113 protein-coding genes, 1 tRNA gene, 1 other RNA gene and 3 pseudogenes (1 of these 118 only partly in view) are annotated in these 114766 nt (G+C 66.3%); 56 read left to right on the top strand and 62 right to left on the bottom strand.

Annotated elements, in window-relative coordinates:
• Positions 1–216, top strand: the 3' end of a protein-coding gene (locus tag OG203_RS39000) for a TetR family transcriptional regulator (protein ID WP_405162213.1). 585 nt of this gene lie to the left of the window's left edge; the window shows 216 of its 801 coding nt (coding positions 586–801); the start codon falls outside the window, past its left edge; the stop codon is at positions 214–216.
• Positions 213–1724, top strand: a complete 1512-nt coding sequence (locus OG203_RS38995; protein ID WP_405162212.1) for a leucyl aminopeptidase — start codon at positions 213–215, stop codon at positions 1722–1724. Before OG203_RS39000 ends, OG203_RS38995 begins: the two co-directional genes overlap by 4 nt.
• 242 nt (positions 1725–1966) lie before the next feature.
• Here the strand turns inward: OG203_RS38995 and OG203_RS38990 are convergent, their stop codons facing one another.
• Complete coding sequence (locus OG203_RS38990) at positions 1967–2329, bottom strand: oxidoreductase (protein ID WP_405162211.1); 363 nt, start codon at positions 2327–2329, stop codon at positions 1967–1969.
• A gap of 261 nt (positions 2330–2590) precedes the next feature.
• On the opposite strand from OG203_RS38990, the gene sucB reads away from it, so the two are divergent.
• Genes sucB through OG203_RS38975 form a run of 3 tightly spaced genes read left to right on the top strand, consistent with a single transcriptional unit; the run spans position 2591 to position 5815 of the window.
• Complete coding sequence (gene sucB, locus OG203_RS38985; protein WP_405162210.1) at positions 2591–4360, top strand: 2-oxoglutarate dehydrogenase, E2 component, dihydrolipoamide succinyltransferase; 1770 nt, start codon at positions 2591–2593, stop codon at positions 4358–4360.
• A gap of 13 nt (positions 4361–4373) precedes the next feature.
• Positions 4374–5282, top strand: coding sequence for a TIGR01777 family oxidoreductase (locus OG203_RS38980; RefSeq protein ID WP_405162209.1), 909 nt, complete (start codon positions 4374–4376; stop codon positions 5280–5282).
• The gene (locus tag OG203_RS38975; RefSeq protein WP_405162208.1) at positions 5279–5815 is read left to right on the top strand and encodes a GNAT family N-acetyltransferase; all 537 of its coding nucleotides are present in this window, start codon (positions 5279–5281) and stop codon (positions 5813–5815) included. Before OG203_RS38980 ends, OG203_RS38975 begins: the two co-directional genes overlap by 4 nt.
• 246 nt (positions 5816–6061) lie before the next feature.
• Here the strand turns inward: OG203_RS38975 and OG203_RS38970 are convergent, their stop codons facing one another.
• The 3 genes from OG203_RS38970 to OG203_RS38960 all read right to left on the bottom strand — a co-directional run bounded on the left by OG203_RS38970 (position 6062) and on the right by OG203_RS38960 (position 8359).
• Positions 6062–7150, bottom strand: a complete 1089-nt coding sequence (locus OG203_RS38970) for a serine hydrolase domain-containing protein (RefSeq protein WP_405162207.1) — start codon at positions 7148–7150, stop codon at positions 6062–6064.
• Between the two features lie 5 nt (positions 7151–7155).
• On the bottom strand, positions 7156–7677 hold the full coding sequence (locus OG203_RS38965) for a pyridoxamine 5'-phosphate oxidase family protein (RefSeq protein ID WP_405162206.1): 522 nt from the start codon (positions 7675–7677) through the stop codon (positions 7156–7158).
• A 535-nt stretch (positions 7678–8212) separates the two neighbouring features.
• On the bottom strand, positions 8213–8359 hold the full coding sequence (locus OG203_RS38960; protein ID WP_405162205.1) for a hypothetical protein: 147 nt from the start codon (positions 8357–8359) through the stop codon (positions 8213–8215).
• Positions 8360–8826: 467 nt separating this feature from the next.
• Here OG203_RS38960 and lipB point away from each other — a divergent pair, with 467 nt between their 5' ends.
• Both lipB and lipA read left to right on the top strand, forming a co-directional pair.
• Positions 8827–9558, top strand: a complete 732-nt coding sequence (gene lipB, locus OG203_RS38955) for a lipoyl(octanoyl) transferase LipB (protein ID WP_405162204.1) — start codon at positions 8827–8829, stop codon at positions 9556–9558.
• A 24-nt stretch (positions 9559–9582) separates the two neighbouring features.
• A complete protein-coding gene (gene lipA, locus OG203_RS38950) occupies positions 9583–10599 on the top strand; it encodes a lipoyl synthase (RefSeq protein ID WP_405162203.1) in 1017 nt (338 codons plus the stop codon).
• A gap of 160 nt (positions 10600–10759) precedes the next feature.
• Here the strand turns inward: lipA and OG203_RS38945 are convergent, their stop codons facing one another.
• Entirely contained in the window at positions 10760–12082 is a 1323-nt protein-coding gene (locus tag OG203_RS38945; protein ID WP_405162202.1) for an MFS transporter, read from the bottom strand.
• 139 nt (positions 12083–12221) lie between these two features.
• Here OG203_RS38945 and OG203_RS38940 point away from each other — a divergent pair, with 139 nt between their 5' ends.
• Together OG203_RS38940 and OG203_RS38935 are read left to right on the top strand one after the other, a co-directional pair.
• Complete coding sequence (locus OG203_RS38940) at positions 12222–12638, top strand: RidA family protein (RefSeq protein ID WP_405162201.1); 417 nt, start codon at positions 12222–12224, stop codon at positions 12636–12638.
• Positions 12639–12785: 147 nt separating this feature from the next.
• Positions 12786–14990, top strand: coding sequence for an elongation factor G-like protein EF-G2 (locus tag OG203_RS38935; protein ID WP_405162200.1), 2205 nt, complete (start codon positions 12786–12788; stop codon positions 14988–14990).
• Positions 14991–15046: 56 nt separating this feature from the next.
• Here the strand turns inward: OG203_RS38935 and OG203_RS38930 are convergent, their stop codons facing one another.
• A complete protein-coding gene (locus OG203_RS38930; RefSeq protein ID WP_405162199.1) occupies positions 15047–15946 on the bottom strand; it encodes a tyrosine-protein phosphatase in 900 nt (299 codons plus the stop codon).
• Positions 15947–16290: 344 nt separating this feature from the next.
• Between OG203_RS38930 and OG203_RS38925 the strand changes: the two genes are divergently transcribed.
• Positions 16291–16581 carry a hypothetical protein gene (locus OG203_RS38925; RefSeq protein ID WP_405162198.1) on the top strand — a complete coding sequence of 97 codons (291 nt, stop codon included), beginning with the start codon at positions 16291–16293 and terminating at the stop codon, positions 16579–16581.
• Between the two features lie 103 nt (positions 16582–16684).
• Here OG203_RS38925 and OG203_RS38920 read toward each other — a convergent pair whose 3' ends face one another.
• Together OG203_RS38920 and OG203_RS38915 are read right to left on the bottom strand one after the other, a co-directional pair.
• A complete protein-coding gene (locus OG203_RS38920) occupies positions 16685–17014 on the bottom strand; it encodes a DNA-binding protein (protein WP_405162197.1) in 330 nt (109 codons plus the stop codon).
• 77 nt (positions 17015–17091) lie between these two features.
• Entirely contained in the window at positions 17092–17379 is a 288-nt protein-coding gene (locus OG203_RS38915) for a hypothetical protein (protein WP_405162196.1), read from the bottom strand.
• Between the two features lie 200 nt (positions 17380–17579).
• Here OG203_RS38915 and OG203_RS38910 point away from each other — a divergent pair, with 200 nt between their 5' ends.
• Positions 17580–17906, top strand: a complete 327-nt coding sequence (locus OG203_RS38910; protein ID WP_405162195.1) for a hypothetical protein — start codon at positions 17580–17582, stop codon at positions 17904–17906.
• Positions 17907–18305: 399 nt separating this feature from the next.
• Here OG203_RS38910 and glnA read toward each other — a convergent pair whose 3' ends face one another.
• The gene (glnA, locus tag OG203_RS38905) at positions 18306–19742 is read right to left on the bottom strand and encodes a type I glutamate--ammonia ligase (protein ID WP_405162194.1); all 1437 of its coding nucleotides are present in this window, start codon (positions 19740–19742) and stop codon (positions 18306–18308) included.
• Positions 19743–19993: 251 nt separating this feature from the next.
• Between glnA and OG203_RS38900 the strand changes: the two genes are divergently transcribed.
• Positions 19994–20449, top strand: coding sequence for an RDD family protein (locus tag OG203_RS38900; protein WP_405162193.1), 456 nt, complete (start codon positions 19994–19996; stop codon positions 20447–20449).
• Positions 20450–20474: 25 nt separating this feature from the next.
• Positions 20475–20843: a YrdB family protein gene (locus tag OG203_RS38895; RefSeq protein WP_405162192.1), complete on the top strand. Its 369-nt coding sequence runs from the start codon at positions 20475–20477 to the stop codon at positions 20841–20843.
• A 142-nt stretch (positions 20844–20985) separates the two neighbouring features.
• Here the strand turns inward: OG203_RS38895 and OG203_RS38890 are convergent, their stop codons facing one another.
• The 3 genes from OG203_RS38890 to OG203_RS38880 form a co-directional block, all read right to left on the bottom strand.
• The gene (locus tag OG203_RS38890) at positions 20986–21720 is read right to left on the bottom strand and encodes a DUF4191 domain-containing protein (protein ID WP_405162191.1); all 735 of its coding nucleotides are present in this window, start codon (positions 21718–21720) and stop codon (positions 20986–20988) included.
• Positions 21721–21797: 77 nt separating this feature from the next.
• A complete protein-coding gene (locus OG203_RS38885; protein ID WP_379286974.1) occupies positions 21798–22247 on the bottom strand; it encodes a TY-Chap domain-containing protein in 450 nt (149 codons plus the stop codon).
• A 1238-nt stretch (positions 22248–23485) separates the two neighbouring features.
• Positions 23486–24124, bottom strand: coding sequence for a hypothetical protein (locus OG203_RS38880; RefSeq protein WP_405162190.1), 639 nt, complete (start codon positions 24122–24124; stop codon positions 23486–23488).
• A gap of 143 nt (positions 24125–24267) precedes the next feature.
• Here OG203_RS38880 and OG203_RS38875 point away from each other — a divergent pair, with 143 nt between their 5' ends.
• Both OG203_RS38875 and OG203_RS38870 read left to right on the top strand, forming a co-directional pair.
• Entirely contained in the window at positions 24268–25008 is a 741-nt protein-coding gene (locus OG203_RS38875) for a DUF2334 domain-containing protein (RefSeq protein WP_405162189.1), read from the top strand.
• Between the two features lie 160 nt (positions 25009–25168).
• A complete protein-coding gene (locus tag OG203_RS38870; RefSeq protein WP_405162188.1) occupies positions 25169–26284 on the top strand; it encodes a glycosyltransferase in 1116 nt (371 codons plus the stop codon).
• Positions 26285–26731: 447 nt separating this feature from the next.
• Here the strand turns inward: OG203_RS38870 and OG203_RS38865 are convergent, their stop codons facing one another.
• On the bottom strand, positions 26732–27655 hold the full coding sequence (locus OG203_RS38865; protein ID WP_405162187.1) for a DMT family transporter: 924 nt from the start codon (positions 27653–27655) through the stop codon (positions 26732–26734).
• A 202-nt stretch (positions 27656–27857) separates the two neighbouring features.
• Between OG203_RS38865 and OG203_RS38860 the strand changes: the two genes are divergently transcribed.
• Genes OG203_RS38860 through OG203_RS38845 form a run of 4 tightly spaced genes read left to right on the top strand, consistent with a single transcriptional unit; the run spans position 27858 to position 32325 of the window.
• The gene (locus OG203_RS38860) at positions 27858–29528 is read left to right on the top strand and encodes a CocE/NonD family hydrolase (protein WP_405162186.1); all 1671 of its coding nucleotides are present in this window, start codon (positions 27858–27860) and stop codon (positions 29526–29528) included.
• Entirely contained in the window at positions 29525–30901 is a 1377-nt protein-coding gene (locus OG203_RS38855) for a M20/M25/M40 family metallo-hydrolase (RefSeq protein WP_405162185.1), read from the top strand. Before OG203_RS38860 ends, OG203_RS38855 begins: the two co-directional genes overlap by 4 nt.
• Complete coding sequence (locus tag OG203_RS38850; RefSeq protein WP_405162184.1) at positions 30898–31863, top strand: alpha/beta hydrolase; 966 nt, start codon at positions 30898–30900, stop codon at positions 31861–31863. Before OG203_RS38855 ends, OG203_RS38850 begins: the two co-directional genes overlap by 4 nt.
• 9 nt (positions 31864–31872) lie before the next feature.
• Positions 31873–32325, top strand: a complete 453-nt coding sequence (locus OG203_RS38845; RefSeq protein WP_405162183.1) for a 6,7-dimethyl-8-ribityllumazine synthase — start codon at positions 31873–31875, stop codon at positions 32323–32325.
• 148 nt (positions 32326–32473) lie between these two features.
• Here the strand turns inward: OG203_RS38845 and OG203_RS38840 are convergent, their stop codons facing one another.
• A complete protein-coding gene (locus OG203_RS38840) occupies positions 32474–33418 on the bottom strand; it encodes an endonuclease/exonuclease/phosphatase family protein (RefSeq protein ID WP_405162182.1) in 945 nt (314 codons plus the stop codon).
• Positions 33419–33575: 157 nt separating this feature from the next.
• On the opposite strand from OG203_RS38840, the gene OG203_RS38835 reads away from it, so the two are divergent.
• Positions 33576–33812 (top strand): hypothetical protein, encoded by a 237-nt coding sequence (locus OG203_RS38835; RefSeq protein WP_405162181.1) that lies wholly within the window; start codon positions 33576–33578, stop codon positions 33810–33812.
• 125 nt (positions 33813–33937) lie between these two features.
• Positions 33938–34216, top strand: a complete 279-nt coding sequence (locus OG203_RS38830; RefSeq protein WP_405162180.1) for a hypothetical protein — start codon at positions 33938–33940, stop codon at positions 34214–34216.
• 68 nt (positions 34217–34284) lie between these two features.
• On the opposite strand, the gene OG203_RS38825 is transcribed toward OG203_RS38830, so the two are convergent.
• Entirely contained in the window at positions 34285–34926 is a 642-nt protein-coding gene (locus OG203_RS38825; RefSeq protein WP_405162179.1) for a cysteine hydrolase, read from the bottom strand.
• Positions 34927–34936: 10 nt separating this feature from the next.
• A complete protein-coding gene (locus OG203_RS38820) occupies positions 34937–35263 on the bottom strand; it encodes a hypothetical protein (RefSeq protein WP_405162178.1) in 327 nt (108 codons plus the stop codon).
• 113 nt (positions 35264–35376) lie between these two features.
• Here OG203_RS38820 and OG203_RS38815 point away from each other — a divergent pair, with 113 nt between their 5' ends.
• Positions 35377–35730 carry a winged helix-turn-helix transcriptional regulator gene (locus tag OG203_RS38815; protein WP_405162177.1) on the top strand — a complete coding sequence of 118 codons (354 nt, stop codon included), beginning with the start codon at positions 35377–35379 and terminating at the stop codon, positions 35728–35730.
• Between the two features lie 201 nt (positions 35731–35931).
• Here OG203_RS38815 and OG203_RS38810 read toward each other — a convergent pair whose 3' ends face one another.
• The 3 genes from OG203_RS38810 to OG203_RS38800 form a co-directional block, all read right to left on the bottom strand.
• Complete coding sequence (locus OG203_RS38810) at positions 35932–38943, bottom strand: bifunctional [glutamine synthetase] adenylyltransferase/[glutamine synthetase]-adenylyl-L-tyrosine phosphorylase (protein ID WP_405162176.1); 3012 nt, start codon at positions 38941–38943, stop codon at positions 35932–35934.
• Between the two features lie 78 nt (positions 38944–39021).
• Positions 39022–40362, bottom strand: coding sequence for a glutamine synthetase family protein (locus OG203_RS38805; RefSeq protein WP_405162175.1), 1341 nt, complete (start codon positions 40360–40362; stop codon positions 39022–39024).
• Positions 40363–40457: 95 nt separating this feature from the next.
• Entirely contained in the window at positions 40458–41990 is a 1533-nt protein-coding gene (locus OG203_RS38800) for an alpha/beta hydrolase (RefSeq protein WP_405162174.1), read from the bottom strand.
• A gap of 315 nt (positions 41991–42305) precedes the next feature.
• On the opposite strand from OG203_RS38800, the gene OG203_RS38795 reads away from it, so the two are divergent.
• The 6 genes from OG203_RS38795 (at position 42306) to OG203_RS38770 (ending at position 47604) form a co-directional block, all read left to right on the top strand.
• Entirely contained in the window at positions 42306–43262 is a 957-nt protein-coding gene (locus OG203_RS38795; protein ID WP_405162173.1) for a glycosyl hydrolase family 32, read from the top strand.
• A 142-nt stretch (positions 43263–43404) separates the two neighbouring features.
• Positions 43405–44262, top strand: coding sequence for a 3-methyl-2-oxobutanoate hydroxymethyltransferase (gene panB, locus OG203_RS38790; protein WP_405162172.1), 858 nt, complete (start codon positions 43405–43407; stop codon positions 44260–44262).
• A 31-nt stretch (positions 44263–44293) separates the two neighbouring features.
• Positions 44294–45154, top strand: coding sequence for a phosphotransferase (locus OG203_RS38785; protein WP_405162171.1), 861 nt, complete (start codon positions 44294–44296; stop codon positions 45152–45154).
• 130 nt (positions 45155–45284) lie between these two features.
• Positions 45285–45743, top strand: coding sequence for a hypothetical protein (locus tag OG203_RS38780; RefSeq protein WP_405162170.1), 459 nt, complete (start codon positions 45285–45287; stop codon positions 45741–45743).
• A 14-nt stretch (positions 45744–45757) separates the two neighbouring features.
• Entirely contained in the window at positions 45758–46720 is a 963-nt protein-coding gene (pip, locus tag OG203_RS38775; RefSeq protein WP_405162169.1) for a prolyl aminopeptidase, read from the top strand.
• 2 nt (positions 46721–46722) lie between these two features.
• On the top strand, positions 46723–47604 hold the full coding sequence (locus OG203_RS38770) for a CHAD domain-containing protein (protein WP_405162168.1): 882 nt from the start codon (positions 46723–46725) through the stop codon (positions 47602–47604).
• Positions 47605–47710: 106 nt separating this feature from the next.
• Here OG203_RS38770 and OG203_RS38765 read toward each other — a convergent pair whose 3' ends face one another.
• Both OG203_RS38765 and OG203_RS38760 read right to left on the bottom strand, forming a co-directional pair.
• Positions 47711–49144, bottom strand: coding sequence for an RNB domain-containing ribonuclease (locus OG203_RS38765; RefSeq protein ID WP_405162167.1), 1434 nt, complete (start codon positions 49142–49144; stop codon positions 47711–47713).
• 16 nt (positions 49145–49160) lie between these two features.
• Positions 49161–49493 carry a hypothetical protein gene (locus OG203_RS38760; RefSeq protein WP_405162166.1) on the bottom strand — a complete coding sequence of 111 codons (333 nt, stop codon included), beginning with the start codon at positions 49491–49493 and terminating at the stop codon, positions 49161–49163.
• A gap of 429 nt (positions 49494–49922) precedes the next feature.
• On the opposite strand from OG203_RS38760, the gene OG203_RS38755 reads away from it, so the two are divergent.
• Entirely contained in the window at positions 49923–50303 is a 381-nt protein-coding gene (locus OG203_RS38755; RefSeq protein WP_405162165.1) for a hypothetical protein, read from the top strand.
• Positions 50304–51014: 711 nt separating this feature from the next.
• On the opposite strand, the pseudogene OG203_RS38750 reads toward OG203_RS38755, so the two are convergent.
• The 3 genes and pseudogenes from OG203_RS38750 to rnpB form a co-directional block, all read right to left on the bottom strand.
• Positions 51015–51776, bottom strand: a pseudogene (locus OG203_RS38750) (slipin family protein); the annotation flags it as partial.
• Between the two features lie 116 nt (positions 51777–51892).
• Positions 51893–52333 carry a hypothetical protein gene (locus OG203_RS38745; protein WP_405162164.1) on the bottom strand — a complete coding sequence of 147 codons (441 nt, stop codon included), beginning with the start codon at positions 52331–52333 and terminating at the stop codon, positions 51893–51895.
• Between the two features lie 197 nt (positions 52334–52530).
• Positions 52531–52944: RNase P RNA component class A (gene rnpB / locus OG203_RS38740), an RNA gene on the bottom strand.
• A 76-nt stretch (positions 52945–53020) separates the two neighbouring features.
• Here rnpB and OG203_RS38735 point away from each other — a divergent pair.
• On the top strand, positions 53021–53908 hold the full coding sequence (locus OG203_RS38735; protein WP_405162163.1) for an alpha/beta hydrolase: 888 nt from the start codon (positions 53021–53023) through the stop codon (positions 53906–53908).
• A 178-nt stretch (positions 53909–54086) separates the two neighbouring features.
• Complete coding sequence (locus tag OG203_RS38730; RefSeq protein ID WP_405162162.1) at positions 54087–54605, top strand: TrmH family RNA methyltransferase; 519 nt, start codon at positions 54087–54089, stop codon at positions 54603–54605.
• Between the two features lie 372 nt (positions 54606–54977).
• Here OG203_RS38730 and OG203_RS38725 read toward each other — a convergent pair whose 3' ends face one another.
• Complete coding sequence (locus OG203_RS38725; RefSeq protein WP_405162161.1) at positions 54978–55184, bottom strand: DUF397 domain-containing protein; 207 nt, start codon at positions 55182–55184, stop codon at positions 54978–54980.
• An 80-nt stretch (positions 55185–55264) separates the two neighbouring features.
• Positions 55265–55912, bottom strand: coding sequence for a TetR/AcrR family transcriptional regulator (locus OG203_RS38720; RefSeq protein ID WP_405162160.1), 648 nt, complete (start codon positions 55910–55912; stop codon positions 55265–55267).
• A gap of 40 nt (positions 55913–55952) precedes the next feature.
• Here OG203_RS38720 and OG203_RS38715 point away from each other — a divergent pair, with 40 nt between their 5' ends.
• The 3 genes and pseudogenes from OG203_RS38715 to OG203_RS38705 all read left to right on the top strand — a co-directional run.
• Complete coding sequence (locus tag OG203_RS38715) at positions 55953–56645, top strand: hypothetical protein (RefSeq protein ID WP_405162159.1); 693 nt, start codon at positions 55953–55955, stop codon at positions 56643–56645.
• A gap of 146 nt (positions 56646–56791) precedes the next feature.
• Positions 56792–57076 (top strand): hypothetical protein, encoded by a 285-nt coding sequence (locus OG203_RS38710; protein ID WP_405162158.1) that lies wholly within the window; start codon positions 56792–56794, stop codon positions 57074–57076.
• Positions 57077–57293: 217 nt separating this feature from the next.
• Positions 57294–57518: pseudogene (locus OG203_RS38705) on the top strand (hypothetical protein); the annotation flags it as partial.
• A gap of 57 nt (positions 57519–57575) precedes the next feature.
• Here the strand turns inward: OG203_RS38705 and OG203_RS38700 are convergent.
• The 5 genes from OG203_RS38700 to OG203_RS38680 all read right to left on the bottom strand — a co-directional run bounded on the left by OG203_RS38700 (position 57576) and on the right by OG203_RS38680 (position 60742).
• The gene (locus OG203_RS38700) at positions 57576–58016 is read right to left on the bottom strand and encodes a hypothetical protein (protein ID WP_405162157.1); all 441 of its coding nucleotides are present in this window, start codon (positions 58014–58016) and stop codon (positions 57576–57578) included.
• Complete coding sequence (locus tag OG203_RS38695; protein WP_405162156.1) at positions 58016–59047, bottom strand: YihY/virulence factor BrkB family protein; 1032 nt, start codon at positions 59045–59047, stop codon at positions 58016–58018. Before OG203_RS38695 ends, OG203_RS38700 begins: the two co-directional genes overlap by 1 nt.
• A gap of 60 nt (positions 59048–59107) precedes the next feature.
• On the bottom strand, positions 59108–59596 hold the full coding sequence (locus OG203_RS38690) for a GNAT family N-acetyltransferase (protein ID WP_405162155.1): 489 nt from the start codon (positions 59594–59596) through the stop codon (positions 59108–59110).
• A gap of 277 nt (positions 59597–59873) precedes the next feature.
• Positions 59874–60071: a hypothetical protein gene (locus OG203_RS38685; RefSeq protein ID WP_405162154.1), complete on the bottom strand. Its 198-nt coding sequence runs from the start codon at positions 60069–60071 to the stop codon at positions 59874–59876.
• Between the two features lie 257 nt (positions 60072–60328).
• The gene (locus tag OG203_RS38680; RefSeq protein ID WP_405162153.1) at positions 60329–60742 is read right to left on the bottom strand and encodes a hypothetical protein; all 414 of its coding nucleotides are present in this window, start codon (positions 60740–60742) and stop codon (positions 60329–60331) included.
• 131 nt (positions 60743–60873) lie between these two features.
• Between OG203_RS38680 and OG203_RS38675 the strand changes: the two genes are divergently transcribed.
• Positions 60874–61698: a helix-turn-helix domain-containing protein gene (locus tag OG203_RS38675; RefSeq protein ID WP_405162152.1), complete on the top strand. Its 825-nt coding sequence runs from the start codon at positions 60874–60876 to the stop codon at positions 61696–61698.
• Positions 61699–61708: 10 nt separating this feature from the next.
• On the opposite strand, the gene OG203_RS38670 is transcribed toward OG203_RS38675, so the two are convergent.
• The 4 genes from OG203_RS38670 to OG203_RS38655 all read right to left on the bottom strand — a co-directional run bounded on the left by OG203_RS38670 (position 61709) and on the right by OG203_RS38655 (position 65664).
• Complete coding sequence (locus tag OG203_RS38670) at positions 61709–62392, bottom strand: S1 family peptidase (protein WP_405162151.1); 684 nt, start codon at positions 62390–62392, stop codon at positions 61709–61711.
• A gap of 583 nt (positions 62393–62975) precedes the next feature.
• Positions 62976–64109 carry a bifunctional RNase H/acid phosphatase gene (locus OG203_RS38665; RefSeq protein ID WP_405162150.1) on the bottom strand — a complete coding sequence of 378 codons (1134 nt, stop codon included), beginning with the start codon at positions 64107–64109 and terminating at the stop codon, positions 62976–62978.
• A 25-nt stretch (positions 64110–64134) separates the two neighbouring features.
• Positions 64135–64872: a zinc ribbon domain-containing protein gene (locus OG203_RS38660; protein ID WP_405168135.1), complete on the bottom strand. Its 738-nt coding sequence runs from the start codon at positions 64870–64872 to the stop codon at positions 64135–64137.
• Between the two features lie 150 nt (positions 64873–65022).
• Positions 65023–65664, bottom strand: coding sequence for a hypothetical protein (locus OG203_RS38655; RefSeq protein WP_405162149.1), 642 nt, complete (start codon positions 65662–65664; stop codon positions 65023–65025).
• 138 nt (positions 65665–65802) lie between these two features.
• Here OG203_RS38655 and OG203_RS38650 point away from each other — a divergent pair, with 138 nt between their 5' ends.
• The gene (locus OG203_RS38650; protein WP_405162148.1) at positions 65803–66108 is read left to right on the top strand and encodes a zinc-ribbon domain-containing protein; all 306 of its coding nucleotides are present in this window, start codon (positions 65803–65805) and stop codon (positions 66106–66108) included.
• Positions 66109–66877: 769 nt separating this feature from the next.
• Here OG203_RS38650 and OG203_RS38645 read toward each other — a convergent pair.
• Both OG203_RS38645 and cobC read right to left on the bottom strand, forming a co-directional pair.
• Positions 66878–68011, bottom strand: a complete 1134-nt coding sequence (locus OG203_RS38645) for a Nif3-like dinuclear metal center hexameric protein (RefSeq protein ID WP_405162147.1) — start codon at positions 68009–68011, stop codon at positions 66878–66880.
• An 80-nt stretch (positions 68012–68091) separates the two neighbouring features.
• A complete protein-coding gene (gene cobC, locus OG203_RS38640) occupies positions 68092–69132 on the bottom strand; it encodes an Rv2231c family pyridoxal phosphate-dependent protein CobC (RefSeq protein ID WP_405162146.1) in 1041 nt (346 codons plus the stop codon).
• A 44-nt stretch (positions 69133–69176) separates the two neighbouring features.
• Between cobC and OG203_RS38635 the strand changes: the two genes are divergently transcribed.
• The 3 genes from OG203_RS38635 (at position 69177) to OG203_RS38625 (ending at position 70982) form a co-directional block, all read left to right on the top strand.
• Positions 69177–69686: a low molecular weight protein-tyrosine-phosphatase gene (locus OG203_RS38635; RefSeq protein WP_405162145.1), complete on the top strand. Its 510-nt coding sequence runs from the start codon at positions 69177–69179 to the stop codon at positions 69684–69686.
• Positions 69686–69946 carry a hypothetical protein gene (locus tag OG203_RS38630; RefSeq protein ID WP_405162144.1) on the top strand — a complete coding sequence of 87 codons (261 nt, stop codon included), beginning with the start codon at positions 69686–69688 and terminating at the stop codon, positions 69944–69946. Before OG203_RS38635 ends, OG203_RS38630 begins: the two co-directional genes overlap by 1 nt.
• A gap of 118 nt (positions 69947–70064) precedes the next feature.
• A complete protein-coding gene (locus tag OG203_RS38625) occupies positions 70065–70982 on the top strand; it encodes an SURF1 family protein (RefSeq protein ID WP_405162143.1) in 918 nt (305 codons plus the stop codon).
• 686 nt (positions 70983–71668) lie between these two features.
• Here the strand turns inward: OG203_RS38625 and OG203_RS38620 are convergent.
• The gene (locus OG203_RS38620; protein WP_405162142.1) at positions 71669–72586 is read right to left on the bottom strand and encodes a cobalamin biosynthesis protein; all 918 of its coding nucleotides are present in this window, start codon (positions 72584–72586) and stop codon (positions 71669–71671) included.
• Between the two features lie 641 nt (positions 72587–73227).
• Here OG203_RS38620 and sigJ point away from each other — a divergent pair.
• The gene (sigJ, locus tag OG203_RS38615) at positions 73228–74190 is read left to right on the top strand and encodes an RNA polymerase sigma factor SigJ (protein ID WP_405162141.1); all 963 of its coding nucleotides are present in this window, start codon (positions 73228–73230) and stop codon (positions 74188–74190) included.
• A 659-nt stretch (positions 74191–74849) separates the two neighbouring features.
• On the opposite strand, the gene OG203_RS38610 is transcribed toward sigJ, so the two are convergent.
• The 5 genes and pseudogenes from OG203_RS38610 to OG203_RS38590 form a co-directional block, all read right to left on the bottom strand.
• Positions 74850–75416, bottom strand: a complete 567-nt coding sequence (locus OG203_RS38610; protein ID WP_405162140.1) for a dihydrofolate reductase family protein — start codon at positions 75414–75416, stop codon at positions 74850–74852.
• 119 nt (positions 75417–75535) lie between these two features.
• A complete protein-coding gene (locus OG203_RS38605) occupies positions 75536–75670 on the bottom strand; it encodes a DUF3516 domain-containing protein (RefSeq protein WP_405168134.1) in 135 nt (44 codons plus the stop codon).
• Positions 75671–75686: 16 nt separating this feature from the next.
• Positions 75687–75934, bottom strand: a pseudogene (locus tag OG203_RS38600) (IS256 family transposase); the annotation flags it as partial.
• A 43-nt stretch (positions 75935–75977) separates the two neighbouring features.
• Positions 75978–77093, bottom strand: a complete 1116-nt coding sequence (gene ald, locus OG203_RS38595) for an alanine dehydrogenase (RefSeq protein WP_405162139.1) — start codon at positions 77091–77093, stop codon at positions 75978–75980.
• 701 nt (positions 77094–77794) lie between these two features.
• Complete coding sequence (locus OG203_RS38590; protein ID WP_405162138.1) at positions 77795–78559, bottom strand: MBL fold metallo-hydrolase; 765 nt, start codon at positions 78557–78559, stop codon at positions 77795–77797.
• A 71-nt stretch (positions 78560–78630) separates the two neighbouring features.
• On the opposite strand from OG203_RS38590, the gene OG203_RS38585 reads away from it, so the two are divergent.
• The 3 genes from OG203_RS38585 to OG203_RS38575 all read left to right on the top strand — a co-directional run bounded on the left by OG203_RS38585 (position 78631) and on the right by OG203_RS38575 (position 80574).
• Positions 78631–79593, top strand: a complete 963-nt coding sequence (locus OG203_RS38585) for a GlxA family transcriptional regulator (protein ID WP_405162137.1) — start codon at positions 78631–78633, stop codon at positions 79591–79593.
• Positions 79590–80105, top strand: coding sequence for a gamma carbonic anhydrase family protein (locus tag OG203_RS38580; RefSeq protein WP_405162136.1), 516 nt, complete (start codon positions 79590–79592; stop codon positions 80103–80105). Before OG203_RS38585 ends, OG203_RS38580 begins: the two co-directional genes overlap by 4 nt.
• 331 nt (positions 80106–80436) lie before the next feature.
• On the top strand, positions 80437–80574 hold the full coding sequence (locus OG203_RS38575) for a hypothetical protein (RefSeq protein ID WP_405162135.1): 138 nt from the start codon (positions 80437–80439) through the stop codon (positions 80572–80574).
• Positions 80575–80597: 23 nt separating this feature from the next.
• On the opposite strand, the gene OG203_RS38570 is transcribed toward OG203_RS38575, so the two are convergent.
• Together OG203_RS38570 and OG203_RS38565 are read right to left on the bottom strand one after the other, a co-directional pair.
• Positions 80598–81593, bottom strand: a complete 996-nt coding sequence (locus OG203_RS38570) for a GAF domain-containing protein (protein WP_405162134.1) — start codon at positions 81591–81593, stop codon at positions 80598–80600.
• A 104-nt stretch (positions 81594–81697) separates the two neighbouring features.
• Entirely contained in the window at positions 81698–82333 is a 636-nt protein-coding gene (locus OG203_RS38565) for an SDR family NAD(P)-dependent oxidoreductase (protein ID WP_405162133.1), read from the bottom strand.
• A gap of 205 nt (positions 82334–82538) precedes the next feature.
• On the opposite strand from OG203_RS38565, the gene OG203_RS38560 reads away from it, so the two are divergent.
• Positions 82539–83162: a TetR/AcrR family transcriptional regulator gene (locus tag OG203_RS38560; protein ID WP_405162132.1), complete on the top strand. Its 624-nt coding sequence runs from the start codon at positions 82539–82541 to the stop codon at positions 83160–83162.
• Here the strand turns inward: OG203_RS38560 and OG203_RS38555 are convergent, their stop codons facing one another.
• A complete protein-coding gene (locus tag OG203_RS38555) occupies positions 83163–86372 on the bottom strand; it encodes an Eco57I restriction-modification methylase domain-containing protein (protein WP_405162131.1) in 3210 nt (1069 codons plus the stop codon).
• 139 nt (positions 86373–86511) lie between these two features.
• On the opposite strand from OG203_RS38555, the gene OG203_RS38550 reads away from it, so the two are divergent.
• Entirely contained in the window at positions 86512–87207 is a 696-nt protein-coding gene (locus OG203_RS38550) for a nitroreductase (protein ID WP_405162130.1), read from the top strand.
• Here the strand turns inward: OG203_RS38550 and OG203_RS38545 are convergent.
• The 8 genes from OG203_RS38545 to aceE form a co-directional block, all read right to left on the bottom strand.
• Positions 87180–87662, bottom strand: coding sequence for a winged helix-turn-helix transcriptional regulator (locus OG203_RS38545; RefSeq protein WP_405162129.1), 483 nt, complete (start codon positions 87660–87662; stop codon positions 87180–87182). The two genes, OG203_RS38550 and OG203_RS38545, sit on opposite strands and share 28 nt — an antisense overlap.
• Positions 87663–87891: 229 nt before the next feature.
• On the bottom strand, positions 87892–89274 hold the full coding sequence (gene dctA, locus OG203_RS38540) for a C4-dicarboxylate transporter DctA (RefSeq protein WP_405162128.1): 1383 nt from the start codon (positions 89272–89274) through the stop codon (positions 87892–87894).
• A 176-nt stretch (positions 89275–89450) separates the two neighbouring features.
• Positions 89451–90884: an acyl-CoA carboxylase subunit beta gene (locus OG203_RS38535; RefSeq protein WP_405162127.1), complete on the bottom strand. Its 1434-nt coding sequence runs from the start codon at positions 90882–90884 to the stop codon at positions 89451–89453.
• Positions 90885–91001: 117 nt separating this feature from the next.
• On the bottom strand, positions 91002–92252 hold the full coding sequence (locus tag OG203_RS38530; RefSeq protein ID WP_405162126.1) for a KasA/KasB family beta-ketoacyl-ACP synthase: 1251 nt from the start codon (positions 92250–92252) through the stop codon (positions 91002–91004).
• Positions 92253–92262: 10 nt separating this feature from the next.
• Positions 92263–92562, bottom strand: coding sequence for a meromycolate extension acyl carrier protein AcpM (acpM, locus tag OG203_RS38525; RefSeq protein WP_150408150.1), 300 nt, complete (start codon positions 92560–92562; stop codon positions 92263–92265).
• Positions 92563–92681: 119 nt separating this feature from the next.
• Complete coding sequence (locus OG203_RS38520; protein WP_405162125.1) at positions 92682–93596, bottom strand: ACP S-malonyltransferase; 915 nt, start codon at positions 93594–93596, stop codon at positions 92682–92684.
• Positions 93597–93724: 128 nt separating this feature from the next.
• Positions 93725–95059, bottom strand: a complete 1335-nt coding sequence (locus tag OG203_RS38515; protein WP_405162124.1) for a PucR family transcriptional regulator — start codon at positions 95057–95059, stop codon at positions 93725–93727.
• Between the two features lie 11 nt (positions 95060–95070).
• Positions 95071–97977: a pyruvate dehydrogenase (acetyl-transferring), homodimeric type gene (gene aceE, locus OG203_RS38510; RefSeq protein ID WP_405162123.1), complete on the bottom strand. Its 2907-nt coding sequence runs from the start codon at positions 97975–97977 to the stop codon at positions 95071–95073.
• A gap of 235 nt (positions 97978–98212) precedes the next feature.
• On the opposite strand from aceE, the gene OG203_RS38505 reads away from it, so the two are divergent.
• From OG203_RS38505 to OG203_RS38490, 4 genes are all read left to right on the top strand, one after another.
• A complete protein-coding gene (locus OG203_RS38505) occupies positions 98213–98770 on the top strand; it encodes a hypothetical protein (RefSeq protein WP_405162122.1) in 558 nt (185 codons plus the stop codon).
• Between the two features lie 126 nt (positions 98771–98896).
• Positions 98897–99319 (top strand): DUF3052 domain-containing protein, encoded by a 423-nt coding sequence (locus OG203_RS38500; RefSeq protein ID WP_150408147.1) that lies wholly within the window; start codon positions 98897–98899, stop codon positions 99317–99319.
• 75 nt (positions 99320–99394) lie between these two features.
• Positions 99395–99859 (top strand): peroxiredoxin, encoded by a 465-nt coding sequence (locus OG203_RS38495; RefSeq protein WP_405162121.1) that lies wholly within the window; start codon positions 99395–99397, stop codon positions 99857–99859.
• Positions 99860–99877: 18 nt separating this feature from the next.
• Positions 99878–99949: transfer RNA gene (locus tag OG203_RS38490), tRNA-Val, on the top strand.
• 107 nt (positions 99950–100056) lie between these two features.
• Here OG203_RS38490 and OG203_RS38485 read toward each other — a convergent pair.
• From OG203_RS38485 to OG203_RS38475, 3 genes are all read right to left on the bottom strand, one after another.
• Complete coding sequence (locus OG203_RS38485; protein WP_405162120.1) at positions 100057–100317, bottom strand: alpha/beta hydrolase; 261 nt, start codon at positions 100315–100317, stop codon at positions 100057–100059.
• A 415-nt stretch (positions 100318–100732) separates the two neighbouring features.
• Positions 100733–101314, bottom strand: coding sequence for an HD family phosphohydrolase (locus OG203_RS38480; RefSeq protein ID WP_405162119.1), 582 nt, complete (start codon positions 101312–101314; stop codon positions 100733–100735).
• 105 nt (positions 101315–101419) lie between these two features.
• Positions 101420–102013 carry a TetR/AcrR family transcriptional regulator gene (locus OG203_RS38475; RefSeq protein WP_405162118.1) on the bottom strand — a complete coding sequence of 198 codons (594 nt, stop codon included), beginning with the start codon at positions 102011–102013 and terminating at the stop codon, positions 101420–101422.
• 151 nt (positions 102014–102164) lie between these two features.
• Between OG203_RS38475 and OG203_RS38470 the strand changes: the two genes are divergently transcribed.
• From OG203_RS38470 to OG203_RS38445, 6 genes are all read left to right on the top strand, one after another.
• Positions 102165–102710 (top strand): phenolic acid decarboxylase, encoded by a 546-nt coding sequence (locus OG203_RS38470; protein WP_405162117.1) that lies wholly within the window; start codon positions 102165–102167, stop codon positions 102708–102710.
• A gap of 295 nt (positions 102711–103005) precedes the next feature.
• Positions 103006–103536, top strand: coding sequence for a phenolic acid decarboxylase (locus OG203_RS38465; RefSeq protein WP_405162116.1), 531 nt, complete (start codon positions 103006–103008; stop codon positions 103534–103536).
• An 82-nt stretch (positions 103537–103618) separates the two neighbouring features.
• The gene (locus OG203_RS38460) at positions 103619–104164 is read left to right on the top strand and encodes a phenolic acid decarboxylase (protein ID WP_405162115.1); all 546 of its coding nucleotides are present in this window, start codon (positions 103619–103621) and stop codon (positions 104162–104164) included.
• Between the two features lie 90 nt (positions 104165–104254).
• Complete coding sequence (locus tag OG203_RS38455) at positions 104255–104725, top strand: nuclear transport factor 2 family protein (RefSeq protein WP_405162114.1); 471 nt, start codon at positions 104255–104257, stop codon at positions 104723–104725.
• A 15-nt stretch (positions 104726–104740) separates the two neighbouring features.
• Positions 104741–104941 (top strand): hypothetical protein, encoded by a 201-nt coding sequence (locus OG203_RS38450; protein ID WP_405162113.1) that lies wholly within the window; start codon positions 104741–104743, stop codon positions 104939–104941.
• A gap of 96 nt (positions 104942–105037) precedes the next feature.
• Complete coding sequence (locus OG203_RS38445) at positions 105038–106531, top strand: lipase family protein (protein ID WP_405162112.1); 1494 nt, start codon at positions 105038–105040, stop codon at positions 106529–106531.
• Positions 106532–106554: 23 nt separating this feature from the next.
• Here OG203_RS38445 and OG203_RS38440 read toward each other — a convergent pair whose 3' ends face one another.
• Together OG203_RS38440 and OG203_RS38435 are read right to left on the bottom strand one after the other, a co-directional pair.
• On the bottom strand, positions 106555–108033 hold the full coding sequence (locus OG203_RS38440) for an MFS transporter (protein ID WP_405162111.1): 1479 nt from the start codon (positions 108031–108033) through the stop codon (positions 106555–106557).
• 350 nt (positions 108034–108383) lie between these two features.
• Complete coding sequence (locus tag OG203_RS38435; protein WP_405162110.1) at positions 108384–109139, bottom strand: sensor histidine kinase; 756 nt, start codon at positions 109137–109139, stop codon at positions 108384–108386.
• 215 nt (positions 109140–109354) lie between these two features.
• Here OG203_RS38435 and OG203_RS38430 point away from each other — a divergent pair, with 215 nt between their 5' ends.
• Complete coding sequence (locus OG203_RS38430; RefSeq protein WP_405162109.1) at positions 109355–110026, top strand: TetR/AcrR family transcriptional regulator; 672 nt, start codon at positions 109355–109357, stop codon at positions 110024–110026.
• Positions 110027–110066: 40 nt separating this feature from the next.
• Here OG203_RS38430 and OG203_RS38425 read toward each other — a convergent pair whose 3' ends face one another.
• From OG203_RS38425 to OG203_RS38415, 3 genes are all read right to left on the bottom strand, one after another.
• Positions 110067–110867, bottom strand: coding sequence for a class I SAM-dependent methyltransferase (locus tag OG203_RS38425; protein ID WP_405162108.1), 801 nt, complete (start codon positions 110865–110867; stop codon positions 110067–110069).
• Between the two features lie 49 nt (positions 110868–110916).
• Positions 110917–112413 carry an MFS transporter gene (locus OG203_RS38420; protein ID WP_405162107.1) on the bottom strand — a complete coding sequence of 499 codons (1497 nt, stop codon included), beginning with the start codon at positions 112411–112413 and terminating at the stop codon, positions 110917–110919.
• 1105 nt (positions 112414–113518) lie between these two features.
• A complete protein-coding gene (locus tag OG203_RS38415; RefSeq protein ID WP_405162106.1) occupies positions 113519–114703 on the bottom strand; it encodes an alanine--tRNA ligase-related protein in 1185 nt (394 codons plus the stop codon).
• Between the last annotated feature and the right edge of the window lie 63 nt (positions 114704–114766).

The raw sequence follows: 114766 nt of genomic DNA, 5'->3' as shown, positions 1-114766 counted from the left end.
TCCGAACGCGCCGACCGGCTGCGCGGCACCGGAACTCCGGAGGTGCCCGCCGACCTCCCCGAACTGCTCGACCCGGCCGTCCGCCCCGTCATGCACCGACTGTTCGCCGACGGCCCGCCCGGCCCCGACCTGGACTTGGACGGAATCCTCGACGCCGGACTCGCACTACTCCTCGACGGAATCACGATCAGACTGCCCAGTAGCCTGAGCCAATGACCGCTGTTGCAGATCGCTCACTCGGACCGGACCTCGCCCGCACGCAGACCATCGCGGCGGATACCGATGTGCTCGTCCTCGGCCTCACCTCGTCCGAGAACGGTCCAGCCATCGTGCCCGAGGACCTGTTCAGCGATGTACTCACCGCCGACGTACGTGCGGAACTGCTCGATCAGCTCGGCGCGGTCGGCGCCAAGGGCAAGGCCGAGGAACTGACCAGGATCCCCGCCCCGTCCGCGCTGGCGGACGTGACGAGTGTGCTCGCCGTCGGCCTCGGCGCCGCCGACAAGATCGACGCCGAGCAGATCCGTCGCTCGGCCGGTGTCGCCGCCCGCGCGCTGTCGGGCACCGAGCTCGTGGTGACCACGCTGTCCGGTATCGATCTCGGTGCCGCCGCCGAGGGTTTCTACTTGGGCGCGTACACCTTTACGCCCTTCAAGTCGGACAAGTCCGCGCCGAAGCCGGACGAGCGCCCGGTGGCCAGGGTCGAATTGCTGGTACCCGAGCCGGAATTCGGCGAAGAGGAACTGTTCCGCGCGCAGCTGATCGCCGAAGCCGTCGCCACCGCACGGGATTTCGTCAACACCCCGCCGAGCCACCTCTACCCTGCTGAATTCGCCTCCCGCGCACAGGAATTGGCGGAGGCGGCTGGGCTCGAGGTCGAGGTGCTCGACGAAAATGCCTTGGAAGCAGGCGGTTACGGCGGCGTGCTCGGAGTCGGCAAAGGCTCGTCGCGGCCGCCGCGGCTGGTCCGGATCACCTACGCGGGCGGTCCGAAGAAGGTCGCGCTGGTCGGCAAGGGCATCACTTTCGATACCGGCGGCATCTCCATCAAGCCCGCGCAGAACATGGAGAACATGACCTCGGACATGGCTGGCGCCGCCGCGGTCGTCGCCACCACCCTGCTGGCCGCGCGGCTGAGCCTGCCGGTCACCGTCACCGCGACCGTGCCGATGGCGGAGAACATGCCGTCGTCCACCGCGCAACGCCCTGGTGATGTGCTCACCCAGTACGGCGGCACCACCGTCGAGGTGCTCAACACCGATGCCGAGGGCCGCCTCATCCTGGCCGACGCGATGGTGCGGGCGAGCGAGGACGAGCCCGACTACCTGATCGACGTGGCCACTCTCACCGGCGCGCAGATGGTGGCGCTCGGCACCCGCACCCCCGGCGTGATGGGCACCGACGCGTTCCGCGACCGGGTCGCCGAGATCTCCCGCAAGATCGGCGAGAACGGCTGGGCCATGCCGCTGCCCACCGAACTGCGCGCGGATCTGAACTCGAAGATCGCCGACCTGGCCAACGTCGCACCGCATCGCTGGGGCGGCATGCTCTCGGCCGGACTGTTCCTGAAGGAGTTCGTCCCGGACGGCGTGCAGTGGGCCCACCTCGACGTCGCGGGCCCGGCCTACAACACCGGCGGCCCGTTCGGCTACATCGGCAAGGGCGGCACCGGCGTCCCCGTCCGCACGCTGATCGCCGTCATCGAGGACATCGCCGGAGAGTGAGTCCGGTGCGCCGTCCGGAGCGATCCGGGCGGCGCGCCCCTTTCCGCGCTGTCCATCCGACACGTCACCAGGCCGCACGCGCACACCGAGTGGCTCACTTCATACGCCGCAACGACGTGTCACTCGGCACCCTCGAACCGCATGCATCTCGAGTCCCCGCCCCCGATTCGCGTGCGATTTCACGCACACCAAATCAGGACATCCGCGACACCAAAAACGTGTCGCCCAACGGTAGCCAAGGGCTATAGATCGCGCAGATCATCCTCGAACGCGCGCTGGCGTTCGATCCGTTTGCGAGCGTCGTAGTCCCGCATCCGTTGTGGATATCCAGTCTTCCCGACGTCATAAACGGGAATCCGCAAATCCTTGGCAAGCCGCTGCCCTCCGCGCTCGCCAACGATCCGACGTGTCCATTCACCATCGGCCGCGATCAACACGACAGTGACATCGGTCACGGTCGTTTTCGGCTCTAAATAGCCTTCGACGCCGACATGGGTGCGCACCCACTCAGCGAGATAGCGGGCGTCCTCGCCGCCACCCGAACCCGCACGTACCGCGCTACCACCCCGGGTCGCGCCGCCTCGGAAACGATCCAGCAAACCCAACGACGCGCACCTCCTTTCCAACCCCGGTACATCGCACGTACCGGTCTCCCCATCTTGCCAGCTCCGCGAAGTTCACTGCCCTTGTGCTACGCGCCGTGCGGTCGAGTGCAAGGATGGATCGCGGTACAAGAACCACACAGATCTCCGGTGCCACGCACAATGATCGGTGGCTTTCGGACTCGCGCCGCAACCCGCGACGGGGGTCCGCCGAGAGATCAACTGTTGTAGAAACCCGTCGAGCAGTCAGAGGAGTCAGAGGACATGGCCTTCTCCGTCCAGATGCCAGCTCTTGGTGAGAGCGTCACCGAGGGAACGGTCACCCGGTGGCTGAAGCAGGAAGGAGACACGGTCGAGGTCGACGAGCCGCTGCTCGAGGTCTCCACCGACAAGGTCGACACGGAGATCCCGTCCCCGCAGGCGGGCGTGCTGTCGAAGATCGTCGCCCAGGAAGATGATGTTGTCGAGGTCGGCGGTGAGCTCGGCGTGATCAGCGATGCCGGTGAGGCGCCCGAGCCGAGCTCGGCTCCTGCCCCCGAAGCCGCTGCTGCGCCCGCGCAGGAAGCTCCCGCCGAGGAAGCCCCTGCCGCCGAGCCCGCCGCTCAGGAAGAGCAGGCGCCCGCCGCCGAGGCCGCGCCCGCGTCGTCCGGCGACGGCACCTCGGTCAAGATGCCCGAGTTGGGCGAGTCGGTCACCGAGGGCACCGTGACCAGGTGGCTCAAGGCGGTCGGCGACGACGTAGCCGTTGACGAGCCGTTGCTCGAGGTCTCCACCGACAAGGTCGACACCGAAATCCCCTCGCCGGTCGCGGGCAAGCTGCTCGAGATCACCGCGCAGGAAGACGATGTCGTCGCTGTGGGTGGACAGCTCGGCGTGATCGGCAGCGGCTCCCCCGCCAAGGCCGCACCGGCGCCAGCGCCGAAGCCCGAGCCGAAGCCGGAACCCAAGCCTGAGCCGAAGCAGGAAGCGGCCCCCGAGCCGAAGCAGGGTCCCGCCCCGGAACCGGCCAAGCCCGCGGCACCGGCCCCCAAGGCTCCGGCGCCCGCCGCGGCCAAGGCACCCGAGCCGGATTCCTCCGGCAACGGCGCGACCCCGTACGTCACCCCGCTTGTCCGCAAGCTGGCCGACGAGAACGGCGTCGACCTGTCCGCGCTCACCGGTTCCGGTGTCGGCGGACGCATCCGCAAGCAGGATGTGCTCGCCGCCGCGGAGTCCAAGAAGGCGCCGGCACCGGCCGCCGCCGCTCCGGCCGCCGCACCCGCGGCCAAGGCACCGGCCGCCCCCGCGGCTACGAGCGCGAAGCTCGCCCACCTGCGCGGCACCGTGCAGAAGGCGAACCGCATCCGCCAGATCACCGCGACCAAGACCCTGGAATCGCTGCGCACCACCGCACAGCTGACCCAGGTGCACGAGGCCGACGTGAGCAAGATCGCGGCGCTGCGCGCCCAGGCCAAGGCGGCATTCAAGGAGCGCGAGGGCGTCAACCTGACGTTCCTGCCGTTCTTCGCCAAGGCCGTCGTCGAGGCGCTCGGCGTGCACCCGAACGTCAACGCCAGCTACGACGATTCGACCAAGGAAGTCACCTACCACGCCGCGGTGCACCTCGGCATCGCCGTGGACACCGAGCAGGGCCTGCTCTCCCCGGTGATCCACAACGCGAGCGACCTGTCGCTGGCCGGCCTGGCTCGCGCCATCGCCGACATCGCCAACCGCGCCCGCAACGGTGGCCTCAAGCCGGACGAGCTGGCCGGTGGCACGTTCACCATCACCAACATCGGCAGCCAGGGCGCCCTGTTCGACACCCCGATCCTGCTGCCGCCGCAGGCGGGCATGCTCGGCACGGGTGCGATCGTCAAGCGTCCGGTGGTGGTGAAGGACGACACCGGCAACGAGTCCATCGGCGTGCGTTCGATGTGCTACCTGCCGCTCACCTACGACCACCGCCTGATCGACGGCGCGGACGCGGGTCGCTTCCTCACCACGATCCGGCACCGGCTCGAGGAGGCCGCGTTCGAGGCCGACCTCGGGCTCTAACCGTCGTGCTCGCATGAAGGTCGTGATCGCCGGTTCGTCCGGATTGATCGGGACAGCGCTCGTCGCGGCACTGCGCCGCGACGGGCACGAGGTCGCCCGCCTGGTCCGCAGGCGGGCGGCGGGTCCGGACGAATACACCTGGGACCCGGTCCGCGCCGAACTCGACGAGCGGGCACTGCGCGGCGCGGACGCGGTGATCAACCTGTGCGGCGCGAGCACCGGGCGCCGCCGCTGGAACGGCAGCTTCAAACAGGAACTGCGCGACAGCCGGATCACCCCGACCGACGTGCTGGCCGCCGCGGTCGTCAAGGCGAGCGTGCCGACGCTGCTGAACGCCAGCGGCGTGCACTTCTACGGCGGCGCGACCGGCGACCGGGTGGTCGACGAAACCTCGCCCGCCGGTTCGGGTTTCCTCGCAACGCTGTGCCACGACTGGGAAGCGGCGACGCGTCCGGCCAGCGACGCAGGCGTGCGCACCGTGCTGTTGCGCAGTGCCATCGTGCTGTCGCGGCACGGTGGTCTGCTCAGCATGTTGCACCCGCTGTACTCGCTCGGCCTCGGCGGACGACTCGGCAGCGGACGTCAGTACACGCCGTGGATCTCGCTGGCCGACGAGATCGGCGCGATCCTCTTCGCCCTCGGCACCGACACCCTCACCGGACCGCTCAACGTGGTCGGCCCGGCGCCGGTCACCAACGCCGAGTTCAGCCGTGCACTCGGCCGGTCACTGCACCGGCCGACCCCGCTGGTGGTGCCCGCGTTCGCGCTGCGGGCGCTCATCGGCGAGCTCGCTCAGGAGGCGATCCTGCACGGACCGCGAGCAATACCGACGGCCCTCGAGGAGGCGGGCTACGAGTTCCAGCACCCCACCATCGGCGCCGCGTTGGCCGCGACGGTGGGACGACCCGGAGACGATCGATGACCGACCAGCTCGACACCCGCACCGCCACCCTCATCCGCGACGCGCACCGCGACGACCTGTCCGCGATCCTGACGATCCACAACGCGAATATCGCCACCTCCACCGCGATTTGGGATCTGGAGCAGGTCGGCCTCGACGACCGGCTCGCCTGGTTCGCGGATCGCACCGCCGCGGGCCTGCCGATCCTGGTCGCCGAAATCGACGGCAAGGTCGCGGGATACGCGAGCTACGGTCCGTGGCGGCCGAAGGCCGGCTACCGCTTCACCGTGGAGAACTCGGTGTACGTCGATGAGCGCTTCCACCGCCGCGGCATCGCCACCGCCCTGCTCACCGAGCTGATCGACCGGGCACGACAGTCCGGTCACGTGCACGCGGTCATCGCGGGCATCGAATCCGGCAACACCGGCTCGATCCAGTTGCACGAACGCTTCGGCTTCCGCGTCATCGGCGAGTTCCCCGAGGTAGGCCACAAATTCGGCCGCTGGATGGACCTCACCCTCATGCAACTCACCCTCCCCGTCCACGCGCACTAACGTGTGATCGGCGAGCGGCACACCACCGCGGGGCCTTCTCGCGTTTCGCGGCCACCCTGTGCCGCTAAATGTGGATTCGCCGGAGGTCGGTGCCGTTGCCTGTGACTCGCAGCGGTAGATGGCGGTGGTTTTGCGCTGTTAGGTGGCGCCGTCCCACCGGAGCGATGGTTGGTGCTGGTTGCGCGGGGGCGGAGGTGTGCATGTTCTGCGATGCCGGACGGGATGTGGAGGTGGAGTCGTCGAGACTCACGGGTGTGGGTTGATCTCGGTTGTGATCAGGTTCGTGAGCCGCTGGGCAGTGTCGAAGTGCGGGGTGAGGCGCGTTTTGGTCATGGCGAAAGAGATGCCCGTGGCAGTGTCGGCATAGACATAGCTGCCGCCACCACCCACCCAGCCGAACGCAGTAGATCCCTCGTCCGCTCGAGCACCGAGGCGTCCGAGCGGATAACCCAGCGCCAGTCGCACCGGGTTGCCGAAAACTTGGTCGGTGCCCTCGAATGCCACCGCTGTTGCTTCTGCGAGCTGGTGTGCGTCGATTAGCTGGCCGCTGAGGAGCGCGGCATTCGCGGCGGCGATTCCTCGCGCGGTGAAGGTGCCGACCGACGGGATATCTGCTTGCAGGGTCTGGTGACTGTTGCCCATGGCCGCGGTCGGTCGCCTTTCCCAGGGGGCGAGAACGGCCTCGTTGTCGGGTGGGGCGCCCCGGTGCGGTGTAGCGTCCTCGAGGCGCGCCAGCCGGGCCAGATCGGTTGCGGGGACACCGAAGTACAGGTCGCCATCGATCCCCAACGGCGCGGTGACCCACTCGTGGAGGAGTTGCCGCATCGGTTTGCCGGTAGCCCGGCGTGCGACCTCACCGACGAGGAAACCGTAGGTGAACGAGTGATACCCCGTCTTGGTCCCGGGACGCCAGCGTGGTGCGGCGTCGGCAATCGCGGCGCAGACCCGTGACCAGTCGGGCAGGTCGTCGGGTCCGATGTTGCGAGGCATCGCCGGCAGGCCGGTCGAGTGGGTGAGCACATGCCGGAGGGTCACGGAATCCTTGCCGCGGGCACCGAATTCCGGCCATAGCTCGACCACGGGCGTGTCGTAGCCGACCGCGCCCGTCTGGACGAGCAAGTGCGCGATGAGTGATGCCATAACCTTGCCCGAGGAGAAGCTGAAGACCGGAGTCTGCGGTGTCACCCGGCGCCCGGTCGCGCTGTCGGCGATCCCGGCGACGGCGTCGACAACAAGCGTGCCGTGCTGGTAAACGGCAATCTGCAGGCCGGTTTCGGCACCGGAATCGACGAGTTCGTCGAGGACACTCTGGATCTTGTGCTGCAGTGCGGTCATCATCGTCACCGGCCCGGCCACGTGTAGCGGGTCTGACTGGACTTCGGCAGCTTGCCGAATGCGAATCCGACGGTCGGCGTGACTCGATACAGCCGGGTATCGCCGGCGATGACGGCTTTGCCCAACCCAGACCAGGCCCCCTCGGGGTCGGTCAGATATGCACCGTACTTCCGCTCGAAGTCCGTGACAGCCACTTCGCGCTCGGAGCGCTCATTCACTCGCAATGCGACACCCTCGATGACGACGTCCACACCGGTCAGTGAATTCGTGCCGGTTGTCAACAGGCAGCGGGTGTTGTGCTCGAGGTTGAGCGCTTTGCGTTCCCGGCCACCCGTGGTGAAGCACAAGCCACCCAGACTCCACGTCGCCAGCAACGGCGTGACATGCGGTCGCCCGTCCGGGCGCACCGTAGAAAGCCAGAACACCTCCGCCGCACCGAGAATCGCCAACGTCGACGCCCACGGCGTCGCCTGCGCGTCCGGAGACGAGAACGACCCCAGCACAACATCGGGTTCACTGCCTGACATGTCACATCCTTCGGTCACGAAGACATGCTTGGCCGACAGACACCAACGACGTAGTGACAGTAAAGCCGACCTTCACGCCTACAACGGGTTTGCGTTGCTACTAGTTGAAGACGTGAACGCGCCGGGAAACTCATCGGTCAGCGCAGGTATCGGCAAGCCGTTCCGGTGTAACCCGAGTGGTGCGGCAGATCGTGACCGACACAGACCCCACCGCGGGAGGACTTGCCCACCCCAGGTGTGGGCCGTCCATGCAGGCATGACATAGCGAGCACGAAACACACGGTCATAGCCGCTTACCACGCTGACAGAACCGGCCAGCACGCCCCCCGAAATGCATGTAGGGCTGTCGTTCGGGTAGCAGTGACCGGTTACGAACGTTGGCGAGACACCCTGTGCCGCTGATCGTTTCCGCAGGCCAGATCTGTAACGCATGCCGTGTACGCGGCAATGTCAACCTGTCGGGGGTTGCCGATACGCTTCCGGCTCATGCGAATCGGCTACGGGCGCGTCTCGACGCGCCGCGACCCTGCGCGAACTACGCGACGACCTCAAACTGCTCTACAACCGGGTCAACATCTGCATCGACCAGCACATCAACGCCGGTGTCCGTGAGTACCGGACGGCCGACTACATCGAACTGCTCGTCATCGACGAATCCGAACGCCTGACCGCCATCGAGCACCTGCGCGACCAGTACGACCGCGGCGACCCCTCTTGCAACGACTGTTCGCCCAAATCCACCGCATCATGAAAATCAACGAACTCCACACCATCACCGCCGACGTCGTCGAAACCGCCCGCAGCACCCTCGTCATCGGCACCACCTGACGGTCATTCCAGCGCCACTCAACGGCGCGAGAACACCGCCAGTTTCCGCCGCGAGTCACACCGTTGCCGTCCGGCACCTTCCGACGTCCGCACACTCTCGCGGGCCCCAGCACGACGGCGCGCCTTCAACAGAATCCGCACCAGTCCTCAGCATCCGCACCCCACTTCGGGCATCTGCAACGAGTACAGACCCTGAGAAGGAGCGCGGCTTTCGTCCGCAGTGACGGGCTACGCGGCGCGTAGGGCCGCTCCGCTACCTTGTGGCACTCCCCACAGGGCACAGCTGGAATAGAACGACCCGTCCGGCGTACCGTCGAGCACGTGAACGACACGCGCACCACGTGGTCCGCCCGATTCGATACGACCCCGATCGTGGTCGATGATCTCGGACTCATCGACTACCACAGTGCCTGGGAACTGCAGCGATCCATCGCCGCGGAACGGGCCGACGGCACCGGATCCGATCGCCTGCTGCTGCTCGAGCACCCTGCGGTCTACACCGCGGGCCGCCGGACCGAGGCCGACGACCTGCCCATCGACGGCAGCCCGGTGGTCGAGGTCGACCGCGGCGGCAAGATCACCTGGCATGGCCCGGGCCAGCTCGTCGGCTACCCGATCGTGCGGCTCGCCGAGCCGGTCGACGTCGTGCATTACGTGCGCCGCCTCGAGGAAGCACTCATCACCGTCTGCACCGACCTCGGCCTGACCTGCGGCCGCATCGAGGGCCGGTCCGGCGTCTGGCTGCCGGCGACCGACGTGTTCGCCGAGCGCAAGATCGCCGCGATCGGCGTGCGCGTGCAGCGTGGCGTTGCCCTGCACGGCATCTCGCTCAACTGCAATTCGGCCATGGACGGCTTCCAGGCGATCATCCCCTGCGGCATCCGCGACGCGGGCGTCACCACGCTCTCGCGCGAGCTGGGCCGCGAGTTCACCGTGGCCGAGGCCAAGCCGCTCGTCGCCGACGCCATCGCCAAGGCGCTCAATGGCGAACTGCCGGTAACCGCGCACGATATTGCGCGCGTCACACCGGCAGGAGGGGCCGCGAGCGCCTGATCCGGTAGGCGTAATGTCGATCTAGTGACCTCAGCTTCAGCACCGGCAGGACGCAAACTGCTACGCATCGAGGCGCGCAACGCGGAGACCCCGATCGAGCGCAAACCTCAATGGATTCGTACCAAGGCCAAGATGGGCCCGGAGTATTCCGAGCTCAAGGGTCTGGTCAAACGCGAGGGCTTGCACACGGTGTGCGAGGAGGCGGGTTGTCCCAACATCTTCGAATGCTGGGAAGACCGTGAGGCCACCTTCCTGATCGGCGGCGAGCAGTGCACCCGGCGCTGCGACTTCTGCCAGATCGATACCGGCAAACCGGCCGCACTCGATCGCGACGAGCCGCGCAGGGTCGCCGAGAGCGTGCAGGCGATGGGTCTGCGCTACTCGACCATCACCGGCGTCGCCCGCGACGATCTGGAAGACGGCGGCGCCTGGCTCTACGCCGAAACCGTGCGCGCCATCAAGCAACTCAACCCGAACACCGGCGTCGAGCTGCTCATCCCCGACTTCAACGCCGTCCCCGACCAGCTGGCCGAGGTGTTCTCCTCGCGCCCAGAGGTGCTGGCGCACAACCTGGAAACGGTGCCGCGCATCTTCAAGCGCATCCGCCCCGCCTTCCGCTACGAGCGTTCCCTCTCGGTCCTCACCGCGGCACGCGAGGCAGGCCTTGTCACCAAGTCCAACCTGATCCTCGGCATGGGCGAGACCCCGGAAGAGGTCACCCAGGCGATGCGCGACCTGCACGAGGCAGGCTGCGACATCCTCACCATCACCCAGTACCTGCGCCCCTCCCCCCGCCACCACCCGGTCGACCGCTGGGTCAAGCCGCAGGAGTTCGTCGACCACTCGAAGATGGCCGAGGAGATCGGCTTCGCAGGCGTAATGGCCGGCCCCCTGGTCCGCTCCTCCTACCGAGCAGGCCGCCTCTACAGCCAGGCCATGGCCCACCACGGCCGCGAAATCGCCCCCGCCATGGCCCATCTCGCCCAGGAAGGCACCGCCTCCCAAGAAGCCTCCGCCGTCCTGGCCCGCTTCGGCAACTGACTTCTTCGCAGACCTGATCAGGTCCTCGCGCATCCACTGGATGCGCGAGGACCTGATCCGTTTGTGCCGCGCACGTTATGTTCACCCACGCACACTGTTTCGTGCGCAGCGTGCGAAACAATGCGCGGGACCAGGGCGAGCAGCGAACAAGCGCTTGGCGTTACGTCGAGTCCTCCCGCACCCGAACGTGAGTGCGCTTCCACAGCACCAAAACGCCTACGGCTGAGGCGATCATGCAGGCACCGACGACCCACAGACCCGCGCGCTGCGTCCCGGTCCAATCCTTCAGTCCGCCAGTGATATACGGGGCGGCGAAGCCGCTGATGTTGCCGATGGAGTTGATCAGGGCGATACCTCCTGCGGCGGCGGCGCCGGAGAGGAAGGCGCTTGGGAGGGCCCAGAAGGTGGGGAGGGCGGCGAGAACGCCTACGGCGCAGACGGTTACCGCGATCATGGCGGCGAAGGGGTTGCCGAGGTAGAGGGCGACCGGGATGGCCAGTCCGCCGAGCAGGGCGGGGAGGGCGACGTGCCAGGGGCGTTCGCCGGTTCGGTCGCCGTGCCTGCTCCACCAGACCATCACGACGGCGCCGATGACGTAGGGCACCGCGTTGATCAGGCCGCGTTGCACCACCGAATAGTGCGTCCCGTATTGCTGCTGGAAGCCGTTGATGATCGTCGGCAGGAAGAAGCCGAGCGCGTACAGCCCGTAAACGATGCCGCCATAGACGAGGGCGAGGCCGATCACCCGAATATCGGTGAGCGCCTTGCGCACCGTCCATTGCTCGGCCTGCTCCACCGCGGCCTGCTCGGCGGCGAGTTCGGTACTGAGCCACTGCCGTTCGGTGCGGGTCAGCCAACCGGCCTGCGCGGGACTGTCGGTGAGGAAGAACCAGGTCGCCACCGCGAGTGCCAGCGCCGGTATGCCCTCGACGAGGAACATGAACCGCCACCCGCTCAGCCCGAACACCCCGTGCCCGTACTCGATGATCAGACTCGACATGGTCGAGCCGAGGGCGGTCGACACCGGGATCGCGACCATGAACAGCGCGACGATCTTCGCCCGCTGGTTCTGCGGGAACCAATACGTGAGGTAGAGCAGGATGCCGGGAAAGAACCCCGCCTCGGCCACACCGAGCACGAATCGCAGGACGTACAGAACGGTTTCGTTGGGCACGAACGCCATCGCCGTCGCGATCACACCCCAGCTCGCCAGAATCCTGGCGATCCAGCGCCGCGCCCCGAACCGATGCAAGGCCAGATTGCTCGGCACCTCGAGCACCAGGTAGCCGATGAAGAAGATCCCCGAGGCCAGCCCGAACGCCGTCTCGGTGAGCCCGAGATCGGCCTTCATCCCGCTCGGCCCGGCGAACCCGATATTCACCCGATCCAGATAGTTGACGAAATACAGCAGCCCGAGAAACGGCACCAGGCGGAGGGTGACCTTGCGCAGCGTCGCGCGAGGTACGTCAGGTGTGACAACCATCCGCGCACTCTCACCCCCGCGACACCAACCGGTCAAGTCCGGCCCGTCCGCCTCGTCTTCACAAGCCACCCGTAAATCACACCAGGACTACAAGTTTCAGGGTCTGCCCGGCCGTACGCATGCCGTCTACGCTGGCCGCATGGCGAAGATCAACGAACGGCATTCCGACATCCCCGGCGTCGCCCCCGGTTTCGGCTACTCCCACGCGGTGACCACGTCGAACGGGCTCGCGTTCGTCTCCGGCCAGATCGCGATGGACGCCGCAGGCAATCTCGTCGGCCCGAACGACCTGGCCGCGCAGACCAGGCAGGCGATGACCAACCTGCAGAACGTGCTGTTCGCACTCGGCACCGACTGGACCGGACTGGTCAAACTCACCTGGTTCGTCACCGACACCAGCCAGCTGCAGGATCTACGCGACGTCCGCGACGAGTTCCTCCGCCCCGCGCTCGGCGACCGCCCCAACCCCGCCAGCTCGCTCGTCCGGGTCGCCGGACTGTTCCGACCGGAGCTGCTCGTCGAGGTAGAGGCTGTGGTGGCGGTCGACGGAAGCTGAGCGCGCGCCGAAAATGCCCGGCAACTAGCCCCGGCACGGACCGGACAGTCCGTGATACCGGATCTCTCGATCCGTGGACGCGCGGTCACCGCCGGTGGGAAGCTCGAAGGACCGCAGGTGTCGGGGCGCGAGGAAGCGAGACGCACAGTGGACAAGACGAGTGGTACCGCAGGGGGCAACGGCAGAGTGGTTGCGGCCGAGCGGCCGGATCACATTCGAAATGTCGTGCTGGTCGGGCACAGTGGGTCGGGCAAGACGACACTGGTCGAGGCGATGGCGCTGACCACGGGGACGGTGAACCGGGCCGGGCGGGTCGAGGACGGAACCTCCCTGTCGGACTACGACGAGATCGAACATCGCCAGCACCGATCGGTGCAGCTGTCGGTGGTCCCGCTGGCCTGGTCCGGGATGAAGATCAATCTGCTCGACACACCCGGATACGCGGACTTCGTCGGCGAATTGCGCGCAGGCCTGCGTGCCGCCGACGCGGCGCTGTTCGTCATCTCGGCGGCCGAGGGCGCGGAAGGCGTCAGCGGCGCGACCCGCGCGCTGTGGGAAGAATGCGCAGCGGTCGGCATGCCGAGGGCGATCGTGCTCTCACACCTGGACACCGCGCGCGCCGACTTCGAGGAGATGACCGAGACCTGCCGCACTGTCCTCGGCGGCGGCGCGTCGGAAAACGTTCTCCCGCTGCATCTTCCGGTGTACGGACCGAAGAGCGCGGACGGCCACCGCCCGGTCACCGGGCTGATCGAGCTGCTGCCGAACTGCGTGGTCGACTACTCCTCCGGCGAGCGGGTGGAAACCGAACCGACACCCGAGCAGCAGCCGATGCTGGACGAGGCGCGCAACCGGCTCATCGAGGGCATCATCGCCGAGAGCGAAGACGAGACCCTGATGGACCGCTACCTCGGCGGCGAGGAGATCGAGCTCGCGACCCTCGTCACCGATCTCGAACGAGCCGTGGCCAGAGGCAGTTTCCATCCCGTCCTGTTCGGCGCGCCCGCGCCGGAAGGTGCCAAGCAGGGATTAGGCACCGTCGAGCTGCTCGACCTGATCACCGGCGGCTTCCCGACCCCGTCGGAACACATCGTCTCCGCCGTCACCGCCGCGGGCGGCAACACCCGCCGCCAACTCGCCTGCGATCCGTCGGGCGCGCTCGCGGCCGAGGTGATCCGCACCGCGTCGGATCCGTACGTCGGGCGAGTCTCGCTGGTCCGCGTGTTCTCCGGCACCCTGCGCGCCGACGACACGGTGCACGTCTGCGGGCACGGACTGGAGGAACGCGGCCACGAGAGCCACGATGTCGACGAACGGATCGGCGCGGTCTCCTCGCCGTTCGGCAAGGGGCAGCGCCCGCTCGGCCAGGCCATCGCCGGTGACATCGCCTACGTCACCAAGCTGAGTCGCGCGGAAACCGGCGACACTCTGTCTGGCACCGACAAGCCGCTGCTGATCGAGCCGTGGCTGATGCCGGATCCGTTGCTGCCCATCGCCATTACCGCGCACAGCAAAGCGGACGAGGACAAGCTCTCGCAAAGCCTGGCCCGGCTGGCGGCCGAGGATCCCGCCGTGCGGCTCGAACACAACGCGCACACCCATCAGCTGGTGCTGTGGTGTCTCGGCGAGGCGCATCGCGATGTCGCGTTGGAGCGGTTGCGATCTCGGTTCGGGGTGCAGGTCGATGTGGAGGACCATCGGGTCGCGTTACGAGAGACGTTCGCGGGCAAGGCGAATGGGCGCGGCAGACACGTGAAGCAGTCCGGCGGACACGGCCAGTACGCCGTCTGCGAGATCGAGGTCGAGCCGCTGCCCGGCGGGTCCGGCATCGAGTTCGTGGACCGGGTGGTCGGCGGAGTTGTTCCGCGCCAGTTCATTCCGTCGGTGGAGAAGGGCGTGCGCGCGCAGGCGACGCGCGGGGTGGCCGCCGGCTACCCGCTGGTGGACGTGCGCGTGACGCTCTTCGACGGTAAGGCGCATTCGGTCGACTCCTCCGACGCCGCGTTCCAGACCGCGGGCGCTCTCGCGTTGCGCGAGGCCGCCACCAGCGCGGGCGTCGCGCTGCTCGAACCGATCGCCGAGGTGTGGGTGGTCGTCTCCGACGACTATGTCGGCCCGGTGCTGAGCGATCTCTCCAGCCGTCGTGGTCGCGTCCTCGGCACCGAACCGCACGGCGTCGGCCGCACCCGAATCCATGCCGAGGTACCTGAACTCGAACTCAGCCGTTACGCCATCGATCTGCGCTCACTCTCGCACGGCACCGGCGACTTCACCCGCACCTACACCCGCCACGAGCCGATGCCGGGCCAGCTCGCCGCCGCGCTGCGTGAACAGGCGAAAAAGCAGTCTTAGCAACGACATCGGGCCCATCCACGGGTAAGTGATTGGGCCCGACTATCTTTCATCGCTCAGGAGACCAGGTTCTTACGCAGCTTCACGATGGTGCCCGCGTCAAGGCCGAGTCCCTGGGTCAGGAACTTGCCGAGGTCGCCGTAGTCCTGCTCCATCTTGTTCACCGCCGCGTCCAGGTACGCGTCCCTGACCTCTTGCAACGGGATGAGCAGATCGGGATTCTGCATCAGACCCGCCTGCTGCACCTGCTGGCGCAGCGCGGCGTCCGCGGCGGCGCGATACTGGTTGGACAGCAGATAGTCCTGCCGCGCAGTACCTTCCGGCACGCCGACCGCGCGCAACAGCACGTAGGTCAGCCAACCGGTGCGGTCCTTGCCCGCGGTGCAGTGGTACAGCGTCGCCTTGTCGGTGTTGGCGAGATCCTTGATCGTCTGCCCGAACGCGGTACGTGACTCCGGGCGGCTGATGAACGTGGTGTACATGTTCAGCATGATCTGCTCGGCCTTGCCGTTGCCGAGCGCGTCCTGCTGTTTCTGCGGATCGCGGGTCTGGATCACGGCCAGCATCTGCTGGAACAGCCCCGTGTCATCGATCGGCCGGGCCACCGCCTGCGCACCGGGAATCGGCTTGTCCGCACCGGCGAACTGGATCTCCCCCGGTGTGCGCAGATCGATCACCGTCTTCACCTGCAGACCCGCCAACTTCTGCACATCCGCATCGGTCAACTTCTCCAGCGAATCGGACCGAATAGCCTTGCCCGACTTGGTTTTCGCCCCGTCATAGGTCCGATACCCACCGATATCACGCGTATTCACCGCCCCCTGCAAGTCGATCTTCCCGCCCGCGGCCGCCAACTCCGACTCGGGCTGCGCGGTCGCGAGCGGTGGAGCGGTCGTCATCGTCACGGCGAAGATCGCCAAAGCAGCGGTTATCAAAGAAATTAATGAAATCTTCATGGCGCCGGACAGTAGAACTCGTTTCAGCCCGGTATCGGCGTTCGCCCCCATTCCGCCGCATCTGCCCCACTCACCGGGATTCACCTGGCAGTCAACGAGATTCACACTGGACCTGGCACCAAATCCACCTACCATCGCACCCGCGCGCCCGGCGAAGAAGCGGTACTGAGTGTCGAGGTGATATGCCTATCCGCGACACGCCAACGAGACTCGCGCTCGCCACCGAGCCTGATCCGCCCCACATCCCGACCGCGCGGCGCGACGAAGAATTGCAGAAGCAGCACCGATCGCCGACGGCGCCATGCCCATTCATACGACACGCCAACGAGATTCGTGCTAAACACTTGACCCGCACCGCACCGCACCGCACCGCACCGCACCGCACCGCACCGCACCGCACCGCACCGCACCGCACCGCACCGCACCGCACCGCACCGCACCGCACCGCACCGCACCGCACCGCACCGCACCGCACCGCACCGCACCGCACCGCACCGCACCGCACCGCACCGCACCGCACCGCACCGCACCGCACCGCACCGCACCGCACCGCACCGCACCGCACCGCACCGCACCGCACCGCACCGCACCAGCGGACGCCGAGGACGCCGAGGACGCCGAGGACGCGCATCTAGCCGCTCGACAGAACTCGATGTGTACAACCAGATAGACATGCGCGGCCCGCACACGCCGGACCAGACATCCGCATCGGCCGCCGAATCGTCGGCGGCGAGCAACCTACGTCGAGATCAGGCGCACAGACTCGCCACACAACTTACGCATGTCATCGAGGTGGCTAGTCAGCATGACCACAGGCCCCTGCTGCCGCAGCGCCATTTCGGCGATGACGGCGTCGATCGCGTACTTGTGCCCATGCAATCCGGCGGCGAGGAGGAGCGCCGACGCGGACTTCGCGGACGCATCGTCGACCTGTTCGATCCGCAGCGCCGACAGCAGCCAGGCGAGTCGAGCCCGGTCGGTCTTGCGGTGGGTTGCCTCGACGATGGTTAGCGCGCTGATCACGACTTCCATCCCGCGGGAACGCGCTTCGGCGACGATCGCGACCACCGACACGGAGTCGTCGACGAGACGGGACAACCCGTCGCAGTCAAGGACCAACGTTCCCTGATCGCGCACAGATCGATTCAGCTTGCCGCGTGCCACTGCCCCGACTCACCGAGAGCGTGATCGAACAGGTCCCTGGCGCGTTGCCGTTCCGCCTCGGGAAGCGGTCCGTTGCGTCGTTCGTGATCGGCGATGTACTCGTCGAGCAACATTCCGCGAAGCTCGCGCTCGACGGCAGAGGTGACAAAGGACGAGAACTCGCGCTTGCCCACGCGGCGGCGGATCGCCTCGGCGGTGCCTTCCGGCAAGGACAGGCTGACCCGCGTCGCGGGGCCTTCTCCGATCCTATGCTCGGGTTCGTCGCTCATCCCATGAGATTATCAATCAAAGTAGGAAACCTCAACACCCTGCCGGGAACGGGCCGATAGCATGCCGAGTGGAATGCGAGTGATGCATATCGAAATCATCATTCTCGGCGGGATCGACAGGATCCTGTGGGGTGGAATAGGGTTGTGGCCGTGGCAGTTTCGCGCTGCGGGTGACAGCGTTTCCTTGGGGGGATTGCGTTATGAATACACCAGAGGACTCGTTACCAGTCGGCAGACATCGTGTTCAGCTGAATCCCGTTTACGGCGGGCCGTCGGAAATGGACTTTTTAGCCGACACTCAACCTGCTCGGTCGCCGCTGCCATTGCTATCGGTCATTGCATTGATAGCGGCGGGGCTCTCGACCGTGATCGGGGCCACCGGCCTGCTGGTGGCATTGGCCGCTTTCTTCCTCGGCGGGTTGGGCCACAGCAGGAATGAAGCGTTGGCCAAGCACGCCATCTTCTGCTCGATCATGGCGCTACTGTTCGCGCTCTTTGCCGGACCGGCCATCAACGCCTTGGTCTAATCAGAGGACGAAACACACTGCGTACCAACGACTTATCCAAGTACGGTCAAGGTCGCACGCAGCGCACCGGTGTGCTGACGATTCGCGCGGCCAACGGTAGATTCGGCGAATCGGCGGGACCGGTCCGCTGAAAACGCTTGCCCCGGTGCACAACTGCCTGCGGCATAGATATCGCGCACCTAGTCCGACTTCGTGCCGTAGTCCAGCACCACAAGCTCGCCGCCGCAACGAAAGTCATGATCGGGGCCCGGTAACCCTTGCCGGACTTACCGCAGGTACGAAGCCCCTTGCTGCTGAACGGGATTGGTGGCGCACTTATTGACCAGACCGAACAACGGGCAACGGCCCACCCGCGGATCGCGGATGGGCCGTTACCGAACGACTCGATGTACGAACGACTTACACGTCGTAGTACAGCTCGAACTCGTACGGGTGCGGACGCAGGTTCACCGGTGCGATTTCCTGCTCGCGCTTGATGCTGATCCAAGTCTCGATCAGGTCGTCGGTGAAGACGTTGCCTTCGGTCAGGTAGTCGTGATCCTGCTCGAGGCGGTCGATGACCGTGGCCAGGCTGGTCGGCGCCTGCGGGATGTTCTTGGCCTCCTCCGGCGGGAGCTCGTAGAGGTCCTTGTCGACCGGGGCAAGCGGCTCGATCTTGTTCTTGATGCCGTCCAGGCCGGCCATCATCATAGCGGCGAAGGCCAGGTACGGGTTGCCCGAGGAGTCCGGCGCGCGGAACTCGATGCGCTTGGCCTTCGGGTTGTTGCCGGTCACCGGGATACGCACGGCCGCAGAGCGGTTGCGCTGCGAGTACACCAGGTTGATCGGCGCCTCGTAGCCCGGAACCAGGCGGTGGTAGGAGTTCACGGTCGGGTTGGTGAACGCGAGCAGCGACGGCGCGTGGTGCAGGATGCCGCCGATGTAGTGCCGCGCCAGATCCGACAGGCCACCGTAACCGGCCTCGTCGTGGAACAGCGGCTTGCCGTCCTTCCACAGCGACTGGTGCACGTGCATGCCCGAGCCGTTGTCACCGAAGAGCGGCTTCGGCATGAACGTGACGGACTTGCCCTCGGCCCACGCGGTGTTCTTCACGATGTACTTGAACAGCTGCAGGTCGTCGGCCGCACCGAGCAGCGTGCCGAACTTGTAGTTGATCTCGGCCTGACCGGCGGTGCCGACCTCGTGGTGGCCGCGCTCGAGCTCGAAGCCCGCGTTCTGCAGGTTGGTCGAGATCTTGTCGCGCAGGTCGACGTAGTGGTCGTACGGGGCAACCGGGAAGTAACCACCCTTGTTGCGAACCTTGTAACCGAGGTTCGGCGAGCCGTCCGGGTTCGTCTTCGCGCCGGTGTTCCAGGAACCCGAGACCGAGTCGATCTCGTAGAACGCGCCATTCATCTTCGAGTCGTAGCGGATCGAGTCGAAGATGTAGAACTCCGCCTCGGCGCCGAAGTACGCGGTGTCGGCGATGCCGGTCGAGCGCAGGTACTCCTCGGCCTTACGCGCGATGTTGCGCGGGTCGCGGCTGTAGGCCTCGCGGGTGAACGGGTCGTGCACGAAGAAGTTGAGGTTCAGCGTCTTCGCGGCGCGGAACGGGTCAAGGCGCGCGGTGCTGAAGTCGGGCAGCAGGAGCATGTCCGACTCGTCGATCGACTGGAAGCCACGGACGGAAGAGCCGTCGAACGCTAGCCCTTCCTCTGCGAGGTCGGTCGTGAAGGCCTTCGCCGGGATCGAGAAGTGCTGCTGAACGCCGGGAAGGTCGCTGAAGCGGATGTCGACATACTCGACCTCTTCATCAGCGAGGAATTTGATGACCTCGTCGGCCGTGCTGAACGTCACTTGTTCTCCTTACGGATCGGTTCCCAGCGAGTGTCGATTGCATGGGTTCGTCGCGTCCAGACGGTAAGGACGCGGTGTTTCCCGGCAGTCAAGTCTGTGTTTCGCCAGTGTTACACGTACGGCTTGCCGGGTGACTAGGCCCACCCGGACTCGAACAGCATGGTAATCCTGCCATCCGTGCCGACACGCGCTGACGTGAACTCCCCTTATGCGGTGCCGGGCGGCCGGTCGGCCCCGCATATTGTGGGGGCATGGCACGCATGACGGGATCGTGGCTCTCCGGCCCTTCGGAGGGTTCCGGCGATCAGGTAACCCCCGAGTTCCCCGGCGAATATCTGGGGCTGCCGAAGTCCGGCGCCGGCTCGCTGTCCGGGATGGCCCGCCGGATCGCCGCGCTGTTCGTCGACTGGTTGATCGCGCTCGGCATCGCGGCGCTGATCATGCGCGGCGGCTCGACCTCCAGCCTGACGTTGCTGATCTGGTTCGTGATCGGAGTTGCCGCGGTGACGTTGTTCGGGTTCACGCCAGGGCAGTACTTCCTGCGGCTGCGGACCGTCCGGATCGATGCGCCGGTCACCGTCGGCTTCGTGCGCGCGCTCGCCAGGCAGGCGCTGCTGGTGTTCGTCGTGCCCGCGCTGTTCACCGATGCCGATGGTCGCGGGATGCACGACCGTGCGACAGGCACCGCACTGGTTCACTCCCGCTGATACGTGAGCCGGTTACGCTCCGACCGTGTCACTCAATCCGGCGATGCTCGCTATCCGGTTTCTGCTCGAGCTCGTTGCCATCGCTTCCTTCGGTATCTACGGTTGGCGGTCGTTCGATTCGCCGTGGAAGTTCCTGCTCGTCGTACTGTTGCCGCTGATCGCCGCCGCCCTGTGGGGCACATTCGCAGTGCCGGGCGACCCGAGCCGCAATGGCGAAGCGCCGGTCTCCGTGCCGGGCACCGTCCGGCTCGTCCTCGAACTCGTGGTCCTCTTCGGCGGTGCGGCGGCCCTCTGGGCAGCAAGCCTTCCGCGCTGGGCGCTCATCTCTGTCATCGTCCTGGTCATCTACCAAGCCCTCGCCTACGACCGCATCGCCTGGCTCCTGAAGGCCTGACCAAGATCATGGGGAACTGAGGGCGGCATTCACCGAGTAGCTACCGCCACCAGTTCCCCATGATCTTGAAGTCCATCGACGCCTCGCGAAACATACGAAAGGCCCGCGTCCTTGAGACGCGGGCCTTTCGTGTGGGTCTAACTCAGCGCCTGCGGATGGTCCGCTGCACGCCACGCATCTTGGCGCCCGCGGGCATCGGTCCCTTCGGCATGGCCGGGCCGGTGCGGGAACTCAGGGCGGTCAGCCGACCCTCGATGAGGTCCATGCGCTTGGCGTCGATGTTGCGGGGCAGCTTGGTCAGGTAGCGCTGCAGCTCCTTCAGCGGCACCTGGCCTTCGTCGTTGCCGATGACGACGTCGTAAATGGGGGTGTCACCGATGAGCCGGGCGGTGCGCTTCTTCTCCTGCGCGAGCAGCGATTTCACCCGCTGCGGGGCACCCTCGGCGACCAGCACCACGCCGGGCAGGCCGATCACCCGGTGCACCGCGTCGAGCTGAGTGGTCGCGGCGATGCCGTTGGACACCCGCCACTTGCCCTGCAGGTTGTCCAGCACCCAGGCCGCCGCGCCCGCCTGGCCCTCGGCCTTGCCGTAGACGCTCTTCTGCACCCGTCGGCCGAAGATGATGAACGCGGCCAGCGCGCCGAGTACCACGCCGAGCGGGACGAGGAACCAGGTCAGACCGAAGATCAGGCCGATGACCAGGAAGACGGCGGTGATGCCGAGCAAGGCGCCGATCATCAACGGCAGCAGCAGCTTGTCTTCCTTGCGCTGCATCTGGAACGCCTGCCAGAGCTGCTGCCTGCGCTCTTTCGACTGCTGCTTGCGGGCCGCTTTCGCCGCGGCCTTCGCTTCCTTGGTGGGCTTACCTGCTGCCATGTCACTCAGGATAGTGCCCATGTCGTGCGAGTTTCGCCACGCCTACCTCGGCGGCGTTTATTACCGTCGCGGCGGCGTCAATTCCAACCGCGCCTGGCCATCGAGCCGAGCACGGTGAGATCCAGATCACCGGACGCCTCGGTCCACCCCATCGCCCGCAATTCCACCGGCGCGGCCACGCCCAGCGCGTCGCGGAAACCGATGGCGACCGAGCGGGCGAAGTCGATCAGGCTGCGCGGGGAGATGGGCCAGAACATGGTCTTGGTCCAGTTGTCGACCTCGCGGCGCAGCATCGGCTCATTCCAGCCGAGGTCGCGTAACTCCTGCGCGGCGGCGTCCGGAATGGGCTGCGTCAGATAATGATTACCGGCCAGCTCGGCGGACAGTTTGATGTCGTATTGCAGGAACTGGACGTACCGATTACCCGGCGCCGCGATGATCAACGTCGCGCGCGAAGGTAGCTCAGACAGACACTGCGCCAGTGCTTGAACGAACTGCTCCCAGTCCGCGGTCACCGGCTCGTTCATTCTTCCCCCGGGCGCTCGCACTGGCCCGATCATACGCCGCCCCGCCTGAGACACCAGGTGAATCATGTTGTAGCCCCGAATACTTCGCGACGTCCATAGCAAACGCAAATGGCCCACCGTTCGCTGGAAACAACAAGCCATTCAGCTGTCACGTTTACGCCGCCGACACTCCGCTCGACACCACCAACTCCGGTGACCGCCCGCAATCCCGGAATACCCACACCCCCGAACTTGCGCCTCGCCGATCACACGCCCACGACACCACCCAACCGCACCCCCACGCGAATCAGACTGCGTGCGAACCCATTCAGCGCCGCCGAACGCTTGGTTGTGGCGTCGAGAGTGCTCGCCCGGATCTGGCCGCACCGACATCTCATCGACGCACCAGCGGCCATCGAGACGCGGTCGTGCCCCCAACGGGACATGACGGCGGCAAACGTCGAGTGGACACGCCACCATGTCCCGTTCGACGGCCAGTCGTGCACCGAGCGGGACATGAGGGCGGCGAACCGCGAGTAGACACGCCACCGCGTCCATTTCGACGGCCAGTCGTGCGGCGAGCGGGACATGAGGGCGGCAAATCGCGAGTAGACACGCCACCACGTCCCCTTCGACGAGCAGCCATCCGCCGAACGGGACATGAGGGCGGCGAACCGCGAGTAGACACGCCACCACGTCCCCTTCGACGAGCAGCCATCCGCCGAACGGGACATGAGGGCGGCGAACCGCGAATGGACGCGCCACCATGTCCCTTCGGCGAGGAGTCAGGCCCAAGGCGGCGGAGCCATACCGCTCGCGCGGGGCATAGCGGCGGCGAATCGCGAATGGACACGCCGCCACGTCCACTTCGACGAGCAGCCGCGCACCGAACGCAACATGGCCGTGGCGAATCGCAAGCGGACGCGCCACCATGTCCCGTCCGACGAGGAGTCAGGCTCGAGGAGGCGGAAGCATGCTGCTCACGTCAGTCAGATTGGGCGTAGTCCGATTCATCGCGGCCGAACTGCTGTGCCGTGACGGCGAGGGTGCTCACACCGGTTTGGCCGCACCACACCGCAATCTGAACTGCGCGTGGGTCAGTGACCGCGGGCCAGCGAAACGTCGGTCGTGCACCGAACGGGACATGAGGGCGGCAAATCGCGAGTGGACGCGCCACCATGTCCCGTTCGGCGGCCAGTCGTGCACCGAGCGGGACATGAGGGCGGCGAACCGCGAGTAGACACGCCACCACGTCCCCCTCAGCGAGCAGCCACGCACCGAACGGGACATGGCGGCGACGAATCGAATGGGCGCGCCACCATGTCCTGTTCGGCGGCCAGTCGTGCACCGAGCGGGACATGAGAGCGGCGAATCACGAGTGGACGCGCCACCACGTCCCCTTCGACGAGCAGCCGCGCACCGAACGCAACATGGCGGCGACGAACCGCGAGCAGACACGCCACCATGTCCCCTTCGATGAGCAGCCGCGCACCGAACGCAACATGGCCGTGGCGAATCGCAAGCGGACGCGCCACCATGTCCCATTCGACGGCCAGCCGTGCACCGAACGGGACATGAGAGCGGCAAATCGGGAGCAGACACGCCACCACGTCCACTTCGACGAGCAGCCGCGCACCGAACGCAACATGGCCATGGCGAATCGCAAGCGGACGCGCCACCATGTCCCATTCGACGGCCAGCCGTGCACCGAACGGGACATGAGAGCGGCAAATCGGGAGCAGACACGCCGCCACGTCCACTTCGACGAGCAGCCGCGCACCGAACGCAACATGGCCGTGGCGAATCGCAAGCGGACGCGCCCTCATGTCCCATTCGGCGGCCAGCCGTGCACCGAACGGGACATGAGGGTGGCAAATCGCGAGTGGACGCGCCACCATGTCCCGATCGGCGGGCGGCCGTGCGCCGAGCGGGACATGGGTGAGGGGTCCTGTTCGGTGGGGGTGGGTGGGGTGCTGAACCGTTGGGTATCGGCACCGTGCTGTTCAGCTGGTGGCTACCGGGCGGTGTTAGTTTGCGGTGCGTGTGTGCGCGGTTGGTGGTGAGCGTCCATGACGTCGCACCCGCGAGTGCGGCGGAGACGGCGCGCTGGTGTGCCGATGCCGATGGGTTCGGGATTCCGGTGTCGTTGCTGGTGATTCCTGGGCCATGGCGCGGTGCGTCGTTGGCGGAGCGGCCGGATTACGCGAGCTTCCTGCGGGAGCGTCGCGCCAGTGGCGACGAGATCATGGTGCACGGGTGGTCGCATCGGGCCGGACCCGAGGGCGGGTGGCCGCGGCGGACACTGGGTCGCGCGGTGGCGCGCGGGGCCGCCGAATTCGCCGCGCTCGACATCGACGAGGCCGCAGCTAAACTGCGCGCCGCGACCGAGGTGATGACCGAATCCGGACTCTCGACAACGGGTTTCACCCCACCGGGCTGGCTGGCCTCGCCCGCGGCGGAACAGGCATTGCGCGCGGCGGGCTTCTCCCACACCACCGACCACTTCGGCGCGAAGGACCTGCGCACCGGCCGCCGACATCGCGGCTTCGCACTCTCCCACCGCCCCGGTGGCGGCTGGTCGGAACGCGTCGGCGCCGCCATGCTGGAAACCATGGCCCGCCACAACACCGCACGCGGCGGCCTCGTCCGCCTCGCCCTCCACCCCGACGACCTCCACCACCCCGGCCTACGCGAAGCCACCCTCCGCGCCATCGACACGGCCCTCCGCGCGGGCGCCCACGCCACCACCTACGCCGACCTGATCAGATCGGCGGACCACTGATGCGCATCGTCAACTGCTACACCGCAACTCGCCACACGGCTGCCCGCCGCAGTCGGTTCAATTGCCAGCCAGTACGAATCATCAACTGGCACAACGCAGCCCATTGTGCCGGAGCCAGCGCGACGACTTACCCGGATCCGACTGGAAAGGCGGTCTGCTAGTGCGCATCGTGCAGATCGCCAACTTCTACACCCCGGCCTCGGGTGGGCTGCGTACCTGCCTGGATGAGATCGGGCGGGGGTACCTGGCGGCTGGGCACAATCGGGTGTTGGTGGTTCCCGGGCCTGCTGACGGGGATGAGGTGACCGCGTCTGGGCGACGGATTACTGTGCACAGTCCTAAGTTCGGTGCGGGTGGGTATCACGTGCTGACCGCGCGGCGTACCCGGGCGGTGCTCGATCGGTTGCGGCCTGATGTTCTCGAGTGCAGTGACAAGTTGAGTGTTCGGTGGCTCGCGCCGTGGGCGCGCGGGGCGGGTGTGCCGCTTGTGCTGTTCTCGCACGAACGGATCGATGCCATCCTGCGCACCCGTGTCCCACCCGGGTTCCCGTTGACAACGGTCGCCGACCTGGCCAACCGCCGCCTCTGGGTGCGCGCCGAAAAGGTCGTTGTCACTTCGAGTTTCGCGACGGCGGAATTCGCCCGCATCGGCGCGACGAACGTGCGGCGGGTCCCACTCGGCGTCGACCTGACCACCTTTCACCCGGCCGACCCGGAAACACCTTGGGCCGCAAACGATCCGGTTCGCCTGGTATTGGTGAGCAGGCTGTCCAAGGAGAAACGCGCCGAACGCGCCATCGAGGCGGTGCGCGTCCTGGTCGAATCCGGCCTGAACTGCGAACTGACCGTCATCGGCGACGGCCCGCTACGCCACCGCCTCGAACGTCTCGCCACCGGACTCCCGGTGTTCTTCCACGGCCACCTCACCGACCGCACCACCATGGCCACCCTCGTCGCCGACGCCGATATCGCGGTATTCCCCTCCCCCGCCGAAACTTTCGGCCTCGCCGTCCTGGAGGCCCTCGCCTGCGGCACCCCCGTCGTCGTCCCGGCCGCAGGCGCCGCCAGCGAACTCGTCGACGCCCCAGGCTCCGGCATCGTCTCCGACGGCACCCCCCAAGGCCTCGCCGACGGCGTCCGAGAACTCCTCACCGTCCCCACCCCACAGCGCCGCAACGCCGCCCGCACCGCAGCAGAACGTTTCCCCTGGTCAGCCACCGTCACCGGCATGCTCGCCCTCTACGCCGACTACGACTCCCCCGCCCGCACAGCCTGACCTCAAATCAAACGGGACATGGTGGCGGCAAACCCCAAGTAGCCCCGCCACCATGTCCCGTTGACCACGCGACTGACCGCTGTAGGCAACAGCCACCCCTTTCCTCCGGATCCGCCCCGCAACGGCCCGCCAAAGCGAGTGCGAATCTCGAGTACGCGCGTGAATCCGACTGACCACCAAAACAGTTCAAGATCATGGGGAACTGATGGCGGCAAAGTTCGAGAAACTTCCGCCACCAGTTCCCCATGATCTTGAACAACGCCCCGTCGACAACAGCCGCACCCCTCGCTCTGGATCCCACCCCTTACAGGCACCCAGAAACGCCGCAGACACCGAGAAAAAGTGCGAATCCGGCTCATCACCAACACGGTTCAAGATCATGGGGAACTGGTGGCGGCAAAGTTCGAGAGACCTCCGCCACCAGTTCCCCATGATCTTGATGATGCGTTACGGAACACCCACTGGTTGATTCGGCGGATGCGACGGGTCCAGTTCGTCGTGCAGGGTCGGTGAATTCGCGAGCAGCGCGATCCCGGTGATGACCAGGGCGGCCGCGAGGACCAGTAGCACCGGGCGCGGGTGGATGGTTACCGCGAACAAGGTGAGACCGGCTGTGTAGCTGAGGACCGGGTCGGTGATCGTCATCGCGGTGAGTGCGGTGGGGAGGGAGCCGCGGGCGTAGGCCTCCTGGGTGAGCAGGCCGCCGAGGACGGTGGATAACGGGATGCCGAGCAGCGCCCAACTCAGGTTGGGCAGCGCTGACGTCGCGATCACCACTAACACCGCGGTGGTCGAGAAGCAGCAGCCCGCCGCGACCGCGACCAGTGCCGAGCGCAGCTGGGTGGAGTTGGTCAGTCGCGAGACGGCGATCAGCGTGACGATCGCGACGAAAACACCCACGCCGACGCCGGGCAACAACTCCGGACGCACGGCCGCGTGGCCGGGCGCACTCTGCCCAACCAACAGGATCAACCCGCCGCACACGAAAACGGTTCCCGCCCAATCCCGTCCGAGCAACGCACGCTTGCGCCGCGCCGCCGCGAACGGCAACGCGAACAGCAACTGCACCACCAGCAGCGCCTGCACCACCGCGATGGCGCCGAGCCGCAACGCCACCGCGTGCACCGCGAACCCCGCCACATTCGCGCCCTGCCCGGCCAACCACCGCCGATCGGTAATCAGCCGACGAGCAATGCCAACGATCACCAGAAACCGACCTCGCGTGGCTTCCGTCGCAGCCTGCCGCGCCGCCCCCTGCTGCAACGCCGCCGATACCGCGAACAAAAGCGCAGCGAACAGCGCGAGAGAGATCGTCCCCAGTGCGAGCACGTCCACGGACGCACTGCCAAGCACGTCGGCGGCATCCGGCATACCGCCCATGCTCGCGGTCCGGAGTGAACACCGGATGGCATCCGCCCGGCGGCTCGGCAACAGCTCGGCACGACATCTCGACTCCCAACGGCACTCTCCGCCCAGCAGCCCGATGCCCGCTGCCGACGCGGCACCGGGCGGTCGGAACTGACCACCCCGGTTCCGGGGGCTGGACGGTCGTCGGGGCACACTCGATAGTCCTATGGTGAGTGAACGAACCGTCTTGTTGCGGGTGCTGTGTGGGCTGCTGCTTCTGCTGGCTGTGGTTACGCCGGTGACGGCGACGGCGGAGCCGCTTGGGGTGCCGTTTCAGTGGAGGCAGGCGTTCATCGATGCGCCGGACGGCACTCGCTTGCACGCGGATATCGTGCGGCCGGAGGGTGTCGCCGATGACGTGCGCACTCCGGTGGTTCTCACGGTCAGCCCGTATCGCGCTCACCTGGCCTATTTGAGCGAGCCGCGGCTGAGTGGCGGGCCCTCCACGGACAACCTGCAGGCGGATATGTTCCTGCGGGCTGGTTACACCTATGTCATCGTCGATCTGCGCGGGTTCGGCGGCTCGTCCGGGTGCCCGGATTTCGGCGGGCCCGGTGAACGATCGGATGTCGCGACCGCGGTGGAGTGGGCGGCGAGCCAGCCGTGGTCGACCGGCAAGGTTGGCATGTTCGGGGTCTCCTACGAGGCATGGACCGGCCTGATGGGGCTGGCGACCAAGCCGAAGGGCCTGGCGGCTGTCGCGGCGTTCGAGCCGGTGCTCGACCCGTATTCGTACCTGTACATGCAGGGCATCTCGTGGAAGTTCTCCGGCAAGCCGATCACCGAGAACGGTGTGCGCCCAGCCGATTTGGCGGGAATAGAGCACTTGCTGATCGCGTCGACCCCGGGCCGCCCGGACGATTCACCCGAATACCAGGCCAACGCAGCGCAATTGCCGATCCAGTGCTATCAGCAGTATCTCACCGACATGACCAACCACGACGGCAACTCCGCCTTCTGGCGTGACCGCGACCTCGTTCCCCGGTTGCGCGGCAACACGATTCCGCTGTTCCTCGGCCAAGGCTTCGTCGACTACAACACCCGCCCCTACCGCGTGTTCGACATGTGGAACGGTCTCGGCCCCGGCGAGCACAAGGCATGGTTCGGCCAGTGGGGTCACCGCACCTGCCACGACAAGTGCGACACACCGAATTTCGACACCGAACTGCTCGCCTTCTTCGACAAGCACGTAGCGGACCGCGATGTCCAGGTGCCAGGTGCGCGCATCACGGTGGGCCAGTTCGACGGCCATTGGCGTGCCGAAACCTCTTGGCCGCCTGCCGATTCCACCCGCGTGCCGGTCGAGCTGCGCCCCGGCGGCTACACCGACCGCGGCCTGCTGCCCGGACCCGATCGCGAATTCTGGTCCGTCTCCGAACCTTTGGCCAAGGACCAGCACCTGTCCGGCCTGCCGTCCGCGTCACTGAAGATGAACGGACCCCCGAATGCCACGGTCGCCGTGGAGCTCTACGACATCGCACCGGACCAACAGGCCACCGTCATCACCCGCGGCATCGCCCCCGTCGGCGACGGCACCGCCGACGTCCGCCTGCTTGCCCAGGATTGGCCCATCCCGGCAGGGCACCGGATCGGCGTGCGGGTAACCGACGTCGTCGACGACGTCTGGTCGCACTCGCCCGCCTTCGCCCCGGTCACCGTCACCGAGGCGCACCTCGAACTCCCGATGCTGACCACAGTCCACCCCGCTGACCTTCCCGGCGGACTCACGGAGGGCATCACGAAGTGGCGAAACGAAAAGACCATACCGGTCGACCCCGCCATGCTGAACAATGCAACAGTGCCCATGAATTTGCCGAACCGCACCGGTGACCGATGACCGAACCGGTCGACGACCGCACCGCCGAGCGCCTTGCCGCGGCATTGCGCTGCGCCACCGTGTCCACCGACAATCCGGATGAGGTCGACGACCCGGCTTTCGCACAGCTCTCCGCACACCTCGAGCAATCCTTCCCGCTGGTGCACGCCGAGCTCGAGTTGGAGCGATACGGGCACAGCAGGCTCTACCGGTGGCCAGGCGTCGAGCCGGCGGGGGTCGCCGCGATCCTGCTCGCGCATCAGGACGTGGTGCCGGTCGACGACCCGCAGCGCTGGACCCATCCGCCCTTCGCGGGCGTGGTCGACGACGAATTCATCTGGGGCCGTGGCGCGATCGACGACAAGAGCCGGGTGCTGGCGATCCTGGAGGCGGTCGAGGCGGCCCTCGCCGACGGAATTCGCCCGCGGCACACCATCTTTCTGGCCTTCGGACACGACGAGGAGGTGTTCGGCGACCGGGGTGCGGTGCACATGGCCGACCGCCTGCGCCAGCTCGACGTGCACGCGGAACTGCTGCTCGACGAGGGCGGCATGATCACCGATGGCGTCGCCGACGGTGTCGAACAGCCGGTCGCCAACATCATGCTCGGCGAAAAAGGTTATGCGACTGTACAACTGTCGGTCACCGAGGTTGGCGGGCATTCGTCCATGCCTGGCAAGCAGACCGCGGTCGGCCGGATCGCCCGCGCGGTGAGTCGCATTCAGGATCATCCGATGCCGCTGCGGATGACGCCGGTGACCGCCGACATGCTGGCCCGGCTGCGTCAGGCGATGCCCGCGTCGCGCCGCCACCTGCTCGGTATCGCCGGAATCGCCGCACCGCTGATCACCCGGGTGATGGCGCTGCGCCCGCAGACCGAGGCGATGGTGCGAACCACCACCGCCCCCACGGTGATTCGGGGCGGTGTGAAGGCGAACGTGCTCCCGCAGCACGCCGAGGCGTCGGTCAATTTCCGCATCCTGCCCGGTGATTCGGTGCAGTCGGTGCTGGACCACTGCCGGAAGGTGGTGCGCGACAACGGTGTTCGGATCGAGGCGGAGGGCTTGGCCTCCGAGCCGACGGTACATACCCAACCCGGCCCGGCGTTCGAGATGGTCGCGGATATCGCGCGAGCCATGGTGCCCGGCGTCGTCGTCACCACCGGCATCGTCCCCGGCGCCACCGACTCGCGGCACTACCACGACCTCGCGGGCACCCGCTGCAACTTCGCCCCAATTGTGCTGCGCGAACGCGATCTGGCCTCGATCCACGGAACCGACGAGCGCCTCTCCCGTCTCAACTACGCTCGACTCATCGAGTTCAACCGGCGGCTGATCGCGCAGTTCGCGCAGTCGCCGAACACCGTGCCGCAGACGTCAGGAGCCGATGCATGACCGCCGAGCCCGAGGCGACCGGAAACGCTGAGCCGCACGCGACCGATGCCGAATCCAGCGACGATGCCAGGCAGCAACCAGGCGCCGAACCAGGGACCGGCGACCATGCGCCGACCGCGACACAGATCACCACCCGAACCGGTCAATTCGACGGCACCGGCAGCGGAATCGCCTGGCGCGCATGGCTTCCCGACTCCCCCGCCCGCGCCGTCATCGTCCTCGTGCACGGCGTCGCCGAACACTCCGGCCGCTACACCCATGTCGGCCAGCGCCTCGCCGCCGCCGACTTCGCCGTCTACGCGCTCGACCACATCGGCCACGGCAAATCCGCGGGCGGCAAGGCCAATATCGGCTCGATGGACGGTGCCGCCGACAACGTGGCCGCCATGCTCGACATCGCGACCCGCGAACACCCCGGCGTGCCCCGCTTCCTGATCGGCCATTCGATGGGCAGCCTCATCGTGCTGCACCTGGCCACCCGCGCGCCGATCGATGTCACCGGCATCGTGCTCTCCGCACCGCCGCTCGACATCTCGGCGGGTAACGCCGTACAACGCGCACTCGCTCCGCTGCTCACCAGGCTCACCCCGAATCTCGGTGTGATCCAACTGGATTCGTCGCATATCAGCCGCGACCCCGCGGTGGTCCGCGCCTACGACAACGACCCACTCGTGTACCGCGGCAAGCTCCCGGCCCGCACCGCCACCGAGATTCTCAACACGACCATCCTCGTCAAGGGCAGACTGGCCAAGCTCACCGTCCCGGTGCTTGTGCTGCACGGCACCGCCGACGTCCTCGCCGGCCCCTCCAGCACAGACCTCATCGAGAAGCGCGCGGGCTCGAAAGATCTGACCGCGATCCGCTACGAGGGCCTCTACCACGAGATCTTCAACGAACCCGAGCAGGACAAGGTGCTCGGGGACGTGCTGGACTGGCTGGAAACCCACGTTACCGGCAAGTAAGATTCGGGGATGGGAACCACCGGATCCGTCGCGTTCATTCGCGCCAGCTGGCACAGCTCCATCGTCGGCAAGGCCTACGAGGGCTTCACCGCCGAGTACGCCGATCTCGGCTACGACCCGGCTACCGTCGAGGTCTTCGACGTGCCTGGTGCGTTCGAGATCCCGCTGCACGCCAAGCGTCTCGCCCGTTCCGGTAAATACGCGGCGGTCGTCGCGGCGGCGCTGGTCGTGGACGGCGGCATCTACCGGCACGATTTCGTCGCGTCCGCGGTGATCGACGGCCTGATGCGGGTGCAGCTGGACACCGATGTGCCGGTGTTCTCGGTCGTGCTCACACCGCACCACTTCCACGAGCACAGCGAGCACGTCACGTACTTCACCGAGCATTTCGTAACCAAGGGAGCCGAGGCCGCCCGCGCGCTGGCGACAACGCTCAACTCCCTGCGCTCACTGCCGGTGTAGCACTTTACTTTTGACGTCCTCTCCGGTCTGAACGCCGACGGTTCCTACCAGCAAGCCCGCGCGGGCCCGGCTCTCGGTGGGTTCTTGCCTCCTAGCTGAGGGCCGGCGTTCACATCCCGGTCGTGGGTAGTGCCACATCGGCGTGCGCTCAATTCAACCGCACCCTGGCGATCAGCGCGCGGTGATCGGAGCCAGGGATGCTGAGCGTGCGCACCTCCTGCGCCGTGGCATCGGCGAGCAGGATGTGGTCGATGCCGATGATCGGGCCCCAGGCCCGGTCGTTCGGGAAGGTCGGCAGTAGTCCGGCGCCCACCTGGTCGGCCGCGGTGGCGAAGCGGCCGTGCAGCAGTTCGCGAAAGGCCGCGTGGTCGCGCGTCGCGTTGAAGTCCGCGCCGACGATCGCGGGACCCTGTTGGGCGTCGAGGATTTCGCGGATTCTCGGCATTTCCACGAGCCAGTCGGAGAAGTTGAACGGGGGCGGGATCGGGTGGAAGGCGAATACCGTGATCGGTCCGCGCTCGGGATGGTCCATCGTCGCGGAGACCTGGTTCAGGATGAAGCCGTCGTATTTCTTGGTGTCGCGCAACGGGTATCGGCTGTAGATGCCGGTGCCGCCACCTCCCTCGGCCGTCGGTTGCAGGTACGAATACGGCAGCAGCACATCGAGTTTCGCTGCCGCGAGCCGGTCGACGGCGGACTTCGTCAGCTCGTCGACGGTCAGCACATCGATGCGATTGTCCCGCACCGCCCGCACCACCGCGTCGACGTCCGCCTGCCCGAACAGCAGATTCGACTGCATCACCATCACCTCGGGCCCGCTGGCCGCCCGCCCCTTCGGCACGAAGGTGGGCACCAACGTCCACAGCACCACCCCCACCAGCACCGCGGCCACCCCCGCACTGCGCCAACCGCGCGCGATCAGGAAGATCATCAGCCCGATCAGCGCACCGATCATCAGATACGACGCCCCCGACTGGGCCAAAACCAGCGTCCGATGCCGCCACGCCCCGAAATGCAGCACGACCCCGGCGACTCCCGCCGCCAGCGCACACCATCCCACCCCGAGCACCACTCGCTCCAACCATTCAGGCATGCCACGACCCTATGTGGCAGATATGGAGAGGATGTGCGCCGACCGTGGAGTTCCCGGGCGACCACGCCCGATCGGCAGACCGCACCGATGCCAGGGGCTCTGAATAGCGGGTGTCGAGTTTGTCTATCCGAGACGCTCGTGGGCCCGAATATCCCTCGTGCGGTTGGTCAACGCCAAAACGACCGCGCTCGCTGCCGAAGCCTGCGCCAAGGCGCTTGCGCACTATGGCACCTGCGCCCAGCCGGACGAATCTACGGAACCGGACACATCGGACGACCTGGAGGCCGATAGCCAGCACGAGGAAGTTTCGTCTCTGGCACACAAACGCATCGTTGCCAACGAGGCCGAGAAAGCAGCGGCAGGCGCCGCCCGAGCAAACGGCTGGCTCAAATAGGCCGATTTATCGCCAGCGCCGCGAGCTCAGCAGCCCTGCCGGACTGAGCCGAGAGCGGCCCGCCACCAGGTGCCGTCGATCATGACGCCACCTAAACTGGATCGCAAGCGTTGGGAGGAGGCCGGATGTACGTTGAAGAGTTCCGCGTCGCGGGTCCGCTCACCAGCGAGAGCGCCGAAGATCTCGTCGCGGTACTTCTCGGGTACACCTCACGAATCACCGTCAGCAGCAATGGACGCAGTGTGCACGCACCCTTGCTGCCGACCTGCTTGGACGTGCTGCGACTGCGCGTGGGCAGCGTGGTGACGGTGACCGTCGAGCACGGCCACCGACCCGAAATCGACGAAGATCGCCTTGCGATTCGTGAATTCGTCGACCGCTTCCAGGAACTCACCGCCGGGTAATCCCTAGCGCACAGGCACATCCCTCGTCCCCACAACAGATCCGCGTGGGGTGCCTGTGCGCCAGGGAGTCAGGGCCGGGACATCAGATCGATCAGGGTGGCGGTGTCGGTCATCAGCGATCCACCCGCGAATTCCAAAGTGGCGTACGACCTTTGCGCCGCCATCGGATGTCCGGCACCGCACGCGTCGGTGACCATGATCGGCAGGTACGCGAGGTCGAGGCTGTGCCGGACAGTGGGCTCGATCCCGACCTCCATAGCGATACCCGCGATCGCGTAGGAGTCGATCCCGCAGTCGCGCAACGCGATATCGAGCGGGGTCGCCGCGAAGGCGGACATGGTGATCTTGTCGAAGACCACCTCGTCCGAGTTGGGCGTCAGCTCCGGAACGAGCTGGTATTGCGGCGAACCCTGAGGGAAGCTGGTGCGCAACTCTTTCGGGTCATCCACGCGCTGCCACTGCATGGCGGTACGCAGCTGCGCGACACCGGACACGGCGATCGGCAGTGACATGTGCCGGGTGTAGAAGACTCGGAACCCATTGGCCCGCGCGGCATCTCGTAGCCGCACGCACGCTGTCACGATCTTGTCGCCGTCCGGGATCTGACCGACGATGCCGACCTGCATGTCGTAGATCAACACCGCCATCCGCGTGGGATCGCAAGCGTCCGCGACGGTTTGCGGAATGTTGAGGCCGAAGGCGTTGCGCATGGGAGGGGCCTCACTTGGTCCGGTCGTAGGGCTCGGCGACGTCGACCTTCGGATCCATCAGCGCCTCCAGCGGCAGCGGGGCCTGCACCGGGACGTAGGTCCACTCCAGGTAACCGGCCTTGGTGAGCGGGAAGTCGGCGACGTAGTTCTGCGCCGCCTCGACGCTGTCCACCTCGAACACGATCACCACGCCCGGCTCGTCGGCGCGCGCGTAGTTCTCCCGCACGATGCCTGCCTTCCACAGCCGCCATACATTGGCGACCTCCTCGGGCAGGTACGGGTTGATGGTTTCCAAGGTCACGCCAGGCTTGAAACGGTCGAAAACGATGACCTTCATAGGGATTCGAACTCCATGTCTGCGGTAGGGAACGCGGTACTCCCGTCCATGGAATCGCGATGATTACAGTGTTACAAGAACGCACTTTTTAGTGAGTACCCCGGAGGCGAGCGATGGTCGAGAAGCGCTACCACTGCGCGGTGGAGGTGACCGTCGACCTCATCGGCGGCAAATGGAAGCCGGTCATCCTCGCGCACCTCAAAGAGGGTGTGCGGCGCTATGGCGAGCTGCGCCGGGCGATGCCGTCGACCAGCGAGAAGATGCTCGTTCAACAGTTGCGCGAGCTGGAAGCGGACGGACTGGTGCGCCGCACAGTCTTCGACACCGTGCCACCACAGGTCGAATACGACCTCACCGACGAGGGCTGGAGCCTCGTCCCAGCCCTGACCGCGCTCTACGAGTGGGGCGAAAAGCGTGCTGAGCGAACAGGTTTGCTCATCGAGCCCGCACCGTCGATCTCGAACTAATGCTGCGTCCGGAAACCCTGCCGCAGTTCCACCGCAGCCGCACGCCTCTGCCATCCGCACGGGTGTCAGTGCGGCGAGTCGATGTGCGGGAATAAAAGGGAGTGCCGCAGCACGCATTAGCGGTGTGCGACTTCGGCGAACAATTCGATGATCCGCTCGTCGGCGCGTACACGCAGCGAGCTGATGCCGGGTGCACCCGCCTTACTGCCCGAAGACCCTCTCCACCACCGCTTTTGCCCGCCGTGTCACGCGCATATAGTGGTCAAGGAACTCACTACCGTCGTCGTTCGGCCACCCCGCAACGCGCGCGACAGCGGATAGCAGTCGGCCCGGCCCAGGCAGCTGGTCAGCAGGCTTGCCCCGCACCAACACCAACGCATTACGTGCCCTCGTCGCGGTCAACCACGCGTCCCGCAGCAACGCCACATCGGCGGCATCGAGAAGCTTGGTCTCCTCGATAACGTTGAGCGACTCCAACGTTGAGGTGTTGTGCAACCCGATAACGTCGTGCGCGTACCGCAACTGCATCAGCTGCACCGTCCACTCGATATCGGCAAGACCACCACGACCGAGCTTCGTGTGAGTGGCGGGATTCGCGTTACGCGGCAGTCGCTCGGCATCGATACGAGCCTTGATCCGCCGGATCTCACGCACCGCCTCGCTCGACACACCACCCTCTGGATAGCGCACCTTATCGATGACGTGCAGGAACCGCAGACCGAGCTGCTGATCGCCCGCGACCTGATGAGCCCGCAGCAGCGCCTGCACCTCCCACGGCTGCGCCCACTGCTGGTAGTACGCCGCATAGGCCGCCAGGGTGCGAACCAGCGCACCGTTGCGCCCCTCGGGCCGCAGCCCGGCATCCACCAGCAGCGGCGGATCGGTACTCGGCGCGCCGAGCAACTTCTGCACCTTGTCCGCGACGTTGATCGCCCACTTCACGGCCTTGGTCTCGTCCTCACCCTGCCGCGGATCACAGACGAACAGAACATCGGCATCGGATCCATAGCCGAGCTCGAGCCCGCCGAGCCTGCCCATACCGATCACCGCGAAATCGGCGGGTGCGGGCGCACCCATTTCGGCCTCGCTGGCCCGAATCACCGCCGCGAGTGAGGCTTCCAGCACCGCGACCCACACCGAGGACAGCGCACGGCAGACCTGTTTGACCTCGAGCATCCCGAGCAGATCCGCGGAGGCGACGCGGGCCAGCTCGTGTCTGCGCAGCGAACGTGCCGCCGCCACAGCGCGTTTCGGATCGTCATAGCGCCCAGCAGCCCGCATGATCCCGCGCGCAACGTCTTCCGGCTGCGGACTCAGCAGCAGCGGCCCACCCGGCCCGTCGGCGTACATGCGGATGGTGTCGGGCGCGTTGATCAGCAGGTCGGGCAGGTACTCCGAGGAGCCGAGCACGATCATCAGCCGCTGCGCGATCGCGCCTTCGTCGCGTAGTTCGCGCAGGAACCAGATCTGGTCGTCGAGCCCCTCCGACACCCGTCGGTAGGCGAGCAGGCCAGCGTCGGGATTCGGTGTGTCGCCGAGCCATTCGAGCAGGGTCGGCAGTAGCAGCGCCTGGATGCGGCCCTTGCGCGACACTCCGCCGGTGAGCGCCTTGAGGTGGCCGAGGGCGTGTTCGGGAGCCTGGTAGCCCAGCGCGGCCAACTGCCGGACGGCCGCGTCGGGGCTGAGCCGCAGCGCGTCGGGCTCCAGCTTGACCACCGATTCGAGCAGCGGACGATAGAACAGCTTGGCGTGTAATCGCCGCACCCGCACGGCATTTCGGCGGATTTCGTTGCCGAGCACGCCGACCGCGTCCTGCCTGCCGTCGGGCCGGATGTGCGCGGCGCGGGCCAGCCAGCGCATGCCCTCCTCGTCGTCCGAGGCGGGCAACGTGTGCGTGCGCCGCAACCGCTGCAGCTGCAGGCGGTGTTCGAGCAACCGCAAGAACTCATAGGACGCAGTGAGATTCGCGGCATCGTCGCGGCCGATGTAACCGCCGGCAGCCAACGCGGTCAGCGCCTCGACGGTGCCCTGCACGTGCAACGACCCGTCTACTCGACCGTGCACCAATTGCAAGAGCTGGACGGCGAATTCGACGTCACGCAGGCTACCGTGCCCCAATTTCAGCTCTCGCTCGCGCATGTCGGCGGGGACCAGGTCTTCCACCCGGCGCCGCATCGCCTGCACGTCGGCGACGAAGTCGGGTCGCTCGGAGGCGGTCCACACCATCGGCATCAGCGCGTCCCGGTACTGCGCGCCGAGCTCCAGGTCACCGGTCATCGGCCGGTTCTTCAACAGCGCCTGGAACTCCCAGGTCCGCGCCCACCGCTTGTAGTACGCGACATGCGAATCCAGCGTGCGCACCAGCGCGCCCGCCTTGCCCTCCGGCCGCAGCGCCGCGTCGACCTCGAAATAGGCCGCGCTGGCGACGCTCATCATCTCGGCCGCCAGCCGCGTCGCGGTGGCGTCGGCGGGCTCGGCGACGAACACCACGTCGACATCGCTGACGTAGTTCAGCTCGCACGCGCCGCTCTTGCCCATCGCGATCACCCCGAGCCGCACCGGCACCGGGCCGTCCTTGCAGACCCGCGCCACCGCCACCGACAGCGCAGCGGTCAGCGCGGCGTCGGCGAGGTCGGTCAGATGACGGCCGACAACCTGGTACGCCAGTACCGGTTCGTTCTCGACGGTGGCGGCGAGGTCGAGGGCGGCGAGCAGCATCAGCTGATCGCGATACCGCTTACGCAGCAGCGCGACCACCTCGGGGCCGGACGCACCGGCACGGAACAGCAGCGGACCCGCGTTGGGCCCCTCCTCCGGCACCGCGTGCACCGCGTCGAGCAGGTCGGCGATCAACTCCTCGCGCGACGGCAACTCCTTGCGGCGCAAGATCTCCCAGGCCGCCGGGTCAACCACCAGGTGATCGGCGAACGCGCTGGACGAGCCGAGCAGCGCGAACAGCCTGCCGCGCAACGCCGTTTCCGCGCGAATCGCCGAATCCAGTGCGGCCCAATCGTTTTCCAGCCGCTCCCGCAGTTTGATCAACGTGTTCAGCGCCAGGTCGGCGTCGGGCGCGCGCGAGAGCGCCCACAGCACGGGGATACTTTCGACGTTGTCCCAGCCCAATTCGTGCAACGAGGCTGCGGCGGAGGGCTCGAGGAGTCCGAGCCGACCGACGCCGGGGACCGCGGAGCGGGCAGTGGGCGGGCGGACCATAGGTCTCAAATTACATGGTCGAAGCTAACGACTCGCCCGTACCTGGACATACGTTCGGTTGCAGAAACACACCTTTCTCTACAGACCGAGGTATTCCTTCAATTCGTACGGTGTCACCTGGCTGCGGTAGTCCGCCCACTCCCGGCGCTTGTTGCGCAGGAAGAAGTCGAACACGTGCTCACCGAGCGTCTCGGCGACCAGTTCGGACCGCTCCATCGCCTGCAGCGCCTCGTCCAGCGTGCCTGGCAGCTCACGGAAGCCCATCGCGCGCCGCTCGGCGACGGTCAGCGACCACACGTCGTCCTCGGCCTCCGGCGGCAGCGTGTAGCCCTTCTCGATGCCGCGCAGACCGGCCGCGAGCAGCACGGCGAAGGTCAGGTAGGGGTTGCAGGCCGAATCTGGGCTGCGGATCTCGACGCGGCGCGAGGAGGACTTGTTCGGCGTGTACATCGGCACCCGCACCAGCGCGGAACGGTTCGACCGGCCCCACGAGGCCGCGGTCGGCGCCTCGCCGCCGTGGATGAGCCGCTTGTAGGAGTTGACCCACTGGTTGGTGATCGCGCTGATCTCCGGCGCGTGCTCCAGGATGCCCGCGATGAAGGCGCGCGCGGTGCTCGACAGGTTGATCGGGTCGTCCGGATCGTGGAATGCGTTCGCCTCGCCCTCGAACAGGCTCATGTGCGTGTGCATCGCCGAGCCCGGGTACTGGGCGAACGGCTTGGGCATGAACGTCGCGCGCACGCCCTCGTCGATGCCGACTTCCTTGATCAGGTAGCGGAAGGTCATCACGTTGTCGGCCATGGACAGCGCGTCGGCGTAGCGCAGGTCGATCTCCTGCTGGCCTGGCGCGCCCTCGTGGTGGCTGAACTCGACCGAGATGCCCATCGACTCCAGCGCGTCGATCGCGTGGCGGCGGAAGTTGGGCGCCGAATCGTGCACGGCCTGGTCGAAGAACCCACCCGAGTCGGCCGGGACCGGCTGCGAGCCGTCCACCGGGCCGTTCTCCAGCAGGAAGAACTCGATCTCCGGGTGCACGTAGCAGCTGAAGCCGACGTCGGCGGCCTTGTTCAGCTGGCGGCGCAGCACGTGCCTCGGGTCGGCCCAGGACGGCGAGCCGTCGGGCATGGTGATGTCGCAGAACATCCGCGCGGAGTGCTGGTGGCCCTTGCTCGTTGCCCAGGGCAACACCTGGAAGGTCGACGGATCCGGCCGGGCGACCATGTCGGCCTCCGACACCCGCGCGAAGCCCTCGATGGCCGAGCCGTCGAAGCCGATGCCCTCCTCGAAAGCGCCCTCTAGCTCGGCGGGAGCGATGGCGACGGACTTCAGGTAACCCAACACGTCGGTGAACCAGAGACGCACGAAGCGGATATCCCGCTCTTCGAGCGTCCGCAGCACGAATTCCTTCTGGCGATCCATGTCCGCGAGAGTAAGCACCCGGCGTTAAATCCGTGTTACGTACACGCTGAGTGTGTTGTGCTTGTTGTACGAAAATGACATCACCGCCCGGTCGGTCAGCAGGTGAGGCCCGGCTTCGGATCGGTAAGGTCGACCAGGTAGTCGATCACCGCCTGGTCGACGCACGACGATCCACCCGAGAGCGCGATCGTGTGCCGGTTGCCCTTGTAGGTCAACAGCGACGCGCCTAGCTGCGACGCCAGGTCAACGCCAGCCTGGTACGGCGTCGCCGGGTCGTCGGTGGTCGACACGACCACCACCTTCGGCAACCCGGTCACCGTGATCCGGTGCGGCTCACTGGTATTCGGCACCGGCCAGACCGTGCACTGGTCGAGCGGGGCCGCGCCGGTGCCGCGACCGTCATCGAGAAACGGTGCCGCCTTGCGGTATTCGGCGTCCTGCTTGCCGGTGATCGCGCGGTCGCTGATGCGCGGATCATCCACGCAGCGAATGGCATTGAACGCGTCGGTGGTGTTGTTGTAGGTGCCGTCGTCGCGGCGGCCGTCGTACAGGTCGGCCAGTTGCAGCAGGGTGTCGCCGCGGCCGTCGCGCAGTTCGGACAGGCCGAGGGTGAGCACGGGCCACAGATCGTTGGTGTAGAGGGCCTGACGCACGCCGGTCAGCGCGTCGCTGTAGTTCAGGCCACGCGGGTCGGTGGTCGGTACCGGCTTGTCCCACAACGGATTGACCAGCGCGCGGAACCGCTGCACCGTCTGCGTCTTGTCGGTGCCGAGCGGGCAGTCCGGTTTGCTGGTGCAGGCCGCCGCGTAGGCATCGAACACGTTCTGGAAGCCCTCCGCCTGGCGCAGCGACTCCTGCACCGGATCCTGCGAGGAGTCGACGGCGCCGTCCAATACCAGGGCGCGCACGTGGTCGGGGAACTTCTCGGCGTACGCCGAACCGATCTTGGTGCCGTACGAGTAACCCAGGTAGCTGAGCTTCGAATCGCCGAGCGCCGCGCGCATCACGTCCATGTCCTGCACCACCTCGCGGGTGCCGACGTTGGCGAGGAACTCCTTGCCGGTGTGCTCGGCGCAGCGGTCCGCGTACTGGAGATTCTCTTTCTCCGCCGCGGCGATGCCCTCGGGCGAGTTGTCCTTCTGCGGTTCGGCGCGCTCGGCGTCCTGCTCCTGCGCGGTCTCGCAGACGATGGCCGGGGTCGAGGAGCCGACGCCGCGCGGGTCGAAGCCGACCCGGTCGAAGCGGTCGGCCAGCGGTGTCTTGTTGCCGAGCGCCGACATGGTCAGACCCGATTCGCCTGGGCCGCCGGGGTTCATCAGCAGCGAGCCGATGCGATTGCCGGTCGCCTTGATCCGGGAGACGGCGATCTGCGCGGTCGGGCCGTCCGGTGCGGCGTAATCGACCGGCACGGTGATCCGCGCGCATTGCGCGTTGGGGGCGAATCGGTCGTCCTGCGAGCCGTACCCGGTGCAGGTGCCCCACTGGACGTTCTGTGTGTAGAACTTCGTCAACGCGGCAGGCGACGCGGGCATCGGCCCCGTCGGATGACCATTGACCGTGCACCCCGCCGCCACCAACGCCAGCACCGCGACCATCAGCGCGCCGCGCCCACTCCGAACCAAAGCCATCCACTGATAGTGGCAGCTCGACGGCTCGGCGCGGACAACGCACCGGTCAGAGCCCCCGACCACCCTCCGCACGGGTGCGGATCGTGACAACGACTCGACGCAAGAGGGGTGCTCTTAACGGACGCCAGGAGCGTCACTGCGGCGAGCGGATCGAATGTGAAATGGATTTGATTCTTTGTGTAGACGGCAAGTATTCGTTGCGGACTACTCCGTGGATGGAATTCTTTGCTTACATTTCAACCGTTTTGTCCTTTTGCGACCCGGCACGCTAATCTTCCGGCGATTTCCCTATCGCCTATCGGAAGGTGCACTTTCTTGCGCGCGTACCGGATCCTTTGTGCGGTAACGGCTGTGCTCGTCCTCGGCGTGCTGCCGCCCGCGGCGACCGCAACGCCCGGCGAAGCGAGCAGGGCGGCCGCGCCGGAACACGTGAAGGCCGGGGAGTTCACCAAGATCTATGACCCGACCACAAATCTGTTGGGGCAGTGGTACATCAACGACCACACCTTCGTCTTCCACAAACCGACCAACACCTGGCACATGTTCGGCATCACCCACGTCGAGCCCGCCGATCCCGCGACCGAGGTCGTGTTCGCGCACGCCGTCGCGCCGAGCCTGCACGGGCCGTGGCTGAAGCAAATGCCCGCCCTGCACGCCGATCCCGCCTACGGCGAGAGCCACCTGTGGGCGCCGCACATTGTTTTCGCCGACGACACCTATTACATGTTCTACGCGGCAGGACCGGACGGCAGTAAGTCCGCGATCAATCTCGCCACCTCGAAAGACCTTTATCACTGGGAACGCGAACCGAGTGGCTCACTGTTCACCGACGGCTACGACGCACGCGACCCGATGGTGACTCGCGTCGGTAATCAATGGGTCATGTATTACACGGCGACCAGGCCCGCGTCCGGCGGAAATCATGTCGTCGCCTACCGCACCAGCAACGACCTGCGGCACTGGCAAGTAGGCGGCGTGGCGTACACCGACCCGACCTCCGGCAAAAGCGGCGGCAACACCGAATCACCGTTCGTCGTCCAACACGGCGAGTACTGGTACCTGTTCATCGGCCCGCGCCCCGGCTACGTCGGCACCACCGCCTTCTTCAGCAGCGACCCACTCCATTTCGACCCGGCCGACCGCGCCGGTCAGATCGACGCGCACGCCGCAGAGGTGATCGACGACCGCAACCACTACTGGGTCAGCTCGGCGGGCGACAACCAGGGTGGCGTCTCTATCGCGCCGTTGGTCTGGTACTCCGAAGCGAACTGACAACGGTCATCGCCCTGATGTGACCAATTGCACCGGTCGCGGCCCTTAATGCGGCCCGGTGACAGCTGGCACACTGGAATTCGTCAGACGAACCCGGGGACCCGGTTGGGCCCCGAGGAGACACCAGACGAAAGGGACGATGATGTCCGTATCCGATTCGGAAACCCCTGCCTACGGTGCCGCACCCACCGAGCCCAAGAAGGCCGCGCGCAAGACCAGGGTGCATCACCTGCAGCAGATGAAGGCCGACGGTGAGCGCTGGGCCATGCTCACCGCCTACGACTACTCCTCCGCCCGACTGTTCGAAGAAGCGGGCATCCCGGTGCTGCTTGTCGGCGACTCCGCGGCCAACGTGGTCTACGGCTACGACACCACGGTGCCGATCACCGTGGAAGAACTCGTCCCGCTGGTCCGCGGCGTCGTCCGCGGCGCACCGCACGCGCTGGTGGTCGCCGACCTGCCGTTCGGCACCTACGAGTCCTCGCCGCAGCAGGCGCTGGCCACCGCGACCCGATTCATGAAGGAGGGTCAGGCACACGCGGTGAAGTTCGAGGGCGGCGAGCGGGTCGCCGAGCAGATCGCGCTGATCACCTCGGCGGGCATTCCCGTGATGGCGCACATCGGGTTCACCCCGCAGAGCGTCAACACCCTCGGCGGGTTCCGCGTGCAGGGTCGCGGCGATGCCGCCGAGCAGCTCATCGCCGACGCCATCGCGGTGCAGGAGGCGGGCGCGTTCTCGGTCGTCATGGAGATGGTTCCGGCCGAACTGGCCGCGCAGGTCACCGGCAAGCTGACCATTCCGACCGTCGGCATCGGCGCCGGCGCGGAGACCGACGCTCAGGTGCTGGTCTGGCAGGACATGGCCGGTTACACCAGCGGCAAGACGGCCAAGTTCGTCAAGCGGTTCGGCAATGTCGGTGATGAACTGCGGACCGCCGCGGCGGCATACGCTGATGAGGTACGCCGGGGCACCTACCCCGGGCCCGAACACAGCTTCTAGACACGCTCTAGATCGACGCAGCGGAGTAACGATGACCGGCCGAGCAGTGCATGCGCCTGCCGCACTGCTCGGCCAACCGGCCGAGCCACTGATCGACTGGGCCGCGGGCGTGCTCAAGGCACAGGAGATCGAAATAACCGGCGCCCCAACGGAAACCCGTCGCCGCGCCTGGTCGTTGATCGTCCGCATTCCGACCGAGTCGGGCCCGATCTGGGCGAAAGCCAATGCCCGAGCGTTCGCCCACGAGGGCCCGCTGCTCCAACTCCTGGCCCGCCTGCATCCCGGCAGTGTGCTGGAACCCCTTGCGGTGCAACCGGATCACGGCTGGCTGCTGAGCCCGCACGGCGGCGACACCGCGCGCGATACCGACGCCGAATGGTCCGGCCTGCTCGGCTCCTACGCCGACCTCCAGCAGTCCCTCGCCACGCACCTCGATGACCTGGTCGCCACCGGCACCCCCTACCTCCCGCCCGCTCGGCTCGGCACGATCTACCGGCACTTCGAGCCGCGCATCCCCGGGCTCGGCCACCGCATCGAGGAGGCCGCCGCCGAACTGGCCGAATACGGCAGGATCACTCTCGAACACAACGATGTCCACCCCGACAACGTCTTCGCCGGAGCCACCCCCGGCACCGGTCGCCTCTTCGACTGGGGCGACGCGGTGATCACCCACCCGTTCCTCTCCCATCGCATCCTGCACAACCCGCGCCGCGCCGACTACTTCGCGCACTGGCAGCACACCGAGCCGGTCTCCGACGCGGAGATCGCCCTCGCCGAACGCCTCGCCCCCTTGATCGCCCTCAACCCCTGGCGCACGATCGACACCTCGATCCCCCGATTCGCCCGTTTCGTCGACGCACTGCTCGACGAGCTGCGCACGACGTTCCGATAGCCACGACCGGCGCGGATGGCGCACGCGACGGCGCATTGGGGACGGGTCCGGTAGCGCACAGTCTGGGCCGCACCAGCGAAACAATGGCAGACTCGATGCGGACATTCGCGATAAAAGAGCAGAGGTACTGATGCCGCACAGCCGTTGGATTTCACGCAGCACCCTGCTGCTGGCGGGCGTTTTCGCCGCCGCAGCACTGACCGCATGTGGAAGCGAGTCGAACCCGGCTCCGACCGGGAGTTCGAGCTCGACGACGGGGTCCGCGACAGCGACAACCAAGCCGGGTGGCACCGCGGGCACGAACAAGCCTGGCACCCCGCCCAACATCTCCGACGCCGCGTCCGCTCAGCTCTGCGACATGATCAAGCCGGAGCTGTCGAACTGGCGGGTGCAGGGCCCGACGCTCGGCAAGATCGGGCTCAACGCGCTGGTGCACGAGTGGGCGCTGCGCAACGGCGGCATCAACGGCGCGGTGCTTGCCGACAAGCCGATCGTCGACCGGCTCACCACCAAGAGCTGCCCCGACGTGCACCAGCAGGCGATCGAGGCACTGGAACTGCCCGACCTGGCCTCCGGCCTCGCGTTCTGATGGGCGGCGCGCAGATGCGGACGTTGTACCCCGAGATCGAGGCGTACGACTCCGGCAAGCTCGATGTCGGCGACGGCCAGTCGATGTACTGGGAGGTCAGCGGCAACCCCGATGGCAAGCCCGTGGTCTTTCTGCACGGCGGCCCCGGCGGCGGCACCTCGCCGACCCAGCGGCGGTTCTTCGATCCGGCGGCCTACCGGATCGTGCTGCTCGATCAGCGCGGTTGCGGACTCTCCACCCCGCACCTGGCCGACGACCCCAGCCTGGCGACCAACACCACCCAGCATCTGATCGCCGATATCGAGGCATTGCGTACCCATCTCGGCATCGACCGCTGGCAGGTGTTCGGCGGCTCGTGGGGTTCAACGCTCGCGCTCGCCTACGCCGAGACGCACCCGGACCGGGTGACCGAGCTGGTGTTGCGCGGCATCTTCCTGTTGCGCCGCAAGGAAATCGACTGGTACTACAACGGCGCCGCCGGCTACGTGTACCCCGATGAGTGGGCGAAGTTCCTCGCCCCGGTGCCGGAGTCCGAGCGCGGCGAGGACCTGGTCGAGGTCTATCACCGGCTGCTGCACTCCCCCGACGAGCAGGTCGCGCTCGCGGCCGCCGTCGCCTGGTCCACCTGGGAGGGTGCGACGAGTTGGCTGCTGCCGCACCCGGATCGGGTGGCCGAATCCGCCGATCCCCGGTTCGCGCTCGCCTTCGCTCGGATCGAGAACCACTATTTCCGCAACCGCGCCTTCCTCGATGAGGGCCAGCTGCTGCGCGACATCGACGCCATCGCGCACATTCCCACGGTCATCGTGCAGGGGCGCCACGACATCGTCTGCCCGACGGTGAGCGCCTGGGATCTGCACCAGGCGTTGCCCGGTTCGGAACTACATATCGTCGAAGACGCCGGACATGCCTCCTACGAGCCCGGCATCACGCATCATTTGATCGAAGCCACCGATAGATTCGCGAAGGCGGGATAACCATGACGGCCACAGCGGGCAAGGCCATCGTCGCGGCACTCAGCGACAACGTGGACCGGCTGCTGGCCGCTGAACCCGAAGTCCGCGCGGATGAACCGGATTCGGTCCATCAGATGCGCGTGGCCACCCGCAGGCTGCGCAGCGTGCTTCGGTCCTATCGCGGATTGTTCGAACGGACACCGGCCGCGACGATGGGCGATGAGCTCAAGTGGCTGGCCGGTGTGCTCGGCGTCGCGCGCGACGCCGAGGTGCGCGCCGAACGTTTCGAGACGCTGCTGACCAAACACGGCCAGCAGTCCGATCATTCGGAGGCCGACCTCGAGCTGGTGACCGCCCGGCTGGTCACCGCCGAGAACACCAAGTACTCCACCGCGCACGCCGACGTACTGCTGGCCTTGGACAGCGTGCGCTACCGCGAGTTGCGCGGCGAACTCACCAAGTGGCGCATCGAACCGCCGCTGCGTTCCTCCCGCGCCGAGCTCCCCGCCGCGGAATTCTTCAACGTCGTCCTGGAACGCGACCGCGAACGCGTGCAGCGCCTGATCGAGCAGGAAACCACCGTCACCCCGACCGACCGCGTCGAGCTGCTACACGATATCCGCAAGAGCGCCAAGCGATTACGCTACTCCTGCGAAGCCGCCGAACCCGTCCTCGGCACCGACGCCACCGACCTGGGCACCCTTGCCAAACGCCTGCAAACCGTCCTAGGCGACCACCGCGACGCCGTCGAATCCCAACACGCCATCTACGGCATAGCCGCCGACGCCGGCGCCGCAGGCGAGAACACGGCCCTCTACCGAATCCTCGCCGGCGCCGAAGACACCGCCGCCCGCCAAGCCCTAACCCGCTACCCCGACGCCGCAGCAGCGTTGTCCGCCGACTAGCCCACAGCCGCACCCAGACTCCGAATCCGCACCGCCTTTAGGCCCCTATTCCGGGTGCGGCTCCCAAGTCTGGGTGCGGCTGTCACCGTCAGGGGCACGTACCTGGTCAGGCGGGGTAGGCGAAGCTGATCTTGCGGGTGGTGGGGTCGGCGGAGACCAGGCGCACCCGGACGGCCGCACCCTCCGGCGGTTCGCCGACGCACGGGCCGAGGACGGGCGGGTCGGCGATGAAGATCTCCGCCGGCCGGTTGCCGTTGGCCTCGCGCACGACCACCGCGTCGAACTCGGTACCGGCTCGTTCGGCGAGCAACGTGGACTCGGTGAGGTCGATGCAGGCGCGTTCCACCTTGCCCGCGATCGCGTCGCTGCGGCGCATGCTGTCGGCCGTGTCCGCCAGACCGTCGGTAACCCATTGCGGCACTTCGGTTCCCGCGCAGCGGGCCAAACAGATCTCGGTGCTGAACCGGTCGGTCAGCCGCCGCAGCGGTGCCGTGACGTGCGCGTAGGGTGCACGGATCGCGCTGTGCTGCAAGCTTTCCGGCGTGGCGGCCGTGGTGTCCCCGTTCACCACCGTGTAGGACGCCCCACGCAACAGACTCGTCGCCTCCGACATGAGCACAAGCGCGGCAGGCGTATTCGGATCCAACCCGGCCAGCATCTGACCGACCGACAGACCCTCGGCCCAGTCGACCCCCAACGCGGCCGCCGTGCGATGCATGGACGCTATCGCCGACTCGGCGGGCGGCGGCATCGTGCGCAGCAATGCGGGCGCGCCCGCGTCGATCATGATGCGCGCCGCGCACATCCCGGTCAGCAACGAAACCTGCTCGTTCCAGTCGTCGGCGGCGGTCCGCGGCTCGACGATCAGCCGCCAATGACCGTCCGAGTTACCATCGCGCACAATGCTCTGCGCGGGCAGTCGCAACCCGATCGCACCGCGCAACAACCCGACTTCGATGCGCCGCGTGCCGAATTCCGGCAGGGCCGCGATCGAAGGGTGCAGTCGTCCGGCGTCGGCATCGGCCTGCACGCCGGCATAGTCGAGCCTGGCGCGCGAACGCACCATCGCCCGCTCTACCGAAAACCGTTGCGGCTCAGCCTTTTCGTCGAGTTCGATGGTCCACAGCGCGACCGGCCTCGACTGCTCGGGCAGCAGGCTCGCGGTGCCTTCCGACAGCACCGGCGGGTGCAGCGGCACGGTGCCGTCGGGTAGATAGAAGGTTTGCCCCCTGGCGCCCGACTCTTTGGCGAGCGCGCCGTGCGGATCGATCACGGCACCGACGTCGGCGATGGCGTAGTGCAGCAGGAAGCCGGTGCCGGTGCGCTCGAGATGGAGGGCCTGGTCCAGATCCATGGCCCCCGGCGGGTCGATCGTCACGAACGGGATGTCGGTGCGATCGGCCCGGTCGCCCGCGAACGCGTCGGACGCGTCGCGGGCTTCCGTGCTGGCCTCGGCGGGATACGCCGAGGCCAGGCCGAATTCGGAACGAATGGCGCCGAAATCTACCGGCGCCGAGACGATCCGTTGATGCAATTCCACGCTGTCAGTGCCAGACCTACTGCAGCGCCAGCATGGTGCCGTTCAACGAATCGAGCGGCCCGTACACAGTGAAGGTGACATGTCCGCCCGGGACCGCAGCCGACACCGCGGCCGCCGCGTCCAACGCTTCACCGAACGAAGCCGCCGAAGGATGAGGAAGACCACCGAGGGTCTGTCCGAAATGGTTCTGGGCGACCCAGGCCGTGTCAGCCGGGCTGAGATCGACCTGCACCCCACCTGGCAGCGGCGTCACCGCTACGGCACTGGCGGCGCCAGCACCCATCATGGCGAAAACCGAAGCAGCCCCGGCGATCAACGCGCCGGCGACCAGTGAGCGAACAATCCGCATAGAGTTGAGACCTGCTTTCCCGCATTCGAAGTGTGAAGGGCTCGTTGCGGCCACGCAACGGGCCGTGCCAACGCGCACTACTTTATGACGTCGATCACGGTCCGGCTAGTTACCGGCGCATACGCCCGGCGAGTTCACCACGCCAGCATGCCTCCGACGTGGCTGCTAACGTGGGCCGCCGTAGCGGGTGTCACACTTTGCCAGCACATTCCGAAATGTCCTGTACGTCGACAATTGGGAGTTCCACAGCTATGTCATCGATTCTGTTCGACTACCTGGTGCCGCTGATCGGGGCAGACCAGGCAGCGTATTGGGCCCAGGTCTTCGTCATCGCGCCGGTCTGACCCACAAGTCTTCTGCCACAACCTGTCGCCTCCCGTTCACCTGACGGGAGGCGACTTTGGTCCCGGACCGCTAGCATCCCGCTCCGTGATCAGAACTACCGCCGCTCTCGCGGCCAGCGCGACCCTCTGTGCCCTATTGCTCACCGGCTGCGGCGACGACAAGTCGAGCAGTGCGGCCCCCTCCTCCTCAGCTCCCGCGGCGCAGTCGAGCGGCGACGCGCAAGTAGTCGACAACGTGAAGGCAGGCGCGTTCGTCGTCAGCTTCCGCAGCGCGTTCCCGAAACTCGCCGACGGCAAGGACGATACGAAGATCGCCACCATCCTCAGCGACACCTGCAAGGAGATCAAGGCGAACAAGTCCGAGGACGACACCGTCAAGAGCGTCACCAAGCGGGCGTCCGGCAAGACCGACGCGACCCCCGAGGAGGCGAAGGCCGTCTACCAGATGTCCAAGATGATGTGCTGAGCTGTCACTGCTTCAGCCACGGCAGGTAGTCGGGCAGATACTTGAGCAGGTAACCGATCGTGATCATGCTGATGATGGCGATGACGGGGATGAGCACGGACATCGGTCCGGTCCTTACGTTGTACTGCCGGTGCGGGTCGTACGACGCCGAAAACGGCGTCACTGTACCCGTATCGGTATACGCCGGTTGTGTTACGTGCGCGTGTTGTTTCCCTGCGCCGTCGGCGATTCGTCCGGCGCATCGAGCTGCCGTCGCTCCGGGCTCGCGGGTATCGCCGCGGGCTCGTCGGGCTGTTCGGCGACTGCCGCAGGGTGTTCGGCGACTGCCGCAGGGTGTTCGGCAACCGCCGCAGGGCGTTCGGCAACCGCCGCAGGGCGTTCGGCAACCGCCGCAGGGCGTTCGGCAACCGCCCCAGGGTGTTCAGCGACCGCCCCAGGGTGTTCAGCGACCGCCCCAGGGTGTTCGGCAACCGACGCAGGGTGTTCGGCAACCGACGCAGGGTGTTCGGCAACCGACGCAGGGTGTTCGGCAACCGACGCAGGTTCTCCGGCAGCCGCTGCAAGCCGTTCGACAAGCGCCGCAGGGTGTTCAGCGACCGCCGCAGATTCCTCGGCAACCGCACCAGGCTGCTCGGCAACCGCCGCAGGCTCGTCGGACCGCTCCACCGTTGCCGTCGATCGTTGCGGCGCTTGCGAATTGGTCGGCGCCTGCGGCGTGCTGCGCTCGAGGAAGCGAAGCAGTTCGACCGGGAACGGCAGCACCAGCGTCGAATTCTTCTCCGCCGCAACCTGAACGACGGTTTCCAGCAGCCGCAGCTGCAGCGCGGCGGGCGATTCCGACATCTGCGCGCCCGCCTGCGCCAGCATTTTCGAGGCCTGCAGCTCACCCTCGGCGGAGATCACCCTGGCGCGGCGTTCGCGTTCCGCCTCGGCCTGGCGCGACATCGAGCGCTTCAGCGAATCCGGCAGTGCCACATCCTTGATCTCCACCCGGTCGATGTGCACGCCCCACCCGAGCGCCGGGCTGTCGATCATGAGTTCCAGGCCCTTGTTCAGTTGCTCACGATTGGACAACAGGCTGTCCAGATCGCTCTTGCCGATGATCGAGCGCAGCGACGTCTGCGCGACCTGCCCGACGGCGAACAGATAGTTCTGCACCTCCACCACCGCGAGCACCGGGTCGAACACCCGGAAGTACACGACGGCGTCCACCCGCACCGTCACGTTGTCGCGCGTGATGCCCTCCTGCGCTGGCACCGGCATGGTGACGATCTGCGTCGACACCTTGCGCATCCGGTCGACGAACGGAATCACCATGCGCAGCCCGGGATCTCGCGTCGCGACCACCCGCCCGAAGCGGAAGATCAGCCCCCTCTCGTACTGCGTGACCACCCGCATGCTCGCGGCCGTGAACACGCCGCCGATAACCACACCCGCCCCGAGAATGCTGCCGAGAACAGCGAGAACGTCCATGCCTGGCCCCGAATCGCGCCCGCATGCAACAGGAGCGGGCGCCTGGGCGCTCCGGCCCCGCGGCTACCTTCCATGATGGCACCGCGGAACCGGCTGCGGCAGAAGATCAGCTGGCCTTATTTGACGGCCAGTCGCTTGAGCGCCGTGCCACCCTCGAGGCTCTGCGGCTTGTCACCCGACACCAATGAGCTGAAGACCCGCACCGTGTCGCCGACGGCGGGGGTGAACGGCTCGGACTCGGCGATCTTCGTCGCGGTGACCGACACCGTCTGACTTTGCGCGTTGCACGTCGCCTTGGTCTTGGCGCCGACCGTCTGCTCGGAGCCCTCCGCGGTGCTGCGGACGAACACCAGAAGCGTCACGGTTTTGTCCGTCGCCTCGCAGTTGTAGGTCACCGAGACATCGACGCCGTCGCCGGTCACTTTGGCACCGGTGATGTCGATGGTGGTAGTCGGCGGCGGCGCCGTTGTGGTCGTTGGAGCTGCGCCTGCGACACCGGCGCAGGCCACGGCGGCCAGAGCTGTCGCGGACGCAATGACCCCCGCGCGACGCAGCATGGTGTGAACGTTGATGACGATCTCCTAGCAGTCGATCCCGCGGCGGCCCCGAATCGGACACACCGCACAAAACCTCGACCGACAATGTACTGGTATCCCGCGCCTCCCGGTCGACCCAATCATTTGGCCACAGCGTGGATCTCGGCCGTTAACGCCGAGTTCGCCCCGGCGACCACCGGGGATCTGACTCGAAGAGGCGGACGAGTTGGCCTGTAAGCCGGATCCTGTCCCCGGTTCGCACCGGGGGGCGACCATCCATCTGGACACACCGTTGCCGGGTGCCTCGAGCGGTCCACCCGCAGGCTCGGGCGAGCAGCCCTCGAACACCTGCGCAGCCGCACCGCGAACGGTGCGACCTTTGACCTTGCTCCGGGCGGGGTTTACCTAGCCGCCCCGGTCACCCGGGGCGCTGGTGCGCTCTTACCGCACCGTTTCACCCTCACCACACGACCCGAAGGCCGTGGGCGGTCTGTTCTCTGTGGCACTGTCCCGCGGGTTGCCCCGGGTTGCCGTTAGCAACCGCCCTGCTCTGTGGAGTCCGGACTTTCCTCGGCCCCGGGCGGCGGCACAATCGTGCCCGTTCCCGATGCCGCGGTCGCCCGGCCAACTCGTCCGCCGTACCAGAGTACTGGTCGCCGCGCATACCCACAGGGCGCGGGGGCCGCCAACGCAGTACGGTTGGCTGCCATGGAACGTGTCGAGGTCGGCTTCCCCTCCGGAAGCGAGCAGTGCGCCGCCTGGCTCTACCGTCCGGATGGTGCGCCCAAGTCCCGTCCACTCGTCGTCATGGGACACGGCCTAGGGGCGAATCGGGAGATGGGACTCGACCGGTACGCGCGCCGCTTCGTCGCCGCGGGAATGGCCGTCCTGGTGTTCGACTACCGGCATTTCGGCGCGAGCCAGGGTGAGCCGCGTCAGGTGATCCGGATCGGGCGCCAACGTGAGGACTGGCGTTCGGCCATCGCCTACGCGCGCACCATCCGCGGCGTCGACGCGACCCGGATCGCGCTGTGGGGCACCTCGTTCAGCGGCGGTCACGTGCTCGCGGTGGCGCCGGACGACGACTATCTCGCCGCGGTGGTCGCGCAGGTTCCGTTCACCAGCGGCTGGTCCTGCGCGATGGCGAAGGGCCCGATCAGCATGACCAAGGTGACCGTGATCGCCGCCACCGATCTGCTCATCGGCTCGCTGCGCCGCAAGCACGTCGGCATCCGGCTGGCCGGGCGTAAGCGGGCGGCGGCGTTGATGAGCGCGGCCGACGTGCCGGAGGGCAACGGCAGGTTGGCCGAGGAGAGCGAGCACTACAAGCCGAAAGTGGCTGCCCGCATCGCGTTTTCGGCGCTGTTCGACTCGCCGGGCAAGCGAGCCAAGGCATTGAAGATGCCGGTGCTGTACGCGTTGTGCGACGACGACTCGATCACGCCGATCAAGTCCGCGCTGCGTGCGGCGGACCGGACCAAGCACGCGGTCGTGAAGCGTTACCAGGCAGGACATTTCGACATCTACTTCGACGATGTGTTCGAGAAGGCCGTGTACGACCAGACGGAGTTCCTGGTCTCGATCCTGCGTCCGTGAGTAGTTGTGGGCGGCTGGGTATTCCGCTCGTGGGGCATCGGACGGCGGGAGCCAGTGCCGTATCGTGGAGATCAGTTCTTCGAGCATTTCCTGTCGTCGTCGATGGCCCCGATGCGCCGCGAAGCATCGCTTTCATGAAACTTGTTCTGCCCCACGGGAAGGCCCTTCCCGTCCGCCGGTGACGACCGCGCGGGCCAAGTCCCGCCCCGACCTGCGCCGCGAGCGCCGCCAACGCGCACACGGTTGCTGGAATCACCTGATCATCGCGCCCCTGTGGCCCAAACACGGCGTCAACCTCGGCACCATGCTGCGCACCTGCGACGCCGTCGGCGCCTGCATGGCGGTACCGCGCCGACCGTGGATCCCCGACGCCCTCGCCCACGGCAACACCCTCCGGAAACCCCAGTGCGTGCACTGGATCAACGGTCGAGTTGACCACTGGCTCGCGCGTCAACGCTCCGGCGGATCCGCCATCGTCGGCGTAGAACTCACCGACGAATCCATCCGCCTGGCCGACCTCCCCGCCGCCCGACGCCGCACCATAATCGTGCTCGGCCACGAATCCACCGGTATCCCACCGGAAGGATTGGAGCTACTCGACGTAGCCGTCGAGATCCCGATGGTCGGCACCGGACACAGCCTCAACGTAGCCGTCGCGGGTTCGCTGGTGCTGTACAAGCTGGCGGGCCTGTGCTGACGAAAGCCCCCTCCCCGCAACCTGATTCGCCAGCCACCCGCTTTCGTCCCATGCCAACCCAGGCACGATCGAACTCCCCCATCACCCACGCAAGCGACAAACGCCTCCCACCCACCAAGAGTGCGGACCAGTACTGGTCCTCCGAAGGTCCGACCAAGATCATGGGGAACTGGTGGCGGCAAAGTTCGAGAAGCTCCCGCCACCAGTTCCCCATGATCTTGAAACAGGCCCGCACTCAGCGGAATCCGCGCCCATTCGCGGGATCCGCACCCCTTCTGGGCACCCAGAAACGGTGCACCTTCACGGAATACGCGTGAGCCGAGCCCGATCCGCACAACGGACCGGGCTCGTAATACTCACAGGGCGAAACCACTAGGAGCGGTCGAACTCGCCGCCATTTACCCCTGCGGTGAAGGCGTCCCACTCGCCGGGACTGAAGACCAGTGCCGGTCCGGTCGGGTTCTTCGAGTCCCGGACACCGACGATGCCCTCGCCGAGGAAAGCGACCTCGACGCAATCCTTGGAGGCACCACTGCGACGGCTCTTGAACCACTTCGCGTCGGACAGGTCTACGTTCACGGGCATACTCCTTTGCGATCCTGCGAATGAGAGCGCGGCTGTCTGCCGCGTCCACGATAGACACACACGGTCGGGCCGAGTCACGATACGACTCGATCTCCCCCGAGCGCTAGCAGTTCGCGAGCAACCACCCCGCTCCACCATTTCTCGACCCGCTCCGGCGACCATCCGCGTTCGACGGTCAGTTCGGTGTAGACGTCTATGTTGCAGATCGCGGCATAGATATCGAGCGCGGTCAGGAGGTCGAGGTCGCGGCGGAGGGTGCCGGGCGGCCAGGCCGACAGCACCTGACGATGGGCGTCGTCGGCGCGGGCACGGGCGTCGCGATAAGCCTGTGCCAGTTCGGTTTCCGTGCGTCCCGCCTCGCGCAGCAACACGATCACCTCGCCCGCGCGCTCGAACAATCTGCGGTCGTAGGCGGCCATCGCGGCGAGCTGCCGGGCCGGTTCGGGCGCGGCCTCCAGTTCGGCGAGTAAGCGCGACACGTCCGCGGACAGGTCGGCGGCGTCGACCAGCGCCCAGGTCAGCCCGTTTTTGTTGCCGTAGGCCGCGTAGAGGGTCGGCACCGAGACGCCGGCTTCGCGGGCCACGTCACGCACCGTCGTCGCGGCCCAACCCCTGGCCACGAACAACGTGCGTGCGGCGCGGGCGATGTCCGCGCTCGTCTGCTGCGCCTGCGCGGTGCGGCGCAGCGAGTCATAGCGGCGGCGGGCCGGTTCTTCGGTCACGGGGGTTCCTCTTTCGGTTTTCGCTACTTATATTCAATATATGACAGATAAGACAGCGCGCTTAGGCGCCTGGCCGTTCGCTCGTGTCGGAGGTCTCGCCTGCCTCGGGTTCGCCCTGATCATCGTCGGCGCGAACCTCATCCTGGAACCGGCGGGCATGCCCCTCGTCGGCGCCGACATCGGTGAGGTCGACACGTTCTTCACCACGCAAGCCGGGTTCGCCGACCTCTCCTCCGCCTGCACCCCCGCCGCCTGGGTGTGCGTCATCGTGTTCGGCGCGGCCGCCGTCGCCACGATCTGGCCACGCGAGCGCCCCCTCGGCTCGGCCTGGTCGCTGGTCGGTTTCGCCGGGTTGCTGCTACAGAACGGCACTTTCGTCGGCGTCATCGCCCTCCGCCTCGCACTCAGCGCCACCACCGACCACACCCCCGCGGCCACCGCCGGGCTCTGGGCCATGCACAACGCCCTGTTCACCCTCAACGGCACCTTCCTCGCGACCGCCATGCTTGGCCTGTCCGTCGGCGGCCTGCGCACCGGCGTCATCCGCCGCTGGCACGCCATCCTCGGATTCACCGCTGCCGCCGGTCAATTCACCTCCGCCACCATCGCTCCCCTGGTCATCGACCATACGAGCCCACTCGCCCTGCTCAGCCTCGTCAGCTGGCTGCTGTGGGTGGCCTGGCTCGTCGCCTACGGCATCACCCTGCTCCGCCTACAACCCGACGCCGCCTGAACCCGCACACCCTTTGTGGCAGCCGCGCACCCGGTGCACGCCCGATTGTGTGGTGGAGTGCGGCAGCCAGAGTAGTTGTGCGGCAGGGTGATCCAGCAGCGGTAGATTGCGGGGCGGAAGCACCTGACCGGAATCGAGGAGCCGCGATGATCGATCCACTGATCCTGGAAGCTCGGCGCGTCCACCTGCTCGACCAACTACGCGAACTCCGGCGCGGCGTCGCCGAACTCGCCGAAGGCTATGGCGCACTGCAAACTTCGGGCCTACTGATCGACACCGACGGCATCGGCGCCCTCACCACCCCCGCCTACTGCGTGGCAGGTGCCCGAGAAGTCTTCGAGGAGACCACAATCGAACTCGACGCCGCCGCCGATGCCCTCGACCGCGCCGGAATGTATACAACCCGCCTCCGCCCGGTCGCCCTGGACTGAACCGTCCCTGTCGACATTCCGTCGCTACCGTATCCGTCTACAACCTCAGCGCCCGCCCACCGTCATCATCGAGACCACGGACTACTACCACCCAGGATCTCGACGCCGAGCGGGACATAGTGGCGCGAAAGTGCGAGTAGCGGCGCCGTCATGTCCCGTTGGTGTCCGGTCAGACGAAGGCCTTGGCGGGGCGCAGCTGCGACGGGCCTGGCATATCGCCTCATGGTCGGAGGGACTCGCCGCGGCCGCGGCTGCCGCGTTCGGCAGCGCGGGTGTGCTCGTCGGCGGCCGGGTCACCGAGGAGGACGCCTACACTTACGGCAAGTTCGCGCGAATCGCGTTGGGCACCAACGACGTCGACTTCCGCGCCAGGGTGCACTCGGCCGAGGAAGCCGACTTCCTCGCCGCGCACATCGCGGGCCAGGGCATGACGGTCAACTATCGGACCCGGCCGCGGCGCGGTGTCCGGTCAACGACAGCCCACGACACGGTTGTCGGGTCAGCGACGGCGCCATACTCGCCAGAGGACGAACGCGGCCGAGGCGGCGAGGGCGGCCGTGAGTGCCGGATGTCGACGGGCTAGTGAATGACTTTGTGCCGCATAGGGCTCGGATCCGACGCGGTCGGTGGCGACGCGTGCATTTGCCGTTGCCTCGTCGGTGCGTTCGACGGCTTGTTGGATCGCGTCGGCGGCCTTTTCTCTTGCCGCGTCGGTCTTTTCCTTGGCTTGCCGTTGCGTCTCGGCGGACTCCGCCTCGTGGGAAACCTCAGCGGCTTTCTCTTCCGCTCGCCGCGCCACTTCCGCGGCTTTCGTCTCCGCGATCCGGCGCACTTGCGCGGCCCGTTCCTCGGCGAGATGTTCAGCTTCGGTGGCTTTTTCGCGAGCGGTCTCGGTCACCTCGTGGAACCTGTCACGTTCCGGGGGTCCTTGCTGGCTCATCATTTCCTCCTGTCCGCTGCGGAGTCGTCGATTACTCCAGCGTCACTGTGTTTTTCGGCGTCCACGTCGGACATCGCGCGCGTATCACGTGGTGGCAGAAAGGGTTCTTGGTCGGGTGGCAGCCCTTGTTCGATGCGCCGACCGCGGGCGAGTTCGGCATCGAATTCCGCGCCGAGCAGCACCGCGACATTGGAAATCCACAGCCACACCAGAAAGACCGCGACGCCGCCGAGCGATCCGTACACCTTGTTGTAGGAGCCGAAATTGGCGACATAGACCGCGAATCCGGCCGAGGCGGCGATCCACAACAGCACGGCGAGCACGCTGCCCGGACTCAGCCAGCGGAAACCGGGCTGCTGCGCGTTCGGCGCGGCCCAGTACAGCAACGCGAACGCCAAACTGACCAGCACCGCGAGCACCGGCCATTTCGCGATGTCCCACACCAGCACACCGGCCGACCCGACGCCGATCCACCGCCCTAGACGCTCGGCGACCGTGCCCGTCGCCACCACGCCGATGACACACACCGCGAGCAGCACCACCATCGCCGCGGTCAAGCTAATGCGCACCGGAACGGTTTTCCAGATCGGCCGCCCCTCTTCGACGTCATAGATCGTGTTCGCGGCCCGCATGAACGCCGCGATGTATCCCGAAGCGGTCCACAGGGCGGTGCCGAGACCGATGATCGCCAACGGCCCCGCCAAATGTCGTGATCCTTGCAGCTGGTTGATCGAGTCGACGAGCAAGGCGGTGCCGCTGCCTGGGCCGATCTCCTTGATGGTGTCGATCAGCGACTGCGTGGCGGACGAACCGAGCGCACCCAGTATCGCGGTGAGCACGATGAGGCCGGGAAAGATCGACAGCACGCTGTAATAGGTAAGTGCCGCAGCCCAATCCGTGAGATTGTCGTTGAGCAGTTCCGTCACGGTCCGCCGCAGCACACCCCACCACGACCGCCAGTGCAGCACCGAAGGCCCCTTCGACCAATCGACCAGGCGATGTACGCGCCGCGCCGCAGCCTGCTTCGGCATGCCCGTCACCTCCCGATCGAGGGGCGATTACCCGGGCGCCGAGCAGGCAAACTCGGCGTTCTACAGCTTGCGCACCATCTCGTATTCCACCCGAGGTTCGCCAGGCCTGACCAAGCCACTCGCCCCGGTCCGCACGAATCCATGACGCAGGTAAAGCCGTTCGGCCACAACGTTCCCGTCGGCGAACTCCAGCCAGACCGCGGAATGCCCATCCGCGACGGCCAAGTCGATGACCGCGCGCACAAGCAGATCAGAGACCCCGGTACCACGCGCTTCCGGCGCCACCCACATCGAAATCAGATGCACGCCATCACGTTCAGGATCCGATATACCGGCAACCGTACCCAGCTCAGCCCCCTCGGCGCTGGCCACGAACTGCGCGCGATCCAAAAGCGCCGCCCGCCAATCCCCCTCGGTACGCCCCTGCGCCTCCGCCAACGTCGACCCAAAGAACTGCGGAGTATCGGCCAGCGCCCGCAACCGCACCCGCCGGAACACCTCCCACTCATCGGCGGTCAACAGCCGAACGTCGATCGTCGATACGTCCACCCACCATCTTCTACTTGCCAACCCACAGCCCGCGCAAACGCTTTTGGCACCGCTCGGCACGGGCGCTGACTGCACGCCCCAGCTTGCCCTGACCACACCGCCCGGCTCACCCCCGACCACACCGCCCGGCTCACCCCCGACCACACCGCCCAGCTCACCCCCGACCACACCGCCCAGCTCACCCCCGACCACACCACCCAGCTCACCCCCCGACCACACCACCCAGCTCACCCCCCGACCACACCACCCAGCTCACCCCCCGACCACACCACCCAGCTCACCCCCCGACCACACCACCCAGCTCACCCCCGACCACACCACCCAGCTCACCCCCCGACCACACCACCCAGCTCACCCCCGACCACACCACCCAGCTCACCCCCGACCACACCACCCAGCTCACCCCCGACCACACCACCCAGCTCACCCCCGACCACACCACCCAGCTCACCCCCGACCACACCACCCAGCTCACCCCCGACCACACCACCCGACTGGCTAAGCGCAGCGGCAACGGCCGGAGGCACGGTCCGAGCCGCCAACCTCGACCTCGTCAGCCTCCCGGTACAGCGCGCGACGGAGGCAACGATCAGGATTCGCGGCCCGACTCGCCCTGACCGCACCGCCCGGCTGGCGCTGAATTCGGTACTCGAGACGCAATATCCCAAGTTCTACAGCCTCAGCAAGCAGACGCCCGGTCAGTCGTCAGCTCGAAAACCGAAGCCGCACAGTTCAATACCCGGACCGACGCAATCCGGTGAACTCAACAGCCGCGAAACCCGCGACCACCGCAGCGCCGACGAACAGGAACGCAACCCCGAGACCGGTCAGGTCGATCAGACCGGACAACGCGAGCACCACCATCCCCACCGCCGACACCGCGTTGGCCACGACGACGGCGCCCGCCTGACGAAACGGGATCTCCGGCGAACCCGCGATAAGCAGCAGCACGAGCGCACCACCGAGCATGGCGACGCCGAACGGAATCGACCAGGCGGTGGGCAGACCGAGCGGGTCGCGCAGGACCGCAGCACCGGCCAGCATGACGACCCCGAAAACGCCGGTGCTCCATCCATCCACCCGCAACGCGGTGCGCAAGAAGTCGGTGCTCAGCGTCGGCTGGTCGGCAAGGAAGGTCGTGCCCATGTCTATCTCCTGATGGTCGAGTCCACGGGGCCGATCGGCTCCCGGACCTCAACGATGCCGACGTGAGGTGAGCGTCTCAATAACCTCAGAGGTCATGGCCGCACAACACAACCGGAGATTAGCCTGCCCAGGTGGCACAACCTCAGTGGGAAACCCGATCGCAGGTCGGCGTGCTGCTGCGCGAGTGGCGGCAGCGACGCAGACTGAGCCAACTCGACCTGGCACTGTCGGCGAACACCTCGGCCCGGCATCTGTCGTACGTGGAGACCGGCCGCGCCAAACCGAGCCGGACGATGGTGCTGCGCCTGTGCGAGGCACTGGAAGTGCCACTGCGCGACCGCAACACGCTACTGCTCGCCGCCGACTACGCACCGGCCTACCGGGAGAGCAGCCTCGACGACGCGAGCCTGACCTCGGTGCGGACCGCGCTGGAAACGATGCTGACCGCGCACGAACCGTATCCGGCGGTCGTCGTCGATCGACTGTGGAATGTGGTCACCGGCAACGCGGCGATGGGGGTACTGATGCACGGGATCCCCGAGCATCTGCTGCTGCCGCAGCCGAATGTGTATCGGCTGGTGCTGCATCCGGACGGACTGGCCGCGCGGCTGGCCAACCTGAGCCAGGTCCGAGAGTTGTTCGTGGAGCGCCTCGCCAGGCAAGTAGGCGCGAGCGGCGACCCGCAGCTGACCGCGTTGTATGACGAGGTGAGCCGTTATCCGCAGTTATCCGATCCGCCGAACGAGCCCAAAGCTCCTGCGGCGCAACCGAGCCCGTTCGAGGTGCCGATCCGGATCCGCACGCCGATGGGCGAGATGTCGATGTTCAGCACGATGGCTACCTTCGGCGCGCCAGCCGATGTCACACTCTCCGAGCTGGCGATCGAATTGTTCTACCCGCTGGACGAATTCACCGCGGCCGCGCTGCGTGGGCTCGCGGCCGCGGCGAATTCCTGACGCCAGAGACTCAGATGGGCTGGAATCCAGCCCCGACGCCGCCCTGGGCGTTGATGGCGGCCAGGATCACCAGGATCGGCTGGAAGAACGCGGGCGAGTGCACGGGGTTGGCGGCGGTGGTGCACGGCACGTCGAAGCCGACCGGGCCGAGCCCGGTGAGCCGTCCCTGATTCATGCCGACCAGCCGGTCGCCGACGACCACCGGACCACCGGAATCGCCTGGCTTCGAGCAGTATTGGTTGATGCTGGTGCCGTCGAGCTGCCCCCACACGACGCCGCAGTCGGTACCGCTGGTGCGACCACTGGAGCACACGGTGGCGCCAGGGCCCGGCGCGTCGGCGAAGCCCGCGATGGTGGTCGGGCCGACCGTGCGCACCGGCGTGACCCGCGCCGAATCCAGTTGCAGCACAGCGTAGTCCAGGCCCATGCCGTCATCGGAGAACGCGACGGTGCCGAGCACACCGGCCTGCGGCGTACGCTCGGCAATCACCCTGGCACCGGTGGGCGCGCAGTGGCCAGCAGTGATACCGACAAGCCTGCCCGCGCTGTCGTGACCGATCGCGGTCAGCGAACACACGGAGTTATTGTCGAACGCGATGCCGGAACTACCGCCGAGCACCGCACTCGGTGCCGCCGACGCGGTGCCGGCGGCACCGACGACCATGGACGCGATGGCCGCCGTCGCGAGTGCCATCGATCTGAATCTTGTTGTCACTTCTCTCCTTTTCGAAAAGCGAGCACGGCACCACTGCCGTCCTCACCCGGACCGGGGAGGGAACCGCCCCCGACACAATTTGCGGTCGCCATATCAGCAGGCAGAATCGCCTGCGCAGAGGAATTCATCGACACCGGTTACCTGCTGGCTAACTCAGCATTGACATGGGCAGGGCGGGTCCGCAACACACCTGTGCGCTGCACCACAGTGGACCGACGATTGAGACCCGAGCCACACGGCTCCGGATCGGCTCTGAAAAGCCTTCGCCCGAACTGACTTTCACCCTCACCCAACCCCACCTGCGGCCGAATTGCCCGGCCGACGAGACTCAACTGTTATACGCTGCCCAACGCCGCACCGCGAATCCGGACGGAAACCACCAGGCCGACCCGGAGCTCGCGAGACGCGACCACCTCACCATCGGCAGATAGTGACAGAACATGATGACCGGCGCCGAGCATCCGGCGACGGTTAGGTGAACACGGGTGGTCGAATAGCCGACGGCGCGCGCGAGACCGGCGAGCCTCGAACACGTTGGAGCAGCGGACAATCGGCCCGACTGCTACAGGTACGACGTATCGTTCACCAAACGCACCGACGATCCGCCGTCCGGATAGAACTCCGCGATCGACAGCGACGCCAGATCCAGATGCAGCCGATACAGCAGTGACGGCCCGACACCGAGCGCCAGCTGCAGCAGCGTCTTGATCGGCGTGACATGGCTGACCACCACCAGGTTCGCGCCGGGATACAGCGCGACCAGGTCACGCCGGACCGCGTCCACCCGTTCACGAACCTGGTCGAAGCTCTCCCCGCCGGGGGCGGGCAACGACGGGTCGCCGAGCCAGCGGCCGTGCAGTTCCGGATCGCGCTCGGCCGCCTCGGCGAAGCTCAGGCCCTCCCAGTCGCCGAAGTCGGTCTCGATGAGCCCGTCCATGACGGTGAGCGGTGCGTCCAGCGCGGCGGCAGCGGCCTCGGCGGTATCGCGGGCCCGGCTCAGCGGCGAGGACAGCACGGCGGAGATATCGCCTTTGGCGGCAAGCATTTTCGCGGCGCGCGCGGCCTGCTCCCGGCCGAGTTCGGTCAGCGGCGGGTTGCCGCGACCCGAATAGCGGCGTTGCACAGAGAGTTCGGTCTGACCGTGGCGCAGTAGCAGCAGTCTGGTCGGACGGCCGGTGGCACCGGTCCAGCCGGGCGCGGGCTGCGCGGCGACCGCGGCGATGACCGGATCGGGTGCGGCCGTTGGCTTTTCGGCCTCGCGGGCAGTGCGCACCTCGTCGATCAAGGTGCCGTCGTCCATCGCCTCGTTCGCGAGACGGTCGGCGTGCGAATTCTCGGCGCGCGGAATCCAGGTGAAACTCACCTGCCCGAACCCCGCGACCAGCCTGCGGGCCCGATCGGCGAGCGGAATCATGGCCGCGTGCTTGACCTTCCAGCGACCGGACATCTGTTCGACGACCAGCTTGGAATCCATCCGCACCGTGACGATCTCGGCGCCGAGTTCGGCAGAGGCCTCCAAACCGGCGATGAGGCCACGGTATTCGGCCACATTGTTGGTGGCGATACCGATGAACTCGCGGCGCTCGGCGAGCACCCGCACATGATCGGCCGCGTAGACGACGGCGCCGTAGCCCGCCGGTCCCGGATTGCCCCGCGAACCGCCGTCGGCCTCGACGATCACCTCGCGCTCGGTCACCGCGGTGCCCGCAGCAGGCGAGGGATCACAGCCCCGATTCCTTGGTGCGCACGAGGATCGCGCCGCACTCCGGGCACCGCACGACCAGCTCGGGGGCGGTCTTGGCGATCCTGGCGATCTCGCCGCGGTCAAGTTCGATCCGGCACGCGCCGCAGCGACGGGCCTGCAGCAGCGCCGCGCCGACACCGTGCTGGGCACTCTGCCGGTCGTAGATCGCCATCAGGTCGGCAGGGAACAGCGAGATCAGCTTGGACCGGTCGGCGTCGCAACGGCCCTGTGCCACCTCGAGATCCGCGAGGGCCTCGTCGCGCTGGATTTGCGCATCGGCCAGTTCCTGCTCGGTCTTGTCGAGCCGGGCGCCCGCGTGCTGGTAGTCGTCGGCGGAGGCCTCACGCTGTTCCATCACCTCGAGCAGCTCGTCCTCGAGCACCGAGCGCCTGCGCTCCAGGCTGCCGAGTTCGTGCTGGATCTCCGAAAGCTGTTTGGCGTTCACCGATCCGGCGGTCAGCATGCCCTTGTCGCGCTCCTCACGCTTACGGACGGCGTCGACCTCGCCTTCCAGCTTGCGGATGTCGCGGTCGAGGTCGTCGAGCATGATCTGCACGGCGACGGCGGCATCCTTGTGCGCGTTGCGCTCGGCCTCGAGCCGGGCCACCTCCTGCTGTTCGGGCAGCACGGTGCGGCGGTGCGCGATCCGATTCAGCTCGGCGTCGACAGCGGCGAGCTGTAGCAGCTTGGCCTGGATCGGTGGTTCGACATTCAACGCGGACAAACTCCTGAACGCTATGGATTGGGGTCGGTGTTCAACCGTACCCCGCCGACCCGCCCGCGCTGACCGACGCCGCATCAATCGGTGCGGCAGGGGCGGTTGCTAGGGGGTACCTCGGTGGTGTGAGCTCGAGGTGCGCGGCCGTTATGCGGGCGCGCGGGTCTTGATGGCGTCCCTGGAGACGAAGACGTCGTATTCACCGGGTACGGCGATCACCGCGTTGCCGTAGGCCGAGCGCACGAACGGCTCGGTCCACCAGCGGCCCTGGCGCATGTCGTTGAAGAAGTCCTTGTCGCCGTCGTTGAGGAAGATCTGGTGCTGGGTGGTCGCCACGCCGTCCAGGCGCTGGCCATACAACCTGCTGATCTTGTATCCGGAGTGGAAGCCGAGCGCGTTCACCCAGGGCTCCAACTCGACGATGCCCGCCTGCAGCACCCACGTGTCGCCCTCGACCTGGTACTTCAGGTGTTGCTCAGCGTGCTGGTCGTCACCGTAGAGCGTGAGGTCGACGTCGAGCAGGTGGTCCTGCCCGGCCACCGGCTTGGCCACCACGTGCGCCGCCTTGATTTCTCCGGTCAACCCTAGATAGGTCTGCATGAGTGTCGCCAGCCACAGCAACAGCACCGCGACAATCAGCAGCACCAGTCCGCTGCCGCCGCGCGCGATCAGCGCCCGCATTCCGACCCGGCGCGCCCGCACCACGCCGGAGATGAGCAAGACGACGCCGATCAGGATTATCAAGATCAACCCGACCTGCACGAAGCCGAAGTTCACCGGGAAATTCATGCGGTAGTTGTACCCCCGGAACGCCGGTCGACTCGCGGAAACAGCCCACCCCGCAGACCAATCCGGCAGACACGCGCCGACACGCCGTAGTGGCGGTATGGTCTGCTCAATCAAAATTCAATTCTTCGGGGGTTTTCCATGTTGATCTGGGGTTGGCGCCAGTATGTACATCGCCTGGCCGTACTCACCTTGGTATGCGGACGGTGCGGCAATCCGGCGGCGCACGTGCTGCACAAACTGGTCACCAAGTTCACGCTGTTCTTCATCCCGCTCTTCCCGATAAGCACCAAGCACTCCCTGCAGTGCACCTGGTGCGGTGCCGAGTCGAATCTCGTGCAGCAGCAGGTCACTGAGCTGCTCGGGCGGGTGCAGGCCGAGAATGCGCAGGCCTGGCAGCAGCCCGCGGACCCGTCGTGGCAGGGACGGCCGCCGCAAAACTACTGAGGGAGTTCAGCTCGGCGCGCAACCAATGACCGGGGTTGGCTCGGCGCGTAACTGTCGAACGGGGTTGGTGCAGCACGCAATTACCGAGCCGGGTCTGCTCCGCGCGTAACTGTCGCGCCAGGTCGGCGCGACGCGCAACCACCGGACCAAGTCAGCACGACGCGCAACTACCGGACCAAGTCAGCACGACGCGCGACTATCGGACCAGGCCAGCGCGACGCGCAACTACGAACGAGGTTGGCTCCGTGCACCACAACCAAACGGATCGGTGCGGCGTGCGACTACTGAACGCGGTCGGCTCCACGCACAACCGTCAAACGGGGTCAGCACGGCGCCCAACTACCGAACCGGGTTGACGCGGAACTCAACCACCGCGCCAGATCAACGCAGCACGCAACCCTGAACCAGGTCGGCACGATGCGCAATATCGAACAAGTTGGTTCAGCGCTCAGTACCGAGCCAGGTCAGTGCGAGGCGCAGCCACCGAGCGAGTTTGGATCGGCGCGCAACCACCGAATCAGATCAGTACCGTGCCCAACACTGAACCGGTTCGGCTCGGCGCGTAACTGTCGCGCCAGGTCAGCGCGGCACACAATCACCGAACTAGATCAGCGCAGCGCGCGACTACCGCACCGGCTCAGCACAGCGCGCAACCACCGAATCGGGTCAGCTCCGCGCGCAACCACCGAATCGGGTCAGCTCCGCGCGCAACCACCGAATCGGGTCAGCTCCGCGCGCAACCACCGAATCGGGTCAGCTCCGCGCATAACTACTGGACGGGTCGGCTGGGTGCGCTGACTGTCCACGGGTCGGTTCGCAGGGTCGAGACGCGCGTTTCCAGATCGGGCAGGCCAGCCTGGACGACGCGTTCCGCCTGTGCGCACCAAGGGAATTCGGTGGCCCAGTGGGCGGCGTCGATGAGGGCGGGGCCGCCTTTGCGGAGGTGTTCGTCGACCGGGTGGTGGCGCAGGTCCGCGGTGACGTAGGCGTCGACGCCGAGGCGGGTCACCGTGTTCAGGTAGGAATCGCCCGCGCCGCCGCAGACGGCGACTGTGTAGATGGTGCGCTCCGGGTCGCCTGCCGCGCGGACGCCCCACGTGGTCGGCGGCAAGGCGGCCGCGACTCGATCGGTGAAGGCGCGCAACGACTCCGGTGCCGCCAGGGTGCCGACGCGGCCGATGCCGACGGTCGAGGGCAGCTGGGCGCGTTCGGTGATGTGGTAGGCCGGGTCCTCGTAGGGGTGGGCGGCGCGCAGTGCGGACAGGATGGCGGAGCGGGCCGCGGGTGGTGCGATCACCTCGAGGCGGTCCTCGTCGACCTGTTGGAGTTCGCCGATCGCGCCGACCGCCGGATTCGCTTGCGCCATCGGCCGGAATTGGCCGACCGCAGGTACCCGGAGTGCACAGTCGCGATAGTCGCCGCTGCCGCCCGCACCGGCGGCGAACAAGGCGGCCAGCACTGCGTCGGTGTGCGACTGTGGCACCTGCACCACCCAGTTATCCACTGGTGCTTCGGGTTTAGCGTCGAGCGGACCGGTGACGGTGAGGCCGATCGCGGCCGCAAGCGCGTCGGAGACGCCGGGGTCGGCGGAATCGGCGTTGGTGTGCGCGGTGAACAAGGCACAGCCAGAGCGGATGAGCCGGTGCAGCAGTGCGCCTTTCGCGGTGTCGGCCGCGACAGTATCGACGCCGCGCAACAGCAGCGGATGATGCACGACCAAAGCCTGTGCCCGCCAATCGATTGCCTCGTCGACAACGCCCGCTGTCGCGTCGACCGCGAACAGCACCCTGGTGACCTCCTCGGCCGGATCACCCGCAACCAGCCCGACCGAGTCCCACGACTCGGCCAGCTTCGGCGGGTAGGCCGCGTCGAGCACATCGATGAGATCCGCCAGCGTGGTCATCGTTCACCCTCCTCTATTCCAGTCATGCACTGCCGCAACAATTTTGTGCGCGTCGCGGCCCAGACATCGACCGCCCGCAATCACCACGAGCCCGCCATCCGAATCGCGGCGATCAACCGATCCACCTCTACCGCACCACGCACCGCAACCCGCAGATGGTTCGGTCCGAGGCCGGGGAAGGTGTCGGCGCGGCGGACGGCAATGCCCTTGTCCGCCAGGTGTTTCCGGAGGAGTTCGCCGTCGGGGACGTGCAGCAACAGGAACGGCGCTTCGGCGGGGGTATGCACGTGCACACCTAGTTCGGTCAGGCGATCGATCATCGCGTCGCGTTCGACGGCGATGATCTGTGCGCGCTGTCGTTCCTCCGCGACCGCGGCGGGCTCGGCGGTGGCGGCGATCGCCGCCAACTGCAGCGTGCCGAGTGGCCAGTGGGCTCGGCCGTGATTCAGGCGTGCGAGGAGTTCGGGGGCGCCGAGGACGTATCCGCAGCGGAGTCCGGCGAGGGCCCAGGTTTTGGTGAGGCTGCGGAGTACAAGCACGTCGGGTGCGGTGACTCCGGCGAGCGAGGCCGGTTCTCCCGGCACCGCGTCGGCGAACGCCTCGTCCACCACGATGATCCGGCCCGGTGCGCGCAGCGCGCGGATGGTCGAAGCCGGGTGCAGCACCGAGGTGGGGTTGGTCGGGTTGCCGAGCACGACCAGGTCGGCGTCGGCGGGGACGGCTGTCGGGTCGAGTGTGTAGGGCGGCTCGAGCAGCACCCTGGTCACCGCGACACCGGCCTCGCGCAGCGCGAGTTCCGGTTCGGTGAACGACGGGTGGATCACGGCGGCCAGGCGCGGCGCGAGTCGCGGCAGCATGGCGAACCCCTCGGCGGCGCCTGCCAGCAGCAGCACCTCGTCCGGATCTCGGCCGTGCCGCGCCGCGACGGCACACCGGGCGGTGCGATCATCCTCGGCGCTTGGATACCGACCGAGCGTGTCCAGCCGCGCCGCGAGTCGTTGCCGTAGCCAGTCCGGCGGCGCGCTGCCCTGCACGTTCACCGCGAAATCGAGCATGCCCGCGCGCACGTCCACGTCGCCGTGGTGGCGCAGTTTCGCGTGATCGATGCTGTCCTCGGGCACGAGATCACACCCTACGTGGCGGGCCCGTAGGTCGACCGGCCAGAATGGCTGTCGTGGGTGAGCTGCACGTGTCGTTCGTCTGTACCGGCAACATCTGCCGTTCTCCGATGGCGGAGAAGATTTTCGCGACGCATCTGGCCCGCGCGGGACTGGCCGATCAGGTGCGGGTGAGTAGCGCGGGCACCGGTGCCTGGCACGTCGGCGACGACGCGGACGCCCGCACCAACTCGACGTTGCGCAAGTACGGCTATGCGACCGGCCATGTCGCCGCCGCCCTCGGCGCCGACCATCGCGACGCCGACCTGCTGATCGCGCTGGACACTGGACACGAGCGTGAACTGGCTCGGCTCGGTGTGCCGTCGGATCGGCGCAGACTGCTGCGCAGTTTCGACCCGGCCGCCGACGGTCCTGACGTGCCCGATCCCTACTACGGCGACACCGCGGATTTCGAGCTGGTCCGCGACCAGATCGAGGCCGCGATGCCCGGCCTGCTCGACTGGGTGCGCGACGCGCTCGGCCTGCCCGCTGAACCGGCGCTCGACGGGCGCGGCTGATGCACATACCGAACTACGGCAACACCGCAAACTTCCCACCGACTCGCGACCAGATCAAGGCGCCCACGCCCCGCCTGCTCGACTGGGTGCGCAACGCGCTCAGCCTGCCCGCCGAACCGGCGCGGCTGATGCGCACACCGAACTACAGCGACTCCACAGACTTCCAACTGGCCGGCGCCCACATCGAGGCGGCAATTCCCGCTCTGGCCAACCGGCCACGCGACACGCTCGGCCAACCCGCATTCGACGGGCGCGACTGATGCGCAAACTGAACTACAGCGACACCGCAAACTTCCACCACATCGAGGCAGCCGTGCCAGCTCTGCCCAACCGGGTGCGCGACGCGCTCGGCCAACCCACAGTAGACGGGCACGACTGATGCGCAAACTGTCCTTCCTGCTGCGGCCGAGCTGGGTGATCCTCGCGGCGGTGGTCGCCGTGTTCGCCTACCTGTGCTTCACGGTGCTCGCGCCGTGGCAGCTCGGCAAGAACACGACCACCTCGCATCGCAACCAACTGATCGCCGATTCGGTGGGCGCCGCTCCGATCGACATCACCACCGTCCTGAGCAGCTCAGCCGCCGATGACTCGCACGCCGAATGGCGCAAAGTCACCGCCACCGGCAGCTACGTGCCGGACTCGACCGTGCTGGTCCGGCTGCGCCATCTCGACGGTGCCCCCGGCTATTCCGTGCTCAGCGCGTTCCGGCTGGACGACGGTCGGCTCCTGCTCATCGACCGCGGCCTCGTCGCGGCGGTGGACGGCTCCCGCCCGCCGCAGATCACCGACCCACCTGCCGGGACGCAGCGCCTCGAGGCCAGGGTCCGGATGTCCGAGGGCATCACGCCGGGCAAGGATCCGTCCGTCCAAGACGGCTACCGGCAGGTGTACTCGATCGACACCACCCAGGAAGCGGCCTTCCTGCAACAGCCCCTCACCCCGATCCCCACCGGCGAACGCGGCGGCTACCTCCAACTCGACGACAACCAGCCCGGCGCCTTCACCCCCACCCCCCTCCCCCAACTCGACGCAGGCCCGTACCTCTCCTACGGCCTCCAATGGCTCGCCTTCGGCATCATGGCCCCCCTCGGCCTCGGCTACTTCCTCTACGCCGAGATCCGCGAGCGTCGCAGGGAAAAAGCAACCCACACAACCAAACCCTCCGAGCCAGCACCCGCGAGCACCCCACCGCCTCCCGTGGCAACCGAATCCGCCACCACCACACCAACTCCCGCCACCACCACCCCGAACACCGAAGCGCGCCTAGCAGACCGCTACGGGCGCGGCCGCGACTGACACCGTCGCGGCGTCGATGCGATCGTCAGCGCTCGAGTACCTCCGTCGAGTCGGCTGCTCGCGCAAGCGGTGTGCGACCGAAAACTGACTCAGCTTTCTGCCCGATCCAGAAATGGCTACGCCGCACCAACGTGCCGTCAGCGAGCTCGCAAATCTGCCCTATCAGCACTTCGACGGCGACCGAGGCAAGGAGCACTGAGTAACCGGCCTCAGTCTTGGTTGCCGGACAAGGTGGGCCTAATGCCGAATGGGAGACACGGGCGCTGCCACCGCAACAACGCCAGATGCACCGCAACAACGCCAGATGCTCGACGCCTGACATGCGCGCGGCGCCGAGGAGATCCGCGACCGTCCGGGCGGGAACTAGCACCGAGTGAGAGACCAGAGCACTGCGACCCCGACCGACGGCAGTTGCGCACAGCCTCCGACACACGCACGCCGCCACGGAAATCCGCGACCGCCCGGGCGGGAACTAGCGCCGGGTAAGAGACCAGAACACTGCGACCCCGACCGACGCCAGGGGCTCAGCCCCTGACATGTGTACGACACGATGAAGATCCGCGACCGCCTGGGCGGAGACTAGCGCCGTGCGAAAGACCCGAGCACTGCGACCGCCACCGACGCCAACTGCACACCCTCCGAAATGCGCACAGCACCACGGAGATCCGCGACCACCCGGGCGGGAACTAGCACCGGGTGAGAGACCAGAGCACTGCGACCCCGACCGACGCCAGTTGCACAGCCTCCGACATGCGCACCGCGCGATGAAGATCCGCGACGGTTGGGGCGGGGCCGTCGCCGAGGGTGGGGCGGAGTTCGGTGCCGTGGCGGTACTGGGTGCGGCCGCCGAGGCGGACGCCGAGGGCGCCTGCCATCGATGCCTCGACTACACCGGCGTTGGGGCTGGGGTGTTTTGCGGCATCGCGGCGCCAGGCGTGTAGGGCGGCGGCGGGGCGGCCGTTGACGAGCGGGGCGAGTGCGATGGTGAGCAGGCCGGTGAGGCGGGCGGGGAGGAGGTTGGCCAGATCGTCGGTTCGGGCTGCGGCCCAACCGAAGTGGCGGTAGCGGTCGTTACGGTAGCCGATCATCGCGTCGAGGGTGTTGATCGCGCGGTAGCCGAGCAGGCCTGGTACACCGGCCAGCGCGCCCCACACCAGCGGGGCCACCGTCGCGTCGGAGGTGTTCTCGGCGATGGATTCCAGTGCGGCGCGGGCCAATCCGTCCGCATCGAGCACCTCGGGGTCGCGGCCGCACAGCGAAGGCAACAGCGCACGCGCACCCGCCAGGTCGCCCGCCTCGAGTCGCTCGGCCATCTCGCTCCCCGCCCGCGCCAGGCTGCGCCCGCCCAGCACCGTCCATGTAGCCAGCGCGGTCACCGGCAGTCCAAGGGCACTAACCCCAACGCCCAACCCCATCACCCCACCCACCAACAGCACTTCGTGCAGCACCCCCGCACTCCGCCGATCCGCATACGTCACCGATTCGAGCGCACTTGCCGCCGAACCGAATCCAGCCACCGGATGCCACCGCCGCGGATCCCCCAACACCCGATCCAGCGCAAACCCGAGCAACAACCCAGCCGCGGTCGACCGCCCCTTCTGCACCCGCCGAGCGTATCCCTTCCGCACAACCCTCAACCACCCAAGCACCCGCGCCTCCCCTGACCAACGGGACATAGCGGCGCGCCCTATCGCACAATCCGCCACCATGTCCCACTCGCCGCATACCGGCCTGGCCGACTGTCGCGCGCTCGAGGCCCACCCAGCGAGCAGGACACCGGTTCGACGGGGCCACGACGCAACCGCTGTGCGATCGTGTCGAACGCGGCGATCTGGGTGGAGGCGGTCACTGCGGGCGGCGAGTCCGGCGCCGCACTCGCGATCCGCGTCGGCGCGGACTCGCGGCACACACCTCGTAACCGATGGTGAAGTCGACCGCCCGGAGCCGCTAGATCCACATGGCGATATCGAGCGGAGCGTTCTCGTGGCGCGCCTCGTCGGCAACTATGTCCCGTTCGGCGCGTCCACTCCACCGTCCGGCGGAGATTCGCCGATGAAGCCTGGGGCTCGAGCGGTGCTGGACTGGGATTGTGTGGCTCGATCATGTGCCGCTGGGTGGGCTGGCGATGCGGATCCGCTGGTGGCAGGGGCGGCGTGTCACACTCTGATTCTCTGCGTCGTCTACCTGATGACGCACTCATAGGATGCACGCCCGGCGGGGCGGAACGACCGAACGGCGAACAGCAGTGACTTCCGAACAGCCTTCTACTCCCGAACCCATCGACCAGGCCGAATTGGCTCGGCGGTTCGAGGAGCATCGGCCGTATCTGCGCAGGCTCGCCTACAGCACGCTTGGCAGTCTCACCGATGCTGACGACGTGGTGCAGGAGGCGTGGCTGCGGCTGCAGCGCCAGCACGAGGCGGGGACGGCGGGGCAGATCGATAATCTGCGCGCCTGGCTCAGCACCGTCACCGGGCGCCTCGCGCTGGACCACCTCGGATCGGCCCGCTCCCGCCGCGAACAGTATGTCGGCGAATGGCTGCCGGAGCCGGAGGTCACCAGTTGGGACGACCCGGCCGACCGGATCACCCAGGACGAGCGGGTCACCACGGCACTGCTCGTCGTCCTCGAATCCCTGTCGCCCGCCGAGCGCACCGCGTTCGTCCTGCAGGACGTGTTCGGCATGTCCGGCCCGGAGGTCGCCGAGGTCGTCGGCCGCACCCCGGCCGCCGTCAGGCAGCTTGCCTCCCGCGCCCGCAAACACGTCGAGAACGGCACCCCACGCTTCCCCGCCTCGCCGGACGAGCAGGAGAAAGTCGTCTCCGCCTTCGCGGTCGCCTGGCGCTCGGGTGATCTCAGCGCACTGCTCGGTGTGCTCGACGCCAACGTCAGCCTGACCGCCGACGGCGGCGGCAAGGTCCCCGCGATCCGGCAGCCGGTGCACGGCGCCGAGCTCATCGCGAAGATGCTGCTCGGTTGGTACCACGCACCGTCCGCCGCGAACGGTTGGGGCCGCGCGGTGCTGGTCAACGGCGCCCCCGGCCTCGTCGTCTTCGACGGCAACCACACCGGCGTCTTCGCCTTCACCATCGACGACGGCCGCATCGTCGCCATCAACGTCGTCCGCAACCCCGACAAACTGCACGACCTCCCCACCACCGGCGAGCCCGACTGGTACCTCGGCGCAACCCCCACCGAGAACCAATAGCCCACGCGGACAATCTCAGCCGCACACCCGCCACGACCGGGTGTGCGGCCGTCACCGAGGTCCCACACACCCGCCACAACCGATCGCACACCCGAATGCCGCTCGGCACAAGGCAACTCGGTCGGCCAAGGCCGGAAGGTAAGCACTTCCGCACCCCATCTCAGGACCTACACCCTCCGCTGACCCCGGAAAGGACGCGGATCCGGAGAACAGGTGCGGCTGTTGCGGGAACAGCCGGGTTCAATATCAGGTGAACTGGTGTGCGGCACCCCAAGAGAACAGCAGCAACCGACACCAACTGCGGCCGGGTCCATGATCATGGGGGGACCTGGTGGCGGCGCCTCAGAGAACCCGTGCGACAGCCGCCGACCGCCGTCCCGTTCAAGATCATGGGGAACTGGCGGCGGCCCCTTCTCGACCGATACCGCCACCAGTTCCCCATGATCTTGATCCCTACCCCCGCAACGCACCACCAACCCCATACGCCTCATCACGTCGAGATCCGCACCCTGACTTGGGGTCGGTCGGGCGATCTGCGAGTTTCGCTGGGTAGCAGGTCGCCGAACTGCTGGTGGATGTCGAACAGGCCGTCGTGTTGTAGCGGGGTGCCGCTCGAGTCGTGTACCTCGTAGTGCGTCCGCAGGGCGCGCCTGGCTGTGTCAGTCGTGTTTCGCCTCGTAGCGCAGCAAGACCGTGCCGCCAGGGAAGGTGCGGTTCTCCAACAGTCGCAGGGAGATCCATGACGGCAGTGTCGGGAAGAACGGTGTGCCGCCGCCAACGACGGTGGGCGTGACCACGATCCGGTACTCGTCCACCAGTCCGGCCTGCACGATCGGTGCGGCCAGCGTCGCACCGGCGATCTCCAGCCTGCCGTCGGTTTCGGCTTTCAGTTTCGTCACCACCTCGACCGGGTCGCCGCGTTCCAGGCGGGAGTTCCAGTCGACCGACTCCAAGGTGCGCGAGAACACGACCTTGGGCATGTCGCGCCAGATGCCGGCGAAGTCGACGGTCAGCGGGGTGGCGTCCGGGGCCTTGTCGGCGGTCGGCCAGTACGCGGACATCAGTTCGTAGAGCCGCCGCCCGTAGAACGACAGGGCGGTCTCCCGCTCGAAGTCGTTCCAGTATTGGAGGAGCTCTTCGCTCGGATCGGACCAGTCGATGTTGCCTTGCGCGTCGGCGATGTACCCGTCCACCGACACGTTGAAGCCATAAATGAGTTTGCCCATAGAGATCAGACTGCACCGGAGGGCAAAACTCATCGCGCCGCCACACGAGATATCGTCAAGTCCTTGTAGAAGGGGCGAGCGTCAGGCCTCCTTCGTAGTTGTCGAATCGACCGGTCGTTCTATGAGTTCGCCACTACGCCGACGATCGACCAGCCATGGTCGCCCGCCGGGTCGTCGAGGACCTGACGCACCTGCCAGAAACCGGGTCTTCGTTCGATCTGGAACAGTTGCGGTCCGCGCGCGTCCTGGCCGATGCCGATGCGCTCGTATTCATCGAAATACGGGGCCAGTTCGGTTTCCCTTCTCGAACACGGCTCGGACCCGAACGAGGGCGACCAGGTGCGGCGCGCCAGTGTGCCTGAGCGACCTCGATCAGCTTGAACACCATCGCGAGCCTGGCCCCTTGGTGACCTGGCTCCTCAAACGCACTGTCGCGAAACTAGATTCGACGGTTCGTCCTGCTCCGCCGGGTAGTGATAGAACTCCAGCAGCACGTCGGCGTTGTCACCGATCTTCGCGAAAGTGACGAGGGCAGTGGTTTGGTTCGGGGCGGATCAGCCCTCAGCCTGCTAGCCCAACCGGTTGAGGCGTTGTATACCCATGTGCCGCAGCGACTTCCACCGACAACAACCTTCCCGCATCCGCGGTCAACCCGTGGGCGAGGTCGGAGTGGGACGTGCAGGCTTCTTTCCAGCCGAGGTCGGCGATCGCGCGGATGTACGGGAGGGTGGCGTTGGTGAGGGCGACGGTTGCGGTGTGGGGTACCGCGCCCGGCATGTTCGCTACGCAGTAGAACAGCGAATTGTGTACGTGGAAGGTGGGATTGGCGTGGGTGGTGGGATGGGAACCGGCGAAGCAGCCGCCTTGGTCGATGGCGATGTCGACAAGTACTGAGCCAGGGCGCATTTGGGCGACGAGGTCGTCGGGGACGAGTTTGGGGGCGCGGGCGCCGGGCACCAGGACCGAGCCGATGACGAGATCGGCGGATGAGACGGCGCGCTGGATCTCGGCGGTGTTCGAGGCAACGGTGGCGATTCGGCCGTCGAAACGTGCGTCCAACTCGCGCAGGCGGTGCAAGTTGGTGTCCAGCACGGTGACTCGCGCGCCCATCCCGGCGGCGACCGCGGCCGCGTTGGAACCCGCGACACCGCCGCCGAGCACCACCACATCGGCCGGACGCACGCCAGGCACACCGCCGAGCAGCATGCCGGCACCGCCCAACGGTGCCATCAGATGGTAGGCGCCGACCTGACTGCCGAGCTTGCCAGCGACCTCACTCATCGGCGCGAGCAACGGCAGTGAACCGTCGGCGGCGCGCACGGTTTCGTAGGCGATGGCGGTGATCCCGGACCGCAGGATGGCGTCGGTGCATTCGCGCGACGCGGCCAGGTGCAGGTAGGTGAACAACACCTGCTCGCGCCGCATCCTCGGATACTCCTCGGCGATCGGCTCCTTCACCTTCAAAACTAGGTCGGCCTCCCACCAGACCTGATCCGCGACAGGCACCAGCCGCGCCCCCGCGGCGGCATAGTCGGCGTCGACGAACCCCGACCCGACGCCCGCACTTGCCTGGATCAGCACCTCATGTCCGTGCGCGGCCAACTCCCCGGCCCCCGCCGGAGTGAGCGCAACCCGGAACTCCTGCTCCTTGACCTCCCGTGGAACTCCGATCTTCATAACGCCATCGTGAACCCCGCACCCGGCGCACGCCACGAACGACGCGCGGGTGTCACACGATGATCACGAGGCCCCGCGCTGAGGGGCGGTTTCTGCGCAAGTTGATCAGTGCACCGACGGTTGCCTGAACAATCAGTGCTGTTCGAGGGTGCATAGCGCTTCGTCACCGGGCAACCCATCGAATGGAACGCCCTGGCGGCATGAACCCGACCAACGCGACCGCGACGACCAATCCCGGCAGCACCAACCTCGACCAACACGAACGCGACAACCAAACCCCGCAACACCAACCCACCAACACGAAACTGACGGCCATTCGGGCAGCACGAACCCGGCCAACACGAACGCGAAGACCATTCCCCGCCGCGCCACCTCGACTAAACGAGTACTGAATCGCCGGACTGCCAGCGATCCAGTGCTCGAATTGCCAAACTTCGCCCAAAGCCCGGTCAGCGCAGACACTTTCACGCCCAACACATCACCTCGCGCAGAACTACCAGCGAAGATGTCCACTCAGACCGGACACTCGGCAAACAGCGATCTCCCACCAGGCGTCCAGCGCTCGTCCTCGAATTGCCAAACTTCGCCAACCAATTCAAGTAGCGCAGGCGATAAGCCCGGTCAGAGCGGACACTTTCACGCCCAACGCGTCACCACGCGCAGAACATCAAGCAAAGATGTCCGCTCAGACCGGGTATCCGTCAGACAGCGATCTCCTCGCCAAGCGGCGGAATCCGCAGCTGCTTCCCGCGCCCCGCGTACTCGAACAGCAAACTCAGGCGATCCAGCGTCTCACTGAAATGCACCCACCCCTCGCCGTGCACCGGCACGATCACCGCATCGCCGAGCACCTCGGCCGCGAGCACCGCGGTACGCGCGTTCAATGTGAGGTCGATATCGCCGAAGTGACCGACATTCGCCGCGCCGACGAACAGCACCGCGACGTCGATCTGCCCGATCCGTTCAACGATTTGCGCGACCCGATCGACCGAGGCGTTGTCCCCCGAGACGTACACAGTCGGCTGACCATCGGCCTGCAGCACGAACCCGGTCACGACCCCGGTCAACGACTCGCACCCTTCGGGCCCGTGCAGCGCGGGCACCCCGGTGATCCGAATCCCGGAGATGGTGATGGTCTCCCAATTCTCCAGTCCCCGAACACCATTGATGCGTTCCGCGGCACCGGGCGTGGACAGCACCGTCCCCGCAGTCTTCAGGAATTCGCGTCCGGAGTTATCCAGGTTGTCGGCGTGCTCATCGTGCGAGAGCAGCACAATGTCCACCGCACCGACCTGATCCACCGGCACCGCCGGACCGATGAGCTTGTGCAGCGTAACCGGGCCCGGGTAGTCGCCGGGCTCGTCGAAAGTGGGGTCGGTCAGGAAGGTGTGACCCGCGTACCGGAGGCGAACGGTGGGTCCGCCGATGTGGAGAACTTCGAGCTGAGTGGTGGTGATGTCGGTCATGCCATTGAGCTTGTCAATCCGGCAACGCACCCAACAGTGGCCCGCGAGCCGCCTATCGCTAAAATCGGGCCATGCACACGGTCGCTGTTCTCGCCTATGACGGCATGAGCCCATTCCATCTGTCCGTGCCGAGCCTGGTCTTCGGCCGCGTCGGCATCGGCGGAAAGGCGCCGTACCAAGTGGACGTATGCGCCGAGCAACCCGGAACCCTGCGCACCCCAGCGGGTTTCGACATCGAGGTGCGCCACGGCCTTGACCGGCTTGTCCGCGCGGACACCGTGATCATCCCCAGCTGGGAACGCGACATGCCGCTGTCCGAGGACCTGCGCACCGCCCTGCACCAGGCGCACACCGCGGGCGCGCGGATCGTCGGCCTGTGCCTCGGCTCGTGGGCGGTGGCCGCCAGCGGGCTTGCCGACGGCCGCGAGGTGACCACGCACTGGGCCGGTGCCGCCGCGCTGGCCCGCGCCTGCCCCGCGGTCCTGGTCCGCGCCGACACACTGTGGTCGGACCTCGGCGACGTGATCACCTCGGCGGGCGTCGCCGCGGCCCTCGACTGCTGCCTGCACCTGGTGCGTAACGACCTCGGCAGCCGCGCCGCGACCGAACTGGCCAGGGAACTCGTCACCGCGCCGCACCGCAGCGGATCGCAGGCCCAGTACATCCCGATCGCCGTCCCCGACGCCACCGACGACGACCCCATCGAACGCGCAATGGTCTGGGCCAGAACACATCTCGGCGAACCGATCGATCTCGACGGCTGGGCGCGCATCGCACTGATGTCGCGCCGAACCTTCACCCGCCGCTTCCGCGACCGCACCGGAAACAGCCCACAGCAATGGCTACTGCACCAGCGCACCGACCGCGCCAGGCTGCTGCTGGAAACCACCGACGACACCATGGAACGCATCGCCACCGACACCGGCTTCGGCACCGCCGTGAGCCTGCGCCACCACTTCCATCGCATCCTCGGTACCAGCCCCGCCGCCCACCGCGCGTTGTTCCAGGGCGCACGGCTAGGTTCGTCCGCATGAGGATTCAGATCGGCGAGTTCGCCCCGGATATCGACGAGAGCGCGTGGGTCGCGCCCAACGCGACGGTGATCGGGCGGGTGCGGCTCGCGGCCGAGGTGAGTGTTTGGTACAGCGCCGTGCTGCGCGGGGACCTCGAGGCGATCAGCGTCGGCGAACGAACCAACATCCAGGACGGCTGCGTGCTGCACGCCGATCCGGGCTTCCCGCTCACCGTCGGCAGCGGAGTTTCGGTGGGGCACAACGCGATCCTGCACGGCTGCACGGTCGGCGACGATGTGCTGGTCGGCATGGGTGCCACCGTGCTCAACGGCGCGGTGATCGGCGCGGGCAGCCTGATCGCGGCGAACGCGCTGATTCCCGAGGGTGCGCAGATTCCGCCCGGATCGCTCGTCGCGGGAGTACCGGGCAAGGTCCGGCGCGAACTCAGCGAAACCGAGCAGGACGGCATTCGACTGAATGGGACTGTGTACCTACACAACACGGCCAATCACCGTGCCGCAAAAGAGGTGTGAGACAGCGCACACTGATCAAGCGACCAGTAGGAATCGCTGATAACATTTTCCCAGCGTGCCCGGTGACCCGGGGTCTCCTGCCGAAACGGTAGTCGTGCGGCTTGTAGCGCAGTGGATAACCCACCTCTGGGTCGGTGGGTCCGTATGCGAGCGTAGCGAGCGAGGACGCGATCGCGCACGATGAAGTCGTCGTGAGCGAGCGTGGTGATATCGCAACGCACGGTCGCGCACGACGTAGCCGCGAGGCGTGGTCGTGAGCGTGCAGGCAGGAGGTATCACGGTGATGGCATACGCACAGTCGAGTATGCACCGGTCCACGGGGCGGATCAGCGTGGCCGATATCGCGGCCCAGCCGGGCGGCGTCGAGGCATTACAACGGCGAGTCCATGAATTGCGTTCCAGCGGGGTAAATTTCGCCGCGAATGCGATCGAGCAGGAAATGGCGGCGCTGAACTTACCGCGTCAATGATTTCCACCCACGGTCACCGCGTGTCATTCGACCGCGGTGACCGTGGCAAGTCCAGCCGTAGTGTGCTGATCCAACGCCATCAGCGCGGCCCGCACACGCACCGTCTGCCAGCCACCATCGATTCGGCGCAGCCGCAGCCTGCCCTCGGCGCGATGGCGCGCCAACTCCCGTGACATCTCCAGCGCGGCGGTCAGATCGTCCGGATGGATCTGCGGCGGCGGCTGACCGGGCAGATCCGCCCAGGCGATACCGGGCATGGGCGGCCCGATCCAGCGAATCAGTTGCAGCGAACGCAGATTCACGATCGCGCGATACTCCCCCGGCGCCGTTGACGCCTCCAGCAGTTGATACTCCAGAATCATCGGCGGCGGTGCGGACGGCACCGCGATCGCGGCACCGATGTCCTGAGTCACCCCGCGGAACAACACTTCCCTGCGCCCGTTGGCATCGGCCTCGAGAATGATCCGGCAGGCGAAATGCCCTGCGCGCAAGGCATCGTCGTCACGGCGGACCGTCCACACCGCCTGATGCTCGGTGCCCGGCGCGGAATTCACGATCTTCGCCAGCGCCGCACTCTCGTCCCGATTGGTGACCAACCGAGTGAACGCACCGGCGATGGCTAACTCAGCCTCCCGATCCTGGGGTGCGACGCCGTACAGATCGAGCAGGTCCACGCTGCGCACCGACCGGTTGGTGGTGAGGTTGAAGTACCACGCCCCCACCGGTTCTCGCGGCGGCAGCGGCTCACCGACCGGCCCGATGTAGAGCCGAACGGCATGTGCCCGCTCCGGCGTGATGAGCAACGGCTCGGCCCGCACGGTGCGCCGCCCGTCCTCCGATACGCACGCGACCACGGCGCGACTCCGACAGGCCTGCGCGAGAGCCGATTCCGCGTCCGCGAGCGACAGTGGGTTACGCAGGATATTGCTCAGCGACACAAAGGACTTCGGCGCGGCGCCGAACGCGATCACCGTGCCCGGCACGCCCGAAAAGCATTCGACCAGGATCCATTTCGCCATCAGCCGCAGCCGATCGATAGCGCCGGATCATTGACGGCCGTGAGAAGTGTTCGACCAGTTGACATTTCAACATCACCCGTTCCCGACCACGCGGTGCTACGCGGTCAGGAACGAAATACCATGTCCAGCACTCGTTCGTGACAAGAGCCGGTGAACCTTGTGACTAGGTCCACAACAAGGGCGTCCAGTCCGACAAGCACCTTCGCCTCACCGCGCAGAATCGTCCGAGCCGCCACATCGGGACTGGTGCGCGCGACATGCCCCTCGAACCGTCGCGCGACCGCCACCGCGTCGATACCGGACGCGACACTCGCCGACCGCGCGATGGTGGTGAGCACGCCACCCGAATACACGCCGGTCACCCGGACCTTGCCGCCCGCGGCCCGCATGTCCTGGCGCAGCGAGTCGGTGAGCCCGCTCGAAATCGCTGAACGGCGACTCCGCCACCCCGCCGACGTGCAGGATCCCGGCATGATTGAACAGCGCATCGACCGCCCGTACTGCGCGACGGTCGCTGCGGCGTGGTCGAGCGCCGCCACCCGGTCGGTGACATCGAGGGTGGTCACCGTCGGCTCGAGGCCAACGGCGGCGCAGAGCCGCCCGGTCTCCGCGACGACCTCGGGCGACTTGTCCGACAGCGCGAGCAGGGCGCCGTCGCGGGCGAGCGCCAGCGCCGGTTCGCGGCCGATGCCGGAGCCCGCGCCCGTTATCGCCGCCACACGATTAGCGAAATATGCCACGGCTCAACCTTTTCCAGCCGATTCGACATCCATATCGGATATCCATGAAGGCTAACCACACAGAGCCGGACCCGCGACCTATGCCGTATTCCGGCGATCCGCGACCAGGCCGCCGCACGCCGGTGAAATAATGAAGGTCCATCACCCGCACCGTCGCGACGCCATTGCGCACGCTCGGCCCTCGCGCGAATCGACTGGAGACCAGATGCCAACTGTCCCGCCCATGCTGCAGCGCATCCTGGACAAGCCCGTCGCCGACGGCGAGAAACTCCTGGAAAGCGCGCTCTCGGCCTTCCTGGACTTCGGCATCAAACGGACGAGCATGGGCGAAATCGCCCGCCGCGCAGGCATCAGTCCCGCCACCCTCTACCGCCGCTTCGAATCGAAGAACGAGCTGGTAGAGGCGGTGAGCGTGCGGGAGGCGCAGCGTTTCGTCGCGATGATCGACAAGCAGGTGCGGGCCGTCTCCGGCTCCGAGGACCAGCTGGTCGAGATCTTCGTCGCGTTCATCACCGCCATCGCCAACAACGAACTGCTGCGCCGCCTGCTGCGCACCGAACCGGACCTGATCCTGCCCCGGCTGACCACCGACGCGGGCCCGATCCTCGCCGTCGGCCGCGGTTACCTCGCGGAGAAGCTGCGCGAACTGCGCGACACCGAGAACACCCACGACTTCGACGCCGATCTGGTCGCCGAGATCATGGCCCGGCTCGCGCTGTCGCTGGCCCTCACCCCGGACGGGCTCATCCCGGTCACCGATCGGGACGCCGCCCGCGAGTTCGCCCGCCGGACGTTGATGCCCATGGTTGGCGTGCACCTCACCGCATAGTCAGAACGCGGGCAGCGACACCGCGAACGCCGCGGCCACCCGCGCATCGAGATCGGCCCGCGCCGCCGCGTCCGGCACCCGGCCGTCGACGAGCTCACGAGCCAGCTCGATGACGGCCGCCGCGCGTGCCGATCCCGGATTCGGCAGCGGTAACCGCGACACGTACTGGGTGATCCAGCGCCGCCTGCCCGAGTACAGCCGGTTCCCGCAGACCGCGTCGTAGAACCGCAGTCCGAGCGCCGAATTCGCCACGCCCATCAGCAGATACGCCAGTTGGTCTGCGTCGGCCGGGGTCGCGGACAGATCAGGTAGCGAAATCCAATAGCAGTCACCGTTCACCACCGCGCCCGATCGATCGAGCGCGAACCTCGGGCGCTCGCTGATATCCGGAAACACCAACTTCGGCTCACGCCATAGGTGCGGGCGCTGCGGTACCCAGATCTCGAACCATTCCCGGCCGCTAGGACCGAGGTAGTGGCGGGCGGCCAACGTGTCCTTGTGGGCGCGCAAATATTCAGCGGCACAGGGAAATTCGTTCAGATCGATCGGCGTGCGGTTCGGCCGAATCAAGTCGTAGGGGTACAGCACGCGAGTGTCGTGCGATCGGGCTATTCGCCAGGGTTCGAGATCGTGGTGGGTGATCAGCTCGAGTAACAGCTCCGGTTCTGGGGGCGGCTCGACGTCGGACCACCGATCGGAGATGAACACCTTGTCAGCAGTTGTCTTGATCCCCACCCGAATTCGCGCAACCTCGCCGAATGTCCGCCAGGTCGACGCCGCAACACCGCCGAGCCAGGCATCGACCTCAGCGTTCGACATGCGCCACGCAGTCTCCGGTTCCGCTGTGCGCCGCACAGTTTTTCGTCGCCCGGCCGGTTTGGACGGTGGTTCAGGCAGGGACTGCCGCGCGCGAGTCGGTCCGGGTTGCAACGGACCCTCGGCCCGCAGAACCACACCAGACCCGTCAGATTGCAACGCACCCTCGGCCTGCGGATCCGCGTCCGGCTCATCAGATTGCAACGCACCCTCGGCCTGAAGGTCGACATTCCGCCCGTCAGCTTGCCGCGGACCCCCGGCCCGCAGGGCCGCGCTCGACCCATCAGGTCGCAGCGGTCCCTCGGCCCGCAGGGACCCGCTCGGCTCATCAGATCGCAACGGTCCCCCATCCCCCGAGTAAACGCTCGGCACATCACGTTGCCGCAGCCCCTCGGCCCGCAGGTTCTTGCTCGGCTCCTCAGGTTGCCGCGCACCCTCGGGCCCCAGATTCACACCCGACCCATCAGGCAGCCGCGCACCCTCAGCCCGCAGATCCACGCCCGACCCATCAGATCGCAACGGTCCCTCGGCCCACGGGGACCCGCTCGGCTCATCGGATCGCAGCGGTCCCCCATCCCCCAGGTCCACGCCCGCCCCATCAGGCAGCCGCGCGCCTCGAGCCCGCAGATCCGCGCCCGACCCATCAGATCGCAGCGGTCCCTCGGCCCACGGGGACCCGCTCGGCTCATCGGATCGCAGCGGTCCCCCATCCCCTAGATCCACACCCAGCCCACCAGATTGCCGCGCGCCCTCCGCCCCCAGATTCACGCTCGGCTCACCAGATTGTCGTGCGCCGTCGATTCGCAGGTTGACGCTCGATTCATTAGGCAGCCGCGCACTCCCGGCGCCGAGATCTGCGCCTGGCCTATCGGATTCCCGCGCCTCCTCGGCCCCAAGGTCCATGCCCGGCTGATCAGGCTGCCGCCAACCGTCGACCTGAAAGCTCGCGCTCAGCTCATCAGATTGCCGCGAACGCTCGGGCCCCAGATCCACATTCTGCCCACCAGATTGCCGTGCGTCCTTGGCCCGCAGGTTGACGCTCGATCCATTAGGCAACCGCGCACCCTCGGCCCGCAGATCCACGCCTGATCCATCAGATCGCAGCGGTCCGTCATTCCTCAGGTAAACGCTCGGCACATCACGTTGCCGCACCCCCTCGGCCCGCAGGTTCATACTCGGCTCATCAGAACCCCACGCACGCTCGGCCCCCAGATCCGCGCCCGACCCACCAGGCTGCCGCGCGCCCTCGGCCTGCGGGTCCGTGTCCGGCTCATCAGATTGCAGCGCACCCTCGGCCTGAAGGTCGACTTTCCGCCCGTCAGCTTGTCGCGGACCCTCGGCTCGCAGGGCCGCGCTCGACCCATCAGGTCGCAGCGGCCCGTCGGCACGCAGATCTATGCCTGACCCATCGGATTCCCGCGCATCCCCGACCTCTATATTCACGCCTGGCCCACCAGATTGCCGCGCATCGTCGGTCCGCAGGTTGACGCTCGGCTCAGGGCCGTTCGCACGGATCATCGCGGAAACTTGCTGTGCGCCTGAGGTTTCCATTCCCGAACGGGTCGCCTGTCCGGTAACCAGGGTGCCGACCTCGACCGCGAAGGTTCGTCCGCTGTGCGCGACCAGGCAGCCACGATCAGCCAGCAATGCATCGAAAAGGCCTGTCTGCGAGGCATTTTCGCCGCTCTCAACCTCGTACGCGGAGACGTATCGACATTCGGCGCCGCCCCCGCCACGGGTGGCGATGGTGATCGCGGGTAGGACGGCCGCTTCGAACAACTTTGTGTCGCCGAGGTCGTACAGCTCGACCGGTGTCAGCTCGGCGAGCAGTAACCGCCGGATGTTCGCGCCCGCCTTGGTGGTTAGGAATCTGTTGGCGCATAACAAGCCGAGGATCCCGTCGGGGCACAGCAGTCGGGGCAATGTCGCGACGAACGGGTGGGTCAGGTCGATCCGGCCGCGTAGCCCGAATTGCTTGCTGAGCAGCTGCGCGGTGGCCCCGCCCAACTGTTGGGTCCGTACATAGGGCGGGTTCGTGATTACGGCGTCGAATGAACCTGCCGCGAGTTCTTCGGATGCCGTGAGGAAGTCGCCGACGTGCCAGTCGACGCCGGTTCCCGCAGCCCGCGCTCGGGCCGCGGCAAGTGCCGTCGCGTCGAGGTCGTAGCCGGTCGACTCGACTCGGATCCCTGGCAGCCGGATCGCGGCCTCGTCTCGCAAGGCGAACAGCAGCTCCCCGTCGCCACAGGCCGGGTCGAGTACTCGCAGCACGCCGGATTCCGGGCGCGGCACATGGGTGAGCAGCCGTCCGGCCAGGAAGCGCGCGAGCTCGGGCGGCGTGTAGTGCCTGCCGTGCCGCTTGCGATCGTGCGCGGCGGGGGCTCCGGACGCCATGTGCTGGATTCTGCCTTGTCAGAGCGTGGCATTCAGGGCAATGCGCAACGCCGGGCACAAAGCGAGGCGCAACCGTTTCGCACCACGCCGTTCGATGCTAGCGTTTGGTCTCATAATGGAACCTAAATGAGGAGCGGGGATGACGACAGCCGATGCGGCCACCGAGCAGTTCACGGTATTGGCGAGGATGCTCGATGAACGCTGGACTTGTCGGCAGTTCCTTGCCGATCCGGTGCCGAGGGAGGTCATCGAGACGCTGCTGCGACTGGCGCAGCGCACCGCCTCCTGGTGCAACACTCAGCCGTGGCAGGTCGTGCTGACCGAGGGGGCCGGCACCGATCGGTTCCGTAAGGAGTTGCTCGCGCACGTCCAAACCGCAACGCCGGAACCGGATTTCGCGTTCCCCGCGCAGTACACCGGAGCGTTCCGGGACCGTCGGCGCGCGTGCGGGTTGCAGCTGTACGACAGTGTCGGCATCAGCAAGGGCGACCACGAGAAGACGATGCGGCAGGCGGTGCGCAACTTCGAACTGTTCGACGCACCGCACGTGGCGATCGTGACGACCGAGGCGGATCTCGGTGTCTACGGCGCCGTCGACTGTGGCCTCTACCTCGGCAACTTTCTGCTCGGCGCACAGAGCCTCGGACTCGGGGCGGCACCGCAGGCCGCGCTCGCGTCGTACGCACCGTTCATCCGCGCCTACTTCGGCATCCCGGACAATCGCCGGGTGGTCGCCGGGATCTCCTTCGGATATCCGGACACCGAGCACCCGGTCAACGGATTCCGCACCTCGCGCGAGGACCTGGCTCAGGTAGCGACCTGGTGCACGGACTGATCGGCCGGATCGAGCAGACCCGGTCCGGCCTCGGGAAGCACGTCGCGTGCGGTCAGTTCCGTGCCACACACGTCGCATTCGAGTTTCGTGTGCGCCTCGCCCGTGCAGTCCTGGTGGGTGTAGCGCACGGGCGGGCCGTCGGGCGCCATGTAAGCATCGCCCCAGTCCCGGATGGCCATGAGAATCGGATAGATGTCATGACCCTTCTGGGTGAGCCGGTACTCCTCGTGCGCGCCGACCTCGGCCTTCTGCTTGACCAGGATGTCGTGTTCGATCAGCCGGTCGAGCCGGTCCTGCAGGCGGCTGCGCGAAATACCGAGCGCGCTCTGGAACCCGTTGAAGCGGCGAATACCGGAGAACGCGAACTTCAGGATCAGCAGGGTCCAGCGGTCGCCGAAGATCACGAGCGGGCGCGTGATCGAGCACGGCACGTCGGCAAGTTCTTCGTAGCGCACTTCTCGATGCTACCGAGCACCGCTTGCACGACGGCCGACCTCGTTACCGGCAGGTGGAACGCGCTCCCCGTAGAGCACTTTGCACATCCGCTGCTGTCCAGCTACCCCTCCCATTTCGCGCCAACTCGGAAACGGCCGCCGCCGGAAGACGCCGCACAGCCAAGTCGGCACGACGGCACTTCAGCAATGCTCCACGACGGCACTTCAGCAATGCTGCTGCCGAGCAGGCTCACCCTGACCTCGGGTCGACGTCCGCCGACGGAGGAACATCCTCCCCATCGAGCACCTTGCGCATCCGCTCGGTGTCCAGCTGACCCTCCCATTTCGCGACGACGAACGTGGCGACGCAGTTGCCGAGCAGGTTCACCGTGACCCGCATGGAGTCCATGAGGCGATCGGCGCCGAGCAGCAGCGCGACGGCGGCCACCGGAATCGAGCCGTGGCCGATCGCGGTGATGGTGGCCGACAGCGCAAGGAACGACGAACCCGGCACGCCCGCCATGCCTTTCGAGGTCAGCATCAGCACGCCGACCGCGGTGATCTGCTCCCCCAGGCTCAGATCCACACCGAGCGCCTGCGCCAGAAACAGCACGCAGATGGACAGATACAGCGTCGCGCCGTCGAGATTGAACGAATATCCTGTCGGCACAACGAGTCCCGTGGTCGCCCTGGAACAACCGGCCGCGGTGAGCTTGATCATGATGCGCGGCAACACAACTTCGGTAGAGGCGGTGCCGAGCGCGAGGAACAGTTCGTCCTTGATGTACATGACGAACTTCCACAGATTCACCCCGGCGAACACCCGCGCCAGCACCGCAAGGATCAGCAGAAACAGCAGTGCCGCAAGGTAACAGCAGGCAATCAGCTTGCCGTAACTGCCGAGCGAGGACAGCCCGTACTGGCCAACGATATAGGCCATCGCCCCGAACGCGCCGAGCGGTGCCAGCCGCATGATCCAGCCGATGATGGTGAAGAAGATCCGCCCGATGTGGTCGATGCCGTCCAGGATCACCGGTGGCACAGGCTTACCCACGCCGTCGGCCGCCGTCCCCGCCCGCTCCCGGAGCTTCGCCAGCGCCAAGCCGAACAGCACCGCGAAGAACAACACCTGCAGCAGCGCGTTCTCCGCGAACGCCGAAATCACCGATGCCGGAATGATATTCAGCAGAAAGTCGACCGTGTGCGGCAGCTCACCGTTCTTGGTTGTCTTCGCGATCTGCTCGGCACCCGTCGCCAGCGTCTGCGGGTTGATATCGAACCCGGCCCCCGGCTTCACCAGATTGCCGACCACCAACCCGAACAACAACGCGAACGTGGTGACAACCTCGAAGTAGATCAGCGCCTTCACCCCGATCCGCCCCACCGCCTTCATGTCCCCCACATGCGCGATACCGAGCACGACGGTGCAGAAGATGATCGGCGCGATCACCATCTTGATCAGCTTGATGAACCCGTCCGCCAACGGTTTCAAGTCGGCCCCGAACCCCGGCCAGCAGGCGCCGACCACGATCCCCGCCACGATCGCCACCAGGAGCTGCACGAACAACGAGCGATACCACGGTGGTCTCCGCCCGGTCGGCGTTGCTACAGCGGAGTCGATCGTCACGGTCATCCGCGAACCGTACGAACCCGATGTATCGGACCCGTATCCCCGATGTTGCGGCCCTAAGTCCCCCGAGATATATCCGCGCGAAAGGCGTGCGGCGACCCTCCCCCCGGCGCGCGAAGTACTTGCCGGACAACGAAAGTGGGCCCCGGGTATATCCGGGGCCCACTCTGTTGGTTCGTCTACAGCGGGATGTTCTTCAGGTGGCTGGCCCGCGACGGCGCCGACGCCAACGCGGCGGCAATGATGCTGCGCGTCTTGGCCGGATCGATCACCTGATCGACCACGCCGATCGCGATCGCGCGCTCGACGCCACCCGCGATGCGCTCGTGCTCAGCGGTGAGACGCTCGTGCAACGCTTCACGCTCGTCGTCGGGCGCGGCGGCCAGTGCCTTCTTGTGCAGGATGCCGACGGCGGCCTTGGCACCCATCACCGCGACCTCGGAGCCGGGCCACGCGTACACCGCGGTCGCGCCGAGCGAACGGGCGTTCATCGCGATGTAGGCACCACCGTAGATCTTGCGGGTGACAAGGGTGACCCGGGGAACGCGGGCCTCCGCGAACGCGTGCAGCAGTTTGGCGCCGCGGCGGACAACACCTTCCCACTCCATGCTGACGCCGGGCAGGTAGCCGGGAACGTCGGTGAGCACGATGAGCGGGATGCCGAACGAGTTGCACAGTCGCACGAAACGCGCTGCCTTCTCGGCACTTTCGGAGTTGAGGCAGCCACCGAGGCGGATCGGGTTGTTGGCGAGCACGCCGACGGTGCGCCCGGCCAGCCGACCGAGACCGGTGACGATGCTGCGCGCGTAACCGCCCTGCAGCTCCTCGAACGAGCTTTCACCGTCGACGTTGTCGAGCAGCTCGTGGATGATCGGCTTCACGTCATAGGCGCGCTTGGCCGATTCGGGCAGCATCGCCTTGAGATCGACGTCGCCGTGCTCGGCGGCGCGCAGATCGAACTCGCCCTGCTCGGCGAACATCGACACCAGGCGGCGCGCGCGGTGCACCGCGTCGGCCTCGTCATCGGCGACGATGTGGGTGACGCCGGACTTCTTGCCGTGCGTCACCGGTCCGCCGAGGGTCGCCATGTCGACCTGCTCGCCGGTCACGCTGCGCACCACGTCCGGGCCGGTGACGAAGATGCGGCCCTCGGGGGCCATGATCACGATGTCGGTGAGTGCGGGACCGTAGGCGGCGCCACCCGCGGCGAAGCCGACGACCACGGAGATTTGGGGTACCAGGCCGGACGCGCGAACCATGGCCTCGAAGACCAGTCCGACGGCGTGCAGTGCCTCGACACCCTCGGCGAGCCGGGCACCACCGGAATGCCAGATGCCGACGATCGGGACGCCGGAGTCGATGGCGGTGTCGATCGCGTCGACGATGTGCTTGCACCCCTCGACGCCCATCGCGCCACCCATCACGGTGGCGTCGGAGCAGTAGGCGACGGTGCGGACACCGTCGACCTCGCCGATGGCGGCGAGCACACCGGACTTGTCGCGCGGGTGCAACGGAAGCAGGGTGCCGGGATCGAAGAAGCGCTGCAGACGACCGAGCGGATCACGCGGATCTAGCGCCGTGTCTTGTTGCAACGCGGGAGCAATGATGGTCATCGCGTTTTCTCCTCACCTCGAGTGCGCCGCTACAGCGGCTGCAGTATGTCGAACCCCGGCGGGACCCGGCCTGTTGGCCAGGTCCCGCCGGGCTCGTTGTGCAGTCAGTCGAAGCGGCTATGCCCGACCGAAGGCGAGCGCGACATTGTGCCCACCGAAACCGAAGGAGTTGTTGATCGCGTACTCGATCTCCTGGCGGCGAGCTTCGCCGTGAACCACGTCCAGATCGATCGCCGGATCCAGGTTCTCCAGGTTCAGCGTCGGCGGGACGATGCCATCCCTGATGCTGAGCACAGTGAGCACCGACTCGAGCGCGCCGACGGCACCGATCGAGTGGCCGAGTGCGGATTTCGGGGCGTACACCGAGGCGTGCTTGCCGATCGCCAGGTTGATCGCGTTCGCCTCGGCGGTATCACCGATCGGCGTAGCGGTCGCGTGCGCGTTGACGTGGGTGATGTCCTTCGCGGTCAGACCAGCGGTCTGCAGCGCTCGGGTCATCGCCCGTGCCGCACCGACGCCATCGGGGGCGGGTGCGACGAGGTGGAAACCATCTGAGGTGATACCGGCACCGAGCAGACGAGCGTGAATGGTGGCGCCGCGTGCCTTGGCGTGCTCTTCGGTCTCGATGACCATCAGAGCGCCCGCCTCACCGAAGACGAAACCGTCGCGATCCTTGTCGAACGGACGCGAGGCACCCTTCGGATCGTCGTTGCGGGTACTCATGGCACGCATCATGCTGAACGCCGCGATCGGCACCGCGTCGATGTAACCCTCGACGCCACCGGTGACGACGATGTCCGCATCGCCCATCACGATCATCCGCCAAGCGTTGGCGATGGCCTCGGAGCCGGACGAGCATGCCGAGACCGGAGTGACCACTCCTGCCCTGGCCTTCAATTCGAGGCCGACAACGGCCGAAGGACCGTTCGGCATGACCATCTGCACAGCCAACGGCGAAATCTTGCGATAGCCACCGCTTTTCAGCTTGTCGACCGAGTCGATGAGGGCGTCGCCGCCACCCAACCCGGTGCCGATAGCCACACCCAGCCGTTCCGGGTCGACCTCCGGGCTGCCTGCGTTACGCCAGACTTCGCGACCGAGAACGGTCGCGAGCTGCTCGACGTACGCCATGCGCCGGCACTCGACTCGGGTCAGCAGGGTCTCGGGCCGGACCTTCAGGTGACCGCCGATGCGGACCGGAAGGTCGTATTCCTCGACGAAGGAATCCTCGAGAACGTCGATACCGCTCTCGCCGTTGAGGAGTCCCTTCCACGTCGCATCGACATCACCAGCGATCGACGTGGTCGCCGCCAGGCTAGTGACGACGACGTTGGGGAAGTTCCCGTTCAAGGTGGAAGGAGTGGTCACAGTGTCAGCCCTACTCGGCGTCGAACTTGGCCTTGAGCTCCGCGGCGGCTTCGCTGTTCTCCGCCTCGAGCTTCTGGATGTAGCCGACAGCGTCGCCGACCGTCTTCAGGCTGGCCAGATCCTCGTCCGGGATCTTCACGCCGTACTTGTCCTCGGTCTGAACCGCGATCTCGACCATGGACAGCGAGTCGATGTCCAGGTCATCGACGAAGGACTTCTCGATCGTCACCTCGGAGGGTTCGATACCCGTCACCTCTTCGATGATCTTGCCGAGTTCCTCGACGATTTGTTCCTGGGTCAGAGCGGCCACTTCGTGGCTCCCTTCTTGTTCTTTGTAGGGCTTGTACTGGTTTTTCGGATCGAGACGGCCGATGGTTACGTCCGCTCGGTCACAACCGCGCATATTGATGCATGGCTGCGGGAGGAAAGCTAGCCGGAGATGCTTACTCCGGCCAACGCGGGGAGGTCTTCCGGGGTCTTCAGGGCCAGTGTGCGCGTGCCCTTCAGCTCCCGTTTCGCAATGCCGACGAGGGTGCCAGCTGGCGGCAGCTCTGCCACCATGGAAACCTCGGCCTGCCTTACGGTTTCGGTGCACAGGTCCCATCGGACGGGCCGGGTGACCTGAGCAGCAAGCTTGTTGATCGCGTCGCGTCCCGAGGTGACCGGCTTGCCGTCGAAGTTCGACAGCAGGGTCCTGGTCGGGTTGTTCGGCACGATCTGCGCTATGGCGTCGGTCACAGCCTCCTGTGCCGGTGCCATGAACGCGGTGTGGAAAGCACCCGCGACGGGCAGCGCGCGAATCCGTGCTTTCTCCGGCGGGTTCGCGGCGAGTTCCGCCAGCGCGTCCAACCGGCCCGCGGCCACGATCTGGCCCGCCGCGTTGCGGTTGGCCGGAACAAGGTCGAGTTCCGCGAGCCGTGCGAGCACGGTGGCCTCATCGCCACCGAGCACCGCGGACATGCCGGTCGGTTCCAACGCGCACGCCTTGGCCATCTCCGCTCCGCGGATGGCGGCCAACTTCACCGCGTCGTCCGAGGAGATGACCCCGGCGACAGCGGCGGCGGCGAGTTCACCGACCGAGTGCCCGGCGACGATGCTAGCGGCCGGAAGTGAATCCGTGGGGATTTCCGAGTAGGCGAGCAACGCGGCGGCCACGACGAGTGGCTGGGTCACTGCGGTATCGGTAATCTCCTCCGCCGTCGCGATGGTGCCGAGGCGAACCAGGTCCAGGCCGGAGGCCATGGACCAGAGGATGAGCCGGTCACGCGCGCCAGGGAGATCGAGCCAGGGCGCGAGCATGCCGGGAGTCTGGGACCCCTGTCCAGGGGCAAACAACGCGATCACTCCCTAAGAGAACACTGTGAGGTGCCTCGCTGGAGATGTCGACGCGAATGAAGCTTGCCCTCGCGTTTTGTGGGAGTCCCACAAAAGGCCACGTGGGTCGACCCGGATCGAACGTCCCACGAATTCCGTTACAGGCCCTCGTTGCCCACTGTGAAATGAGTGGCCTCTGGGGTAGGTGTTGACGGTTCGTTACGGGTTCGTGTCAAACGACCCACGGTGGCGGCGATTCTGAGCACATACGCGTCCCGCGGATTCATCGGATCACGACCCGTGATTTCGGCAATCCGTTTGAGGCGGTAGCGAACGGTATTTGGATGGACGTACAACTGACGCGCGCACGTCTCGACAGCTCCACCGCAATCCAGATAGGCCTCGAGCGTGTCCGCCAGTGACGATCCCGCCGAGGCCAACGGAAGGACAAGATACTCGTTCAACGCGTCGATCGCAGCCCGATCGCCGAGCAAAGCGCGTTCCGGCAGCAATTCGGTCGCATGCACCGGGCGTGGCGCGCCGCGCCAGCCAACCACGGCCTCCATTCCGGCCAGCGCCTCGACCGCGCTGGCGTGCGCGGCGCCCAGCGTGCGGGTGGTCGGGCCGATCACGACGGGACCGTCGGAAAAGACCTCGGCCAGCAGGTCTGCCAGAAACGGCGATATATAAGAGGAGTCGCCGAGGTGGCCGCTGACCACCATCACCAGCCGGGTGCCCTGTACTACTGCCAGCGCGGCCCGGCCGTGCCTGGCGGCGATCGCGTGCACCGACCCCACCGACGACACGCCTTGCTCGCCGGGCGGGGTACCGACCAGCACCGTTGCCGGTGCGGTGGCGTCCCAGTTCAACGTGGCGGCCCGCGACAGCATGTCCGGACCGGTATCGCCACGCACCACGGCGTCGACGACCAGCGCCTCGAGCCGGGTGTCCCACGCGCCACGCGATTCGGCGGCGCTCGCGTACACCGAGGCGGCGGCGAAGCCGAGCTCACGCCCGTACCGCAACACCGCCTCGGTGAGCGCGACCAGCTGCCGATCGTTGCGCGCGAGCGCGGGCAGCCACTGTTCGAAGAACTCCATGGCCACCCGGACCATGTCGACGGTCTGGCGCAGCGTCAGCCGCCGCGCCAGATCCTGCGGAATCACCTGGAACGCGTCGAGGCTGAACCGGATGTCGCTGTCCGGGTCCTGTAGCCATTCCAGGAAGTTCACCACCGCGGTCTGCACCAGCATCTGGACACCGGCGCGCTGCGCGGCGTCCAGATCGGCGAAGAACGGCAACCGATCCTGCATCGACCCGACCGCCTCGGTAGAGAGACGGCCTGAGAACTGCTTCACGCGTTTGAGCAGCGTGTCCGGTAGTGGGTCGCGGGTTTGCCGGTTCGGGGAGAGCGCGCCCGTCGGCAGATACACCTCATGCTCGGAAGAGCCCTCGGAGATCCGTCGCGGCCGCGGCGGTTTACGGTCCACCATCCAATCGTCCGCTACTCGCCGTCCCCATCGGAACTCGACGCGTTCTTCGGCGCGGCGTCGACGTCGTCGATGCGGTACTTGGTCGCGGCCTCGATCACCTTGGCCTTGTCGATCTTTCCGGCCTTCGCCAGGCCCGAAAGGGCGGCCACCACGATCGATTGCGCGTCGACATTGAACACGCGGCGGGCGGCTGCCCTGGTGTCGGAGAAGCCGAAGCCGTCCGTGCCGAGTGTGATGAAGTCGCCAGGTACCCACTTGCGCACCTGGTCCGGCACCGCGCGCATCCAGTCCGTCGCGGCGACGTACGGGCCATCGACCCGGGACAACGCCTCGGTGATGTACGGGGTGCCGTGGTCCTCGTCCGGGTAACGCAGTGCGGCGATCTCGCGGTGCAGTGCCTCCTTGCGGAGTTCACCCCAGGAGGTCACCGACCAGACGTCGGCCTGCACGCCCCAGTCCTCGGCGAGCAGCGCCTGCGCGCGCAGGCCGTCCGGCACGGTGACGCCGGAGACCAGGATCTGCGCCCGCACGTCGCCCTCGCCGCCCTGCTTGTACAGGTAGATGCCCTTGAGCAGTCCGGCGATATCGACGCCGTCCGGCTCGGCAGGCTGCTGGTACGGCTCGTTGTAGAGGGTGATGTAGTAGAAAATGTCCTCGCCGCCGAAGCCGCCGTCCGCCTTGCGGGTATCGGTGCCGGGCACCGCGTACGGACCCGGGTCCGGGGTGCCGCCGCCGTACATCCGACGCAGACCGTCCCGGATGATGTGCGCGATCTCGAAGGAGAACGCCGGATCGTAGGTGACCACGGCCGGATTGGTGGAGGCGAGCAGCAGTGAGTGGCCGTCGTTGTGCTGCAGACCCTCACCGGTCAGCGTGGTTCGCCCGGCGGTTGCTCCGAGCACGAAACCGCGCGCGAGTTGATCTGCCGCTGCCCACAATCCGTCGCCGGTGCGCTGGAAACCGAACATCGAGTAGAAGATGTACAGCGGGATCATCGGCTCGCCGTGCGTCGAGTACGAGGTACCGACCGCGGTGAACGACGCGGTCGATCCCGCCTCGTTGATGCCCTCGTGCAGGATCTGCCCGACGGTGCTCTCTTTGTAGGCAAGCATCAACTCGGCGTCGACCGATGTGTACAACTGGCCGTTGCGGTTGTAGATCTTCAACGAAGGGAACCACGAGTCCATACCGAAGGTACGGGCCTCGTCCGGGATGATCGGCACGATCCGCTTGCCGATCTCCTTGTCCCGCAGCAGCTCCTTCATCAGCCGCACCAGCGCCATGGTGGTGGCCACGCTCTGCTTGCCCGAGCCCTTACGCACCGACTTGTACGCCTCGTCGCCGGGAAGTTGCAGCGGCTTTGCCGTTGTGCGTCGTTCGGGCAGGTAGCCGCCCAGTGCCTTGCGCCGATCCAGCATGTACTGGATCTCGCGTGACTCCATGCCGGGGTGGTAGTACGGGGGCAGGTACGGATCCTTCTCCAACTCGGCGTCGGTGATCGGAATCCGTTGCAGGTCACGGAAATCCTTGAGGTCCTGCAGCGTCAGCTTCTTCATCTGGTGCGTGGCGTTGCGGCCCTCGAAGTGCTTGCCGAGGGTGTAGCCCTTGATGGTCTTGGCCAGGATCACCGTCGGCTGACCCTTGTGTGCCATCGCGGCCGCGTAGGCGGCGTACACCTTGCGGTAGTCGTGGCCGCCGCGCTTGAGGTTCCAGATGTCCTGATCGGACAGGTCCTGCACGAGCGCCTTGGTGCGCGGGTCGCGGCCGAAGAAGTGGTCGCGCACGTAGGCACCGTCGTTGGCCTTGTAGGTCTGGTAGTCACCGTCGGGCGTGGAGTTCATCAGATTCACCAGCGCGCCATCGCGATCCGCGCCGAGCAGCGCGTCCCACTCCCGACCCCAGATCACCTTGATGACGTTCCAGCCCGCACCGCGGAAGAACGACTCCAGCTCCTGAATGATCTTGCCGTTGCCGCGCACCGGGCCGTCCAGGCGCTGCAGGTTGCAGTTGACCACGAAGGTCAGGTTGTCCAGGCCCTCCAGCGCCGCGACGTGCGCGAGGCCGCGCGATTCCGGCTCGTCCATCTCACCGTCGCCAAGGAACGCCCACACATGCTGATCGGAGGTGTCCTTGATGCCGCGGTCGTGCAGGTAGTGGTTGAACCGCGCCTGGTAGATGGCGTTCATCGGGCCGAGACCCATGGAAACCGTTGGGAATTCCCAGAAGTCCGACATCAGCCGCGGGTGCGGGTACGACGGCACGCCGTGGCCGGGGCCGCCGTGGCTGTACTCCTGGCGGAAGCCGTCGAGCCGGTCGGTGCCGAGCCTGCCCTCGAGGAAGGCGCGCGCGTAGATGCCTGGCGAGGCATGCCCCTGGATGAAGATGGAATCGCCGCCGCCGGAGTGATCCTTGCCGCGGAAGAAGTGGTTGAAGCCGACCTCGTACAGCGCCGCCGAGGACGCGTAGGTCGAAATGTGGCCGCCGACACCGATTCCCGGGCGCTGCGCGCGATGCACCATGATCGCGGCGTTCCAGCGGATCCAGGCGCGGAAGCGCCGTTCCACCTCTTCGTCGCCGGGGAACCACGGCTCGTTCTCGGTGGGGATGGTGTTGACGTAATCGGTCGACGTCAACGCGGGGATGGCGACACGGCGTTCACCGGCCCGCTCCAACAGACGGAGCATGAGGTAACGCGCTCGGCCGGGGCCCTCACGATCGAGCATCTCATCGAACGACTCGAGCCATTCGCTGGTTTCCTCCGGGTCGATGTCCGGTAGGTAGGACGCCACCCCTTCGCGGATCACCCGCACGCGCTCGGTCGGCTGGGCTTGCGGTCCGTTCGGATCGCGGCCGGCCGGAGCGGCGGACTCGGATCCAGCGGGTTGCGCTGGAGCGGAAGAGTGGATCAGGTCGGTCAAATCTGCTCCTCGTACAGGGGTGGACAAGCGGATAGCGTCGGTATCCCTGAGTGGCGGCGCGTGGGTTTGCGTACCACTCGTTTACGAAAGGTCGGGGCGCACCCTCCATCCTTGCCGATGGTGTGCCCCAGGTCATCATGTCAGCAGGAAATCCAGTACCGTGCGCTGGGCAACATGAGCCCAGGCCGCTGTAGTTTTCGAGCGCCGAATGAGGCGCACGTCAAACGGGAGGACGATGAAGACCCTGGACCCGCGCGGGTTCGGATTGGTGTGCGCGACCGGAGCGGTCGTTGTCGGCTTGGTCGTAGCCGGCTGCGCGAACCGGGTCGAAGGCACGGCCAACCCCAACACCGCTGATGTAGCGGCCTATAAGACGGAGGCGGCGGCCGCGTCGTCGGCGGCCGCCTCGTCCAAGCGCGCTGCCGCGCAGGACAAGGCGATCACCGACAACTGTGCCCAGTTCCCGACCACCACCGGTGTCGGCGTCTCCAAGTACAACGAGTTCGTCGACGCGCACGACGCCAACGCGGGCGACTACGCGGCCAAGCGAGAACTTGCCGCGTCAACCCTCGATGACGCCGCGAACAAGGTGGAGACCGGAGTCAACACCGCGAAGGACGCCATGCCCGCGGATCTGGCCGGAAAATTCACCGACTACGTCACAGCGGCGCGCGCGCTGTCCGCGGAGACTCGCAAGATGACCTACACCGCGCCTGTCGGGCCGCTCAACGAGGCAAGTAGGCGGGTCAACGACGCGCGCAACGCCGTCCGCGACGCCTGCCCGAAGCGCTGAACCGGTCCATGACACAACATTGTCACGCGACATTCCGGGCCATTTTCTTCGGATCGGCTTGCGCTGGAGGCCATAACCATGTTCGCTTGCAACTACCTATTGTCGGGAGTTGAGGAGGACACCACCGTGGTCGCCGCGGCGGACGCGCAGAACTACGCTCAGAAGCTTGGCATTACACACGGCTTGGTTGTCCAGGAATTGGGCTGGGACGAGGACGTCGACGACGACTTGAGAGCCGACGTCGAGGAATCCATCGGCAGCGATCTTGTCGATGAGGATTCCGACGAAGTAGTCGACGTTGTGCTGCTGTGGTGGCGCGACGGGGACGGTGATCTGGTCGACGCACTGATGGATGCGATCGGTCCACTCGCCGACGAAGGCTTCGTCTGGGTACTCACGCCCAAGACCGGACATCCGGGTCATGTAGAACCGAGCGAAATCGCAGAATCCGCACCGACCGCCGGTCTGACTCAGACCTCGGCGATCGCCCTGGGTAGCTGGGCGGGCAGCCGCCTGGTGCAACCGAAGGCGCCCTCGAAGCAGCGCTGACCCACCTTTCGCTATGGTGTCGCCGGGCGGTGATCGCGCCGCCCGGCGGAAACCCGACACGATGGAGGATTTGCGATGCCGCTCGAAGTTGGCACTGTCGCGCCGGATTTCACGCTCAAGGATCAGAACAACCAGGACGTCAGCCTGTCGGACTATCACGGCAAGAAGAACGTGCTGATCGTCTTCTACCCGCTCGCCTTCACCGGCATCTGCCAGGGTGAGCTGTGCAAGGTGCGCGACGAACTACCCAAGTTCCAGAACGACAACGCCGAGATCCTCGCGATCTCGGTCGGCCCACCGCCGACCCACAAGATCTGGGCCGCCGAACAGGGCTACGTCTTTCCGCTCCTGTCCGACTTCTGGCCGCACGGCGCCGTCGCGCAGGCCTACGAGGTCTTCAACCAGAAATCCGGCTACCCCAACCGCGGCACCTTCGTCGTAGACCGCGAAGGTTACATCCGTTTCTCCGAGATGAACGGCCCCGGAGAGGCCCGTGACCAGGCGGCTTGGGAGAAAGCGCTCGCCGCGCTAGATTCATAACCCGGCCGGCAAGGTCGAGGGCGTATAGCTCAGCGGTAGAGCTCTGGTTTTACACACCAGCGGTCGGGGGTTCGATCCCCTCTGCGCCCACAGATCCCATGAGATCCCATTAGATCCCCGTAGATGCCATCAGGGTGTCTATGGGGGTTCTGTCCACTTCTCGATCCAGTCGTCCTCTCAGGAGTTGCGCCGGATTCTTAGCCGGCGTCGGAATCAACCACGACGTCATCTCCGGACACGTCAGCCGCTGGTACCACTGTCTGGATGAATGCACCGATGTCGCGGATGGCGACCCGTCTCTCGGGGATCAGGTCGGCGGCGACTGGGAAGACGTGAATCTGGCGGTCCCAGATCTGCAGTCGGCAAGCCACGTTCGCCTCCGCGCAACGTTGTCCCAGCTGCTCGGCGTGGGCTCGTAGGCCCTCGGTCGAGCCGACGATGATCAGCGCGGGCGGCATCCCTGCGAAGTGGAATCGGCGCCAGCGGAATCGGACTCGCCTTCTCCGCGGTCGCCGGCCTCATCGACAACCAACAGTCAGGGAAGATGATCGCCGATTCGATGCGATTCTGGATGGACGGAGTGCAGTCCGCGGATCAAGACAGCTCGAGCGAACGACCCGGCCACGCATCGAAATAGCCTGCACACCAAGTCCCGGTTCATCACGAGAATCAAGCGTTGCGATGACCTATCGAGGACACCAGAATCATGGGACGTTGCTGCACGCTGATCAGCCCTCCCGAAGCGGCTGATGAGGAGAGGCGTGCCGCGGTTGGGCTGGCGGATCTTGCACAGAGGTTATTCAGTTCCGGAACGTGAGTCGAGGTGCGAGCAGGGCGTTTGACGTGCAGATATTTGACGTCAAGGGGGTCGGGTCAGGATTCAACCTGGCCTATACGCCGGACAGTGGGACCAGAACGCCAGAAGGGAAGCGGATTCCCTGGATGGGTCACAGCATGCCGCACGATCTTTATCCCACTGTCGATGGCGAACTTCCGCATCGGCAAAGCACGCTGGGCGCGCTGGACAAGGTCACGGGAGAGACCGGAGCGCAGCAGTCCTGCGGAGCATTCGATCCAATCGGCGCGGCGGATACCTTCGACGAGCCATGCGGCCTCACCACGGTAGGTCCGGATTCGGTGATGCAGAGTCATCGCCAGCGCGATCTCGCGATACCACTCCGGACGACCGTAAGCAGCTAGCCAGGCACGCATCGGTTCCAGGTCCAGATCGAGATAGTCCACAGTACGGAGCGCGGCAATGTCATGAAATGCCGCGGCAATCGCGATCCGCTCCGCCACCTCAGGTCCCGGAGGTGTCAGCTCTCGGGCGAACAGGAACACCCGCTGCGCGTGGTTTCGGTACCCCGCCCATCCCTCGTCGTCGCCACCCGACCAATCCGCGCGGTGTTCGGCGAGGATCTCATCGATCAAGGCACTGGTCATCAGCTCACGCATAGCCACAATCCTGCCCCGGCCGAACCGCTCGCCCCTGCAGCCACACCTGGATCCGTCATGAACACATCCGCAGCGAGGTGGTGGACCGCGCCCGATGAGATTTGTTCAGTTGGTGCGGATGCCGCGGGCGATCACGTCCAGGGCGGTGTGTCGGGTGGGATCGTCGGGGTGGTGGATCGTGGCGGTGATCATGCCTGTGATCAGCGGCTGAATTGCGTCCAGGGTGAGCTCGGGGCGGATCTGGCCGTCGCGTTGGGCCCTGGCGAACAGGTGCTGCAGGGTAGCGTAGAGCTCGCTGTCCGGAGTGACGCCGGACGCCGCGGGATACGGCGTACCCGCCTGCGCAATAAGTAGATGACGGTCCCGTGCGGCCAGATCGAGCAACATGGTGAGCACGTCCAGCAGACCTTGCAGAGCGTCCGCGGAGTCCGCGTATGGACGGGCCCGCTGGTCCATATTCCTGATGGAGTCCGCGACCAAAGCCTCGAGCAGGCCTTGTTTACTGCCGAAGCGCCGGTAGATGGTCGCGACACCGACCCCCGCACGGTGGGCGATGTCTTCGATCTGCGCGTCCGCGCCGGCTTCGGCGACGACGTATCGGCCGGCTTCGATGATCTTGGCGAGGTTACGTGCCGCGTCCGCCCGCAACGTCGCTCCGGCGGCGGGGTTCAGGTCCTGATCAGCGTAGGTGTCGGCCACATCGTTCAGGGTGGCATAGACCACAACTAATTGACAAGTGGAATTCCGTTTCCACATACTGAGCGAGTAAGCGAAACCATGATTCCGGTTAATGCGAGATGCAGATTCCCGACATCTGAGCGCATTCATTCACTCGGCAGAAAGGTTTGTCATGGTGACATCGCAGTTCGCTACGCAACTTCCGCAGGACAACCAGGATCTCAGCGCCTTGCTGGGACAACATCTGATCTACACGTACTCCAACGGCTGGCAGTACGAGCTATACATAAAGAACAACGATCGCGTCGACTACCGAGTCCATCCCAGCATCAAAGACGTGAACCCGCTGACCGGTCGCTGGGTCAAAGACCAGAAAACGGTGATCGCCCGGCTCGGCGACAGCATGTACTCCATCGCCTGGAACGAGCCGACAGGCACCTGCGTCAACCTCGTGCTGGATATCGGACAGCGGTGGGTGCACTTCACCGGCTTCCTGGCCAAATGGGTCAGCGACCATCCCGAGCGCACCGTGGTGTTCCAGAACGAGCACCTGCCAGAAATCCAGGCCTACCGCGACACCGGACCGATAGCACCGCAGACACCGGCCAACCTGTTCGGCACCATCAGTTACGCCGAAGACAGCGGCATCGACAACGAGGCGGTCATCGCCTGCGCCCCCGGCGAGGTACCCGACGGCTTCCTCGACCGCACCAACTGAGACATCGACGACCCAGCCAACCCAGAGCCGCTGTCCGGCAGTCGTTTTCACCACATCCGAACAACGGGGAGGGATTCGATGACCACGATATTCCCGAACACGCACATCGTGCGGGCTACGAATTGAGCTCCCCTGTCATCGAGACCACCGGCAACGACGCCACCGGTATCTGGACCCTGCACCGGTTCACATCGATGGTTCCTGGACCGAGGCTCCGATACCACCGCGAATACCGAAACACCCCCGAGGGGCTGGCGATTCAGCCGCCTAGTCCTGCGAGTTGAGGAGCATGCAGATGACCGCAACGACACCCGTCGAAGCCACCCATGAGCTGGCCGATCTCGTCGGCAGGCATTTCATCTATACCTACGCCAACGGCTGGCGGTACGAGTGGTACGCGCGCAACGAGAAGGAATGCGATTACCGCATCCACCACGGCCTGGTCGGCGGCCGTTGGGTCACCCATCAGCCGATCGAGCTGGTGCGGCTGTCGGAAGACGGTCAGTTCAAAGCCGACTGGCACGAACCCACCGGCAGCTGTGTCAGCCTGTTCTTCGATCTCCCGCGCCGCCGCCTGCACGGCACGATCTTCTTCCCGCAGTGGATCGGCGGGCAGAACCAGCACCCGGAGAAGACGATCTGCCACCAGAACGACTTCATCGAGGATATGCACCGCTTCCGCGACGAAGGCCCCGCCTACCCGTACGTCCTCATCTCCGAGTTCGCGACGATCACCTACATCGAGAACGCAGGCCGCGACAACGACGAGGTCATCAACAAGGCCCCGGGCCAGCTCCCCGATGGATACGCCGACCGCACCAACTGAGACCCGACGCGCGTATGCCACGGGCGAAAACCGTGATTCCGGTTAGCGAGAGGTACGGAGTCCCGATACCAGGAGGATCGCCGTGACGACATCGCAGGCATCCACGCCGCTTCCACAAGCCGATCAGGACCTGACCGGTCTGCTGGGCCAGCATCTGATCTACATCTACTCCAATGGCTGGAAATACGAGCTCTACATCAAGAACGCCGGCACGGTCGAATTCCGGGTCCACCCCGGCAAAGCGGTATCGAACCCGTTGGCCGGGCGCTGGGTGAAGGACCTTGAAGCAGTAATCGCACGGCTCGGCGACGGGCTCTACTCGGTCGCCTGGCTCCAGCCCGTGGGCTCGTGCGTCAGCCTGGTGATCAACACCGGGCAGCGGTGGCTGCACTTCTCCGGTTTCCTCGCCAAATGGGCCAGCGACAACCCGGCACCACTGGCAGGGTTCCAGAACGATCACCTCGACGAGATACTCCGTCTCCGCGACCTCGGGCCGATCGCTCCCCAGCTGCAGGAGGACCTGTTCGCCACGATCACCTTCGCCGAAGACCGCGGCGTCGACAACGAGGCGGTCATCGCCTGCCCGCCCGAACAGGTACCCGACGGCTATCTCGACCGCACCAACTGAACATCGACCGCCCGCCCGCCGAGAGCCGATGTCCGGCAGACATTTTCGCCACATCTGAATCCCGGAACGATGAGGAACAGGAGGAATGCGATGACAACCGACATGAGGGCCGTGCCCGACACCGACCAGGTGATAGCAGGGTTGGCGGCGCGCCTGCAACGATTCGAAGATATCGAGCAGATCCAGGCGATGCACCGAACCTACGTCCGCCATCTGGCCGATCGGCAATGGGACCAGATGGCGGAACTGTTCACCACCACCGCGGTCGTCGACCTCGGCCACGACGGCATCCGCCGAGGCCACGACGACATCACCGCCCTCTTCGACACCATCGACTCGAGAGGCAACCCCCATGCGGGCTACGCGTTGAGCTCCCCTGTCATCGAAGCAACCGGCAACGACGCCACCGGCATCTGGACACTGCACCGGTTCACCGTCGATGGTTCCTGGACCGAGGCCCGCTACCACTGCGAATACCGAAAGACCCCCGAGGGTTGGCGATTCAGCCGCCTACACGCCCGAGTCGTGCTACCCGACCCGCAACCCGAACCCGGCTCCTGAGACGACACACCACGTTTGTCCGACCAGATCGAAGACCAAGTGCGGGTATTCACGGCGGTGGGTGAATACCCGCTGTGCAACAGCGGTCGCCGGATCGCTGTTGCGATCGCCGTGCCTCGTGTTTTGCGCCTGAAATTCGTTTCGGCGCGTCGGCCGATCGGGCGCTTCCGGCTGCTGCATAATACGGGCTGCGCCAATGGCACTGAATCCACATAGCTTCAGGTACACCCGCATCTGCTGGTGCCACTACTCAGCGACTACAGGTAAGCATCGACTGACTGTGCGCGATACGGCAGGCCGAGGAAGGGTGAAATGAACGCCACCAGGTCCGGCATGGGTTCGTGTCGTCGGTGGCGGTCAGTCCTATGCCTGGTCGCGGCGTGTTTTGTCGCCGCTGTCCAATCGGGCGCGGCGGTAACGGCCGCCCCGGCCGCGGACGACGAGTCGCGGACGGTCCCCGTACAACCCGCATTGCCGTTTCCGTTACCGCCGTTGCCGCCGGAGCTCGATCCGGGCTTCTACGCGCCGCCCGCGGATATCGTGGCCGCCAAGAAACCGGGCGAGATCATTGCCGCGCGCGAGGTGCATCTGGCGTTCTATTCGGTGATCCCGTTCAACATCGATGCCTGGCAGTTGTCGTTTCGATCGACCAATACCCGCGATGAGGCCATCGCGGCAGTCACCACGGTCATGAAGCCGCGCGGCGACAACGGAGGAAAACCGCGGAACCTGCTGTCATATCAGTTCCCGCAGGACTCCAACGCGCAATACTGCGGCGCCTCATATCTGCTGCAGCTCGCTTCGTTTCCAGCAAGCCAGCTCGGGCAGCCCGATATCCCAGGCGAATTCGTCGCGCCGCTGACTGCTCTCGGCGCTGGATGGGCGGTCACGATGCCCGACCATGAAGGCCCCAATTCGGCTTTCGCCGCGGGCCCGTTGGAGGGACAGATCACCCTGGACGGAATCCGAGCCACGGAGAACTTCGCACCGATGGGGCTGCCCGGTAAGGAAACCAAGGTCGGCATGGCCGGGTACTCCGGCGGTGCCATCGCCACCGATCACGCCGCCGAGTTGCACGCCTCCTACGCGCCCGAGCTGAATATCGTCGGTGCCGTCGCCGGCGGTAATCAGGCGGATATGAGCGCGTCGTTCCGACTGGCCAACAACTTCGTGACTTCCGGCCTGATCTGGACCGCCGTGCTCGGGGCAGCGCGGGAGTATCCCGAGCTCGACGCCTACATCCAACAGCACATGAATCCTGTTCTACGGCCGTTGAATCCGCTGAAGAACGCGCTGTGTCTGTACTCGATGGCCATCTTCCCGTTCATGAACCTGGAACAGAGTCTCTTCGATACGCCGGACCCGCTGCACAATACGCCGCTCAGCGATGTCTTGGAGAAGGTGTCACTAGGCCATGCAGTTCCCGACATGCCGATATTCCTCTATCAATCGAACAGAGACGAAGTCGCGCCGGTCGAGCCGGTAACTCGCTTGGTGCAGGAAAAATACTGCGCTGATCCGAAGGCGCGGGTGCTGTATGTGCGGGACAACTTCAGCGAGCATCTGATATTGGAGAGCATCGGCATACCGCGCGCGCTGCTGTGGTTGGAGGACCGCTTCAACGGCGTTCCGGTCCCTGCGGGATGCGACATCCACGAGGAGGGATCCATGGCGTTGGACCCTGCCACCTGGCCGGTGTGGTTGAAGGCCGTCGACAATCTGCTCGCCGGACTTCTGCAGCAACCGATCGGCAGCGACCGGGCGTCGCATGACAGCTTCACAGATCCTAGCCGCGGGGCAAGGTGAGCGCGTTCCTTCTCCTATCCATGTCAGTGGGCTATAACGGGTTCCCCCTCGGGCTGGGTGGGGAGTGTGTTCGGCATCAGCACCGCCAGGATGATCGCACCGACGGCGAGGAATCCGGCCGACCACCAGAACGTAGTGATGTAGCTCTCGACCTGCGCCTGGGCCGCGACCTCAGGGGTCGACCCGTTGTCCGCGAGGTAGTTGTTCAGTGTGGTTGCCGCGAACGTGGACAGCAGCGCGGTGCCGATCGAGCCGCCTATCTGCTGCGAGGTGTTCACCATCGCTGACGCAACACCTGCGTCCTCGTGGTTGATTCCAGCTGTCGCGCTCTGGATCGCCACCGATAATGCGGCTCCGATGCCGAGGCCGAGTAGTAGTTCCCCGGACAGGACATGGCTGAGGTAGCCGGTGTCCAACCCGACCCGGGTCAACGACACCATCCCTGTCGCGGCAACGAGGAGCCCGCCTGCCACCGTGGTCTTGGTGCCGAGACGGGGCAGCAACAGCGGCGGTGTCATGGTCGACGAGAGCACCATCGCGGCCACCATCGGCAAGAACGCGACGCCGGTCCGAATCGGCGAGTAGCCGCGGCTCACCTGGAGGTAGTAGGTGAGGAACAGAAGGACGGAGAACAGCCCGATACCGATGGCGAACACCGCGAGATAAGCGCCGCCTCGGATGCGGTCGAGCACGATCCGCAGCGGCAGCAGCGGATGCGGAACCCGTGTCTCCACTACGCAGAACGCGCACAGCAACACCACACCGGCGATGAGCCACCAGATTGTCGTGGCGGTAGACCAGCCGTGCGATTCAGCATGAGAGAACCCATAGACGATGCTGAACAGCCCCGCGGTGGCAGTTATCGTGCCGGGTAGGTCGAGTACCGGCCGCTCGACGGCAACGTGGCGAGCCAGCAGCGCCAATGCGCCGATCAGCGCTACGCCGGCGAACACCAGATTGATATACAGTGCCCAGCGCCACGAGACCCATTCGGTGAGCGCACCGCCGAGCAGCAGACCGATCGCGGCACCGGCGCCGGAGATCGCGCCGAAGATGCCAACTGCTTTCGCGCGCTCCGACGGCACGGTGAAGGTGACCGTCAACAGGGACAGGGTCGCGGGCGCCAGCAGCGCGGCAAAGACACCTTGGGCCACCCTGGCGGAGATCAGCATCTCGGAGTTCACGGCGGCACCGCCGACCGCGGAAGCTACCGCGAAGCCGACGAGACCGATGATGAACGTGTTGCGCCGGCCGAACATGTCGCTCAACCGTCCGCCGAGCAACAGCAGGCTGCCGAACGCCAGCGTGTAACCGGTGACCACCCACTGCCGGGTCACGTCGGAGAAACCGAGCGCCTTCTGCGCGTCCGGAAGAGCGATGTTCATGACCGTCGCGTCGAGCACGACCATCAGCTGCGCGATACCGAGCACTGCGAGGACCCACCAGCGCCTGACATACGAATCGTGAACAGCCCGCTCCGATTCATGCGCGGTCGTAGCCATGATTCTCCTCACGAAGTCAGTAGCGAAGTAGAACTCTTCGAATTGCTCTGGAGCTTCCGAGAACGGCGCGAACGCTGTTACGAACAGTACTACCGCACCTCAGGCTTCCTGACTTTTTGGCACGTCGCTACGAGGTCGTTTCATGCGGACTGCCGGTGCAAGAAGGCAGCCTTTCTTGATGTCGCGCGGATACGCCGAGTAATGCCACATTTCGGATGATTTGTACGCGGATTCTTCGGAGTCATCGGAAGAATTGGATCTGTCCTCAGTGTCACTTCCCAAGTGCCGTCGCTTTTGACGGTTGCTGACGGTTACAGCCGTCCCCCTAGAAAGGTGCCCCAAAACCTCGATCAATTCTTCCTTCGGACGCGCTCGACCACCGATGTTTCGGGGGTGCGGGGCAATTCGATGATGAAGGTTGCGCCGGCCCCGACAGGGCTTTCGACCCAGACCGTGCCGCGATGCGCGGTGATGATCGCTTGCACGATGGACAGTCCGAGTCCGGGGCCGCCGTCAGTGCGGCTGCGAGCAGTGTCGACGCGGTAGAAGCGGTCGAAGACCCGTTCGGCCGCCCCGGCCGGTACTCCGGGTCCGGAATCGGCCACCTCGATCCGTACTCGGTCGGTCGCGGCTGTCAGCCGTACCGAGACGGCGGAGTCGGGTGGGGTGTGGGTGATGGCGTTGTCGACGAGGTTTGTCAGCGCCTGCCGGAGCCTGGCTCGATCACAGATGATCTCGAAACCTCCATCACCATCGATGCCGATGTCGATGAGGTATTGCAGTGCGCCACTGCGAAAGCCAAGTGCCTGCGCGTCGTGGACAACCTCCCTGAGCAGGTGACGCAGGTCGACAGGGCGGCCCTCGAACCGCGGCTGGATGTCCAACCGCGCCAGCGCCAGCAGATCCTCGACAAGGTGTGTCATCCGCAGCGCCGCGCTCTCGATCCGCGCCATCAGCAACTCGCCCTCGGCGTGCCCACCGTGGCTGTAGAGCTCGGCGCAGCCACGGATGACGGTCAACGGAGTGCGCAGTTCGTGGCTGGCGTCGGCGACGAACTGCCGCATCCGCTCCTCGGATGTCTTGATCTGAATCGCCTTGTTTTGCATCAATACCTCCTCGGCTCTGGTGTCGTTGCTGGTGATCGCGACCGGTTGCGGTGGTGACAGGTCAGTGTGTGGTGACGGGCGGCGCCACTCGGTTGTCGACAATGCCGGTCATCGTCACCTCACAGGCCATCCTAAACGGATATTACATATCCGTTTAAAACAACGGTAGCACCTAAGCGGATTTATCGCATCCGCTTGCTGATAGTCTGGAGTCCGTGAAACCCGTCACGAACAGCGACAAGTCGCCGCGACCTGGGCGGATACGGGCCGACGCGGCACGTAACCTGCAGCGGATACTCACCGCCGCGGCCGAGATGTACGCCGAGCGCGGGCTCGAGGTCAACCTCAACCAGGTCGCCGAGCACGCCGGTGTCGGCGTCGGCACCGTATACCGGCGCTATACCAACAAGCGGGAGCTGATCGCCGACGTCTACGAACAGGACATCCGGCGGCTCGTGGAAAAGGCGGAATCGGCACTCCAGCATCAAGATCCGTGGATCGGTCTGGTCGAGTTCTTCGAGTACTCGTGCGGCAACATCGCCACCAACCGCGGACTGGGCGAAGTCATCCGGGCCGGGGACGACTACAGCTCCATCACGGCCGCACTGCGCGAGCGGGTCGAGCCCGCCGTCGACCGGGTGATCGACCGCGCCCGCGCCGCAGGAGTGCTGCGTCCCGGCGTCGAACCTGTCGACTTCTTCATCCTGATCAACATCGTCGACACGGTTGTCGATCTCACCCGCTCGGCCGACCCGACCGCCTGGCACCGATACTTCGAGATCATGCTCGACGGCCTGCGCGCCGATGCCCGCCCACAGCACCGCCTCACCACTCCAGCACTGACCCCCGACCAGATCCGCAACACCAAGTTCGCGGGCTCCGGGTAAAGGCTGCACTCGCACCACATTCGGTTGTACGAATGGCTCGCTACGGCGACGGTGTCGGCTCGACCCGACGGGCGACCAGTTGCTGGATTTTCAAGACGCCGCCAAGGTCTCCGAGTTCGAGTTCGATGTGAATGTTCGGGTCTGCGTGAGCGGCCAGAGCGCGCAGCGCCGAGGGGCTGTAAGCGCGAAGTTGGCTGATCCATGCGTCGTGGGCGATAGGGATGACGGTGCCCAGGACAGCCGCGGCGGGGGTGAGCACGGCCAGCAACGGTGCCGGCAGCCGTCTCAGGTCGACGATGAACAGTGTTTTTGCGGCGCGGGTGCCTTCGGCGATCATCGCGGCGGCTTGGCGCGGTGGAAGGTGGTGAAATGCCATGACGAAGATGGCGAGGTCGTAGTGCTGGTCGGGCGCATCGATGGCGAGAGCGTCCATGACACGGACAGTGGCGCGAGGGTGTGCGCCGAGGTCACCGGCGGCCATATCGGCCACCGAGATCGGTTCGATATCGGTGACGGTGAGATGGGCGTGCGGATGGAGCTCGAGCAGTCTGCGCGACAGACCGCCGTGCGCGGCGCCCAATTCCAGGATCCGCGGTTCGGCGATGTCGGCGACCTGAGCCAACGCCAGCCTCTCGTATAGGTCGTCGAGCCCGTCCCTGTTACTCAGTTTGTGCAGTGAGCGCACGACTGCTCTTTTCTTGGACGCCAGGTGCGGGTCGTCGCGGTCCAGATATTCCAGGCGGGCGGTTTGGAGTTTGCGGTCCAGCCAGCCGGCGTCGAAACCGGCGCGCGGCATCGAGTCGATCGAGTCGGCACAACTTGCGTTGGGGTGGGTTGTCATGGGGTTCCTTGTCTTCGAGTGCGGATATCGGTTGGTCGATCGGCAGTCGTCAGAGCGCGAGGACCGGTTCGCCGTCGGTAGCAGTGGGGATCTTGTGGGGCATCAAGACCGCGACGATGACCGCGCCCACGGCAAGGAATCCCGCCGCCCACCAGAAGGTGGTGATGTAGCTTTCGACCTGCGACTGCGCCACCGCCGTCGCGGTCGACACCCGCCCGGCCAGATAGTTGCTCGCGGTACTCGCCGCGAAAGTGGACAACAGCGCGGTGCCGATCGAGCCACCGATCTGCTGCGAGGTGTTGACCATCGCCGACGCGACACCCGCATCGTCACGGTCGATTCCCGCGGTCGCGGCCTGGAACGAGACCGTCATCACCGCACCCAACCCGAAACCGATCAACACCAACCCCGGCAGAACGTGGATGGTGTAGCTGGTGTGCAGTCCGATCTGGGTCAGCGACACCAACCCGACCGCGCCGATCAACAGCCCGCCAGCGACGCTGACCTTGGCACCGATCCTCGGGAACACCGACGACCCGACCGTCGCCGAGACCACCAACGCCACCACCAACGGCAGGATCGCCACACCGGTATGCAACGGCGAATAACCCAGGATCTGCTCGAGGTAATAGGTGAGGAACAAGAAGATGGCGAACAACCCGATGGACAAGAAGAACACCGCGAGGTACGCGCTTCCGCGGGTGCGGTCGAGCACCACCCGCAGCGGTAGCAGCGGATTCTTGCCCCGGGTCTGCAAGACCACGAACGCGGCCAGCAACACCACGCCGGCGGCCAGGAGTGCGAGGGTGATGGTGTTTGACCAGCCGTCGGTCTCGGCATGCGCGAACCCGTACACGACGCTGAACAATCCGGCGGTCGCGGTCACCGTGCCACTCAGGTCGAGGCCGACTTTGCGGTCGGCGGTGTGGCGGCCCAGCAGCACGGCGGCGCCTACCAGTGCGATCGCGGCGAACACGATGTTGATGTACAGCGCCCAACGCCACGACGCCCATTCGGTCAGCGCCCCGCCCAGCAGCAGACCGATCGCGGCGCCCGCACCGGCGATCGCACCGTAGACGCCGAACGCCTTGGTCCGTTCCGGGCGACCCGCGAAAGTAACCGTCAGCAACGACAACGCCGCCGGCGCCAACAACGCACCGAACACACCCTGCGCCACCCGAGCACCGATCAACTGCTCACCACTGGACGCAGCCCCACCCACCGCCGAGGCCAACGCGAAACCAACAAGCCCGATCATGAACACCGCACGGCGACCGAACATGTCACTCAACCGCCCACCCAGCAACAACAGACTGCCGAACGCCAAGGTGTACCCGGTCACCACCCACTGGCGATCCGCAGTCCCGAACCCCAGATCCTGCTGCGCATACGGCAACGCGATATTCACGACCGTCGCATCGAGCACCACCATCAGCTGCGCGATACACAACGTCGCGAGCACCCACCAATGCTTACTACTCGAGGCCTGGGAACTGCCCGGATCGACGAAGTCGATATCCGCCTGCTTCTCGACAGTGCTGGTCATGGTCACCTCACAGGAGTTAGGTAAGCGGATATAGATTATCCACTTATCGAACGGTAGCACTCAAGCGGATATTGTTCATCCACTTACTGAGTTGCAAAGTATGTGCAGCCCGTCACAAACAGCCACAAGCCGCCGCGACCTGGGCGGATGCAGCCGACGCGGCACGCAATCGGCAGTGGCACTCGCCGCAGCGACCAAATCCGCGACGCCCCAGTCGCCGACTCCGGTAGGCCGAGCCTTCCCGCCTGCGGGCCGAGACGAACATCCGCCCGGTGCGGGCGTGTCACGGGAAGGCCGCGCACACCCTCTACAGTGCCGGGTTGCGCATTTCGGGTCGCAGCAGTCGCAGCAGCCTTTGCATCACAAGGATCACCCGATTGCCAACCAGTTGCTGCTCGTCAAAATTCTTCTGGTTATCAGCGTGTCGCCACCCCGAAACAGCCCAGCTTCTATCGACCTGTACTGATGCTGACACGCGGTCGGCCCGCTGGGCGCATCGATGTGCCGCGTTTGTTGAGAGCTCGGTTGATGCTGCTCGCAGGAAAGCCGGTGAGCCTACTGCAGGCGACCAAGGAGTGCCCTTCGAGGTAGAGCTGCTCGGCACGGTCGATGTCGGCTTCAGTCAAGGACTGGTAGCGGCGCGCAATTCCCTGCCTGGTCAGCAGCGCGAGGACCGCCGTCTTGGATACGCGATACCGGTCGGCAAGTTCTGCGGTAGAGGACCCGTCGCAGTACGCCTGGACCAACTCCTCGACCATGACCTGTGGCAGCCGACGTTCGAGCCGCTGAGGGACCCGGCGGTTCGACTTGGCTCGCGATGGCCGCTTGCGTCGGCGAGGGACCGCTGGAGCACCCTCCACCTCGATCCGGGCACGCGCCGTCTCGAGTTTTCGCAGGTCAGCACGGTTTGAATAACGTCCCGTTAGGTCCACCGTTCCACTCGTAGGTGAGCTGTGCTCATGGAGCACATTCGCCTTGCTCGTTTCACTCGACAGACCGAAGCCGCGCTAGCCCCCTCGCGGATACTCCAGGTCAACTGTCCCAACATCCGCTGATGACCGCTTACGGCGCTGATCGGCCACGGCCTGACACAGGACCTGACATGTCACCTGACATCGGCTTCAGGGTTCAGGTACACCACGAGATCGCGGGGCAGGCCGTGGGTGTCGTGTAGGTAGTGGTAGTCGTCGTCGGTCAAGGGGCCGGTGAAACGGCTGTGGGACAAGACCTTTCGTCCACGCTGGAGCAGCCGATCGAATTTGCGTTCCTCATCGAGCAGGATGGTGCGCACCTGGTGGGGGTGAACAGATTGGCGGAAGTGCCCGAGGGTGTGTTCCACCAGCTCGATCGGCAGGTCGGACAGGGTGCGGGTCGGATCGTCGCGCCACAGCGTGGTCAGGGTGCGGCGGATCAAACGGCGCAGTACATGACCGCGACCGGAGGGGGATGGCGTGACCCGGTCGCCGAGGACGACGATGCTGGATCGCAGATGGTCCGACAGCAGTCGCGGCGACGGTTGGTCCAGCGGGCCCCAGATGCGGGGCAGGGTGCTCAGCCAGGGCTGGAAAACGTCGATCTCGAAGACGGACTGGGTGTTCTGCAGGATTCGCACCAGCCGTTCCAGGCCCAGGCCAGTGTCGATGCCGGGCCGGCGCAGTGGTTCGAGGCTGCTGTCGGGATGCCGGAGGTATCGCATCATGACGTGATTCCACACCTCCACCCAGCGGTCATCGGATGTCGGTGTGCCCTGGGGCATTTCGTCTCCCGTCCAGACGAAGATCTCGGAATCCGGTCCGCAGAGTCCGGTCGGGCCGTTGGACCACCAGTTCTCGTCAGTGGTCGGTTCGACCGGTAAGCCCAGCTCATCCCACGTGCGCCACGAATCGTGGTCAGGCTCGACCTGATCGTCACCGCCGAACACCGTGACGTATATCCGGCCGGGGTCGATGCCGAAGCCGTCGCGCAGCAGTTCAAATCCCCAACGCAAGCTCTGCGGGCCGCCGTAGTCGCCCAGTGACCAGGACCCGAGCATTTCGAACACGGTGAGGTGTGTGTCGTCGCCGACCTCCTCGAGATCGGTGGTGCGCAGGCATCGTTGCAGGCTGGTCAGCCGCTGGCCCAGCGGGTGGGGTCGGCCCATCAGATAAGGGGTCAACGGATGCATCCCGGAGGTGGTGAACAGCACCGGATCCCCCGGCGAGGGAATGAGCGATCCGCCCGGCGTGAGTTCGTGCCCGCGTTCGCGGAAGAAGTCGAGGAAAGTTTGAACGGTCTGGTCTGTCGTGATCACGGTGGTTGCTCCATCGAGGTGAAATCGACCGGAAGCGACCGCACATGGCAAGTCCGGCAACAA

The organism is Nocardia sp. NBC_01499, from assembly GCF_045040275.1.
Taxonomy (GTDB): domain Bacteria; phylum Actinomycetota; class Actinomycetes; order Mycobacteriales; family Mycobacteriaceae; genus Nocardia.
This window is presented reverse-complemented; position numbering and strand designations above follow the sequence as displayed.

Coding starts and splice junctions, on each gene's coding strand:
- OG203_RS38940 (WP_405162201.1), top strand. CDS start 12,222: ATGGCGAAGATCAACGAACGGCATTCCGACATCCCCGGCGTCGCCCCC.
- OG203_RS38635 (WP_405162145.1), top strand. CDS start 69,177: ATGGCTGTCGTGGGTGAGCTGCACGTGTCGTTCGTCTGTACCGGCAAC.
- OG203_RS38975 (WP_405162208.1), top strand. CDS start 5,279: ATGACCGACCAGCTCGACACCCGCACCGCCACCCTCATCCGCGACGCG.
- OG203_RS38930 (WP_405162199.1), bottom strand. CDS start 15,946: ATGAAGATTTCATTAATTTCTTTGATAACCGCTGCTTTGGCGATCTTC.
- OG203_RS38845 (WP_405162183.1), top strand. CDS start 31,873: ATGGGAACCACCGGATCCGTCGCGTTCATTCGCGCCAGCTGGCACAGC.
- OG203_RS38435 (WP_405162110.1), bottom strand. CDS start 109,139: ATGCAAAACAAGGCGATTCAGATCAAGACATCCGAGGAGCGGATGCGG.
- OG203_RS38590 (WP_405162138.1), bottom strand. CDS start 78,559: ATGACCGACATCACCACCACTCAGCTCGAAGTTCTCCACATCGGCGGA.
- sucB (WP_405162210.1), top strand. CDS start 2,591: ATGGCCTTCTCCGTCCAGATGCCAGCTCTTGGTGAGAGCGTCACCGAG.
- OG203_RS38995 (WP_405162212.1), top strand. CDS start 213: ATGACCGCTGTTGCAGATCGCTCACTCGGACCGGACCTCGCCCGCACG.
- OG203_RS38760 (WP_405162166.1), bottom strand. CDS start 49,493: ATGCGGATTGTTCGCTCACTGGTCGCCGGCGCGTTGATCGCCGGGGCT.
- OG203_RS38505 (WP_405162122.1), top strand. CDS start 98,213: ATGAAGACCCTGGACCCGCGCGGGTTCGGATTGGTGTGCGCGACCGGA.
- OG203_RS38440 (WP_405162111.1), bottom strand. CDS start 108,033: ATGGCTACGACCGCGCATGAATCGGAGCGGGCTGTTCACGATTCGTAT.
- OG203_RS38945 (WP_405162202.1), bottom strand. CDS start 12,082: ATGGTTGTCACACCTGACGTACCTCGCGCGACGCTGCGCAAGGTCACC.
- OG203_RS38735 (WP_405162163.1), top strand. CDS start 53,021: ATGGAACGTGTCGAGGTCGGCTTCCCCTCCGGAAGCGAGCAGTGCGCC.
- OG203_RS38850 (WP_405162184.1), top strand. CDS start 30,898: ATGACCGCCGAGCCCGAGGCGACCGGAAACGCTGAGCCGCACGCGACC.
- OG203_RS38625 (WP_405162143.1), top strand. CDS start 70,065: ATGCGCAAACTGTCCTTCCTGCTGCGGCCGAGCTGGGTGATCCTCGCG.
- OG203_RS38890 (WP_405162191.1), bottom strand. CDS start 21,720: ATGGCAGCAGGTAAGCCCACCAAGGAAGCGAAGGCCGCGGCGAAAGCG.
- OG203_RS38425 (WP_405162108.1), bottom strand. CDS start 110,867: ATGACAACCCACCCCAACGCAAGTTGTGCCGACTCGATCGACTCGATG.
- OG203_RS38655 (WP_405162149.1), bottom strand. CDS start 65,664: ATGAATTTCCCGGTGAACTTCGGCTTCGTGCAGGTCGGGTTGATCTTG.
- OG203_RS38745 (WP_405162164.1), bottom strand. CDS start 52,333: ATGCTGCGTCGCGCGGGGGTCATTGCGTCCGCGACAGCTCTGGCCGCC.
- OG203_RS38465 (WP_405162116.1), top strand. CDS start 103,006: ATGACCGCAACGACACCCGTCGAAGCCACCCATGAGCTGGCCGATCTC.
- OG203_RS38965 (WP_405162206.1), bottom strand. CDS start 7,677: ATGTCAGGCAGTGAACCCGATGTTGTGCTGGGGTCGTTCTCGTCTCCG.
- OG203_RS38800 (WP_405162174.1), bottom strand. CDS start 41,990: ATGGCTTTGGTTCGGAGTGGGCGCGGCGCGCTGATGGTCGCGGTGCTG.
- OG203_RS38780 (WP_405162170.1), top strand. CDS start 45,285: ATGCCGCACAGCCGTTGGATTTCACGCAGCACCCTGCTGCTGGCGGGC.
- OG203_RS38585 (WP_405162137.1), top strand. CDS start 78,631: ATGCACACGGTCGCTGTTCTCGCCTATGACGGCATGAGCCCATTCCAT.
- OG203_RS38480 (WP_405162119.1), bottom strand. CDS start 101,314: ATGCGTGAGCTGATGACCAGTGCCTTGATCGATGAGATCCTCGCCGAA.
- OG203_RS38650 (WP_405162148.1), top strand. CDS start 65,803: ATGTTGATCTGGGGTTGGCGCCAGTATGTACATCGCCTGGCCGTACTC.
- OG203_RS38900 (WP_405162193.1), top strand. CDS start 19,994: ATGGCACGCATGACGGGATCGTGGCTCTCCGGCCCTTCGGAGGGTTCC.
- OG203_RS38445 (WP_405162112.1), top strand. CDS start 105,038: ATGAACGCCACCAGGTCCGGCATGGGTTCGTGTCGTCGGTGGCGGTCA.
- OG203_RS38805 (WP_405162175.1), bottom strand. CDS start 40,362: ATGGATCGCCAGAAGGAATTCGTGCTGCGGACGCTCGAAGAGCGGGAT.
- ald (WP_405162139.1), bottom strand. CDS start 77,093: ATGAAGATCGGAGTTCCACGGGAGGTCAAGGAGCAGGAGTTCCGGGTT.
- dctA (WP_405162128.1), bottom strand. CDS start 89,274: ATGACCGTGACGATCGACTCCGCTGTAGCAACGCCGACCGGGCGGAGA.
- OG203_RS38980 (WP_405162209.1), top strand. CDS start 4,374: ATGAAGGTCGTGATCGCCGGTTCGTCCGGATTGATCGGGACAGCGCTC.
- OG203_RS38535 (WP_405162127.1), bottom strand. CDS start 90,884: ATGACCATCATTGCTCCCGCGTTGCAACAAGACACGGCGCTAGATCCG.
- OG203_RS38815 (WP_405162177.1), top strand. CDS start 35,377: ATGGTCGAGAAGCGCTACCACTGCGCGGTGGAGGTGACCGTCGACCTC.
- OG203_RS38860 (WP_405162186.1), top strand. CDS start 27,858: ATGGTGAGTGAACGAACCGTCTTGTTGCGGGTGCTGTGTGGGCTGCTG.
- OG203_RS38820 (WP_405162178.1), bottom strand. CDS start 35,263: ATGAAGGTCATCGTTTTCGACCGTTTCAAGCCTGGCGTGACCTTGGAA.
- OG203_RS38485 (WP_405162120.1), bottom strand. CDS start 100,317: ATGCCGCCCGCGCTGATCATCGTCGGCTCGACCGAGGGCCTACGAGCC.
- OG203_RS38630 (WP_405162144.1), top strand. CDS start 69,686: ATGCACATACCGAACTACGGCAACACCGCAAACTTCCCACCGACTCGC.
- OG203_RS38970 (WP_405162207.1), bottom strand. CDS start 7,150: ATGACCGCACTGCAGCACAAGATCCAGAGTGTCCTCGACGAACTCGTC.
- OG203_RS38555 (WP_405162131.1), bottom strand. CDS start 86,372: ATGGCGTCCGGAGCCCCCGCCGCGCACGATCGCAAGCGGCACGGCAGG.
- OG203_RS38670 (WP_405162151.1), bottom strand. CDS start 62,392: ATGGCACTCGCGACGGCGGCCATCGCGTCCATGGTCGTCGGTGCCGCC.
- OG203_RS38645 (WP_405162147.1), bottom strand. CDS start 68,011: ATGACCACGCTGGCGGATCTCATCGATGTGCTCGACGCGGCCTACCCG.
- OG203_RS38825 (WP_405162179.1), bottom strand. CDS start 34,926: ATGCGCAACGCCTTCGGCCTCAACATTCCGCAAACCGTCGCGGACGCT.
- panB (WP_405162172.1), top strand. CDS start 43,405: ATGTCCGTATCCGATTCGGAAACCCCTGCCTACGGTGCCGCACCCACC.
- OG203_RS38840 (WP_405162182.1), bottom strand. CDS start 33,418: ATGCCTGAATGGTTGGAGCGAGTGGTGCTCGGGGTGGGATGGTGTGCG.
- OG203_RS38420 (WP_405162107.1), bottom strand. CDS start 112,413: ATGACCAGCACTGTCGAGAAGCAGGCGGATATCGACTTCGTCGATCCG.
- OG203_RS38915 (WP_405162196.1), bottom strand. CDS start 17,379: ATGAGCGACGAACCCGAGCATAGGATCGGAGAAGGCCCCGCGACGCGG.
- OG203_RS38700 (WP_405162157.1), bottom strand. CDS start 58,016: ATGAGCCAGCAAGGACCCCCGGAACGTGACAGGTTCCACGAGGTGACC.
- OG203_RS38580 (WP_405162136.1), top strand. CDS start 79,590: ATGAGGATTCAGATCGGCGAGTTCGCCCCGGATATCGACGAGAGCGCG.
- OG203_RS38695 (WP_405162156.1), bottom strand. CDS start 59,047: ATGCCGAAGCAGGCTGCGGCGCGGCGCGTACATCGCCTGGTCGATTGG.
- OG203_RS38455 (WP_405162114.1), top strand. CDS start 104,255: ATGACAACCGACATGAGGGCCGTGCCCGACACCGACCAGGTGATAGCA.
- OG203_RS38710 (WP_405162158.1), top strand. CDS start 56,792: ATGATCGATCCACTGATCCTGGAAGCTCGGCGCGTCCACCTGCTCGAC.
- OG203_RS38865 (WP_405162187.1), bottom strand. CDS start 27,655: ATGCCGGATGCCGCCGACGTGCTTGGCAGTGCGTCCGTGGACGTGCTC.
- OG203_RS38680 (WP_405162153.1), bottom strand. CDS start 60,742: ATGGGCACGACCTTCCTTGCCGACCAGCCGACGCTGAGCACCGACTTC.
- OG203_RS38880 (WP_405162190.1), bottom strand. CDS start 24,124: ATGGTGGCGCGTCCACTCGCGATTTGCCACCCTCATGTCCCGTTCGGT.
- OG203_RS38785 (WP_405162171.1), top strand. CDS start 44,294: ATGACCGGCCGAGCAGTGCATGCGCCTGCCGCACTGCTCGGCCAACCG.
- OG203_RS38770 (WP_405162168.1), top strand. CDS start 46,723: ATGACGGCCACAGCGGGCAAGGCCATCGTCGCGGCACTCAGCGACAAC.
- OG203_RS38715 (WP_405162159.1), top strand. CDS start 55,953: ATGACAGATAAGACAGCGCGCTTAGGCGCCTGGCCGTTCGCTCGTGTC.
- OG203_RS38810 (WP_405162176.1), bottom strand. CDS start 38,943: ATGGTCCGCCCGCCCACTGCCCGCTCCGCGGTCCCCGGCGTCGGTCGG.
- OG203_RS38885 (WP_379286974.1), bottom strand. CDS start 22,247: ATGAACGAGCCGGTGACCGCGGACTGGGAGCAGTTCGTTCAAGCACTG.
- OG203_RS38495 (WP_405162121.1), top strand. CDS start 99,395: ATGCCGCTCGAAGTTGGCACTGTCGCGCCGGATTTCACGCTCAAGGAT.
- OG203_RS38855 (WP_405162185.1), top strand. CDS start 29,525: ATGACCGAACCGGTCGACGACCGCACCGCCGAGCGCCTTGCCGCGGCA.
- OG203_RS38570 (WP_405162134.1), bottom strand. CDS start 81,593: ATGGCGAAATGGATCCTGGTCGAATGCTTTTCGGGCGTGCCGGGCACG.
- OG203_RS38610 (WP_405162140.1), bottom strand. CDS start 75,416: ATGGGCAAACTCATTTATGGCTTCAACGTGTCGGTGGACGGGTACATC.
- OG203_RS38560 (WP_405162132.1), top strand. CDS start 82,539: ATGCCAACTGTCCCGCCCATGCTGCAGCGCATCCTGGACAAGCCCGTC.
- OG203_RS38515 (WP_405162124.1), bottom strand. CDS start 95,059: ATGGTGGACCGTAAACCGCCGCGGCCGCGACGGATCTCCGAGGGCTCT.
- OG203_RS38830 (WP_405162180.1), top strand. CDS start 33,938: ATGTACGTTGAAGAGTTCCGCGTCGCGGGTCCGCTCACCAGCGAGAGC.
- OG203_RS38910 (WP_405162195.1), top strand. CDS start 17,580: ATGAATACACCAGAGGACTCGTTACCAGTCGGCAGACATCGTGTTCAG.
- OG203_RS38470 (WP_405162117.1), top strand. CDS start 102,165: ATGGTGACATCGCAGTTCGCTACGCAACTTCCGCAGGACAACCAGGAT.
- OG203_RS38550 (WP_405162130.1), top strand. CDS start 86,512: ATGACGACAGCCGATGCGGCCACCGAGCAGTTCACGGTATTGGCGAGG.
- pip (WP_405162169.1), top strand. CDS start 45,758: ATGCGGACGTTGTACCCCGAGATCGAGGCGTACGACTCCGGCAAGCTC.